This is a genomic window from Pseudomonas sp. PDM18 (genome assembly GCF_014852585.1).
Classification (GTDB): domain Bacteria; phylum Pseudomonadota; class Gammaproteobacteria; order Pseudomonadales; family Pseudomonadaceae; genus Pseudomonas.
Window position 1 is genome coordinate 171,102 of sequence record NZ_JACVBX010000008.1, and the last position, 112,403, is coordinate 283,504.

Here is a 112,403-nt window from a genome sequence, read left to right on the forward strand (position 1 = left end):
CTCCGAGGAACACCTCCCCTAGAATGGCACCCGCTGTACAGAGGGTGGCGCCTGAGGATCATGGCGCAAGGAGTGAAGGACACACCCTCGACTACAGCGGCTCTCTTCCCCGCAGTCCCCGCTACGCCATCCGCTCACTGAGAAAATCAAAATAACGCCGGCGCAGCGTCTCGCTCTCGTTCGCCAGGTGGTGCCGCGCGCCGGTGAGCAGCAGGCATTCGATCTTCTCGAACTTGTCCTCCAGCACCTTCAGGTTGTAGCGCCAGTCCACCGTCTCGTCGGCATCGCCCTGCACCACCAGCAGGCTCTGCACCCCGTGGCCGGCCGCCTCGATGCGCGGAATCCAGCGCGCCAGCGCACCAACCCAGGCCGTGGGCAGAATCTTCGGCTGCAGCGGATCGCGATCGCGCAGGAAAGAAAGGAATTCGGCGTCGTTGGAGTTCTCGCTGAAACGTCGCGGGATCGAGTCCACGAAGGGCCGCAGCATCTGGTAGCTGAACTTCGACCAGCCCCAGGCCCGTGGACGCACCAGCGGCGCCAGCAGGATGGTGCGGCCCAGCTCTGGGCGCGGTGCGCCGGTGAGCAGGTAGTCCAGCAGGATCGCCCCGCCGGTGCTCTGCCCACAGAGATGCCAGGGTTGCGGCAGGTCCAGCTCCTGGGCCTGGCCCAGCAACGCGCCCAGCACCACCTGGTATTCGGCAAAGTCGCCGATGCTGGCGGCGGCCCCGCCCGACAGGCCGTGCCCCGGCAGGTCGCAGGCCAGCACCGCGAAGCCCATGCCCAGCGCCCAGTCGATCACGTGGCGGTACAGGCCCATGTGGTCGTAGTAGCCGTGCAGCAGCACGACGGTTCCTCGCGCCAGCACCGGTCGCCAGTACTGCGCGGCGATCTGGTAGCCGCCGGCCTCGAAGGTGCCCAGCCGACTCTGCAGGCCGGGATGACGGGCGTGCAGGTCCAGGCCGTAGAAATGCTGGTACAACGCGATGCCAACCTCGTTCGCCTCTGCGGTCAGAGGTCGCAGCAGGGGGCGCAGCAGATCGGGCTGGAAGGCTTCAGGCATGGGCGTTTCGCTTCTGGCAGGCGGGTGACGAAGGGAGCGCGTGCAGCAGCGGGATATTCTGCCGCGCTCGCCCCCGTGGCAAGCTTGTCGGCTATCTTACCGACTCTGTCACTGGTCGCCGCCATGTCCTCACGCCGAAAATCGTTGCTCACCTGGCTGATCGCCGCGCTCTGCCTGGGAGCGCTGCTTGCCACCTACTGGTGGTACGAGAATCGCTTCATCCGCCCGTTCAGCCACCAGCCGCAACTGTTTTCCGGCGACCACCTGATGCTGCCCGCGCAGCTGGCCGGCCCCGGCAAGATCCGCCTGGTGCACTTCTGGGACCCGGCCTGCCCGTGCAACGTCGGCAACCAGCAGCACCTCGCCGAGCTGATCCAGCGCTTTGGCCCGCAGGGCGTGGAGTTCTTCGCCGTGCAGAAGCCCGGGAGCCGCGGCCACCTGCCGGACACGCTGAACGCCATGCGCGCGCTGGACTCGCTGCCCGGTGCCGAGCAGTTGCCCGCCAGCCCCGCCGTGGCGATCTGGGACGCCCAGGGCAAGCTGGCTTACTTCGGCCCCTACAGCGAAGGTGCGGTGTGCACCTCCGGCAACAGCTTCATCGAGCCGATCCTCGACGCCCTGGTGGGCGGCCGCCAGGTGAACGCGACGCACACCCTGGCCGTGGGCTGCTATTGCCCCTGGGATGGCGCAAAGCACTGAGCCGCATCAACGAAGCCAATGGCCAATCCGTGACTACACTTGGTTCGCCGGCCCATGAGGGGCCGATCGCCACCAAGGAGCTTTTCGCATGCGTCTTCCTTCCGCCCTCGCCTTCTGCGCCGTTCTCTCCACCGGGCTAGTGCTGCCCCTGGCCGCCCACGCCGAAGATGCACCCAGCAGCAAACAGGTGATGGAGCAACACAAGCAGGCCATCAACAACCGCATCGCCGACATCGACTACAAGCGCAAGCGCATCGTCGAAGCCAACATGAAGCTCACCCCGCAGGAAACCGAGAAGTTCTGGCCGATCTACAACAGCTACCGCACCGAGGCGGACAAACTGAGCAAGCAGACCCTGGCGATCATCATCGACTACGCCAACAGCTATAACACTGGCTCGGTGAGCAACGACGAGTCGGCCAAACTGCAGAAGCAGGTGCTGGAGTTGCAGGACGACCGCCAGGAGCTGAAAGAGAAGTACCTCAAGCGCATCGCCAAGGAAGTCTCGCCACAGCGCGCCCTGCGCTTCCTGCAGATCGAAGACCAGCTTGATGCCATGGCGCTGCTGGAAGTCAGCCGCGAAATCCCGCTGGCCGAGTAACCATCAGCCTTCGGTGCCGCCCTGCAGGCGCTGGCGATAGCGCTCGGGCGGCACCGAGTACCAGCGCTTGAACGCGCGATAGAACGGCGACAGCTCTGCAAAACCACAGGCCCGCGCCACCTCGCGGATAGCCTCGCCCTGTTCCAGAAGCTGCGCGGCACGCTGCCGGCGCACCTCTTCCCGCACCTCCCTGAAGGTCTGCGCCCGGCTCGCCAGGTTGCGCTGCAGCAGCCCCGGCCGCACGCCGAGTTCGCGGGCGCAACTTTGCAGAGTGCACTCCTCCTCCCCCAACCGTATTGCGATCAGGTAGCGCAGGCGATTGAGCAGGTCGTTCTCGTCCAGCGTGCCCAGCTGTTCCCGCGCGTGCTCGGTGAGCAATCGGTGCAGCACCGGGTTGCCAGTACGTGAAGGCCGAGACATCTGGGCGCGATCGAACAGCAAGGCGTCATTGGGCTTGCCAAAGCTCGGCGTGAGGCCGAACAGCCGCCGGTGCTCGCTCAGCCGACGCGGCTGCGGATGGCGGAACTCGATGGCCTGGACGCGGAATTCATCGTCGGTGATCAGCGCCAGCAGCTTGAGGAACAGCAGCATCAGGCACTCCATCTGCTGGCGCAGGTTGCTGGTGCCCAGATAGTTGAGGTCGAGGATCAGCCGCACCTGCTCGCCCTCCTCGCGCATCTGCGCGGCAAAGCCCCCGGAGAGGATGTGCTGGAAGCGCAGGAAACTGTGCAGCGCCTCGCGCAGGTCGCTGCTGGCCATCAGCAGGTAGCCGACCACGTCCAGCAGACGCGGCTTCATCGCCTCGCCCAGGTGCAGGCCGATATCGGCGTCGCCGGTAATTTCGTCAAGCATCGTCCAGAACAATGGAGCGTCGTCATGCACCAGACGGCCACTCTGCGCCGGCGGCGGCAGGCGCACCTTCTGCAGGGCCTGGCGGTAGATATCGGTGGGGTCGAAGCCCAGCACCGAGAGCGCCTCGTACAACTGGCGGCGCAGGGTGGCGGACTGGGTCAGCGCCGGGGTGGCGGGGAAGTTCAGCTCGGGGGCGGCCATGGTCACTCCTGGGATTGACCGGAGAATTCCAGTAGCGAGACGTTTGGTCAATGAGCGACGTGCGCTATCCACTGCAGAATCGCCGCATAACAACAAGGAGTTGCCGCATGAAACGCACTTTGACTGTCCTCGCTGTCGTTGTCGCCGCTGCTGCGGCGGGCACCGGCTGGTACCTGCACGGCAAGCAGCCGGTACGCGACGGACAACTGCCCCTGGCCGGCCTGGCCAGCGAAGTCACGGTTCGCTACGACGAGCGCGGCGTGCCGCACATCAAGGCGGGCAGCGAGGAGGACATGTACCGCGCGATCGGCTACGTCCACGCCCAGGATCGCCTGTTCCAGATGGAAATCCTCCGCCGCCTGTCCCGAGGCGAGCTGGCCGAGGTGCTCGGGCCCAAGCTGGTGGACACCGACCGCATGTTCCGCAGCCTGCGCATCCGCGACCACGCCGCCGAATACGTGGCCAGGCAGGACAAGAACTCCCCGGCCTGGAAGGCGCTGGTCGCCTACCTCGATGGCGTCAACCAGTTTCAGGACAGCCATCCGCGCCCGGTGGAATTCGACATCCTCGGCATTCCCAAGCGCGCCTTCACCCCCGAAGACACCGTCAGCGTTGCCGGCTACATGGCCTACAGCTTCGCCGCCGCCTTCCGCACCGAGCCGGTGCTGACCTACGTTCGCGACGAGCTGGGCGCGGACTACCTGAAGGTCTTCGACCTCGACTGGCATCCCGAAGGCGTGATGACCCCCAAGGCGCTCGCCGCCGCCGACTGGCAGGACCTGAGCGCCATCGCCCGCCTGAGCCACGCCGCGCTGGAGAAGGCCGGCCTGCCGCAGTTCGAGGGCAGCAACGCCTGGGCCGTCTCCGGCAGCCGCACCAAGAGCGGCAAGCCGCTGCTGGCCGGCGACCCGCACATCCGCTTCGCCGTGCCGGCAGTGTGGTATGAGATGCAGGCCAGCGCGCCGGGCTTCGAGCTGTACGGCCACTACCAGGCGCTCAACCCCTTCGCCTCGCTCGGCCACAACCTGCAGTTCGGCTGGAGCCTGACCATGTTCCAGAACGACGACGTCGATCTGGTCGCCGAGAAGGTCAACCCGGACAACCCCAACCAGGTCTGGTACCACGGCCAGTGGACGGACCTGAAAAGCGAGGAGCAGAGCATCGCGGTGAAGGGCGAGGCGCCAGTGAAGATCACCCTGCGCAGCTCGCCCCACGGCCCGCTGGTCAACGATGCGCTGGGCACCGCCGCAGGCAAGACACCGGTTTCCATGTGGTGGGCTTTCCTGGAAACCCAGAACCCGATCCTCGACGCCTTCTATGAGCTGAACCGCGCCGATACCCTGCCCAAGGCCCGCGCGGCTGCCTCGAAGATCCAGTCGCCGGGCCTCAACGTGGTCTGGGCCAACGCTCGTGGCGACATCGGCTGGTGGGCATCAGCGCAGCTGCCTGTGCGCCCGGACGGGGTCAACCCGAACTTCCTGCTCGACGGCGCCAGCGATCAGGCCGACAAGAGCGGTTTCTACCCCTTCAGCGAAAACCCGCAGGAAGAAAACCCGGCGCGCGGCTACATCGTCTCCGCCAACTTCCAGCCGGTGCCGGCCAACGGCCGGCCGATTCCGGGTTACTACAACCTGCCCGATCGCGGCCAGCAGTTGGACAAGCGCCTGTCCGACACTTCCGTGAAGTGGGATCTGCAGAATAGCCAGGCGCTGCAACTGGACACCGCTACCGGCTACGGCCCGCGTGTCCTCAAGCCGTTGCTGCCGATCCTGCGTGGAGCCGCCGCGACCGACGAAGAAAAGGCGCTGGTGGAGAACCTCGCAAGCTGGCAGGGCGACCATCCGCTGGATTCGGTCACCGCCACCGTGTTCAACCAACTGCTCTACCAGATCGCCGACGGCGCCATGCGCGACGAGATGGGCGACGCCTTCTTCGACAACCTGCTGTCCACCCGCGTGCTCGACGTCGCTCTGCCGCGCCTGGCCGCCGACGAGAACTCGCCCTGGTGGGACAACCGCAAGACGCCGCAGAAGGAAACCCGCACCGATATCGTCAAGGCCGCCTGGAAGGACAGCCTGGCGCACCTGCGCGCCAAACTCGGCCAGGACTCGAAGCAGTGGCAGTGGGGCAAGGCGCACACCCTCACCCACGGCCACCCGCTGGGCCAGCAGAAGCCGCTGGACCGCATCTTCAACGTCGGTCCGTTCGCCGCTCCTGGCGGCCATGAGGTGCCGAACAACCTGTCCGCCCGCGTCGGCCCGGCGCCCTGGCAGGTGATTTACGGCCCGTCCACCCGTCGCCTGATCGACTTCGCCGACCCGGCCCACAGCCTGGGCATCAACCCTGTAGGCCAGAGCGGCGTGCCATTCGACAAGCACTACGACGACCAGGCCGAGGCGTACATCGAGGGCCAGTACTTGCCGCAGCACTACGACGACAACGAGGTGAAGGCCAACACAAAGGGCATCCTGCGGTTGATTCCCGTGCGTCGCTGAAGCCCGGTCGACTAGAGCTAAACGGAAATGAAAAACCCCGCTCCTGCGGGGTTTTTCATTGGTGCGATATAGAGAGTGTTGCGGGAGATGCCGAAGCTCCCTGGCGCGTTATTTCCCCAAGGGATAACGATCGGGGTGTTGTATTGGGCGCCGTCTCCCGCACGGAGTGCCATAAGGCGTCACTGGAAGTTTGCCGGCGGCACGATCCGGTCCTGGTTCGGGGGGTGACCGGAAAGCGCCACCGAACGCTTAGAGCGTAGTTGGCAATCGGCCGGGTGGGGGGCTTTGCAACCCACGGATTTTTCCGATAAACCCCGTACTTCCAAGCACTTCGGAATAACGTGTGTGCAAAAAACACGGGCCACCCGAAGGTGGCCCGTGGTTCGACAATCGCCGGATACTACCGGCCGACAAGACGGCGTCAGGCGGTGGCTGTCGAACCCTTCTGCCAGTCGGTCGCGTTGGACTCCATGGCTTCCTGGATCGCACGCTTGCGACGTTCCTCGGCCTGACGGGTGAAGTACCAGGCGAAGAAGGTGAACAGCGAAACGGTGAGCAGGATCAGGCTGGCCACGGCGTTGATCTCCGGCTTCACGCCCAGGCGCACGGCGGAAAATACTTCCATCGGCAGGGTGGTGGAACCAGGACCGGACACGAAGCTGGCCAGTACCAGGTCATCCAGCGACAGGGCGAAGGACATCATGCCGCCCGCCGCCAGCGACGGGGCAATCATCGGGATGGTGATCAGCATGAACACTTTCCAGGGCTTGGCGCCCAGGTCCATGGCCGCTTCCTCGATGGACAGGTCCAACTCACGCAGGCGCGCCGACACCACGACTGCCACATAGGACGAGCAGAAGCTGGTGTGGGCGATCCAGATGGTCACGATGCCGCGCTCCTGCGGCCAGCCGATCAGCTGGGCCATGGCGACGAACAGCAGCAGCAGTGACAGACCGGTGATCACCTCGGGCATGACCAGCGGCGCGGTGACCATGCCGCCGAACAGCGTGCGGCCACGGAAACGCGGGATGCGGGTCAGCACGAAGGCGGCCAGCGTACCCAGGGCCACGGAGGAAATCGCGGTGTAGCAGGCGATCTCCAGCGAGCGGAACACCGAACCGACCAACTGCTGGTTGTCCAGCAGGCCGACGTACCACTTCACCGACCAGCCGCCCCACACGGTCACCAGCTTGGAGCCGTTGAACGAGTAGATGACCAGGATGAGCATCGGCACGTAGATGAAGAGCAGGCCCAACACCAGCATGATGTTGGAGAACGACCAGCGCTTGTTCATACCTTGCCCTCCAGCTCTTTAGCCTGGTTCTTGTTAAAGAGGATGATGGGCACGATCAGGATCAGCAGCATCACCACGGCAAGGGCAGAAGCCACCGGCCAGTCACGGTTGTTGAAGAATTCCTGCCAGAGCACCTTACCGATCATCAGCGTCTCGGGGCCACCGAGCAGTTCCGGGATCACGAACTCGCCCACAGCCGGGATGAACACCAGCATGCAGCCGGCGATGATGCCGTTCTTGGACAGCGGGACGGTGATCTTCCAGAAGCTGGTGAAGTTGCGCGCGCCGAGGTCGGACGCGGCTTCCAGCAGGCTCATGTCGTGCTTCACCAGGTTGGCGTAGAGCGGCATGACCATGAAGGGCAGGTACGAGTAGACGATGCCGATGTACACCGCGAAGTTGGTGTTCAGGATCGTCAGCGGCTCGTTGATGATGCCCAGCCACATCAGGAAGCTGTTGAGCAGGCCGTTGTTGGACAGGATGCCCATCCAGGCGTACACGCGGATCAGGATCGCCGTCCAGGTCGGCATCATGATCAGCAGCAGCAGGACGGTCTGCATTTCCTTGCTGGCGCGGGCGATGGCATAGGCCATCGGGTATCCGATGAGCAGGCACAGGAAGGTGCTGATCGCCGCCATCTTCAGCGAGCCCAGGTAGGCGTCGATGTAGAGCGGGTCGTCCGTCAGCATCAGGTAGTTGCCCAGGTTCATCACAACCTGGAGCGTCTGGTCGGCGTACTGGAAGACTTCGGTGTACGGCGGAATGGCCACGTCCGCTGCCGCCAGACTGATCTTCAGCACGATGGCGAAGGGCAGCAGGAAGAACAGGAAGAGCCAGAAGAACGGCACACCGATCACGGCATGCCGGCCGTTCGGCAGGCGTTTCATGAGCGATTTGCTGATGTTCATGATTGCAGTACCACACCGCTGTCGTCGTACCAGCTGATGTAAACCGGCTGGTCCCAGGTCGGGCGCGCAACGTGGCGCTCGGCGTTGGCCATGAAGGCCTGGACGATGAAGCCGGAGGTCAGCTTGATGTAGTACACCGAGTGACCGCCCAGGTAGGCGATGTCGTGGACGGTGCCCTGGGCGACGTTGAAGCCTTCGTGCTCGAGGTTTTCCGGCTTCTGCGCGCTGACCATGACCTTTTCAGGACGCAGCGCGTAGGTCATGCGCTTGTTCTCGGCACGGGTGCTGATGCCGTGGCCGATGTAGATCGGGTTTTCCAGCTGCGGGCAGGCAATGACCGCGTGGTCCTGCAGGTCCTCGACGATCTCGCCGTCGAACAGGTTGACGTTGCCGATGAACTCGCAGATCAGGCGGCTGGCCGGCGTCTCGTAGATGTCCATCGGACTGCCGATCTGCTCGATGCAACCCAGGTGCATGATGGCGATGCGCTGGGCCATGGTCATGGCCTCTTCCTGGTCGTGGGTCACCATCACGCAGGTCACGCCCACGCGCTCGATGATCTCCACCAGTTCCAGTTGCATCTGGGAACGCAGTTTCTTGTCCAGAGCGCCCATGGGTTCGTCGAGCAGCAGCAGCTTCGGACGCTTGGCCAGGGAGCGGGCCAGGGCCACGCGCTGACGCTGGCCGCCGGAGAGCTGGTGCGGCTTGCGCTTGGCGTACTGGGTCATCTGCACGAGCTTGAGCATCTCGTCGACGATCTTGTCGATCTCAGCCTTGGGCAGGCCGTCCTGCTTCAGGCCGAAGGCGATGTTCTGCGCCACGCTCATGTGAGGGAACAGGGCGTAAGACTGGAACATCATGTTGATCGGCCGCTCATAGGGCGGCAGGTCGGTAATGTCCTGGCCATCGAGGAAGATGCGACCTTCAGTGGGACGCTCGAAACCAGCCAGCATGCGAAGCAGGGTCGACTTGCCCGAACCCGAACCACCCAGCAGGGCGAAGATTTCGCCTTTCTTGATGTCCAGGGACACGCTGTCCACAGCCAGCGTTTCGTCGAACTGCTTGCTGACCCGGTCGATTTTTACCAGAACCTCTTTAGGCTTCTGGTCGCCACTCAAGGCTTTCTTGTAGGCACCGGAGGCTATTGCCATTACCACAACTCCCAAATCATAGAGGCCCGGCCCCCGCGGCCGGGCATGCTTGGTATTACAGGGCTGGCGCAGTTTACGTGCGCCGCTGGGCCTTTCGAGGGGCCCTGCGACGCTCCGTGCCCGCGCGGACGGATTTGGGGAAAACCGTCTTACTTGCCCGACTTGATCTTGGTCCAGGAACGGGTCATGAGGCGCAGGATCTTCGGCGGCAGCTCATGCTGCACGAAGAGTTTGTCGAGAACCTCCTGGGATGGATAAACCTCAGGATTGTTGCGCACGGACTCATCCATGAATTCGCCAGCCTTGGGGTTCGGGTTGGCGTAACCGACGTAATCGCTGACCTTGGCGATCACTTCGGGTTTGAGCAGGTAGTTGATGAACGCGTGGGCCGCCTTCGGGTTGGAGGCATCCTTCGGCACGGCGAGGATGTCGAACCAGAGGTTGGCGCCTTCCTTGGGAATCGCGTAGGCGATGTTCACGCCCTTGCCGGCTTCCTTGGCGCGGTTGGCAGCCTGGAATACGTCACCGGAGAAGCCGGCAGCGACGCAGATATTGCCGTTGGCCAGGTCGGAGATGTATTTGGAAGAGTGGAAGTAGGTGACGTACGGACGCACCGCCATCAGCTTCTCTTCGACCTTCTTGTAGTCATCCGGGTTGGTACTGTTGGGGTCCAGCCCCATGTACTTGAGCACAGCCGGCATCATCTCGTCGCCCGAATCAAGGAAGGCGACGCCGCACTGGCTGAGCTTCTTCATGTTCTCGGGCTCGAAGAGGACGGCCCACGAATCGATGGTGTCGACACCCAGCACGGCCTTGACCTTCTCAACGTTGTAGCCGATGCCGTTGGTGCCCCACAGGTACGGCACGCCGTACAGGTTGCCCGGGTCGTTGGCCTCGAGCTGCTTCATCAGGTGCGGGTCGAGGTTCGACCAGTTCGGCAGCTGGCTCTTGTCCAGCTTCTGGAATGCACCGGCCTTGATCTGGCGACCGAGGAAGTGGTTGGACGGCACGACCACGTCGTAGCCGGTGCGACCGGCCAGCAGCTTGCCTTCCAGGGTTTCGTTGGAGTCGAAGACGTCGTACACCGGTTTGATACCGGTTTCCTTCTCGAAATCGGCGAGGGTGGTTTCACCGATGTAGTCCGACCAATTATAGATGTGGACGGTCTGCTGCGCCTGTGCCAGCGAAGTCAGGCCGAAGACGGAGACTGCAGCGATCAGGGTTCTGCGGAAGGGAATGCGCACACGTGAGTCCTCTCGTTGTTTTTGACTACTTCGGTCGGTTGCTGCCGGGGTTTCGACGGCCGGTCCGTGGATAGCGCCGAACCCTCTACAGCACGAGAGCGCCGGGGCTTGCGCAGCCATTCCACCGATGGAAGCTGTTTGTTGCTGCCGGTAGCGGGCGGAGGAGCGCACTCCCCCGCCGCTTGCCCGGACCATCCACTGCCGCGCCAGGCGGCAGCGACTACCCGATTACTTGCCGGACTTGATGGTGGTCCAGCTACGGGTCATCAGACGCTGGGTCTTCGCCGGCAGGTCCGGGAAGGCGTACAGCTTCTTCATCACCTCGTCGGTCGGGTAGATGCCCGGATCCTTGCGAATGGCCTCGCTCACCAGCGGAGTGGCGGCGGAGTTGCCGTTCGGGTAGGAAACGGTATCGCTGATCTCGGCAATGACTTTCGGCTCGAGCAGGAAGTTGATCCACTTCAGGGCGGCTTCGGAGTTCTCCGCATCCTTCGGAATGGCGACGGTATCGAAGAACGCGCCGGCGCCTTCCTTCGGAATGTTGTACTTCACGGTGACCTTGTTCTTGGCTTCTTCAGCGCGAGACTTGGCCTGGTACACGTCACCCGAGTAACCGATGGCCACGCAGATGTTGCCGTTGGCGATATCGGAAATGTACTTGGAGGAGTGGAAGTAGGAGATGTACGGACGAATCTTCAGGAACAGCGCCTCGGCTTCCTTCAGCTCTTTCGGATCCTGGCTATCGGGCTTGTAGCCCAGGTAGTGCAGGGCGGCCGGCAGCATTTCGGTCGGCGAGTCGAGGAAGCTCACGCCGCAGGACTTCAGCTTCTGGATGTTTTCCGGCTTGAACACCAGGTCCCAGGAATCCACCGGAGCGTTGTCGCCCAGCGCGGCCTTGACCTTGTCCGGGTTGTAGCCGATGCCGATGGTGCCCCACAGGTACGGGATCGCGTACTGGTTGCCCGGGTCACTGATCTCCAGGGTCTTCATCAGGTCGGGGTTGAGATTCTTCCAGTTCGGCAGCTTGGACTTGTCCAGCGGCTGGTAGACGCCAGCCTTGATCTGCTTGGCCAGGAAGGAGTTGGACGGCACCACGATGTCGTAGCCCGACTTGCCGGCCAGCAGCTTGGCCTCCAGCACTTCGTTACTGTCGTAGACGTCGTAGACGACCTTGATTCCGGTTTCCTTGGTGAACTGATCGACCGTGCCCGGCGCGATGTAGTCCGACCAGTTGTAGACGTGCAGTACTTTGTCGTCAGCCTGCGCCATACCAGCCACAGCACCTGCCAGCGTCACGGCGAGCAGGGATTTGCCGAAGGTCTTGAACATGCGGGTAGCTCCGTTTGTTTTTTTGATGTTCCGGGTGGCGTGGACATCTCCTTCCGTCACCACCCGGTGAGCCTGGCCAACGCACAGGCGCAGTCTGTCAAAGGTCTGGTGAAAGACTCAAGACAGAACGGCTGCGGCGGTTTGATCGAGGCACTTGCGCGCCAGGGTGATCAGGTCATCGATCTGCGATTTCTCGATCACCAGCGGCGGCGAAATAATCATAGTGTCTCCCACCGCGCGCATGATCAGACCGTTGCGGAAGCAGTGCTCGCGGCACAGCATCCCGACACCCTTGCCTTCGAAGCGCTCGCGGGTCTTCTTGTTCTTCACCAGCTCCAGTGCTGCCACCAGGCCTACCCCGCGGGCTTCGCCTACCAGGGGATGGTCGGCCAGCTCTTGCCAGCGCTGCTGCAAATACGGTGCCGTTTCGTTCTTCACACGCTCGACAATCTTCTCTTCCCGCAGGATGCGGATGTTTTCCAGTGCCACCGCTGCGGCTACCGGGTGACCAGAGTAAGTGAAGCCGTGGTAGAACTCCCCACCCTCATTCAGGGTATGGACGATCTCGTCGCGAACGATCACACCGCCCATGGGGATGTAGCCGGAGGTCAGGCCCTTGGCGATCGGCATCAGGTCCGGGGCGTTGCCGAAGTATTGGCTGCCGAACCATTCGCCGGTACGGCCAAAGCCGCAGATGACTTCGTCGGCGATGAACAGGATGTCGTACTTGGCGAGGATCTCGCGGATCTTCGGCCAGTAGGTTTTCGGCGGAATAATCACGCCGCCCGCGCCCTGCAGGGGCTCCGCGATGAAGGCGGCGACCTTGTCTTCGCCGACTTCGAGAATCTTCTTCTCCAGCTGTTCGGCAGCCCAGACGCCGAACTCTTCCGGGTCCATGTCGCCGCCTTCGCCGAACCAGTAAGGCTGGGCGATGTGCTCGATGCCGGGGATCGGCAGGTCACCCTGCTCGTGCAGCGCCTTCATGCCGCCCAGGCTGACGCCGGCGACGGTCGAACCGTGGTAGCCGTTCCAGCGACCGATGACCACTTTCTTCTGCGGCTGACCCTTGATGCTCCAGTAATGGCGGACCATGCGCAGCACGGTGTCGTTGGACTCCGAACCCGATCCGGTGAAGAACACGTGGTTCATGCCTTCGGGGGCGATGTCGGCGATGGCCTTGGACAGCTCCAGCACCGGCGGATGCGCGGTCTGGAAGAACAGGTTGTAGTAAGGCAGTTCCTGCATCTGCTTGTAGGCGACTTCAGCAAGTTCCTTGCGACCGTAGCCGACGTTCACGCACCACAGGCCAGCCATGCCGTCGAGGATCTTGTTGCCCTCGCTGTCCCACAGGTACACGCCTTCGGCCTTGGTGATGATGCGCGCACCCTTCTCGTTCAGTTGCTTGTAGTCGGTGAACGGAGCCAGGTGGTGATCGCGGCTGAGCGCCTGCCAGTGTTGGGTGTTGGCGCTGGTCTGGTTAGTCATCTTGATAAAACCTCTTCTCTAAGAAACACGGGGCCCGGCCACGCGCCGGACCCCACGCCGATCAGACAGAAAGCAGGAGGAACTCGCGCTCCCAGGAACTGATTACTCGCTTGAAGTTCTCGTGCTCGGCGCGCTTCACCGCGACGTAGCCCCGAATGAACTTGTCACCCAGGTATTTCTCCAGGGTCTTGCTGCCTTCCATGCACTCCAGGGCGGCTTCGATGGTCAGCGGCAGCCGCAGGTTACGCCGTTCATAGCCACGACCCTTGACCTGGGCACTGGGTTTGAGGCCTTCGACCATGCCGATGTAGCCACACAGCAGGCTGGCGGCCAGGGCCAGATAAGGGTTCGCGTCGGCGCCGGCCAGGCGGTTCTCCACGCGGCGGTTGTCCGGGGTGGAATCCGGTACGCGCAGGCCCACGGTGCGGTTCTCCTCGCCCCACTCCACGTTCACCGGCGCCGAGGTATCGGGCAGGAAGCGGCGGAACGAGTTGACGTTCGGGGCGAACAGCGGCAGCGCCTCGGGGATCAGCTTCTGCAGGCCGCCGATGTGGTGCAGGAACAGCTCGCTCATGCTGCCGTCGGCGTTGGAGAAGATGTTCTTGCCGGTCTTGATGTCGACGATGCTCTGGTGCAGGTGCATGGCACTGCCCGGCTCGCCGGTCATCGGCTTGGCCATGAAGGTCGCGGCGACGTTGTGCTTGAGCGCGGCCTCGCGCATGGTGCGCTTGAACACCACGATCTGATCGGCCAGGTCCAAGGCGTCGCCATGACGGAAGTTGATCTCCATCTGCGCGGTGCCTTCTTCATGGATCAGGGTGTCCAGGTCCAGGCCCTGCAGTTCGCACCAGTCGTACATGTCCTCGAACAGCGGGTCGAATTCGTTCGCCGCGTCGATGGAGAAGGACTGGCGACCGGTTTCCTGGCGGCCGGAACGGCCGATCGGTGCCTGCAGTGGATAGTCGGGGTCGTCGCTGCGCTTGGTCAGGTAGAACTCCATCTCCGGCGCCACGATCGGCCTCCAACCCTTGTCGGCGTATAGCTGGAGGACGCGCTTGAGTACGTTGCGCGGCGACAGCTCGATGGGGTTGCCCAGCTTGTCGTAGGTATCGTGGATGACCATCGCGGTCGGCTCGATGGCCCAGGGGACGAGGAACACGGCATTCTCGTCCGGGCGGCAGACCATATCGATGTCGGCCGGGTCCAGCAGGTCGTAATAGATGTCGTCTTCGACGTAATCACCGGTCACGGTCTGCAGGAGAACGCTTTCCGGCAGGCGCATGCCCTTCTCGTTGAGGAATTTCGCGGTCGGCGCGATCTTGCCCCGGGCAATCCCGGTCAGGTCGGCGATCATGCATTCCACTTCGGTGATCTTGCGTTCCTTCAACCAGCTGCTCAGCTGGTCTAACGTGCTAGTCATAAAGACCTCAGGGTTTGAGAGCCCGGCCCCAACGCCGGACTCAGCGGTTCCCCGCCCTCTTGCCGCAGGCTTTGCCGAATGCCTGGAAGATAGCGAGATAGTTGGGGTTCGTTTCGACCTGCCATTCCGGGTGCCACTGCACCCCGACGGCGAAGGCCGCACCTTCGACGGAGAAGGCTTCAACCAACCCGTCAGGCGCCAGAGCTTCTACACGAAGGCCGGGCGCCAGACGATCAACGCCCTGGCCGTGAATAGAGTTGACCTGGAACTGCGAGGGTAGCCCGATACCGGCGAAAACGCCGCCCGGCTGCACGTCGACGACGTGCCGCAGACCATATTGGATTTCAATTGGCTCACCGGCGGGTTCGCGGTGGTCCATGAAGCCTTCGACTTCGTGCACCTTCTGGTGCAGCGGGCCGCCGAAGGCGACGTTCATTTCCTGGAAGCCGCGGCAGATGCCCAGCACCGGAATCCCGGCCGCGACGGCGCGGCGAATCAGCGGCAGCGTCGTACTGTCGCGCTCGGGATCATGAGGAGTGCCTGCAATGCTGGCGGAGCCACTATAATGATGGGGTTCGACGTTCGACGCCGAGCCTGTGAAGAGCAGGCCGTCGAACGCGGCCAACATGTCTTCCTGGTCGATGGCATCGCCCAGGGAGGGAATGATCAAAGGAATGCCCGAGGCCCCGGAGATCAGCGCTCTGAGGTATTTGTCGCCAGCAACATGGTAGGGTTTGGAACCGATCTGCTTGATGCAGGCGGACACGCCGATTAACGGCAGGCGAGACATGGGACACCCGTGTTTGTAAGTGTTATGGGCTTGAGGCCGAGCTTAGCCTTGTTCATTTTTTTACACAATAGTCATGTAAAAAATCAAACACGCCCCACTGAACAGCCCGCCAGCAAAGGCTCTCCGCTCATCAAAAGCGGCTCGAAACGCCCCAAAAACGGCCCATCGCGACCGGTGCGCCCCACTTTGGTGCGACATTGACAACCCTTGCCAATTCGGATTGACTCACACCTCAGCTTTCGAATGATTGAAATTTTTAACAATAAAGGTGTTACATCATGTCGGTACCCCAGAGTGCCGTGTCGCTCGAAGAAGCGAGTGAGTTCCTGAAGGAACACCCCGAGGTCCAATTCGTCGACCTCCTTATTGCAGACATGAATGGTGTGGTCCGCGGCAAGCGCATCGAACGCACCAACCTGCCCAAAGTCTATGAGAAAGGCATTAACCTCCCCGCCTCTCTCTTCGCTCTCGACATCACCGGCTCCACGGTAGAAAGCACCGGCCTCGGCCTGGACATTGGCGACGCGGATCGCGTCTGTTTCCCAATCCCCAACACCCTCTCCATGGAACCCTGGCAGAAGCGCCCGACCGCGCAGCTGCTGATGACCATGCACGAGATGGAAGAACGCACGCCGTTTTTCGCCGACCCGCGTGAAGTGCTACGTCAAGTCGTACAGAAGTTCACCGACATCGGCCTGACCATCGTCGCGGCCTTCGAGCTGGAGTTCTACCTGATCGACCAGGAGAACGTGAACGGCCGTCCGCAGCCGCCGCGCTCGCCGATCTCCGGCAAACGTCCGCAATCGGTCCAGGTCTACTCCATCGACGACCTCGACGAGTACGCTGACTGCCTGCAGGACATCATCGACGGCGCTCGCGCCCAGGGCATCCCGGCCGACGCCATCGTCAAGGAGAGCGCCCCGGCACAGTTCGAAGTCAACATGCACCACGTTGACGACGCCCTGAAGGCTTGCGACTACGCGGTCCTGCTCAAGCGCCTGATCAAGAACGTCGCCTACGACCACGAGATGGACTCGACCTTCATGGCCAAGCCCTACCCGGGTCAGGCCGGCAACGGTCTGCACGTACACGTCTCGCTGCTCGACAAGGACGGCAAGAACATCTTCACCAGCGAGGATCCCGAGCAGAACGCCGCGTTGCGCCACGCGATCGGCGGTGTGCTCGAGACCCTGCCGGCGTCGATGGCGTTCCTCTGCCCGAACGTCAACTCGTACCGCCGTTTCGGTTCGGCCTTCTTCGTGCCGAACGCACCGAGCTGGGGCCTGGACAATCGTACCGTTGCCCTGCGCGTACCCACCGGAGCGCCTGAAGCGGTGCGCCTGGAGCACCGCGTCGCCGGCGCCGATGCCAACCCGTACCTGCTGCTCTCGGCGGTACTGGCCGGCGTCCACCACGGCCTGACCAACGAGGTCGAGCCGGGCGCGCCGATCGAAGGCAACGCCTACGAGCAACTGGAGCAGAGTCTGCCGAACAACCTGCGCGATGCACTGCGCGAGCTGGACGACAGCGATGTGATGAACAAGTACATCAGCCCCGAGTACATCGACATCTTCGTCGCGTGCAAGGAGCATGAGATGCAGGAGTTCGAGTATTCGATCTCCGACCTCGAGTACAACTGGTACTTGCACACCGTATAAGTGGTAAACGAAACGCCGGCCCTCGCGCCGGCGTTTCCTTGTGCCTCTGGCACACCCGGGGAACTGCGACATCGCAACGGCGAGGAGGGGCGCTGAGGCGAGTCACATCCGTCGTTCCTGCCTGCCTCGCGATGTCTCCATCCGCCCGCCCGGGCGTCCATCGCGTCTGTCGTGTCCTTGCTGTCGCGCTATCGAGCGGCGAATGAATGCCGCATCCACTGATTACGTGGTTCATTCAGGGAGATCGCCAATGCCACGCCTGTACGCCTTGATTCTGATGCTGTTGTGCCCGCTATCCGCCTGGGCGGACCAGGTCATCCGCGTCTACAACTGGAACGACTACATCGCCCCCGAAGTGCTCAAGGACTTCGAGAAGGACACCGGCATCCGGGTCGAGTACACGACCTACAGCACCGCCGCAGAGGTCAAGAAGGCCCTGGACAGCGGTCAGAAATTCGATGTCGCCGTGCCCTCGCATAATGACCTACCCGCCCTGATCCGCGACAAGCGCATCCAGGCGCTGGACTTCAGCAAGCTGCCCAACCGCAGCCACCTCGACACCCAGCTGCTGAGCAAACTGGCCGCCGTCGACCCCAACAACCAGCATGCCGTGCCCTACCTGTGGGGCGCCGTGGGCCTGGCGATCAACGAACCCGAAGCGGAGAAGGCCTACGGCGGCAAGCTGCCCGACAGCTGGAGCATTCTCTTCGACCCGCAGCAGAGCCAGCGCCTGAAGGCCTGCGGCATTAGCCTGCTGGACGCCCCGGACGAAGCCTTCTCGGTGCTGATGAACTACCAGGGCCGCAACTTCGCCCGCAGCGCGCCGTCGCAGATTCGCCGCGCCGGCGAAGTACTCGCGCAGCTGCGCCCGAACCTGCGCTACATCGACAGCGAGCGCTACATCCAGGACCTCAACGCCGGCAAGCTGTGCGTCGCCATGGCCTGGGTCGGCGACGCCCTGGGCGCGGCCAACGCCGGCCAGCCGGTACGCTTCGTGGTGCCGCAGGAAGGCTCGGTGCTGTTCATCGACAACCTGGTGGTCCCCAGCGCATCGGAACACCCGGACCTGGCGCTGAAATTCATCGACTACCTGATGCAGCCCAAGGTCGCCGCGCAGATCACCGCCGCTACCCTCTACCCCAACGGCAACAAGGACTCTGCGCAGTTCCTCGACGCCGCCCTGCGCGACCAGCCGGGCCTCTACCCGGACCAGGAAACCAAGCGCCGCCTGTTCGCTCTGGAAACCGCGCCGGAGAAGACCGCCCCAGTGATTACCGAAGTCTGGGGCAAGCTGCGCGACGGCGGCAGCTGACTTGCCGAGCACCCCGGAGCTGGCGTCCAATAGCCGCCCAGCTCCGGAGGTCGTCATGCCCGCTCCCTCTCCCTCTCGCAAGCCCCGCGCCAGCAGCCAGGCACGCATCGCCGTGATCCTCGAGGCTGCCCGCGCCCTGCTGGCCGAGAACGGCGCGGCAAGCCTGTCGATCTACGCCGTGGCCGAGCGCGCAGATATCCCGCCCTCCTCCGTCTACCACTTCTTCCCCAGCGTACCAGCCCTGCTGCAGGGGCTGACCAGCGACGTCCATGCCGCCTTCCGCGCCTGCCTGGAACAACCCGTCGACCACGCCGCCCTGCGCGACTGGCGCGACCTCGCGCGACTGGTCGAGCAGCGTACCCTGGCCGTATACGCCGAAGACGCCGCCGCGCGTCAGCTGATCCTCGCCAGCCACGGTCTCGCCGAAGTCACCCAAGCCGACAGCCAGCACGACGTGCAACTCGGCCAGGCCATGCGCGAACTGTTCGAGCGCCACTTCGAGCTGCCGCCGCTGCCGCAGGACATCGAGGTATTCAGCCTGGCCATCGAGCTGGGCGATCGCGTCTACGCCCTCTCCGTGCAGCGCCACGGGCAGATCACCGAGCGCCTGGCCGAAGAAGGCATGCGGGTGATCGACGCCTACCTGTCGCTGTACCTGCCGCCCTGCCTGCCGAAACGTCCCACAGCCCTCAAATAATCGATTTTTATCCGATAAATATCCGAATTATCGAGCTGAATATTTCAAAAAATCCCTTCATAAACCGATTTTTATCGGATATAAACTCTCCAATCTGAGAGCACCCCGAGGCGATGGCAGGACTGGCGACCTATACTGGCCCTCCTGCGACGCTCGACGGCGCGATCTCCCGAATGACACAACCCGCTCCGCAGGATGGGTGGAATGCAGCGCTATCCATCGATGGATATCGGCCTCCCCCTCCGCGAAACAACCATCAAGGACCGCCCCATGACCACGCTGACCAGCACTCCCCGCGCCGATGGCTTCCGCATGCCGGCGGAATGGGAACCCCAGACCCAGACCTGGATGGTCTGGCCCGAGCGTCCGGACAACTGGCGCCTGGGCGGCAAGCCCGCGCAGGCCGCCTTCAGCGCCGTGGCCCGCGCCATCGCCCGCTTCGAGCCGGTGACCATCGGCGTCTCCGCCGGCCAGTACGAGAATGCCCGCGCCCAGTTGGCCGACGCGGCCAATATCCGCGTGGTGGAGATCAGCAACGACGACGCCTGGGTGCGCGACACCGGCCCGACCTTCGTCACCAACGACAAGGGCGACGTGCGTGGCGTGGACTGGACCTTCAACGCCTGGGGCGGCCTGGAAGGCGGCCTGTACTTCCCGTGGCACCGCGACGACCAGGTGGCGAGCAAGATCCTCGGCATCGAGCGCTGCGACGGCTACCGCACCGAAGGCTTCGTACTCGAAGGCGGCTCGATCCACGTCGACGGCGAAGGCACCCTGATCACCACCGAGGAATGCCTGCTCAACCACAACCGCAACCCGCACATGAGCCGCGAAGAGATCGAGGACGTGCTGCGCGAGCACCTGGCCATCGACACCGTGATCTGGCTGCCTGACGGCCTGTTCAACGACGAGACCGACGGCCACGTCGACAACTTCTGCTGCTACGTGCGCCCGGGCGAAGTGCTTCTGGCCTGGACCGACGATCAGAACGACCCGAACTACGAGCGCTGCCAGGCCGCCATGCGCGTGCTGGAATCCGCCCGCGATGCCAAGGGCCGCCAGCTGACCGTGCACAAGATCGTCATCCCCGGCCCGATCCATGCGACCGAAACCGAGTGCGAAGGCATCGACCTGGTGATCGGCACCCAGCCGCGCGATCCGTCGATCCGCCTGGCCGGCTCCTACGTCAACTTCCTGATCGTCAACGGCGGCATCATCGCTCCGCGCTTCGACGACCCGGCGGACGCCGAGGCCGAAGCCACCCTCAAGCGCATCTTCCCCGAGCATGAGATCGTCATGGTGCCGGGCCGCGAGATCCTCCTGGGCGGCGGCAACATCCACTGCATCACCCAGCAGCAACCGGCGCCGCAGAAACGCTGATTCGCTGAGTAATGAAAGGCCGTCGCCCCTAACGGAGCGACGGCCTTTTTCATTGGCAGAGGAATGCCGCTGTAGGAGCGAGCTTGCTCGCGAACGGCTTCGCAGCGGGGATCATTCGCGAGCAAGCTCGCTCCTACAAAAAGCAACGTCCGAAGGTGTGAGGCAGACATGAAAAAGCCGCCGTCTCTTGCGAGAACGGCGGCTTTTTTCAACCCGCGAGGATTACAGCAGCGGAATGGTGTAGCTGACGATCAGGCGGTTCTCGTCCTGGTCGCGCTGGGTCGCGGTGCCCGAGCCGGCGGTCGGCAGACCGCTGCGCAGGGCGGCGTTCTTCCAGGTGAAGCCCAGGCCCTTGAAGGTGCCATCCGGAATCACGTAGGCCAGGGAGATATCACGCTCCCACTCGCTCTTGTCGCCGTATTTGGTATCGATGTTGTCGCCGTGCAGGTACAGGGTCTGGAAGGTCAGGCCCGGCAGGCCGGCCTGGGCGAAGTCGTAGCCGTAGCGGACCTGCCAGGTACGCTCGCCGGCACGCAGGAACTTGCCGATCTGCACGTCGGTGATCAGGTAGGCGGTAGCGCCATCGCCGTTGTTGATGAACGGGAAGTCACTGTCGCCACTGAGCTGCTGGTAGCCGGCACCGAAGCTGTGTCCGCTGACGGTGTAGGTGAAGAGGCCGCTCCAGGCGCGGTTGTCGACTTCGCCCTTGGTCACACCGTTGCCGTAGTAGCCGTTGGTGTAGAAGGCCTTGTCGTGGCCGTTCTTGCCGTCGTCGCTGCTGTGGAAGTAGCGCAGGTCGGATTTCAGCACGCCCGGGCCGATCGCCCAGTTGTGCTGCAGGCCGAGGAAGTGCTGTTTGTAGAAGTCCTGCAGGTTGCCGTAGTAGTACTGCAGCGTCAGGTCCTTGGTCAGCTTGTAGTCGGCGCCGCCGTAGTAAAACTTGTTGACGAACTCACCGGTGCGCGCATTGTTGGCGCCGGCGATGGATAGCCCTTCGTTGTTGCTGGAGCTGCGGCCCTTCATGTGTTCCAGCTGACCGCCGAGCAGGGTCAGGTCCTTGAACTCGTTCGAGGTGACCTGGCCACCCTCGAAGGTCTGCGGCAGCAGGCGACCGTCGTTGTAGGTCACGACCGGCAGCTTGGGCAGCAGGGTGCCGTACTGCAGCACGGTGCTGGAAACCTTCACCTTGCCGGTGGCGCCCAGGTGGGAGAAATCGTCAACCGCGCGACCGTCACCATCGGTGGGGAAGACAGTACCGGAAAAACTCGAGCTGGTCGGGTTGTAATGTGTGCCCTTGCCACTGTCCAGGCGCACGCCCAGCAGGCCCAGGGCGTCAACGCCGAAGCCCACGGTGCCTTCGGTGAAGCCGGAGGTGTAGTTGAGCAGGAAGCCCTGGCCCCACTCTTCCTGCTTGCTCGGCTCGGCGGTGCCGTTGCGGTTGTCAGTGTTGATGTAGAAGTTGCGCAGCGTCAGGTTGGCCTTGCTGTCTTCAATGAACCCACCGGCGACGGCGGATTGGGCGAGGCCTGCGGCAGCGATGGCGAGTGCGAGGCTCGATTGCGTGAGAGTGCGGCGTTTCATTGGAATTTCCCCATTTTATTGATCTTGGAAAGCAGGCCATTCAAGACGACCACTGGCTCCAGTGGAGCCCGATCGAACGGCAAGCAGCGGCCATGGCGTGTCAGGCACGCTCGGCATGCGGTAATTCGGCGGTGTACGGCGCTCCCCTATACGGGGATCGAGCGCAGGCAAGCAGGCGGGAGGGCAGTAGAAGAATGGAATGGCATGGATCGGCTCTCGTGTCTTGTTGTTGTGGCAATGCGCGGGGCATGCGCCAGTGGCTAGGCAATCCCCAGGCCAACCGACCTTATTGGCCCGACACGCCCGCCATTTCCGACACCCGGAACGATCAGCAAGCAAACACCTTCAGAAAAATCAGCGGAAAACCGCCACGAGCCCCCTAATCCTGGCGGATAACCGCCATCCCCCTTCGCTGTCACGGCAACGCTGGAGGCCAAGATAAAAGAAGCTCTATAAATCAAAAAAGAATTAATTATTACTATGTAATTTCTTTTAGGAATATATGATAGCACGCCGAATGACCGGCGGCGCCTCCCTGAAGAGGTACCCAGTTCGTGTCAAGTGGCTGACCGTGGGAAAGGGCGTAAGGACTCGGCCTGAGCGGACGAACGCCGAGCAAAAAAAACCCGCCAGCGCTGCAACGCGGGCGGGTTCGGGACCCTGTGCTAGGGGAAGGTCCCAAAGGAGAGCGGCAGACTGGCGTCCGCCTAGGAGTGGTGCGTCCCTGCACCCGAGGGCGGCGATGATGGCCACCGCCGGGTGCGGAGTCGATTCCAGCGATCCACCCGCGGCGGTAGGAAAATTCCCCTAGGCCGTGGGCATTGCCGGAGAGTGCGGGGGGCGATCAGTTGCCGCCGACGGCCGCGCTGGTGCTGATGATGTTGGCCGACGGCAGCAGTTGGCTGATGAAGCGGTTCCAGCGCGTGATGTTGGCCGGGCCGATGAACACCACGTCCTGCGGCTGCATGGCGAATTCCTTGGCCAGGGCGTAGGCGGTCGGCCGCTTGGCTTCCAGGTGGAAGACCTGGGCCCGGAAGGCGCCCGGCGCGCTGCCGGCGACCGGTTCCGGGTTGCCACGGATCACGTAGACCGAGTCGCCGTCGGAGGTTTCGGGGGCCAGGCCGCCGGCGTTGCCGAGCACTTCCAGCAGGGACAGACCGGTGGTGCGATAGGTGACCACCTGCGGACGCTCCACTTCACCGACCACGTAGACTTTCTTGCGGTCGTTGTAGGGCAGGTGGATCTGGTCGCCGTTCTTCAGGTAGATACCGGTCAGCGTCGAACCGGAGCGGTTGAGCGCGTCGACGTCGAGCACGTATTCGCGGCCATCACGCTTGAGCGTCAGCCCGGAAAGGTCCGCCTCGCCGGTGATCACCCCGGCCTTGCTGACCGCCTGCACCAGCGTGGTAGGCGTGTTGTTCAGTTCGACCTGACCGCCGTTCTGGAAGGCCCCGGAGAGCACCACGTGCTGGCTGCCATAGCGCAGCACGGTGACGTCCACCTGCGGGTCGACGATTCCCTTGTTCGCCAGCCGTCGGGACAGACTCGTACGCAACTGCGCCGGAGTCTGTCCTTCGGCGCGCACCACGCCGGCATAGGGGAAGAAGATGTTGCCGTCGGCGCCGACAACGCGTCCGTTGGCTTCCATCTGCTGGGTCGAGCCGGGGCTGGTCAGTTCCGGGTGATCCCAGACGGTCACCAGCAGTACGTCGCCACCACCGATCACATAGTCCTCCTGGGGAGGACGGTAGTTCAGCAGTTCCGTCGGCACGCCGGGCCGGGCGGCGAAATCGGCTTCCTGGCGTTGCAGCACCTGGGCCGTGATGGGCACGAGGGTGATGTTCATCCCCTGTTTTTGTGCCTCACTCTGGATATCGGAATCCGTCATGTGCTGACCGGGGGAGAACACGCAGCCTTGTAGCGCCAGACTGCCGACTACAAAGCTGAAAGCGAGCAGGTTTTTCATGGCAATCCTTCCTTGAAGCTTGTGTGGAAACTCAATAGGCATTGCGGTGTACGAAACCCTTGAACAGGGTCAGCAAGACAATCTTCAGGTCCCACCAGACGGACCAGTTCTCGATGTAGTCCAGATCGAACTCGATGCGCTTCTGCATCTTCTCCAGGGTGTCTGTTTCGCCACGCCAGCCGTTCACCTGGGCCCAGCCGGTAATGCCTGGCTTGACCTTGTGACGCAGCATGTAACGGCTGACCTGACGCCGGTATTGCTCGTTGTGCGCCACGGCGTGGGGGCGTGGGCCGACCACGGACATGTCGCCGAGCAAGACGTTGAAGAACTGTGGCAATTCATCCAGCGAGGTGCGCCGCAGGAAGGCGCCCAGCGGGGTGATGCGGCAATCGTTGCGCGAGGCCTGGATAACGGCGGCGCCGTCCTCCATGACTGTCATGCTGCGGAACTTCCAGACGCGGATGGGCCGGCCATCCATGCCGTAGCGGGTCTGCCGGAACAGCACCGGGCCGCGCGAGGTGAGCTTCACGGCCACTGCGATGCACAACATGGGCACGGCGATCAGCAGCAGGATCAACGAGGCCAGCACGATGTCCTCGATGCGCTTGAGCACGGCGTTGGGGCCGTCCATGGGCGTGTCGAAGATGCTGATGGTGGCCAGCCCGTTGATGCTCTCGCTGCGCGCGTGCAGCAGGTCGAACATGAACAGGTCGGGGATCAGGTAGACCGACACCGTGGTGTCGGAAAGCTCGCGGATCAGCTCGTTGAGCAGCGGCTCGCGGGACAGCGGCAGGGTCAGGTAGACCTTGTCGATCTGCCCCGAGCGAGCGGCCTCGATCAGCGCCAGGCGGTCGCCTTTCACCGGTACCCGCTCGCCCAGTTCCATCTGCTGCGGGCGGTCGTCGTAGAAGCCGATCAGTCGCAGGCCCATCCAGGGTGCGGCAAGGATGGTCTCGGCCAGTCGCGCGCCGACTTCGCCGGTGCCGTAGATGGCCACATTGCGGCTGTTGAAGCCATGGCGTCGGGCGACGCGCAGCAACATGCGGATGGCCAGGCGGTAGCCGCACATGATCAGCAGCGCTGCGGCGAACCAGCCCAGGCGCCGGGGTTCTTCCAGCTCCACATGGCGCAGCGAGATGTCCAACAGCAGCACAGCGAAGAACGCAAGCGACCAGTACAGGGTGACGCTCAACGACTCACGTAGCAGCGACTCGCCACGCCAGGAGCCGTAGAGCTGGTTCAGCTCGCCGAGCCAGTGAAACAGCATCACGCAGAGCAGCACCGAGACCCAGATCTGTGCATCCAGCACGCCATTGCCGGCGCCAAGCAGCACGACCCCGGTGAGTACGATCACCAGGATGTCGCTCAGGCGGTGCGCCAGCGAGATCAGCGACTGGTGCGCACGCAGAATTCCTTTCGTCTTGTTGGGCATGATGACCTCACGACTGCCGGCGTCGCTCCTGGCGCCGCTGCATCGCAGTCCGTTATCGGGCGCAGTGCCGGCCAGCCCTCCACGGGCTCGCCGGGTGCGGGTTCACTGTCGCTTGTCCAGCAGCAGTTGCTGCAGGTAGCGGCCATAGCCGGTCTTGCTCAGGCGCTCGGCCTGCAGCGCCAGCTGCGTATCGCTGAGCCAGCCCTGCTGGAAGGCGATCTCCTCCAGGCAGGCGACCTTGAGTCCCTGGCGCTCCTCGATGGTCTGCACGAAATGGCCGGCCTCCATCAGCGATTCGTGGGTGCCGGTGTCCAGCCAGGCGAACCCGCGGCCGAGCAGGCTGACGTGCAGTTCGCCCAGCTCCAGGTAAAGGTTGTTGATGTCGGTGATTTCCAGTTCGCCGCGGGCCGAAGGGCGGATCTGGCGGGCCATGTCCACCACGCGGTTGTCGTAGAAATACAAACCGGTGACGGCGTAGTTGGAGCGCGGCACGCGGGGTTTTTCCTCGATGGAAAGCACCCGGCCTGCGTCGTCGAACTCGACCACGCCGAAGCGCCCCGGGTCCGCCACCTGGTAGCCGAACACGGTGGCGCCCCGGGACCGCGCAGCAGCTTCGCGCAGGGTTTCGGTGAAGCCCTGGCCGTAGAAGATGTTGTCGCCCAGCACCAGGCACACCGAGTCGTCGCCGATGAATTGCGCGCCGATCAGGAAGGCCTGCGCCAGCCCGTCCGGCGCCGGCTGCACGGCGTATTGCAGGCGCACGCCGAACTGCTCGCCGTCACCCAGCAGGGCGCGGAAGTTCGGCAGGTCGGCGGGCGTGCAGATCAGCAGGATGTCGTCGATGCCGGCGAGCATCAGCACTGATAGCGGGTAGTACACCATCGGCTTGTCGTAGATCGGCAGCAGTTGCTTGGACACACCCAGGGTAATGGGATGCAGGCGGGTGCCGGAGCCACCGGCGAGGATGATGCCTTTCATGATCTGCCTCCTTGCTTGGCGATCTGTTTGGCGTCGAAGCGCGCCGGGTAGTCCGAGCGCTCGGTCAGAAAGGAGTCGATCAGGCTGGAAAGCCGCAGTGCAGAGATGTCCCAGGAGTAACGCAGGACGTTCTCCTGCCCCAGACGGCGCAGGTCGGCACGCAGCTTGTGGTCGAGCAGCACGCGGCGCAGGGCGGCGGCAATGCCAGGCGGATCGAGGGGGTCGAAGTACAGCACCGAGTTGCCCAGCACTTCGGGAATCGACGCACTGCTGGCGGCCACCACCGGGCAGCCACAGGCCTGTGCTTCCAGCGGCGGGATGCCGAAGCCTTCGTACAGCGACGGGAAGGCGAAGACGGCAGCATTGCGGTATTGCTCGATCAGCTGATCGTCATCCAGCCGGCCCAGCCAACGCACCCGGTCACCCTGCCCGCTCTGCTGCAGTTGCGCATCGACGAAGCTGCGGTTGGCGGCACCTACGATGCGCAATTCCACGTCCAGCTCGCCGAGCAGGCGGAACGCTTCGATCAGCCGCGAGAAGTTCTTGTGCGCCGCCGGTGAGGACACCGCCAGGACATAGGGACGTTCGAGCAGCGTCGGTTCCAGGCCGGTGCAGAATTCGGCGGATACCGCATTGGCGATCACATGGATGCCTTTGCGGTCGATGCCATAGTGCGAGGCGATCTCCTCGCGGGAAAACTCGCTGACCGTGACCTGCGCCAGCGAGCGGCGCAGCATCAGCGGGATCATCACGCGATACAGCGCGCGGAACTTCCAGGAGAAACTTTCCGGGTGGCGCACGTAGGTGATGTCGTGGTGCGTCACCACCTGCCGCGAATATGCCAGCGGCGCCGTGCTACACAGCGAGACCAGCAGCGGCCGGCCGTGACGGGCCAGCCACAGCGGCAGGTCGATCTGCTCCCAGAGGTGCCCGCTGCGCTGACCGATCTGTTCGACACGGAGTTGGCTGGCGATATCCGGGCGGAGGATTTCGCCAGGCGGCACGACGAAGTGGAGGTCGCTGCGCAGCCGCGCCAGCGACAGCGAAATCTGTTCGGCGAAGCGCTGCACACCACTCACTTGCTGGGTGAGAAAACGCGCGTTGATCACGATCATTTAGGTTCTCCGCGATGGAGTCAGCGCAACGACAGTTGCGGGGTCGACGCGCTGCGCACCAGGGTGGGCGACTCGTCGATGCGGATGCTGGCCTGGCAGTCGCCGCCGCCTGCGGGGCACTGCCAGGGCACCGGCCGGCCCTCGCGGCGGGCGATACCGTCGACGGCGTCCAGGCGCCAGAGGGTGTCGCTGCTGCCGGGCTTGCTGGTGATGTTCAGGGTCTGCTCGTGGCCCAGGGTCCAGGCCACCAGGATTTCCTCGCTGGCCTTGGCGAAGCGCAGCAGGTAAACGTTGGGATCCTCGTTCGGTACGCGGCCGACGAAGCGGTAGCGGCCGATGATGTCGGCGATGCTGGCCATCGCGTGGTACGCCGGCTTGGGCTGGCCGCCGGCGGTGAGCAGACCGAAGTTGTGCTCCATGTCCGTGCGGTCGATGCCGTCGTCCACCAGGTCGTACCACCAGGCGCCCTTCACGTTCGGCAGGCTGCGCACCAGCACATAGGCCCGGGCCAGGTAGGCGGCCTGGCGCTCGCGGCTGATGCCGCAATCGCCTTCGTGGGCCGGCCAGCTGAACTCGGTGAAGTACAGCGGGACCGGTTTACCGGCGGCGTGTTCCAGCTTCTGGTTGACGCCCTGGAACCAGTTCAGCCAGGCCTCGGGAGTAGACATCTCGCCCTCGCAGTACACCGAGGGATGCAGCGAGATACCGTCGGCGACATCCAGTACGCCGCCACTGGCGATGCGCTCGGCGAAGCCCTGGCGAATGCCCTTGAGGGTGACGGCCCCGGCGAGCACCTTCGCCTGCGGGTCTTCCTCGCGGATCACCTTGGCGGCGGCGCGCACCAGGGTCAGGTAGTCGTCGCTGAAGTCCTTGTCGGTGGCGTTTTCCGAGTCCCACTCGTTCCACACTTCGTAGTAGGCGACCTGCCCTTTGAAGCTGCGCGCCACGTAGCGCACGTAACGCAGGTAGCCCTCGCGGGAGGCGTCGTCACGCGGCTTGGCGTTGCCGTAGAACTGGTTCTCGTTGCCCAGGATCAGCAGCGTGTCTATCCCCAAGCTGCGGGTGCTGCGCAGCTGCGCGCGCCAGGCGGCATCGATGGACAACTTGCCGCGCTCGCGCTCGACACTGGACCAGTAGGCGTCGTCGCGGAACGACAGGATGCCGGCCTCGCGGGCCAGGCGATTGATGCCATCGCGATTGCCCGCACGGATGTTCTGGTGGGTACTGGCGCCGACGATGAATTCCGCCGGGCCGAGGTTTGCCACCGGTGCTTCCTTGGCCATGCTGGACGGCGATTGCAGCAGCCCGCCGATCAACAGCGCACAGGCCAGCAGACTGAGCATGCCGCCCTGCAGGCGCAGGGTGCGCGGTGCCGGTTGCGGCGCGGTTTCGCCCGGCAGGCGCAGGGCGCGGCCGATGGCCAGGCCGAGGAACAGGCTGGGAATCGGCGATTCGAGCACGTCGCTGGTCCAGGCGATGAGCAGGATGCAGTAGGCGATGCCGAGCAGCGCGCGGGCTTCACGGCCGGGTTGGCGCTGCAGGCGCATCAGCATCGGCACTGCCAGCAGATAGAGAGCAACACCGGCCACGCCGAACAGGCACCAGAGGTAAAGCAGCGAATTGTCCGCCACCGCCAGTTGCTCGACGCCGAAGATCGGGAAGGCCGCATAGGCGCTGCCGGTCATGCCCAGCCCGGCGCCGGTGTAGATCCAGCCGTTGTAGTCCATCACCTTGATCAGGTTCGGCCAGGTATTGACCAGGCGATCGACCATCGAGCCCATCAGGTTGTCGCCGGTGGCGGTCGCCAGGTACGGGTCGACATGGCCGTACAGGCCGTACAGCGGCAACGCCAGCGCACCGAGCACCACCAGCAGCGTGGCCAGCAGGAACAGCAGGCGCTGGCGGCTGATGCTCATCACCAGCAGGGCCAGGAAGAAGGCGCCGGCGGAGGACTTGTTGGTGGTGAGCACGATACCGACCAGCGCAATCAGGTAGATCAGCCCGCGCACCGGCAGTGCCAGGCGGAAGGAACCCAGGTACAGGCTGAACACCGCCAGCATCATCGCCAGGCTCGACGACATCCGCGAGAACCCGGCGATGCGATCCAGGCCATAGGCACTCCAGGAACGGTTGCCACTGATTTCGACGCCGCCCATGGAGTAGGTGTACCCCTTCCAAGGCACGTTGATGGTGAGGTCCAGGGCGATGCCGGCCAGCGAGGCGATCAGGCAGAAGAAGATGATCCAGCCCACGGCCTTGCGGTGCATTTCCAGATACTGGCCGCAGAGCAGGCCGAACAGCAGCGGCGCGTAGATAAAGACCGAGAACAAGCCGCTCTGGAACTCGGCGCCATGCAGCCGGCCGAGCAGCAGCGAGGCCGCCGCGAGGATCAGCAGCAGCCAAAGGCCGCGCTGCTGTGGGCGGGTGAACAGCTCCCAGCCCACCGCGACGATGCAGGCCACTTTGGGCAGGTAGACGATGGCCGACAGGCCGGCCTGGTCGGTGTAGAAGCGCAGCGCACCGTTGAAGGTCTCCACCAGCAGCAAGGCCACCAGCACCCCGAGCGCCAGCAACGAGCGGTCGAAGGTCACACGGCGGTCGACCTCAAAGCGTGGATGCGGGGATTGCAGTTCCATGCTGGACTCCGCGGGTAAGCAGGGTGTGGCGCAGGATGGCTTCGTATTCGTCGAGCATCCGTTCCAGGCTGAGCATCGGTGCCACGACCTCACGGGAACGCGAGGCCAGGCGCTGGCGCAGCACCGGGTCTTGCACCAGGCGCTCGATGGCTTCGCCCAGCGAGTCGCTCCGGTCGGGCGAGCAGAGCAGGCCGTTGATTTCGTCCAGGACGATTTCCGTCAGGCCGCCCATGCGCGAGGCGATCACCGGCAGGTGGTGGGCGCAGGCTTCCAGCGCCACCAGGCCGAAGGATTCGGGGGAAAGGCTGGGCACCACGGCAACGTCGATCTCGGAAAAGAACTCGGCCGCCTTGCGGTAGCCGACGAAGTGCACGCGCTGGGGATCGGCGAGAGACTTCAGCTGGTTTACGTAGGTGCTGTCGCCCCGTCCGGCGATCAGCAGCGAAGCATCCTCGCCGCGCGCCTGGAACTGCTCGATCAGCCACTCCACGCCTTTGTTCGGGGTCAGCGCGCCGATGAAGCCGAAGCGCAGCGGGCGATGCACGCTTACCGACGGCGCGACGGGCACCTCCGCCATTGGCGAGCCGTTGTAGACCACGTGGGTCTGGCTGGCGGCGAAATACCCGGCATCGAGCAGCGCATTGAGCTGGTAGCGACTGACACCGACCACCGCATCGACGTCGCTGGAAGCCGATGCGTGGGAGCGACGCAGCAGCGCGCAGGGCGCACATTGCTGCTCGCAGTGGCGGCCCTTGTTGAAGCGCACGCCGCGCGGGCAGGTCAGGTACTGGTCGTGGAGAATCTGCACAATGGGCAGGTCGGCGTCGCGGATCGCATCCCAGGCCGCGATCGACCAGCCCGACAGGTTGTGGCAGACCACCAGGTCCGGCTCGACCTCTGCCAGCACTTTCGCCAGCAGTGCACGCATGCTGCGGTTGTAGCGATCCAGTGCGTGCCAGGCGAGGCGTTTCAGCGCGCCGTAGTTCTGTTCGTCGAAGGGCCAGTAGAGATTGCGCAGACCGGCGCGCAGCACCGGCACCCCGTTGACCGTCTCGCGTTGCAGGCCCGCTTCCGGACCGGTGCAGAGCACCTGCACGTCATGGCCACGCCCGCGCAGGCCCTCGGCCATGTGCTGCAGCATGACCTCCGTCCCGCCACCGATGTGTGGGGCGTAGAGGGTGTTGAGCAGCAGCAGTCTCATAGCGGGTAAGCCCGGTTCATACCCAGCGCGCCGGCCTCGCCATCGCGGATCGCCTGCAGCAGCAGGGCCAGTCGGCTCTCGCGCTGGTGGCGGCGGGCGAAGAAGTGCAGCAGGCGGATGAACACCCAGCGGTTGAAGCGGTACATCAGCGGCGAGGTGACCCATAGGTTCTTGTCGAACCAGGCCTGGTTGCGCGCGGCGTAGTAGGCGCGCAGGTCGGAGCTGCCGAGCAAGTAGGTCTCGTAGATGTTGGAGGTGCGCGCCTTGATGTTCCAGGAGTTCTCCAGGTCGTCCAGGCCGGCCTCGGGCACCAGGTAGAGGTGCCCGCCCAGGGCGCCGATGCGGAAGGTGTATTCGGTGTCGTCGGCGTAGAGCACCAGGTCACGGCGCGGCAGGCCGATGCGGCGGAACAGGTCGGCATGCCCGAGCAGGCCACCGTAGTAGGCGAACGGCAGCTCCAGCAGCGGCTGCGCCGGGCGCGGCTTCGGCTTGCCCCAGGGGGTGCGGCGCCAGAGCTTGTAGGGCAGCTGGCGGACATGGAAGCCGAAGTAGCTGGAGCGCGGTGGCGCGATGAAGCGGGTCGGCACGCCGGAGGCGACGTCGGCCTGGTGGGTCGGCCGGAAACCCAGTACCGCGGTGTTGTCGACACCGTGGCGCAGGGCGCAGTCGATCAGGCGTTGTTTGAGCAGGGGGAAGGAACCCGGCGTCGGCGCGTTGTCGTCATCCATCAGCCAGATGAAATCGCAGCCGGTCTTCAGCGCGGCATCAATGCCTACGGCGTAGCCATTGGCCGAGCCGGTGTTGCTGTCCAGCTCGATGACCTGCACGCGATTGGGCCAGAGCATGAACAGCTGGTCCAACTCCGCCACCGAGGCATTGCTGACGACGATGGCGCGGGTGATGTCCTTCTCGCGGAAGGCGCGGGCCAGCAGTTCCTGCAGGTATTCCAGGCGATCGCCATAAGTCAGCGTCACCAGCACGGTCGATCCATTCATCTCGCCACTCCTCCTTGTACCTGGCCTTGTCTGGGGGGGCGCCTCAGGCGCGCCAGCCGTCATTGCCGCTCAGCGCCGAGAGCTGGCTGAGCGGGACCCGGATGCGTTGTTCGCGTTGCAATAGGTTGAGCAGGATCAGGGCGCGTTCGGTGCCGTCGTCGCAGAGGAAGATGGCCTCCACTTCGCATTCGCCAGAACACTTCAGGCGCACGACCTGACCTTCGTGGAAGCCACTGGAGGGCCGCTCGGGCATCGCCGCCAGGCGCTCGCGGATGCCGTCCACCAGGTCGTCGGCCACCGCCAGCGGCTGCGCGCCGAAGCTGACGATGCGCGCAACGCCGCGAGTGGAGCGGATCGGGAACCAGTTGTCGTGCTGCTGATCGAGGCGGATGAACAGATAGCCGGGGAACAGCGGCTGCGGCCGGCTGCCCTGCTTCACCACCGGGCGGTAGCAGGAGAAGCCCTGGCGACCGAGGTTCTCCTCGGCGCGCAGTTCCTGGTGCGGTTTGGTCTGGATCAGGTACCAGCGATACTGCGCGGCTTGCAGGCCAACGCTGACAGCGGAATTCATGATTCGTACTCCCCAAGAAGATCGGTCGAGGGAGCGGGTCGCTCCAGGGTGTAGCGGCCTAGCAACCGCTGCATCTCGTCCGGTGGGTTGAACATCAGCACGTCGATGATCGACAGGCTGGGGACGAAATCCGGGCTGAACTGGGGGTAGCTCAGCTCGTCCATGCGCAGGAACTGCAGCTCCAGGCCATGGGCCTGGAACACGTCGGGCGAGTACAGGTGGCGGCCGCCCTCGGGGTTCAGGTAGACGTCGCCGCCGCTCTGCTTCACGGCCTCGATCAGACGCTGGTCGCGGCCGATGTCCTCGGCCAGCTCCAGCTCCGAGGCCCGCACCATCGGCGTGTCGATGCCGATGTAGTGGCAGATGCGGCGGATCGAGTGCTCGGCGAAGTGCGACAGGTTGCGCTCGGGGTGCTCGAGGATTTCCTCCAGCAGCGGCATCACCTGCTCGTAGCACGGCGCGCGGTGGTAGGCATGGCGGATGGTGTGCAGCAGCCGCCGGTTGCTCAGCTGCATCTGCTCGCTCAGCCTGCGTTCGTTGATCGCCTGGGTCTGCGAGCCCTGCTCCAGGGGAAAGCTGAACTGCCAGATCTTCCCGCCGACCAGCAGGCGATTGCGGTTGATCCACCCACGCCGGGTGTACTGCAGACTGTCGCCGAGAATGAACAGGCCGCTCGCGGCGATCAGCTGGAAGTACCCCAGGTAGGGGAACAAGTACGGCTGCATGAGGCTGACGATATGGACCATGGCTGCATCCTTTCCCTAGATTCCCTTTTCAGTCCTTGGCGTCGTAGCGGTAGGCGTAGGCGCCGTAGTCGTATGCCGCCGTCGAAGCCTTGCGTTTCACACCGTTGAGGATGGCGCCCTGCAGGTGGATGCCGCTCTGCGCCAGGCGCCGCCGCGCGGTGTCGATCTCGCTCGCCGGGCTCTGGCCGAAGCGCGTCACCAGCAGGCAGATGCCGCACAGCCGACCGACCAGGGCCGCGTCGGTCACCGCCAGCACCGGCGGGGTGTCGACTATCACCAGGTCGTACATCGACGAGGCATCGCGCAGCAGCTGGGCGAAGTTGTCGTGCATCAGCAGCTCGGACGGGTTCGGCGCGGCGAAGCCGCAGGAGATGAAGTCCAGCTCCGGCACCTCGGTAGGCAGGATCACTTCGCTCAGCGGACGGTGCGAACTCAGCGCGTCGGACAGGCCGTGACGCGGCGTCAGGCCGAATACCCGGTGCAGGTAACCCTTGCGCATGTCGGCGTCGATCAGCAGGGTGCGCAGGCCCGATTGCGCAACGATGGCCGCGAGGTTGCTGGAGACGAACGACTTGCCGGCGCCCGGCGCCGGGCTGGTGAGCATCACCACGTTGTTGCGCGCTTCGAGCAGGGCGAAGTGCAGGTTGGTGCGCAGGCTGCGGATCGCCTCGTTGGCCAGGTCGCCGGGGGCGGACGCGGCGAGCAGCTTGGGCGTATGGCCGAGGACATCGCTCTTGCGTTCCTTCTCCAGGCGCTCCTGCTGCCGCGAGTAGGGAACCGCGGCGAGCACGGAGAGGCCCAGCTGTTCGATCGCTTCGGGATTCTCCACGCCACGGTAGAAGGCCTGGCGCAGGAACAGGATGGCGAGGGCGACGCAGAAGCCGAGCAGGGTGGCGAGCAGCACGATGACCTTGCGCATGGGCTTGGCCGGCTGCTCGACGTTGGCCTGGGCGGTGTCGATCACTCGCACGTTGCCGATGGTGCCGGCGCGAATGATGTCCTGCTCCTGGGCCTTGTTCAGCAGGCTGGTGTAGGTCTGCCGGGTGACCTGCATGTCACGGGACAGGCGCAGCAATTCCTGCTGGGTGGCCGGCAGGGTCTGGATGCGTTTCTGCAGTTGCGCCTTGCGGTCCTGCAGGCTGCTGACCTGCTTGAGCAGGGCCTGGTAGGTCGGGTGAGTCGGGGTGTAGAGGCGATCGTACTCGTCGCGCTTGAGCTTGAGCTCGGAGAGCTGGTTGTCGATACCCACTACCTGGTCCAGGACGCCGCGGGTCTCGACGCTGATGTCGGCAGACTTGGCGGTAGTCTGGTAGGCGTTATACGCAGCTTCGGCCTTTTCCAGATCCATGCGCACCACCGGCAACTGCGAGCGCAGGAACTGCAGGCGCTGGGAGGCTTCGGCGGAGCTGCGTTCGACGTTCTGCAGTACGTAGAGGTGGCTGATCTTGTCGAGGATGCGGTCAGCCTGCTGCGGGCTCGGATCTTCCAGGGTCATGTAGATGATCCCCGAGTCCTTGCCGGCCTCGACCACCTTGAGCAGCTTCTGGTAGTTCAGGGTGGTGGTCAGCAGGCGGTTCTTCGCCACGATGAATTCGGTGCCGGGCCGCGCCACCAGTTCGTCCACCTCGATGCTGAAGCCCTTTTCCAGCACCGGCTTCTTCAGCTCGCCGCGCAGGATCAGTTGATCGTCGGCATTGAGCAGGTGGTAGGCGTCGCCGCCATCGGCCACCAAGGTCAGCGGCTCGCCGAGGTACTCCTCCGGCACATCGAGGGAGAACACCTTGATCTGCTCGCCACCCCAGCCATAGGAACCCATGCCCAACCAGGGTGCGGACAGGGCCTCACCGGCCTCGGGCTTGTAGCGCCGCGCCAGGTAGTCACCGATCAGCGGCAGGTGCTTGGGCTTGGCGATGATATCCAGCTTCAGCAGCTCGACCGCCTTGCCGAGTACCGCGCGGGATTTCAGCAGCTCGATCTCGGTGGCGGCGATGGACACGGAGTCCGGGCGGTTGATCACCTCCGGCGTGCCGTTCAGACCGTTCTTCTTCTGCTCGATCTGGATCATCGCGCCGGAGACGTAGATCGGCGTGGCGATCACCGCGTAGAAGAGCCCGAGTACGGCGAACAGGCCGGTGACAGCCAGGATCATTTTCTTGTGATCGAACAGCAGGCGCAGCAGGCCTGCAACGTCGATGCGGGTGTCCTGGAGCGTTTCCAGGGACGAGCGGGGCATGACACTCATGGACTTCCATCCTCCATTGAGGTGGCGCGGCTCAGCGCGCCGAAATCGGGTTCAGCCGCTTGAGCAGGTTGGCGCCGTGGTTGCCGATCAGCAGCAGGAAGGCCTGCACCTTGCGCATGGGCGAGACGGCGGCCATGGACATCCGGCAGACCTGCATCAGGAAGTACTCGTTGAGCTCCTGGTTGCCCAGGCGCTGGTAATAGCGCGCCAGGCAGTAGTAGGTGTGCAGGGTCATCTGCTGCTGCACGCGATCAGCCTGCATGGAGAAGATCCCGCCCTGATGCACGCGGTAAGCCGCCGGGCGGATTTCCTCGATGAAACGGCCCTTGCCATAGGCGCCCAGCAGCGACCACCAGCACAGGTCGACCATGCGCGTGGTGCGCAGCTCCTCCGGCATCTCGGTGAGGACATTGCGGAAGCAGGTGGTGAGGGTGGAGATCGGCCGCGCCTGTTGCAGCTCCAGGCGGCTGGCGTCGCGGCGGTACTTGCCGGTGAGCTGCCGGGGCTTGATCACGCCGTCCTCGTTGTAGGTGTAGGCGTCGTGGTAGGTGATCACGTAGTCCGGGTTCTGCTCCAGGAAGTCGACCTGGATCTGCAGCTTGCGCGGGTCGGTCCAGAAGTCGTCACCTTCGCAGTAGGCGATGTAGCGGCCACGGCATTTCCTGAACACCGGCAAACCGTGGGAGACGCCCTTGGAGTACTGGTTTTCCTTGTGGAAGATCGGCTTGATGATGTGCGGGTAGCGCGCGGCGTAATCGGCGATCAGCTCGCTGGTGCCGTCGTTGGAGGCGTCGTCGTTGACCAGCACTTCAAAGCGGAAGTCGGTGACCTGCTCCAGGAAGCTGTCCAGCGTGCGGCCGATGTAGTTCACCTGGTTGTAGGCCAGGCAGACGATGCTCAAAAGAGGCTTGGGGTCTTCCGGCCAGTTGGAGAGGATCTGCAGCTCGGAGCGGATATCCATGTCTAGACACTCGGCTTGTGGGACGGTTTGAACAGGCGCAGCAAAGCCGGGGCAGAGCCCGCGCCAACGAGGAACAGGGTGATCAGGCCGCACACGGCCAGCGCCACCAGCAGCCACAGCCGCTCGCCGGAGCGGGCCAGCAGCGCGTAGAAGGGCTCGCTGAGCAGCAGGCCGGCGGCGCTGAGCGCGGCGATCTGCAGGGTGTCGCGCAGCCACGGGCCATGCAGGCCGGGAGCGAAGGCGTGGTGCACGATCGCTGGCCAGATCAGGAACGACACCAGGCGCAGGCCGAACCAGCACAGCGCCACGCCGAGCACGCCATAGAGGTAGGCGCTGGCGATCACCAGCGGCACGGTCACCAGGGTGGAGATGACCGTGTACCAGACGTGCATGCGCAGCAGGCCGTGGGCGTATTGCAGGTAGAACTGGAAGCTGGCCACCGCCAGCAGGCCTGAGCCGAGTACGTACCAGGCCAGGATCGGCCGGCACCAACTGGCGGCCACGGCATCGCCGCTCCAGGCCAGAACCAGGTCATGACCATGAGCGGCGATCACCGCGACCATCGGGAACAGCAGCACACAGACGAAGCGGTTCGCCTTCAGATAGAGCTGCTGCATGTCTTCGTGGCGTTGTTCGGCGACCAGCACGGTCATGCGCGGCAGCAGTGACTGCGCCAGCGGATTGACCAGCGTGAGGACGCCGCCGGAAATCAGCGCCACCAGGGAGAAGTAGCCGTACTGCTGCAATGGCAGCAGGTTCGACAGCAAGACCTTGTCCAGCTGAGTGAGCACGATCCACAGGCAGGACGTGAAGGACATGCCCAGTGCAAAGGGCAGCACCGGGCGTACCGTGTCCCAGCAGAAGCGGGTCAGCAGACGCACGTCCATCCACAGGTAAGCCTTGCCGCCCAGCAGTAGCGCCTCGATCAGCGATACCGCCACTTGGAACTGGAAGAACACCAGCGGATCCTGGCTGACCTGCGCCACCAGCAGTAGGCCGCCGAAATAGCGCAGGGTGGTGATGACGACGTTCACCGCGTTGATGAAACCGTGCAGCTCCTGCCCCTGCAGCGCGCTGCGGTACAGGGTGGCGTACAGCCGCAAGGCCACCAGCAGACCCATGAGGCTGATGCACTGCGCGACCAGCTCGGGCGAGAGTTGCTGTACGTTGAGCCACTGCCCGGCCACCCAGTTGCTGCCGCCCCAGACCGCCAGGCTGCTGAGGACAGTCAACGGCAGCAGGATCAGCTCGAAGGAACGCAGCAGGCGGGCATGGGCCTGTTCTTCGCCACTCACGCCGCGGCCGTGGGCAACCTGGCGCACCAGCGCCGGCGACAGGCCCATGTCGAGCAACAGCAGCCAGCTCTGCAGCACCGCGAAAAAGCCGATCAGCCCGTAGGCCTCGGCCCCGAGGTGGCCGAGGTAGAACGGCTGGATCAGGATGCCGATGACGATGGCGTACGCCTGCCCCGCGTAATTGAGCAGGGTATTGCGGACCATCGACAGCGAGCGTGCGGTGCGCATGATCGTCCCCTTACACCGCGACGGCGACGCGGCCGCTTTCCAGCAGCAGCACTTCGATCACCGCGCGCTGGACCTCCTGCGGCAGGCCCGGGTACAGCGGCAGGCAGAGGATGCGCTGGCTCAGCTCGCGGGACAGCACTTGCGGCACCTGCGGGGCGAGGTAGTAGAGGGTATCCAGCGACGGGTAGAAGTAGCGCCGCGGGTTGACCCCGATCTCGTTCAGCGCGGTGCGCACGCGCAGCACCTGGGCCTCGTCGCGCAGGCCGATGGGGTAGTAACTGTTGTTCAGCCGCGCGTAGCTCTCGCTGGCCTGCAGGTCGTAGTAACCGCTGAGCGCGGCGGTATAGCGGGCGGCGATCTCCTCGCGCTGGGCGAGGATGCTGTCGATATCGTCGAGCACGCACAGGCCCATGGCGGCGGAGAACTCGTTGAGCTTGGCGTTGATCCCCAGGCCGACGATCTGGTCGACGCCGGCGATGCCGAAGTTGCACATCAGGCGGATCTGCTTCGCCAGCTCGTCATCGGAGGTGACGATGGCGCCGCCCTCGATGGTGTGGAACAGCTTGGTGGCATGAAAGCTCAGGGTGGTGGCATCACCCCAAGCCAGCACCGACCGGTCGCGGTAGCGCGAACCGAAGGCATGGGCGCCGTCGTAGATCACTTTCAACTGGTTGCGCTGGGCCACCGCCTGAATCTCCTCCACCGCACAGGGATTACCGAACACGTGGGTGGCGACGATGGCGGTGGTATCCGGCGCAAGGCTGGCTTCGATGCGCGCAGGGTCGAGGTTCCAGGTCCGCGGGTCGATGTCGGCGAAGCGCGGGCGGATGCTCTCCCACTGCAGCGTGCTGCTGGTGGCAACGAAGCTGAAGGGGGTGGTCACGGCACTGCCGGTCACGCCCAGGGCCCGGTAGGCCACTTGCAGGGCAATGGTGCCGTTGTTGGTCAGAATCACATGACGAACGCCGAAGTAGTCCTGCAGGCGCTCTTCCAGTTCCGTGACGAAGGGGCCGTGGTTGGTGATCCAGCCGGAGGCATAGATCTGGTCCACGTAGGCCTTGAACTTGTCCGGGTTGCCCAGGTAGGTCTTGGTCACATTGATCACGGTCGCATCCCTCTCTTGGATGGAAAGTCCGTTAGCTGTCGAGCCGGCGCGCGCCGCTCAACCCAGCGCCGACAGCGCGAAGGGCGCGTCGTCGATGTCGTTATCCACGGGATGCGCCGCTCGAGACGCGCGGCTGGCCAGGTGTTCCTGCAGGGCCTCGATGACCCGGCCGCTGGCGTCGTTGTGGAACTGCCAGACGCCGTAGATACGGCTGTCAAAGGAACGCTCGCTACCCAGCATCGGGTTGGCCGCAAGACCGGAGCCGAGGCCGAAGCTGTAGAGACCAGGAATCGGCCGGCCGGTGTGATCGCGCAGGCAGCCGGCGGCGTCGGAGTCCAGCCCGCCCTTGCTCTCGCGCACCTGCAGCGGCTCGCCGTTGGCGCGGCGCAGGGCCGGCAGGCACGGCTGGTAGCCAATGGCCTGGACGAACACACCGTCGTCGCTGCAGCACTGCTCCAGACGCTCGCGCACGGCGGGTGAGCGATCTTCCAGGCACAGCAGTTCGACCTTCACCCGGGTGCCGCTGACCACGCCGTTGGAGAGCACGTCGGTGCCGACCTGGTGGGCACGGTAGCGCAGACCGCCGGAGCGGTTGACCCTCCCGGATACCGGGCAGACATCCATGCCCTCGTCCACCCCATAGCCGGCCGCACGAGCCTCCTCGACGCTCTCGAAGAACAGGCGGATCGGCGCACGGTGCAGCAAGGTGATCTGCTCGAGGCCCAGGCAGTCCAGGGCGCAGGCGAGGTTGTCGAGGATCGAGAAGGCGCTGTGGGAACCGCCGACCACGGTGAAGCGGGTGCCCGGGGTCACCCGGTCGCCGAACAGTTCCACCAGCTCGGCGGCGTTCAGGCTCAGCAACGCGTCGGAGGAGTAGACCGTGGGGCCATCGTGGGACAGGTGCAGGTCCTGCTCGGCCAGGCTCCAGTTCAAGTACTCGCGGTTCTGCCGGCCGCCCAGGTTCATCACCAGCGCGCCTGCGTCAATCTGCGCGGTGTGGGAGCCGCTACGCAGCGCCAGCTGGAAGCTGCCGTCGTCCAGTGCGGTGATTTTTTCGATACGCGTACCCAGCGCCACTTCGACACCCAGGTGCTCGGTGACGTAGCGCATGAACAGCGTCGAGGCGTGCGCCAGCAGCTCGCCCACTTGCGTGAGCATCGGCGCGCCATGCGGGTCGTTCTGCAGGGCACGGAACGCGCGGGAATGCGCCAACGGCGCAAAAATGGGCAACAACGCCGGATCACGCAGGCAGTCGAGGAACACGTCGCCCACCGAGTTGGCGGTGATGTGGTAATCCCCCAACCGGCCGCGGCCGACCGCCAGCGCAGCGTCCACGACCAGCAGGCCATCGCGGGCGAGGCTCGCCAGCGCACCGGTCTTGTAGGCGTTGAACAGGAAGCCCATGCCTGCCGGGCCGGCACCGCCGACCACACAGGCATAGTTGGAACGAAGCGATTGCTCGGCCATCAGCCTTGACTCCCAGCGCGGCGGGGCGCGCGGCTCTCGTGAGGCCGGCGCTGTCGGCCGGCAGGGTGGCAGCGCTCGCGCCGGAATTCCGTCACTCGCGGCGCAGCCGCCGTCGCGCGGACCTTCTTCGGGAAGGTCGCGGGAGTCAGTTCGGAATGGATGGCGAACGCCTGCAGGAGAACTTCGGCAGATGGCCGAAGTTGCTGTTTCAGGAATGAAACAGAGTGCGTCTGGCGCGGACCTGATTCAGCGGAAAGTTCATGGTTGTTACACCCGGACTTACAACTTGAGAGAGGGGCATAACAAAATCTCGAACTAACAAAATTAGCTCGACTAACCTTCTTATTAACGCCACGGGGATTGGCGTCAAACTTCCGCAGTTTCAGCAGCGAAACACTTCCCGCCTGGGAAGCGTCGTTCTTTTTGCTTGAAAGGGCGGACTTGGAAGTTCCGTCACTTTGTATTCTTCCAGCGGCCATCGTCACTCACTCCAGTCCAGGAGGTGCTCTACGCCGGGCCAACTTTAAAATTCGAAGACAAGGCTACCGCCCGAGTTCGAATGACCCGATTCGATTAACGACAATCAACTGTTCGTCCCTGGAGTGGCCGTTACTTTTCGCTGGGCAAAGCTACCGCCCATCGGCCAAGTTCCGAAAATCTGGAAAAACAAAAGCAAAAATCTATCGCGCTTCCGCAGCGAGGTACTGGCGAAAGTTGTCAGGCAGCGATAGGAAAATGACAGGAAGAAGAGGTGGCAGAATCTTCCATGACCTTACTGCTCGTGCGACTGCTCCCTGAGGTGTCTCATCCGGACACCACACGATATTGCTATGTGGATAGTAATAGTGGGGGGGAGGAAGGCATGTCAATGTAGGAAGCCTTCCTACGCCGGGATTCCGACAGAAGGCAAATCACGATTCGTAACTCATTGATTATTAAAGCGCCATAAAGCCGACACGGGCATTTTGACAGCAAAAACATACGGCCCCGAATCTGCGAAAAAGGGATTAATCAGAAAGTATTAATGTTTCCAGCACGGACAGGCTGGAGTGTTTCATCCCTGAACAATGCGGTCCTTGCCGGTGCGTTTCGCCTGATACAGGGCCGCATCGGAACGGCTGTAGAGCGCGGAAAGATTCTGGTCATCCGGCTGTAACAGTGTCATCCCCTGGCTGATGGTCACGCTGAAGAAATGCTCGCCCTCGTTGAAGCGCAGGCGCTGCACCTCGCGCTGCAGGCGCTCGCCGATCTGCCGCGCCATATTCTCATCGCAGCCGGGCAGCAGCACGGCGAACTCCTCGCCGCCGATACGCCCGAACAGGTCGCCGCGACGCAGCGCGCCTGCACCGCTCTGGGCGATGCGCTGCAGGACCACGTCACCGACCTGGTGACCGTAGACGTCGTTGATCTTCTTGAAGTCGTCCACGTCCAGCAGCAGGAAGGCCAGCGGCGTGGAGGTCGCCTTGCAGTCGCGGAAGGCCTGCTCGGCGCTGTCGAAGAAGTAGCGGCGGTTGCTGCTCTGGGTCAGCACGTCAGTGGTGGCCAGTCGGTGCAGCTCGGTTTCCAGGTGCTTCTTGTCGGTGATGTCCTCGGCGATGCCGACGATCATCAGTGGGAGGCCGGCATCGCTGTGCTGGCTGACGAAGCATTTGTCGCTGAGCCAGCGCACTTCGCCGTCGGCACGCAGGATGCGGTATTCGCGCTGCTCGATAGCGCCGCGCTGCAGGACTTCCTGCAGGGTGCTCTGGGCGTAGTCCAGGTCATCGGGGTAGATGCAGTTGCGCCACTCGTTGTAGTCCGCCAGCAGCAGGGCGGCGGAGCGGCCGAAGATGCGCTCGTACGCCGGGCTGACATAGACCATGCGCTGGGCTTGCCAGTCGAAGGCCCAGAGCACCGAGTTCACGCTCGCCAGCAGCGCGCTGAAAAGCTGTTCGCGCTCCTTCAGCCGCGTCACCTCGGCGCGGCTGTGCAGCAGTGCCAGCAAAGCCTCTTCCTGATCGGCCGGCAATTTATTCTCATCCATGTATCAGCGTCCTCCCGCTCATTGACCGGGGCTATGACCGCAAACTACGCCAGGCTGCTGCAAATTAAACGAAAAGCCCGCCGAACGGCGGGCTTTTCTGAGACGCATCTCTCAACGTCCTAGGACGTTTCCGCCAATCAGACGGCCGGACGCAGGGAGTAGGTCTTCAGTTGCTCGGCGAACTCGCGCAGGGACTGGATGCCACTGGCTTCCGCCTCGTGCACCCACTGCTTGATTGCGGCGAGCATGTCGTGGCCGTTGGCACTGGTTTTCACCCAAATCTGCTGCAGGGCCAGGCGCTTCTCGTAGATCACCTGCAGGGACTGGCTCTGCGCGAGCAGGTCCTGGATGCGCGCGTGGTGGCGCTCTTCCAGCAGGCTGGTTTCACGCGAGAGCAGGCGCTTGGCGCGGCGGAACAGGTGGCGCACCGACTCGTCGGCCTTGGCCAGTTCCTGCTTCACCAGCGGGCCGATCACCAGCTTGCGGTACTGGGCCATGATCTGGAAACGGTTGTTGAGGATGGCCATGGCGGTGTCCATGTCCAGGCTTCCCTTGCCTTCCACACGATGTGCGATGGGCGCCACGCGGGCGACCTTGGCCAGTCGCAGGAAGCTGAACACCTTGATCCAGGCCCAGCCCAGGTCGAACTCCCACTTCTTCACCGACAGCTTCGCCGAGTTTGGGTAGGTGTGGTGGTTGTTGTGCAGTTCCTCACCGCCGATCAGGATGCCCCAGGGCACGAGATTGGTCGCGGCGTCGCGGCATTCGAAGTTGCGGTAGCCAACGGCATGGCCCAGGCCGTTGATGACACCGGCAGCCCAGACGGGGATCCACATCATCTGCACGGCCCAGACGGTCATGCCGAGCACGCCGAACAGGGCGAGGTCGATGATCGCCATCAGCACGATGCCACCGATGGGGTAGCGCGAGTAGACGTTGCGCTCGATCCAGTCTTCCGGGCAGTTCTTGCCGTAGATACGCAGGGTGTCGGGGTTCTCCGCCTCCTTGCGATACAGCTCGGCGCCGGTGCGCAGCACGGTGCCCAGGCCCTTGTATACCGGGCTGTGCGGGTCTTCGGCAGTTTCGCACTTGGCGTGGTGCTTGCGGTGGATGGCGGTCCACTCGCGGGTGTTCATGGCGGTGGTCATCCACAGCCAGAAACGGAAGAAATGCTGCAGCGCCGGATGCAGCTCGAGCGCGCGGTGCGCCGAGTAGCGATGCAGATAGACGGTGACGCTGACGATGGTGATATGCGTCAGGACCAGAGTGACTGCCACCAGTTGCCACGGCGACAGGTCAAGGAAACCGTTGTACCACATAGGCGATACTGTACCTCGGAAGGGGTGTAGGACTACGCCCTGCTGGGCGTGCTGTACCGGGAAAAGACAGCCGCATTATCACCAAGCAGGTCCGGATTACCATCCGGTCTTTTAGATACGAATGTGGCCACGTGGCCATCATTTATACTGCACAGCCAATAAATCCAACCCACTACCGCATGAATCCACGCCTTAGCGCCCTGCGCATCAGCTTTCTGTACCTGGTCGCCGCCACCCTCTGGGTCTGGCTGGGTGACCAATGGTTACAAAATGTCCTGCTCGACCCCGCCGAGCTGGCGCGGGCAATGGAGCTGAAGAAATACGGATTCCTCGCGGTTACCTTCCTCGTGCTGTTCTTCCTGCTCTGGCGGCACTTCCGCCGGCAGTACGCCGCCTTCACCGCGCTGGCCGACAACGAGCAGCGCCTGAGCCGCGCTTTCGCGGTGGTCGAGGACGGCATCTGGGACTGGGACCTGGAAACCCAGCGCGTTTATTATTCATCCGGCTACGCCAACTTGCTCGGCCTGCCCCTGGAGCACCTGAGCGATGACGTGCTGCTGTGGGAAAACCGCCTGCATCCGGAAGACCGCGCACGCGTCCTCGCCCTCCACCAGGATTGCCTCCAAGGCCTGCGCACGCGCCTGGAGTGCGTCTACCGCATCCGCCACAGCGACGGTACCTACCGCTGGGTACGCAGCAGCGGCCGCCTGACCCGCGGCGAGGATGGCCGCGCGCTGCGCCTGACCGGCGTCAACCGCGACATCACACACCAACGCAGCAACGAAGATCATCTGCGCCAAGCCGCCGCGGTCTTCGAGGCGACCCAGGAAGGCCTGCTGGTGACCGACGCGGGCGGTGTGATCGTGCACACCAATTCCTCCTTCTCGCGCATCACCGGTTACAGCGCCGAGGACGTGCTCGGCGGGCAGCCGTCGCTGCTCAAGTCGGGCCGCCAGGACGACGCCTTCTATCAGCGCATGTGGACCGCTCTGCGCGAAAACGACGTGTGGAGCGGCGAGATCTGGAATCGCCGCAAGAGCGGCGAGGTGTACCCGCAATGGCAGCACATCCGCGCCGTACGCAATGACGAGGGCGAACTGACCCACTACGTCGCGGTGTTCTCCGACCTCAGCAGCCTCAAGCGCTCGCAGCACGAACTGGATTTTCTCGCCCACCACGACCCGCTGACCGGACTGCCCAATCGCCTGCTACTGCGCGAGCGCATCGAACAGGCGCTGGCTCGCGCCGAGCGCGAACAGGGCGGCGGCGCGCTACTGAGCATCGACCTCGATCACTTCAAGCACATCAACGACAGCCTCGGGCACAACATCGGCGACCTGCTGATCCGCTCGGTGGCCCAACGTCTGGAAGACTGCCTGGACGAACGCTGCTGCCTGGCGCGACTGGGTGGCGACGAGTTTGCCGTAGTCCTCGAAAGCCAGCAGCCGCACCACGCCAGCAGCCTCGCCCAGCGCCTGCTGGAGGCGATGAGTGCGCCCTTCGAGGTCAACGACCAGGTCATCTACATATCGGCGAGCCTGGGCGTCAGCCTGTTCCCCGAAGACGCGCGCAACGTCGACCACCTGCTGCAGCACGCCGACGCCGCGCTGTTCCAGGCCAAGGCCAGCGGACGCAACCTCTACGCCTTCTATACCCCCGAGTTGACCGCCCGCGCGCGCTCCCACGTGCAGGTGGAATCCGCTCTGCGCCACGCACTGGACCACGACGAACTGCGCCTGTATTTCCAGCCGGTGCACGACCTGGCCAGCGGCCGCATGGTTGGCGTGGAGTCGCTGGTGCGCTGGCAGCACCCGACCCAGGGGCTGATCCCGCCCAGCGAATTCATCCCGGTGGCCGAGGAAAGCGGCCTGATCACCGCCATCGACGCCTGGGTGCTGGAGCAGGCCTGCCGGCAGATGCGCCAATGGCTGGACGCTGGCGTCAGTCTGGACTTCATCGCGGTCAACGTCTCCAGCCGCCTGTTCGGTCGTGGCGGCCTGGAGGAACGCGTGGCTCTGGCTCTGGAGCAGAGCGGCCTGGAGCCCCATCACCTGGAGCTGGAAGTCACCGAGAGTGCGGTGATGGAAAACTTCGACCAAGCCCTGGAACTGCTCTGCCAGCTGCGCCTGCTGGGCGTTCACCTGGCCATCGACGATTTCGGCACCGGCTATTCGTCGCTGATGCGCCTGAAGCGCATGCCGGTGCACAAGTTGAAGATCGACCAGGGCTTCGTCGCCGGCCTGCCGGACGATTCCGAAGACGCCGCGATCGCCTGCGCGGTGATCGCCCTGGGCCAGAGCATGGGCCTGCAAGTGGTCGCCGAGGGCATCGAGCGCCCTGACCAGGCTGCTTTCCTCATTACTCACGCCTGCAACTTCGGCCAGGGTTACTGGTACGGTGCCCCTCAGCCGGCCACTACGCTGCTGGCACAATTGCCTCGCGACCCCGCATAAAATCGCGCTAAAAACTTTCGGATATATAAAAATTCTTAAACAGTATTTTTAAGAATATCCAGCTCCTGCCTAAGATGCGCTCACACCGCACGCGCCGTTGGTGAATCGGCCGGTGGTCAACCCTTCTAGGAGCAGATACCCATGAGCGCAACCCTCCGTAGCCTGGACGGCCAGGACGAAGCCAACATCCTGCGCGAAGTGCAGAGCGCCCTGCGTGGCCTGCGTTTCGGCGCCGTCGAGATCACCGTGCACAACGGCCAGGTCGTGCAGATCGAGCGCAAGGAAAAATTCCGCCTGCAACAGAGCCCCGGCAAACCTGCCTGAGCCCTGATCGAACCGACTGGACATCCGGAGCGTCGCCATGACCGAACTGCCCCACCGGTATTGCAGCTGCCAGCCACGAATGCGTGGCTGACAACGCCCCTCCCCCGAAAGACCCTGCCCAACAAACATAAAGAACTGCATTTTTTCAGGAGCTGCACATGTCCATCCGCCGTTTCGCCCTGGCCGCACTGGCCAGCGCATTGATTGCCGGCCCGGTTTCCGCCGCCACCCAACTGCTGAACGTTTCCTACGACCCGACCCGCGAGCTGTACCAGACCTACAACGCCGCCTTCATTAAGCACTGGAAGGCCCAGGGCGGCGACGACCTGACCGTGCAGCAATCCCACGGTGGCTCGGGCAAGCAGGCCCGCGCCGTGATCGACGGCCTGAAGGCCGACGTGGTGACCCTGGCCCTGGCCGGCGACATCGACGAGCTCAACAAGCTGGGCAAGCTGCTGCCCGCCGACTGGCAGGCCCGCCTGCCCGATAACAGCACCCCTTACACCTCGACCATCGTGTTCCTGGTGCGCAAGGGCAACCCGAAAGGCATCAAGGACTGGGGCGACCTGACCAAGCAGGGCGTGGAAGTCATCACCCCGAACCCGAAGACCTCCGGCGGCGCCCGCTGGAACTTCCTGGCCGCCTGGGCCTGGGCGAAGAAGCAGTACGGTAGCGAAGAGAAAGCCCAGGAATACGTGCAGAACCTGTACAAGCACGTGCCGGTTCTGGACACTGGCGCCCGCGGTTCGACCATCACCTTCGTCAACAACAACATCGGCGACGTGCTGCTGGCCTGGGAGAACGAAGCTTTCCTGGCCAAGAAGGAACAGGGCGGCGAGAACTTCGAGATCGTCGTTCCGTCCGTGTCCATCCTGGCTGAACCGCCGGTGGCCGTGGTCGACAAGACCGTCGACAAGAAAGGCACCCGCAAGGTCGCCGAGGAATACCTGAAGTACCTGTACAGCGAAGAAGGCCAGCGCATCGCCGCGCAGAACTTCTACCGCCCGCGTGATGCCAAGGTCGCTGCCGAGTTCGCCAACCAGTTCCCGAAACTCAACCTAGTGACCATCGACAAGGACTTCGGCGGCTGGAAAGTCGCGCAGCCCAAGTTCTTCAACGACGGCGGCATCTTCGACAAGATCTACCAGGCGCAGTAATGCGCCACCCGCCCGGCCTTGCGCCGGGCGGCCCGATCCGCGCAGGCCGGTGCACAGCCCGCGCGGAACGAAAACCCCCGTCCCATGGCGGGGGGCACAGAACCTGTTTACGATCTTGCGAGCTAGGGCAGGACAAGGCGAAAACAGGCGAGGAAGCGCAGTTTACGAGCTGTAAATGAGCAATCCGAGCCTGTTTTCAACGCAGTCATGCCGACGCGCAGCAGATCGTAATCAGGTTCTCAACGCGTTCACGAGAAAGGACAGCAAATGTCGCGACGCATCTCCCCGGTCATACCCGGCTTCGGGCTGACTCTGGGCTACACCCTGGTGTATCTCAGCCTGTTGGTGCTGATTCCGCTGGGGGCCATGTTCCTGAAGACGACCCAACTCTCCTGGGATCAGTTCTGGACCATCATCACCGCGCCGCGAGTCATCGCCGCGCTCAAGCTGAGCTTCGGCACCGCACTGATCGCCGCCCTGATCAACGGCGTGATCGGCACCCTGCTGGCCTGGGTACTGGTGCGCTACCGCTTCCCGGGGCGCAAGATCATCGATGCGATGATCGACCTGCCCTTCGCCCTCCCCACCGCCGTTGCCGGTATCGCGCTGACCGCGCTGTACGCGCCCAACGGCATGGTCGGTCGCTTCGCCACCGAGTTGGGCTTCAAGATCGCCTACACCCCGCTGGGCATCACCCTGGCGCTGACCTTCGTGGTCCTGCCGTTCGTGGTGCGCACGGTGCAACCGGTGCTGGCGGACATCCCGCGTGAGATCGAAGAAGCCGCCGCCTGCCTGGGCGCCAAGCCGCTGCAGGTATTCCGCCACGTGCTTCTACCGGCGCTGCTGCCGGCCTGGCTGACCGGATTCGCCCTGGCATTCGCCCGTGGCGTCGGCGAGTACGGCTCGGTGATCTTCATCGCCGGCAACATGCCGATGAAGACCGAGATCCTGCCGCTGCTGATCATGGTCAAGCTGGACCAGTACGACTACACCGGCGCCACCGCCATTGGCGTGCTGATGCTGGTCGTCGCCTTCGTCCTGCTGCTGCTGATCAACCTGCTGCAGCGCCGCATCGAAACGCCTTGAGGAGCGCGCCATGAGTACCGCAAGCCTTTCCGCCGCGGCCGCTGCCAACGCTGCTCGCCGGGGTAATATCTGGGGCCGTCGCGCCCTGATCGCACTGGCCTGGCTGGCCTTCGCCGTGTTCCTGCTGCTGCCGCTGTTCGTGGTGCTGAGCGAGGCGCTGAAGCAGGGCTTCGGCACCTTCTTCGACGCCATCATGGAGCCCGACGCGCTGGCCGCGCTGAAGCTGACGCTGATCGCCGTGGGCATCTCGGTGCCCCTGAACCTGGTGTTCGGCGTGGCCGCCGCCTGGTGCGTGACCAAGTTCGAGTTCCCCGGCAAGAGCATCCTGGTCACCCTGATCGACCTGCCGTTCTCGGTCTCGCCGGTGATCGCGGGCCTGATCTACGTGCTGCTGTTCGGCGCCCAGGGCTACTTCGGCGAGTGGCTGAGCGACCACGACATCCAGATCGTCTTCGCCGTGCCCGGCATCGTCCTGGCGACCATCTTCGTTACCTTCCCCTTCGTCGCCCGCGAACTGATCCCGCTGATGCAGGAACAGGGCACCCAGGAGGAAGAGGCCGCGCGCCTGCTCGGCGCCAACGGCTGGCAGATGTTCTGGCACGTGACCCTGCCGAACATCAAGTGGGGCCTGATCTACGGCGTGGTGCTGTGCACCGCGAGGGCCATGGGCGAGTTCGGCGCAGTGTCGGTGGTCTCCGGGCACATCCGCGGCGTCACCAACACCCTGCCGCTGCACGTCGAAATCCTCTACAACGAATACAACCACGTCGCCGCTTTCAGCGTAGCCACCCTGTTGCTGCTGATGGCCCTCGTCATCCTGCTGCTCAAGCAGTGGAGCGAGTCGCGCCTGTCCCGCACCAAAGTCAAAGCTGACGATGAATAAGTGAGAGCCACGCCATGAGCATCGAGATCCGTAACGTCAGCAAGAACTTCAACGCCTTCAAGGCGCTGAACGACATCAACCTCGACATCCACAGCGGCGAGCTGGTTGCCCTGCTCGGCCCGTCCGGCTGTGGCAAGACCACCCTGCTACGCATCATCGCCGGCCTGGAAACCCCGGATGCCGGCAACATCGTGTTCCACGGCGAGGACGTCTCGCAGCACGACGTGCGTGACCGAAACGTCGGCTTCGTGTTCCAGCACTACGCGCTGTTCCGCCATATGACCGTATTCGACAACGTCGCCTTCGGCCTGCGCATGAAGCCGAAGAAGGAGCGTCCGAGCGAAGCGCGCATCGCCGAAAAGGTCCACGAACTGCTCAACATGGTGCAGTTGGACTGGCTCTCCGACCGCTACCCCGAGCAGCTCTCCGGCGGCCAGCGCCAGCGTATCGCCCTGGCCCGCGCACTGGCGGTGGAACCGAAGATCCTGCTGCTCGACGAACCCTTCGGCGCCCTCGACGCCAAGGTTCGTAAAGAGCTGCGTCGCTGGCTCGCACGCCTGCACGAGGAGATCAACCTGACCTCCGTGTTCGTCACCCACGACCAGGAAGAAGCGATGGAAGTCGCCGACCGCATCGTGGTGATGAACAAGGGCGTGATCGAGCAGATCGGCTCGCCGGGCGAGGTCTACGAGAACCCGGCCAGCGACTTCGTCTACCACTTCCTCGGCGACTCCAACCGCCTGCACATCGGCGGTGACGAACACGTGCTGTTCCGCCCGCACGAAATCTCGCTGTCGCGCTCCGAAGTGGCCGAACACCGCGCCGCCGAAGTCCGCGACATCCGCCCGCTGGGCGCGATCACCCGCGTGACCCTCAAGGTCGACGGCCAGGACGAGCTGATCGAGGCCGAAGTGGTGAAGGACCACGACAGCCTGACCGGCCTCGCCCGTGGCGAGACGCTGTACTTCAAGCCGAAGGCATACCAACCGGTGGCGAATATCTGATGTATCCGTAGACCTGCAGGATGCGTCCCATGGACGCGCTCGCGGGCATGGCCCGCTCCTGCAGGTTCGCGTCGACCCTCGATCTTCCGTATCCTGCCCCGGTCCTTTTCACGCCAGGCCCGACCATGTTCGACGCCCTCCCCCAGCACCTCGAGCTGATCGTCCTCACCTTCCTCCTCGCCGGTCTGGTGAAGGGCGTGGTGGGGCTCGGCCTGCCCACGGTCGCCGTCGGGCTGCTCGGGCTGGTGATGCCGCCGATGCAGGCGGCCGCCATTCTCGTGGTGCCCTCTACCGTTACCAACATCTGGCAGCTCGCAGCAGGGCCACGCTTCCTCGGGCTGCTCAAGCGCCTATGGGGCATGCTCGTCGGCATCGTCATCGGCACCCTGGTGGTGGGCTGGCTGCTGGCTGGGCGCAACTGGCCGGCGGCGACGCCGTTGCTGGGCGTGGCGCTGATCCTCTATGCACTGCTGGGGCTGTCGAACAAGCGCTTCAGCGTGGCGCCGCGGCATGAGCGCTGGCTGTCGCCACTGATCGGCGTGATCACCGGTGGCATCACCGCGGTGACCGGCGTCTTCGTGATTCCCGCCGTGCCTTTCCTGCAGGCGCTCGGGTTGGAAAAGGACGATTTGGTGCAGGCGCTGGGACTGTCCTTCACCATCTCCACGCTGGCCCTGGCAATCACCCTCAGCCAGCATGGCTCGCTGCTGCAGGCGGATGTGCTCGGCCTGTCGCTGCTGGCGCTGTTGCCGGCACTGGCGGGCATGTACCTGGGCACCTGGCTGCGTTCGCGGATCAGCCCGCTGGCGTTTCGCCGCTGCTTCTTCGGCGGCTTGCTGCTGCTCGGCGCCGACCTCGCCATCCGCGGTCTCTGACCCGCGCCGCGGTGCTTTTCGTAGGAGCGAGGGGGACGCCTAGTTATTGCTCGCGAACCCGGCCTCCGCAGCGAAGGCTTGTTCGCGAGCAAGCTCGCTCCTACAGGTTCAGGTCCCGCTCAACTGTAGGGCGCATAACGCCTACGGCGTTATCCGCCATCCCGGCGGATAACCCGTGCCGGGTTATGCGCCCTACGGGATCGCACCTCACTTCTCATCGAGATGCCGCAGCAAAAACTCCCGGCTCGATTCGATGATCGTCGTCTGGGTCTTTTCGCTGGCAACCATCCGCGCCACCACCAGCGCGCCGACGCACTGTGCCAGTAGCGCCCAGGCATCCTCCGGCGAACCCAGCGCCTCGGCCCAGGCCTGCTGCAACTCCACCAGCGCATCCTCGGCGCTCTGCCGCACGGACTCATCGGCGCGGGCGATCTCCGCGCCCAGCGCCGGAATCGCGCAGCCGGCGCTGGCGTCCTGCACGTGGGCGACGCTCAGGTAGCGCTTCAGGCCGCGCTCCAGGCGCGCACGATCGAGCACCTTGCCCTTGGCCGCGAGGCGCTCGACGCTCTGCTGCAACTCCCGCTCGACGATAGCGGCGAACAGTTCGTCCTTCGACCTGAAGTGGTTGTAGAACGCCCCGCCCGACAAGCCCACCGCCTTCATCAGCGCGTCCACGCCGCTGGTGGCGAAGCCGCCCTGCTTGGCGAGCGCGCCGCTGCTGTCGAGCAGGCGCTGGCGGGTTTCTTCCTTGTGGGAGGCTGAGTAGCGCATCGGGGCGACTCCGGCGAAGCGGTTGACGTTGAAGTCGAGAGTAACATAACGTTCGTTTACCTAACGACCGTTTACCCACTTCGCGCAACCCCGAGGAACGAAAATGTCGAACAAGAAAGTCGTCCTGGTCATCGGCGCCGGCGACGCTACCGGCGGCGCCATCGCCCGCCGCTTCGCCCGTGAAGGCTACGTCGCCTGCGTCACCCGGCGCTCGGCGGACAAACTACAGCCGTTGGTGGAGCAGATCCGCGCCGAGGGCGGCGAGGCCCACGGTTTCGCCTCCGACGCGCGCAAGGAAGAGGCGGTGGTCGAATTGGTGGAAACCATCGAGCGCGACATCGGCCCCATCGAAGCCTTTGTCTTCAACATCGGCGCCAACGTGCCCTGCAGCATTCTCGAAGAGACCGCGCGCAAGTACTTCAAGATCTGGGAAATGGCCTGCTTCTCCGGCTTCCTCACCGGTCGTGAAGTAGCCAAGCGCATGGTCAAGCGCCAGCGCGGCACGATCCTCTTCACCGGCGCCACCGCCGGCCTGCGCGGCGCCTCGGGCTTCGCCGCCTTTGCCGGGGCCAAGCACGGCATCCGCGCACTGGCCCAGAGCATGGCCCGCGAGTTGGGGCCGATGGGCCTGCACGTCGCCCACGTGGTGGTGGATGGCGCCATCGACACCGAATTCATCCGCGAAACCTTCCCCGAGCGCTACGCGCTGAAGGACCAGGACGGCATCCTCGACCCCGAGCACATCGCCGACAGCTACTGGTACCTGCACAGCCAACCGCGCGACGCCTGGACCTTCGAACTCGACTTGCGCCCGTGGATCGAGCGCTGGTGATCCACCCATAACGACAACAAGAAAGAGAGCCACTCATGAGCAAGAGCGTCGAGTTCTACTTCGATTTCGGCAGCCCGACTTCCTACCTGGCCTACACCCAGCTACCAGGCATCTGCGCCGAGGCCGGCGCCGAACTGGTCTATCGCCCCGTGCTGCTGGGCGGGGTGTTCCAGGCCACCGGCAATGCCTCGCCCATCGCCATCCCGGCCAAGGGCCGCTACACGATGATCGACATGCTGCGTTTCGCCCGTCGCTACGGCGTGCCGTTGAAGATGAACCCGTACTTCCCGATCAACACCCTCACCCTGATGCGCGCCGCCACCGGCGTGCAGTTGCGCCAGCCGGAGCGCTTCGAGGCGCTGCTGGCCTGCGTGTTCAAGGGCATGTGGGTGGACGCGCTGAACCTGGGCGACCCGTCGGTACTCGGCCCGTTGCTGGCCGAGGCGGGTTTCGAACCGCAGGTGCTGCTGGCGCTGACTGCTGAGCAGGAAGTGAAGGACGCGCTGAAGGCCAACACCGAGGCGGCAATCAAACGCGGGATGTTCGGCGCACCGACCATGTTCGTCGCTGACGAAATGTTCTTCGGCCAGGATCGCCTCGATTTCGTTCGCGAAGCCCTGGCATAAGGCGTTCCGTATCCCGCAGCACCGTAGGGCGCATAACCTGGAACAGGTTATCCGCCGGATTCAGTCCAGCGGATAACGCTGGCGCGTTATGCGCCCTACGGGTGGTGCAGTCACAGGGCCAGAACAGCCGACCGGCGCAGTCCGAAGAACTCCAGCTCCGCCAGCAGCAGCACCACCAGCGCCTGACCGATGACGAAGGCATAGCCCAGGGCAGTCGGCTGCACGTAGCCAGTCACCAGCAGGGCGACACTCTCCACCACCCACAGCGCGTTCAGGGCGATGACCGCCCAGACGCCGGTGCGTGACAGCAGCGTCTGGTTGCTCATCCAGTAGAGCACCAGCGCCAACGGCAGGAGCACGATGCCGGCTACCAGCAACAGGACGAACGGCAGGCCCAGCAGCGTGCCCAGCGGTTGTGCGGCGAGGGCCATCAGCAGGCCCATGGCGCCACCGGCGATGGCATCGACTTTCAGGGTCAGGCGAAGCAGCGGGGAGGGTTGCAGCAGAGTCATGGCGAAGCTCCTTCAGAGGTCACCGCCGGTTGGCGGCGTGTGGCTGAAGAATCCGCCCGGGACGTAGGCGCGTCGATTACCTGCCAGGTAATGGCCGTTACCGGGCGACAGGTCTATCGTTCGATGCCATGAACAGATCAGCCCACGAAAACCCTGCCCAACCGGTCGGCGCCCTCCTCCGCCAATGGCGCCAGCGCCGCCGGCTCAGCCAGCTCGACCTCGCCTGCGACGCGGAGATTTCCACGCGCCACCTGAGCTTCGTCGAAACCGGCCGCGCCCTCCCCAGCCGCGAGATGCTGCTGCATCTGGCCGAACAGCTGGACATTCCCCTGCGCGAACGCAACCGCCTGCTCAGTGCCGCCGGCTACGCCCCGGTGTATTCGGAGAAGGGCCTGGACGACCCAGCACTGACCGTGGCCCGGCAGGCCATCGACCAGCTGCTCAAGGCCCATGAGCCGAACCCGGCAATGGTCGTGGACCGCCACTGGAACCTGCTGGCGTCCAACCGCACGGTGGACATCTTCCTGATCGGCGTCGACCCGGAGCTGCTGCAGCCGCCGATCAACGTGCTGCGCATGAGCCTGCACCCCAAGGGCCTGGCGCCGCGCATTCTCAATCTCGGGCCGTGGAAGGCGCATGTGGTGGAGCGCCTGCAGCGCGACTTCGAGGCCAGCGGCGACCCCGCGCTAGCGGCGCTGCGCGATGAGGTGGCGGCCTACCCGGCGCCGCCATACGACGAAGCGGCCAGCGGCGACATGGTGCTGATCCCGGTGCAACTGCAGACGGAGCTGGGCGTGTGCAGCTTGATCGGCACCATCACGGTGTTCGGTACACCGGTAGACGTGACGCTGTCGGAGCTGGCCCTGGAAACCTTCTTCCCGGCCGACCCCGACAGCGCACGAATCCTGCGTCAGCTCAGCGGTACGGACTGAAGCGAATCAGGCAGTCGCGTTCTTCTCGCGGATACAGGTGGGGCCGGCGCGCTCTTCCACGGCGCGGCGCACTTCATCGCGCAGGCCGAGCAGGAAGGCCGCTTCGGCAGCGACGAACAGCGGGCCGACGATCAGCCCGGTAAGGTCATCGACGAACGCCGGCTTGCGTCCTTCGTACCAGTGGCCAACGAACTGGATGATCCAGCCCACCACGAACAGGCCGATGCCCCAGGTGAGCCAGTAGGTGGTGCTCCCGGCGGCAAAGCCGGCGCCCAGCCATAGCGACAGCGCCAGCAGCACGGTCATCAGCAGGCCGAAGCGCAGGTCCAGGCGCAGATAGAAGACCACCGACGCCAGTGCCAGCAACGTAGCGGGCGAGACCAGCAGACCGGCCAGCTCAAAGCCGGGACGCGACAGCAGGGTAGCGATAGCCAGCACGATCATCGGAATCCCGATGAAATGGCTGACGATGTTCCGCCGGTCACGGTGGTAGGCGGCATATTGGGCAAGGTGATCGACCAGAGTTTTCATTGTTGTTCTCCCGCAAGGTACTGGCATGATGGCGATCTGTGCCTTGCCACTCTGTCAGCTAGCCGACATTGCCCATGACCGACGCCAAGCCCTACCTCGCCTGCCTGCAAGATGGCCGCTGGTTCCAGACCCTCCCCGAGGGCCTGCGCCAGGCGCTGTGCGATGCCGCCGTAGTGCGCCGCCTGCCCGCCGGCCAGCGCCTGTTCGCCCGTGGCGATGCGCCATGCGGCCTGTATTGCGTAGTGGAGGGCGCGATGCGCGTCAGCGTGGTCGGCGAAACCGGCAAGGAAGCGCTGCTGGCGCTGGTGGAAGCGCCCAACTGGTTCGGCGAAATCTGCCTGTTCGACGGCCAGCCGCGCACCCACGACGCCTACGCCGAGGGCGCCACGGTGCTGCTGCAGGTACCGCTGGCACCGTTGCAGGCACTGCTGGCGCAGCACCCGGAATACTGGCGCGACTTCGCCCTGCTGATGAGCCACAAGCTGCGCATCACGTTCGCCGTGCTGGAGGAGCTGTCGCTGCTGCCGGCCGCCCCGCGCCTGGCCCGGCGCCTGCTGATGATCGCCGAGGGCTACGGCGAATCGGCCACCGCTAAGCGCGAGCTGCACCTGCCCCAGGAGCAACTGGCCGCCATGCTCTCGCTGTCGCGGCAGACCACCAACCAGATCCTCAAGGAGTTGGAAGCCCAGGGCATCGTGCGCCTGAGCTACGGTGGCATCGAGATACTGGATCGCGAACGCCTACGCCTGGCTGCCCACGCCTGATCCTGCCCCGCCGCCTCTAGAACAAAAGCCAGGCGAGTCTCGACAGGCTTCGATGGTCGCGCACGCTACCGCCCCGCTCTAATGCCCTCGCCGCTGCGCCGACGCCGAAAAGCCCGCGCCAGGGCGGCAACCCAACCCCTCCGCAACACAGCAAGGCGGCCGGTGCTCGATGCCGGCCGCAAGGGAATCCTATGCGCCTTTCGAAACTCCTCTGCGCCCTCGCCCTGACCGCTCCGGCCTTGGCCATGGCCGACGACAGCGGTCTCTACGTCGGGGGCGGCGTCACCCGCCTCGAGATCGACGACCGCTCCTTCGACGACCAGGACGACAGCTACAAGCTGTACGCCGGCTACCGCCTGAACAACTACCTGTCCCTGGAGGGCGCGGTGGTCGACTTCGGCGACATGAGCGACAGCAAGAAGCACTTCGACGGCGAATCGCTGCAGGCCAATGTGCACCTGGGCTTCCCCATCGGCCAGCGCATCCGCCTGTACGGAATTGCAGGCGTGCACGCCTGGCATGCCGATGACGATGTCGCCGGCAAGTCCGACGACGTGGACGCGCTCTACGGCTTCGGCGGCGAAATGGACGTGCTCGGCGGCCTGGGCGTGCGCCTGGAACAGGAATACCTGGACGTCGGCGACATCGACCTCGATCAGACCACGCTTTCCGCCTACTGGCGCTTCTGAAGCCAGCCGGCCACTCAAGCCCGGCGGAAGGCCCGGCTCTCTCCCCAGGGCAGTCCTCCTTCCCGACCTTCCGCCGGCACTTTCACTCGTACAGAGCGTCACCCGCGCAGAGCGTCATCCGTACAGGACATCGCCTGCACAAATCACTCTTTCGGTCGGTTGCAGGGACCTCGTTCGCGACTAGCCTAGAGATAGCTGCGTTTCTGGCGCCAAAAAGACACATATCCGGCGAATCGCGCGGCTCACAATAACAATAAGGACGCCTCCGCCATGCTCCGGAATCTCGATGTCGTTCGTGGGTTCATGCTGTGCTGTTTCGGACTCTTCGCCCTCGCCGCCCAGGCCAATCTCCCCAGCGAGGAACTGCAGTTGCAGACCCTGCAGGTGTACACCTGCCGCTCGATCAACAGCCTGTTGCTGCTGCGCGGCGAAGGCTTCCAGGAAACCCATGCCGCCCAGTTGGAAAAGGACCTGGCTACGCTGGACAACGCCATCAAGGGCTTTCCCAAGGCCGATGACGCGCTGAAGAAGGCGCACGATGCCTTCGTTACCCAGATTCGCAACGGCGTTTCCTACGGCCCCAAGGAAGAAGACCTGCCCTGGCGCTACAACCAGGACCTGAGCCGCTCCCTGCGCGACCTGCTCAACCAGATCGAGCGTTACATCCCCGCCAGCGCCGACGCCAGCCAGATCCCGCTGTGGGAGTTGCCCGTGCGCGTGGAATACCTCGCCACCCAGTACCTGGGCCGTACTTACATGAGCGGCTTGGAGCTGGCCCGCGAGCAGCCGCAGGAATACCTCGGCCAGGACGAGAGCGTATTGGTGCCGCTGCTATCCCAACGCATCAGCCAATTGCCCGACAACGATGCGACCAAGAAGCTGCGCACCCGCTGGGAGTACCTGAGCAAGGCGCTGCTGGACATGAACAGCAAGAGCAACGCGCTGGTCAGCGCATCGGGTCGGCCCTGGGCGCCGATCATCGTCGATCGCAACGCCCGCGCCGTCTCCGGCCAGCTCATGCTGATCAGCCAGCAGTAGTGCCTCAGGCCGGGATGGGCTCTGCTTCCGGCACCTGTACCGCCCCCATTGCTTGCGCCGGGCGCTCCAGCTCGTCGCGGTCCATCAGCGCGGCGCGCCCCGTCAGCAGCGCATCCGGCGCGCGGGCGATCTTCGGGTTCTTGTCCGGGTAATCCAGGCTGTGCAGGAAGTGCCGCAGGCAGTTGAGCCGCGCGCGCTTCTTGTCGTCGGACTTGACCACCACCCAGGGCGCATCGGCGGTGTCGGTGTGGAAGAACATCGCTTCCTTGGCCTGGGTGTAGTCGTCCCAGCGGTCCAGCGACTGGATGTCGATGGGCGACAGCTTCCAATGCTTGAGCGGGTCGTCGCGGCGCGAGACGAAGCGGCGCAGCTGCTCCTCGCGGCTCACCGAGAACCAGAACTTGAACAGGTGGATGCCATTGCGCACCAGCATGCGCTCCAGCTCCGGCGTCTGCTGCATGAACTCCAGGTACTGGCGCGGCGAGCAGAAGCCCATCACCCGCTCGACCCCAGCGCGGTTGTACCAGGAGCGGTCGAAGAAGACGATTTCACCAGCCGTGGGCAAGTGCTGGATGTAGCGCTGGAAGTACCACTGGCCGCGCTCGGCGTCGCTGGGTTTCTCCAGCGCCACCACGCGGGCACCGCGCGGGTTGAGGTGCTCGGTGAAGCGCTTGATGGTGCCGCCCTTGCCGGCGGCGTCGCGGCCCTCGAAGAGCAGGACGATGCGCTGGCCGGTCTCTTTCACCCAGTTCTGCACCTTCAGCAGCTCGATCTGCAGTTCGGCCTTGGCCTTCTCGTATTCCCTGCGCTGCAGGCGCTTGCGGTAGGGATAGCTGGCGGGCAACTGGGCGGAGCCGGAGTCCTCGTTGCTGCCGCGCGGGGCCATGGCAACGGTCAGCGCGACCGGGCCGCGGCTCTGCGCCTGGATCTGCGCGCCGCCCTCGGTGGTGGCTTCGGGCAGTGCGGCGATGGCGGGTTTGTTCGCTTCGGGTTGCGGCATGGTCTCCTCCTGTGAGACGTGGGGACGGCCCTCCACTGTGCTACCCGTGCCGCTAGCCTTTCTTGACCCGCATCAACCCCGTCTAGAGCCAGCCTTTGTACTTGAACCAGTAGTAGGGAATGATCGCCGAGATCACCATCGCCACCAGTGCCATCGGGTAGCCGGCCAACCACTGCAGTTCCGGCATGTGCGCGAAGTTCATGCCGTACACCGTGCCCACCAGGGTCGGCGGCAGGAACAGCACGGCAGCGATGGAGAACACCTTGATGATGCTGTTCTGCTCGATGTTGATCAGGCCCAGGGTGGCGTCCAGCAGGAAGGTAATTTCCCCGGCCATCTTCGTCTGGTACTCGCTGAGCGAGCGTACGTCGCGCTCCACGGACTTCATGCCCAGCTTCACCTCGTCGCTGATCCAGCCGTTGCTGCCCTGGCGGAAGTAGGACAGCGGCCGGCTGATGCTCAAAAGGCTCTCGTTGAGCTTGGACAGCAGCGAGTTACCCCGCCCCAACTGCTTGACCACTTCCTGCAGGTCGGCCTTCTCGCTGGCTGGGCCCTCGCGGAAGATGCTGGTGCCGAGGCTGTCGAGCTGCTTCTGCACGTTCTCCAGCACGTCGGCGATACGGTCCACCACGCTGTCCATCAGGGTCACGAATAGCTGGTCGCTGCGCCCCTCGCAGCCGCCTCGCTGGGTCCGCGACTCGAAGGTACGGAAGGCCAGCAGGTCGGCGTAGCGCACCGTCACCAGCCAGTGAGGGGTCAGCACGCAGGTGACTTCCGAGCTGCTTGGTTTGTGCTCGCGGATGCCGCCGACCACCGTGGTGGTCATATACAACGCGCCATTGCTCTCGTAGAAGCGAGAGGAGTCCTCGATCTCGGCCATTTCTTCCTGGGTCGGTACATCCACCTCGATGATCGACTCCAGCAGCTGCTCCTCCTCCGCCGTGGGCCGGAACAGGTCGATCCACAACGTGTCCTTGGGCATGCCGTGGCACTCGTTGCCGTTGTGGCGCACCAGGCGGTCGCCGACGAGGGTGTAATAGGTGATCATGTCGCCCGACGATCCTTTTACGCACCTGAAGTTGCCCCGCAGGTTGGCCAACTTCCCGGCGCTTCACAAGTCCAGCGGAGCATCCCGTGATGAGCGAGCAAGACGACAGCGAAGAAACCTTCGCCGAAGACACCCTGATCCAGGCCATCGAGAACCAGATCGAAAGCGAGAGCCCGGCGGCGGCCCGCGCAGTGTTCAACAAGCTGACCCTGGTCGGCTACGAACGCGAGGACGCCCTGCACCTGATGGCCCTGGTGCTCGCCCACGAGATCGAGGCGATGCTCGCCGAAGACCGCCCGTTCAACGGCGAGTGGTACGAGCAGGCCCTGCGCGCGCTGCCGACCCTGCCCGACGGCACAGTTGCCGAATAAGTCAGCGACATAACAGCGCTTGCCGAACCGGTCGGACTTGAGACTACACTGAAGCCTCATTGACCATCGGGAGTTAGGCGAATGGCTTTCACGAAAGAAATGGTTGAGGAACTGGACCTGCTGGCGCTCTTTGACCTGGAGAACAGCCAGGCGGGATTGAAAGTCCACCACGATGCTTCCGCCGAAGCCGTGGCGGCTGCCGGCCGGCTTCACGCCAAGGGCCTGATCGACAAGCAGGACGGCGGCTATCTCACCGGTCTGGGGCTCGACGCCGCCGAGCACGCCCAGGTCCTGCTCGGCATCCTGCGCAGCTGACCTCAAGTTCCCCCGCGAGCGGGCGATAAACTGGCACACTTCCGAGCGCCGCATTCCCTGATGCGGCGCCGCTGGCCAGACAGCAGTACGCCATGACGCTCACCCCCGAGATCCGCCCGGACATCGACGACGGCATCGACCGAAAGGTGCTGACGCAGCTGCGTCAGCGCTTCCTCAAGGTCAACGCCGCGCGGCTGCATCGGGCCAGCGAAGCGCTTTCCACGCGACAGCAGCTTGTCCTGAAGCTGCTGCCGCTGCTGCTGGACGTGAACCATCCGCTGCTGCCCGGCTACGTCTCGGCCGGCACGCCCGCCGGGCTGTCCAACTTTGTCCCGGACGACGACATCCTTGCCGAAGCCCAGCGCCTCACCCGTTCCTTCAGCTACAAGACCCGCCGCGGCAACCCGTCGTTGCCGATCCACGGGCTGTTCCTGATGGGCAGCCTGGGCACTGTCGCCCAGGCCGAGCAGAGCGACCTGGACCTTTGGGTCTGCCACGCCTCCGACCTCACCGAGCGGGAACTGACGGAGCTGCGCCGCAAGTGCGAACTGCTCGAGCAATGGGCCGCGACCCAGGGCGCCGAGGTGCACTGCTTCCTCGTCGACCCGCAGCACTACACCCAGGGCGCCCGCGAGGCCCGACTGACCTCCGACGACTGCGGCACCAGCCAGCACTACCTGCTGCTGGACGAGTTCTACCGCACCGCCATCTGGCTCGGCGGCCGCACGCCCCTGTGGTGGCTGGTGCCGGTCTATGAAGAGAACCGCTACGCCGAGTACTGCCAGACGCTGCTGAACAAGCGCTTCATCCGTGCCGACGACGTCCTCGACCTCGGCCACCTGGCGCGCATCCCGCCGGGCGAGTTCATCGGTGCCGGCATGTGGCAGCTGTTCAAAGGCATCGAGTCGCCCTACAAATCGGTGCTCAAGTTGCTGCTCACCGAGGTCTACGCCAGCGAACACCCGCAGGTGTCCTGCCTGAGCCTGCGCTACAAACAGGCGATCTACGCCGGGCGCCTGGATGTGGAGGAGCTGGACCCCTACGTCATGCTCTACCGCCGCCTGGAGGAATACCTCAAGGAGCGCGGCGAAACCGAGCGCCTGGAGCTTATCCGCCGCTGCCTCTACCTGAAGGTCGGCAAGAAGCTCAGCCGCCCGCCGCGCCAGGGTCACAAGAGCTGGCAGCGCAAGGTGATGGAGCGCGTCTCGGCGCCCTGGAAGTGGGACAGCCGCGCCTTCGCCCAGCTCGACAGCCGCAGTCAGTGGAAGGTCCGCCAGGTGCTGCTGGAGCGCCGCGCGCTGGTCAACGAACTGACCCACAGTTACCGCTTCCTCTCGCAGTTCGCCCGCCTGCAGCACGCCGCCAGCGGCATCAACCCGCGGGACATGGGCATCCTCGGCCGGCGCCTGTACGCCGCCTTCGAGCGCAAGGCCGGCAAGGTCGAATTCATCAACCCGGGCATCGCCCCGGACATGGCCGAAGACATCCTCACCCTCGCCCAGCTGCCCGGCGGCGAGGCGGGCAAGCCACCGTACTGGGCGCTGTTCGGCGGCAACCTGTCGCTGCAGGAAATGGCCGACTTCGCCCCGCTGCGCCGCGCACGCGACCTCATGGAGCTGCTCACCTGGAGCCATCGCAATGGGGTGATCGACGCCAGCACGCGGCTGTCCCTGCAACCGGGCAGCAGCGACCTGACCGAGTTCGAGCTGCAGAACCTGCTGGGTTGCCTGCAGCAGGCCGTACCACTGCCGCTCAACGAAGTGCCGGAAAGCGCCCTGCTGCGCAGCACGGTGCCTTCGCAGGTGTTGCTGCTGGTGAACGTCGGCGTCGATCCTCTGCGCCAGCACAGCCAGATGAACGTGCACATGACCACCGAGCGCACCGACTCGCTGGGCTATTCCGGGGTGCGCGACAACCTGGTGCTGACCCTGGACCAGATCACCCTGAACAGCTGGAACGAACTGCTGGTCAGCCGTTACTCCGGGCCCCACGCGCTGCTCGACTGCCTGCGTGAATTCCTCAACAACGTGCCCTCCGACGCGCCGCCGCCGCGCCTGATGGTCCGCTGCTTCTGCCGCAACCGCGCCACGGCCATCGCCCAGCGCGTGGAAGACCTGTTCCGTGACGCCCACGCGCAGCTTGCCAGCGGCAAGGGCGGGCGTTACCTGCTGCAGGTGCGGCAGCACTTCCACCTGCTGCACCTGGTGCCGGGCAGCGTCAGTCATCGGGTGATCGACGGGTTGCCGGCACTGGTCGAGCACCTGGGCGACACCCAGGACGACAGCGGCTTCCTGCAACTGGACCGGCACGCGCTGGAGGGCGACGACCTCGCCATGATCCTGCCGCTGGGCCGAGCCAACACCGTGCAGGTGTTCTACCGCCTGGACGAAGGCAGCGCGGAAATCACCATCCTCGACGAGCGCAACGCCCTCTGGCGGCGCCGCCAGGAATACGACACCGAGGAAGGCCTGCTGCTGCCGCTGCAGCGTTTCCTGCAATCAGTGCAGTACCGCCGCAACGCCGTTATCTCGCTACTGGAGATCCAGGGCCCGGTCGGGGCGGACATCCTTTTTTATGAAGTGGTGACCAACGGCCACCAGCGCGCGCAACGCATCGAACGGCGCAACGCGCCGCAGCCCCTGGAAGCCTTGCCGTTCTATAACGTGCAGGCGATCGTCGAACCGGGCGAGGGCCAGCGCGCGCGGACCACGCTGTTCTGCAACCACCGCGAATTCTCAGAACTGGAGTTCGGCAGCGAGCTGTTCCAGGCCGTGGCCCGGCACATCCTCGATCGGCGTCGCGGCCAGGAGCGCTACCCCTGCTACATCACCGACCTGGACCTGTCGGCCATGCGTGAGGGTGGAGAACTGCAGACGGTGCATTTCCTGCGCTACAAGCAGAGCCTGGAGCAGGCGCTGAACCGGGCGCTGACCGAAGCCTGAAGGGCTCGACCGGGCACCCGGGGAGAGAGATTCCCGAAGGGGAACTCAGCGATCGAAGTCGCCGGCCGCTTCCGGCTGGTATTCCACTTCCAGCAGAGTCAGTTTCAGCGTCTTGCCGCTGGGCGCCGGCCAGTCGATGGTCTGCCCGGTGGTCAGGCCGAGCAGCGCCGTGCCCACCGGGGCGAGGATCGAGACCTTGCCCTCACCCTTCATGTCGGTCGGGTAGGCCAGGGTCAGGTGGTACTCCTTGCCGCTGCCTTCCTCGCGGCAACGCACCGTGGAGTTCATCGTGACCACACCCGGCGGTATCTCGTCGTGGCCGACCACGGTGGCACGGGCCAGCTCGGCCTCCAGCGCCTCGGCCGCGGGGCCGTACTCATCCAGGCTGTCGAGCATGCGCTCCAGACGTTGCAGGTCGAGTCGAGTAACGGTGATCGGTGTCGTGGTCATGATGGTTGGCAGTCTCCTTACAGGAGAGCCCCGGACGCTCACGCGCTCGGGGCCCTGGGTATTCTGGCAGTAAAGACGCTCGGAAACCGAACGTATAGTGAAATTCGAAAAATGAAAAACCCCGCCCTAAGGCGGGGTTTTTCCGGACACTAACACAGCACAGAAAATAATCAACACCGACCGGTCACCACTTCGGTGAGTGGTTGTTTCGGCGCTTTTCGCAGTCCGCCAGGATCGCCAGGCGCCGCTCACTATCGGCCTCGTTCCACTCCAGTATCTCGCCCAGGGTGCGCCCGCAGCCGACGCAGATGTCCGTGTCGTCCAGGCAGCAGCGCCGGCAGCAGGGCGAGGCGACGCTCGCCTGCGGGTCAGACGCCGGGGAAGTCGACATCCTCGCCTGCCTGCTCCAGGGTCGCGCGGTTGAGCAACGCGCCCAGCGGTTCGCGGGTGCTGTCGCAGATCCACAGCGAGCCGGATTCGTCGTAGTCGAAGTGGAAGCCGCCGGAGCGCGCCGCGACCCACAGCTGGCGCAGCGCCGGCTGGCGGCTGAGGATCAGCTGGGTGCCGTTCTCGAAACGCACGGTCAGCACGCCGCTGGAGTTCTCCAGGTCCAGGTCCAGGTCGCTGTCGTCGAAGGCGTCCTCCACCGTTACCTGTACGGCGTCCACCAGGTCATGGAAGCGGGCTTCGCTCAAAGTGCTCATGCATCGTCCTCGGGATCAGTCAAAGGCACCAGTTTACGCCGGTATTCGCCCAGACTCTGCCCCGTCCAGCGCCGGAATGCGCGAGCGAGCGAGCCGGCCTCGCTGAAGCCCAGCAGGTAGGCGATGTCGGCGGTGTCCAGCGCCGGGTCGCGCAGGTAGTGCAACACCAGCTGCTGGCGGGTTTCGTCAACCAGCTGGCTGAATGACAGGCCGGTGTCGCGCAGCCGCCGCTGCAGGGTGCGCGGGCTCAGCGCCAGCGTCTGCGACAGGCGTTCCAGGTCCGCCCCCTGCTCGGGCAACTGACGCGCCAGCTCCAGGCGCGCGCGGTCGAGCACGGTGTCGCCCTTGTTGATTTCTACCAGCAGGCGTTCGGCGTAGGCATCCAGGGTGCGTTGCACCTGGGCGTCGGCCTGGCCGAGCGGCAGCGAAAGCAGGCGCTTGGGGAAGACCAACGCGTTGTCCGGCTGATCGAACAGCACCGGGCAGCGGAAGATGCGCTCGTGCTCGCCGACATCCGCCGGGGCGCTGTGACTGAAGCGCACTTCGAACGGCACTTCGTCCACGCCGCTGACCCAATGACCGAAGCTGACCCAACCGGCCAGCGTCTCTTCGCTCATCTGCCGTTGCTGTTGCGGCAGCAGCGGCTCCCAGCTGTGTTTCACCAGTGCCTCGCAACCGGCACGTGGCGGCTCATCGGCCAGCTCGACGCGGCCCAGGTTGCCCACCAGCGAGGCATAGCGAGCCTGCCGGTGCAGAGCGTCGGCGAGCGTCGCGCAACTCATGATCAGGTAGCCGAGCACGCCGTAGTAGCCGGGGCGCACCGCCTCGCCCAGGTGCAGACCGAGGTTGTCGTCGCCGCTCAGGCGCACGCCGGCGCCCACCAGTTCCAGGTAGGCGCTGGCGGCGATGCGCTGGTCGCGCTGGGCAAGGATCGAGGGCTCCAGGTGCACCGTCGCCAGCAACTGCGCCGGGTCCACGCCCTGGCGCTGCAGATGCTCCACGAGGCCCTGCAGGTAAGCCACCGACACCGAACTGGGCAGGGGATCGCGATAGTCCATCAGGCATTCCATTTTTTGCCCGCCATCATAGGGCCACCGGCCCTTTCGGCGCGAGCCGCAAGCCCCGCCGGGCGGGAGTCCGCCTGAATAGGCAAGCCGGCGGGGGGTCGGTATACTCCGGACCCATTGACGCTTTATCACAAGGATTCCGCCATGAAGCGACTGCTGCTTCCCTTCGTCGCGCTCGCCGTCTTCACCGCCGCGCTGGCCGGCTGTGGCCAGAAAGGCCCGCTGTACCTGCCGGACGACCAGAAGGCCAAGAGCGAGCACAGCAAGGACCGCTACGGTCTCTGAGGGCGTTCCCATGGACGCCTTCGACGTCCGCGACGGGCAACTGTTCGCGGCAGACCTGTCGTTGCCGGCAATCGCCGGGCGTTTTGGTATGCCGCCAAGCGGTAACGGCGACCTCCTCGCCCGACTCCGCAGCCCAGTCCGCGAAGAAGGTGGCCTGCTGGCCGTCCGTTCGGCCGGCGCCTATGGTTTCGTCATGAATTCCAACTACAACACCCGGGGCCGCGCCGCCGAGGTGCTGGTGGATAGCTCGGCCGCGCACTGGGTGCGTCGCCACGGAACACGACCAGAGCTGTTCGCCGGCGAAAGCCTGCTGCCGGACTGAGGCCGAGACGACGATGCTTCTGCGTTTTACCAAGATGCATGGGCTGGGCAATGACTTCATGGTCCTGGACCTGGTCAGCCAGCACGCCCATGTGCAACCACGCCACGTCAAACAGTGGGGCGACCGCAACTTCGGGGTCGGCTTCGATCAACTGCTGATCGTCGAGCCACCAAGCACTCCGGACGCCGACTTCCGCTACCGCATCTTCAACTGCGACGGTACTGAGGTCGAACAATGCGGCAACGGCGCACGCTGTTTCGCCCGCTTCGTGGTCGACAAGCGCCTGACCGCGAAGAAGACCATCCGTGTGGAAACCAAGGGCGGCATGATCGAGCTGACCATGGCCAACGATGGCCAGGTCATCGTCGACATGGGCCCGCCGCGCCTGCAACCCGAGCAGGTGCCGTTCCAGGCCGGTGCCGAAGCGCTGAGCTACCCCCTCGAAGTGGACGGCCAGCAGTACGAGCTGGCAGCGATCTCCATGGGCAACCCGCACGGCGTACTGCGCGTGGATGACGTGGACAGCGCTCCGGTCCGCACCCTGGGGCCGAAACTGGAAATCCACGAAAGCTTCCCGCAGAAGGCCAACATCGGCTTCCTGCAGATCGTCAATCCGCACCAGGCGCGCCTGCGCGTCTGGGAACGCGGCGCAGGCGAGACGCTGGCCTGCGGCACTGGCGCCTGCGCCGCCGCGGTCGCCGGCATTCGCCAGGGCTGGCTGCAATCGCCGGTACAGATCGACCTTCCCGGCGGACGGTTGTCCATCGAGTGGGCAGGACCGGGTCAGCCCGTTATGATGACCGGGCCCGCCGTGCGGGTGTTCGAAGGCCAGGTACGTCTATAACCGGGACGCTTATGACCGATACTCCGCAGGACCCCACCGTTACGCTCGAAGCCGAACAGGTCGCCGACTATCTTCGCCGGCACCCTGAATTCTTCGTCGATCATGACGAGCTGATCCCGGAGATGCGCATACCGCACCAGCCGGGCGATGCCGTGTCGCTGGTGGAGCGCCAGGTACGCCTGCTGCGCGAGCGCAACATCGAGATGCGCCATCGGCTGTCGCAGCTGATGGACGTGGCCCGCGACAACGACCGCCTGTTCGACAAGACCCGCCGCCTGGTGCTCGACCTGCTCGACGCGACCAGCCTCGAGGAAATCGTCAGCACGACGGAAGACAGCCTGCGCCACGAGTTCCTCGTGCCCTACGTCAGCCTGATCCTGTTCAGCGACAACAACCTGCCGGTGGGTCGCTCAGTGAGCAGCGCCGAGGCGCATCAGGCCATCGGCGGACTTCTATCGGGCGGCAAGACCGTCTGCGGCGTGCTGCGCCCCCACGAGCTGGCCTTCCTGTTCTGCGAAAGCGAACGCGAGCAGGTCGGCTCCGCCGCCGTGGTGCCGCTGACCTTCCAGGGCCTGCACGGCGTACTGGCGATCGGCAGCCCCGACCCGCAGCACTACAAGAGCTCGCTGGGCACCCTGTTCCTGGGCTACGTCGCCGAAGTCCTCGCGCGGACCCTGCCGCGCTTCTCCACGCCACTGCGCTCGGTGCGCTGATCCCGCCGGGCCTTCACCGCTGGGAGCTGATCGCTTGTCGCTCGAAGCCGACCTGGATGCCTACCTGGAACACCTGCGCAGCGAGCGTCAGGTGTCCGTCCATACCCTCGACGGCTATCGCCGCGACCTGCTGCGCCTCGCCACACTCTGCGAAAAATCCTCGCTGAACGAGTGGCCTGCGCTGCAGGTGCGCGACCTGCGCATGTTCGTCGCCCGCCTGCACCAGCAGGGCCTCGCCAGCCGCAGCCTGGCGCGCCTGCTGTCGGCCACCCGCGGGCTGTACCAGTACCTGATCCGCGAAGGCCGCTGCCGACACAACCCTGCCGACGGTCTCGCCGCGCCCAAGGGCGCACGCAAACTGCCACGCACGCTGGATACCGACCGCACCGCGCAACTGCTCGACGGCGGCGTCGAGGACGACTTCATCGCCCGCCGCGACCAGGCGCTGCTGGAGCTGTTCTATTCCTCGGGCCTGCGCCTCTCCGAACTGGTCGGCCTCGACCTGGAATGGCTGGACCTCAAGGACGGTCTGGTGCGCGTGCACGGCAAGGGCAACAAGGTGCGCGAGCTGCCAGTCGGCCGCGCCGCACGGCAAGCCATCGAAAACTGGCTACCGCTGCGCGCCCTCGCCTCGCCGCAGGACAACGCCGTGTTCATCGGCCGCAGCGGCAAGCGCCTGACGCCCCGAGCGATCCAGCTGCGGGTGCGTGAAGCCGGCGTGCGCGAGCTGGGCCAGCACCTGCATCCGCACATGCTGCGGCACTCCTTCGCCAGCCACATGCTCGAATCCTCCCAGGACCTGCGCGCGGTGCAGGAGTTGCTCGGTCACGCCGACATCGCCACCACGCAGATCTACACCCACCTGGATTTCCAACACCTGGCCACGGTCTATGACCAGGCGCACCCACGGGCACGCCGTAAACCCGGAGCAGAAGAATGAGTATCCGCCTGGTCACCTTCGACCTCGATGACACGCTGTGGGACGTCGCCCCAGTGATGAACAGCGCCGAAGCCACCCTGCGCGACTGGCTGGCGGTGAATGCCGCGCAACTGGGCCCAGTGCCCATCGAGCACCTGTGGGCGATCCGCTCGCGGTTGATGGAGCAGGACCCGATGCTCAAGCACCGCCTGAGCGAGCTGCGCCGACGCATCCTGTTCCACGCCCTGCTCGACGCCGGTTATCCACAGGCCGAGGCCAGCGATCTGGCCGAAGCCGGCTTCCAGACCTTCCTCCAAGCACGCCACCAGGTGGCGCTCTTCCCCGAGGTGCATCCGACCCTGGAGCAACTGGCCAACCGATTCATCCTTGGCGTGCTCACCAACGGCAATGCTGACGTGCGTCGCCTGGGCCTGGCCGATTACTTCCAGTTCGCCCTGTGCGCGGAAGAGCTGGGCATCGGCAAACCCGACCCGCACCCGTTCCAGGAAGCACTCAAGCGCGGCGGCGTGGCGGCGGAACACGCCGTGCATATCGGCGACCACCCCAGCGATGACATCGCCGGCGCGCGGCGTGCGGGCATGAAGGCGATCTGGTTCAACCCGGCGCACAAGGCGTGGGATGGCGAAGAGGCGCCCAGCGCGATCATCCATAACCTTGCCGAGTTGCCGGGGGTTCTAGCGAAGCTCTAATGCTCCTGCTCCGCGGGCAACACTGACGCTCAGGCATCCACCCTCTACCCACGACCGTAAGGTGCATAACCCGGAACGGGTTATCCGCCGATTGCGTCGCGGCGGATAACGCTGGCGCGTTATGCGCCCTACGATCTGCTCGCTCCCACAAGACCCTTACCAACGGACATGAAAAAGCCCCGCCGCTCCGAGGGAGCGGCGGGGCTTTTTTATAAAGCGTCAGATATCAGATAGGGCGGCTGCCGTATTTGCTATCCGGCTTCTTGGGCGGGTCGGCCACGACGTTCGGCTCGATCTCCTGCACCTTGCCGCCGCGAGTGAGGAATTCCTCCATCGCGCGGGCAAGCGCATCACGATCCTTCTGCTTGGCTTCGACCGAGGGCAGTTCCTCTTCTTCCGCAGCGGCCTTGGCTTTCTTGCCACCGCCCTTGGGAGAAGGGGCTTCATCCCCATCGCCGCTGTCTGCTTCGGCGTCGCTGTCGTCCGCTGCGGCGAGTTCTTCGCCATCGTCCTCGTCAGCGCCGTCCAGTTCGTCCTGTTCCAGTTCTTCGTCGCTCATTATTCAACCTCTGTGGTGCTGCAAAGCACGTTAGTTATAGCCCAGCTGCGCGCTTTGACGAACGCAGCCGGAAAAAATTCATACAAGCTCGCCCTGCCAGGTCGCCACGATCTTTCGCGGCCCGCCGTGGTCGCGGTGCTCGCCCAGATAGATACCTTGCCAAGTGCCCATTGCCAAGCCTCCCTCCTGTATCGGCAGCGTCAGCTGGCAGCCCAGCAGGCTCGACTTGAAATGCGCCGGAAGGTCATCCGGACCTTCGTAGTCATGTTCATAGCCGCTCTCGCCCTGGGGCACCAGGCGATTGAAGAATCGCTCGAAATCGCGGCGCACCGAGGGATCGGCATTCTCATTGACCGTCAGCGAAGCGGAGGTGTGCTGCAACAGCAGGTGCAGCAGGCCGACCCGGCACTTCGACAACTCCGGCAGCGCGGCCAGGATCTCGTCGGTGACCAGGTGGAAACCTCGCGGGCGAGGGCGCAGGGTGATGGTCTTCTGCTGCCACATGGCGGGCAATCCTTCCGTCGCTAACGGTGATGCGCGCGCATTCTAGCGTGCTGCCAAAAAAAACAAAGGGCGCCTGAGGGCGCCCTTCGTCGAACTTGCGCGACCCCTTACAGGTTGTAGCCGCGCTCGTTGTGCAGGGAGAGGTCCAGGCCCACGGTTTCCTCTTCCTCGGTGACGCGCAGGCCCATGACCAGGTCCAGGACCTTGAGGATCACGAAGCTGACGATACCGGTGTAGACGATGGTGAAGGCCACGCCCTTGAACTGGGTGAACAGCTGCGCGCCGATGTCGGTCACGGTGCCGAAGCCGCCCAGAGCCGGAGCTGCGAACACGCCGGTGAGCAGGGCGCCGACGATGCCGCCGACCGCATGCACGCCGAAGGCGTCCAGGGAGTCGTCATAGCCGACGGCACGCTTGAGGCTGGTGGCGGCGAAGAAGCAGATCACGCCGGCCGCCAGGCCGATGACGATGGCGCCCATCGGGCCGCAGGTGCCGGCGGCCGGGGTGATGGCGACCAGGCCGGCAACCACGCCGGAAGCGATGCCCAGGGCGCTTGGCTTACCGTGGGTGATCCACTCGGCGAACATCCAGCCCAGGGCAGCGGCGGCGGTAGCGATCTGGGTGACCAGCATGGCCATGCCGGCGGTGCCGTTGGCAGCGGCGGCGGAACCGGCGTTGAAGCCGAACCAGCCCACCCACAGCAGCGCAGCGCCGATCAGGGTGTAGCCCAGGTTGTGCGGGGCCATGGCCGCGGTCGGGTAGCCTTTGCGCTTGCCGAGCACGATGCACGCCACCAGGCCGGCGATACCAGCGTTGATGTGCACCACGGTGCCGCCGGCGAAGTCCAGCACGCCCCAGTCCCACAACAGGCCGCCGTCACCGCTCCAGACCATGTGGGCGATCGGTGCGTAGACCAGGGTGAACCACAGCGCGGTGAAGATCAGCATGGCCGAGAACTTCATGCGCTCGGCGAAGGCGCCGACAATCAGGGCCGGAGTGATGATCGCGAAGGTCATCTGGAACATCACGAAGACGCTCTCAGGGAACAGCGCGGCGGCGGAAGTCAGGCCGCTGGTGGTCAGGCCGCTGAGGAAGGCCTTGTCCAGTCCACCGACGAAGGAAGCGAAGTTGACCACGCCCTTTTCCATGCCAACGGTATCGAAGGCCAGGCTGTAGCCGTAGACGACCCAGAGGATGCTGATCAGCGCGGTGATCGCGAAGCATTGCATCATGATCGACAGGACGTTCTTGGCGCGCACCATCCCGCCGTAGAACAGGGCCAGGCCGGGGATGGTCATCAGCAGCACCAGGGCGCTGGAAATCAGCATCCAGGCGGTGTCACCGCTGTTCAGGACGGGGGCCGCGGCCTCGTCGGCCAAGGCCAGACCGGGCATTGCGAGGGGCAATAGGGCGCCTAGCCCTGCGTATTTGCGCAGAGTCATTGTTGTTTCTCCTGGGGCGTGGGGTTCGGTGTGGGCTTGGCTTAGATCGCGTCGGTGCCGGTTTCGCCGGTACGGATACGAATGGCCTGTTCCAGATTTACGACAAAGATCTTGCCGTCACCGATCTTCCCGGTGTTGGCGGCCTTGGTGATGGCTTCGATAACACGATCCAGCTGGTCATCGGCGATGGCGACGTCGATCTTCACCTTCGGCAGGAAATCGACAACGTATTCCGCGCCACGGTACAGCTCGGTGTGACCCTTCTGCCGGCCGAAGCCTTTGACTTCGGTCACAGTGATGCCCTGCACGCCGATCTCGGACAGCGACTCACGAACGTCGTCCAGCTTGAACGGCTTGATGATGGCTGTGACTAGCTTCATGTAACTCTCTCCCGTGTTTTGGTGGACCCGCCCCAGGAAGAACGAACCCGGAGACAAGTCTAAGCGCAGTGTCTGGCTTTTGTAATGCGCCGGCCGCCCTACCTCAGCACTCCGACTGCCTTGATCGAAGCAATCCACCGCCTCGCCTGCCGCACCGGAACTGCATCGGTGCACGCCATATCTGCCCCAAAGCATGAAGCTTGCCAGTTCATGAAAACGCCCGCTGCATCAGGCACTTGGCCTGAAATGGTGCTTTCTGGCGATTCGCCAGCGCCGCTCTGGCGCACCGAAAGCGCGCACGCCAAGCGGGCACACTGCTCAAAAAGCGTGCAACCCCGCGCGCCGCAGCCGGTACCGGCTGCGTGTTAGACTGCGCTCTGATTCAATCCGGAACCCATGAACCATGCTGCCGCCCAAAGCCTTCCTCGATGCCATCAGCCAACAAGCCGGACGCCTGTTCGGTGGCGAATCGCCCCTGCCGAAGGCCGAGCTGGAAGCCCAGTTCAAGGTTCTGATGCAGAGTGCCTTCAGCAAACTCGACCTGGTCAGCCGCGACGAGTTCGACAGCCAGATGGTCGTCCTCGCGCGCACCCGCGCTCGCCTCGAAGCACTGGAAGCCAAGGTCGCGGAGATGGAAGCCAAGTTCTCACCGCCCGCCGCACCAGCCCCCGCCGCCGAAGACTGATCCCCGCCTGGCGGGCGGCATGGAATCCAGGAGTGATCCATGTCCCTCGCCATCGTCCATAGCCGCGCCCAGGTCGGCGTGGAAGCGCCCGGCGTCACAGTCGAGTCGCATCTCGCCAACGGCTTGCCGTCGCTGACCCTCGTCGGCTTGCCCGAGGGCGCCGTAAAGGAGAGCAAGGACCGCGTACGCAGCGCCCTGCTCAACTCGGGCTTCGATTTCCCCAACCGACGCATCACCCTTAACCTCGCCCCGGCTGACTTGCCGAAAGACGGCGGACGCTTCGACCTGGCCATCGCCCTGGGCATTCTCGCCGCCAGCGGCCAGTTGGCCGATGCCGCCGGGCTGGATGAGCTGGAATGCCTGGGTGAACTGGCGCTCTCCGGTACGCTGCGACCGGTCCCCGGTGTACTGCCCGCAGCACTGGCGGCCCGCGCCGCCGGGCGCGCCCTGGTGGTGCCCAGGGAGAACGCTGAGGAAGCCAGCCTCGCCAGCGGCCTGACCGTCTATGCCGTCGGCCACCTGCTCGAGCTGGCCGCGCACTTCAGCGGCCAGGAGCGCCTGCGCCCCTATGAAGCCAATGGTCTGATGCGGGTAACGCCGCCCTATCCCGACCTGTCGGAAGTCCAGGGGCAGGCCGCCGCCAAGCGTGCGCTGCTGGTCGCCGCCGCCGGCGCGCACAACCTGTTGCTCAGCGGACCACCCGGCACCGGCAAGACTCTGCTCGCCAGCCGCCTGCCCGGCCTGATGCCACCACTGGATGAGGACGAGGCGCTGCAGGTGGCAGCGATCCATTCCGTCGCTGGGCGCGGGCCGCTGACCCACTGGCCGCAACGCCCATTCCGCCAGCCCCACCACACCGCTTCCGCACCCGCTCTGGTCGGTGGCGGCAGTCGCCCGCAGCCGGGAGAAATCACCCTGGCCCATGAAGGGGTCCTGTTCCTCGATGAGCTGCCGGAGTTCGATCGCAAGGTATTGGAGGTGCTGCGCGAGCCGCTGGAAGGTGGCGAAATCGTCATCGCCCGGGCCAACGGCCGCGTACGTTTCCCGGCGCGTTTCCAACTGGTGGCGGCGATGAACCCCTGCCCCTGCGGCTATCTTGGCGACCCGAGCGGCCGTTGCCGCTGCTCGCAGGAACAGGTCCAGCGCTATCGCGCCAAGCTCTCCGGGCCGCTGCTGGACCGCATAGACCTGCACCTCACCGTCAGCCGGGAAAGCACCAGCCTCGCCCCCAGTGGGCCGAGTACCAGCAGCGCCGAACTCGCCGTCCAGGTCGCCGCCGCCCGCCACCGCCAGCTCACCCGCCAGGGTTGCGCCAACGCCTTTCTGACGTTGAAGAAGATGCACCAATATTGTGCATTGAGCCCGGAAGACCAGGCCTGGCTGGAGAAGGCCGGCGAGCGCCTGAACCTGTCACTGCGGGCCCTGCACCGGATTCTCAAGGTCGCCCGCACCCTCGCCGACCTGCAGCAGGTCGACAATATCGCCCGCCCGCATCTGGCCGAAGCGCTGCAATACCGCGCGGGGCATTAGCGGGGGCGATCGAGCGCAACCGCCAGGAGGTTCAGCTCGACCGTCGCGCCCTTCGGCAACTGGTAGACGCCGACCGAAGTGCGCGTGTGCACGCCGGCCGCACCCAGCACCTCATACAGCACCGCCGAAGCGCCATCGGCCACCTCGCTAAGCTGAGTGAAGTGCTCGGCGCACTGCACGAACACATTGAGCTGCAGCACCTTGCGCACACGGTCGAGGTCGCCCAGCGCCTGCTGCAGCAACGCCAGCGCCCGCATCACGCAGACCTTCGCGGCGAGCTGGGCCTCGACCAACGAGACCTCGCTGCCCGCCCGGCCGCGTACGACGATCTCATCGCCCACTCGAGGAATCTGCCCACTGAGGTGCACCTCGTTCCCCTCAATGAGGAAGGGCACGTAGTTACCGCCGAGCTTCATTTCACCGCTGAAGTCGTAGCCGAGTTCGGCGGCGACCCGCTCAAACGCGGTAGCGCGCGTCTCGCTCATTAAGCATTCCCTGTTGAGCCGTTTTATCAGCAGCGCCAGAACGGCCGCATCGCTTCCAGTTTCGCCTGCTCGCGACTGATGCCGATGTCGCGCAGTTGCTCGTCGCTCAACTCCAGTAATTGCTTGCGAGTGCGCACTCGACGCCAGAACTGCTGCCAGCGGTTTTCACCGGGAACACGCAGATCGATGCGCGCGCCGGGGATATCCAGTAGTTCCTGTTGATAAAGGGTCAGCCGCACATCACTCAGGCCGCTCATGTCGTCGCTCCTCCAGTCGGGTATTCCAGACGTGTGACTAGCGTGATGAATCGGCGGAAATCATTACAGATTCAACTCGGTAAAGTTTTTTCCATACAGACTCGAGCGAAATCCTTCTGAATGGCGTATTTTTTCCTAATCTGTACTGCATTCCGCCGAGAGATTCCGGCACCGGAGATCTGTCATGAAACGCTACGCGCAGCTGGCCGCCACACTCGGCGAACGCATCGAGCAGGGCCTGTATCGTCCCGGTGACCGCCTGCCTTCGGTACGAGCGCTGAGCGAGGAGCACGGCGTCAGCATCAGCACCGTGCAGCAGGCTTACCGCGTACTGGAGGATTCCGGGCTGGTGGAGCCCAGACCAAAATCCGGCTACTTCGTGCCCGAACGCCGCGAGCTGCCGCCGATGCCGGCGATGACCCGCCCGGCGCAGCGGCCGGTGGATGTCTCGCAGTGGGACCAGGTGCTGGAACAGGTCCGCCGCGCGCCGGGCGGCGATTTCGTCCAGCTCGGGCGCGGCACGCCGGATATCGCCAGCCCGTCGCTCAAGCCGCTGCAGCGGGCGATGGTGCACGCCGCGCGCCGCACCGACCTGCAGAGCCTCGGCTACGAAGGCATCCAGGGTTCGCTGCCGCTGCGCGAGCAGATCGCCCGGCTGATGCTGGATTCCGGCTGCCAGGTGCCGCCCAGCGAGATCGTCATCACCACCGGCTGCCAGGAGGCGCTGGCGATCACCCTGCGCGCCATCTGCGAGCCGGGTGACATCATCGCCATCGACTCACCGAGCTTCCACGGCGCCATGCAGGCGCTAAAAGCTTACGGCCTCAAAGCGCTGGAAATCCCCACCGATCCCACCAACGGTATCAGCCTGGAAGCGCTGGAGCTGGCCATGGAGCAGTGGCCGGTGAAGCTCATCCTGCTCACCCCCAACTGCAACAACCCACTGGGCTACATCATGCCCGACGCCCGCAAGCGCGCCCTGCTCACGCTGGCGGCGCGCTACGACGTGCCAATCCTCGAAGACGACGTCTACGGCGAACTGGCCTACGCCTTCCCGCGCCCGCGCAGCATCAAGTCTTTCGACACCGACGACCGCGTGCTGCTGGCCAGCTCCTTCTCCAAGACCGTGGCGCCCGGCCTGCGCACCGGCTGGGTGGTGCCGGGGCGCTACCTGGACCGCATCCTCCACTTCAAGTACATCGCCAGCGGCACCTGCGCGCCGCAACCGCAGATGGCCCTGGCCGAGTTCATCGGCGGCGGCCACTACGAGCCGCACATCCGCCGCATGCGCGCGCAGTACCAGCGCCACCGCGACCTGATGACCGAGTGGGTCGGCCAGTCCTTCCCCGCCGGCAGCCTCGTCAGTCGACCGCGCGGTGGCTTCATGCTCTGGGTCGAGTTGCACCCGCAATTCGACAGCGTTCGGCTGAACCAGGAGTTGCGGCGGGACAATGTGCAGGTAGCGGCGGGCAACATCTTTTCCGCCTCGGGCAAGTACCGCAACTGCATCCGCATGAACTACTCGAACCGCGATCTGGCGGTGATCGAGGACGCCGTGCGCAAGGTCGGCGCCTGCGCCCGGAGGCTGACCGCCGAGCTGCGCGAGCAGCAGGCCGAGCCGCTGCCGGCCTGAGGCGAAACATTTATCCACAGCCCGGCGCTGCCCCGTGGCCGCGCCCTGCTGTACCTTGGTTTCCTTTTGCCAGGCACCCGCTTTGACCAGTCTCACCCTCGGCCCGCTGGCCCTTCCCCTGCCCCACGTGCTGCTCTACCTCGGCTTCTTCGGCGCCCTGCTGGCCGGCTGGCTGGCCGGGCGCAAGCGCGGTGCCAACCCCGAAGGCGCGCTGTTCGCCATGCTCATCAGTGGCCTGCTGGTGGCGCGGCTGACCTTCGTCGCGCGCTATTTCGAGCAGTACGCGGCGACGCCACTGAGCATCGTGGATATCCGCGATGGCGGCTTTCTCGCCCTGCCGGGAGTGATCGCCGCCGCATTGATCGGCGCGCTGCTGGCCTGGAAGCGGACAGAGCTGCGCCGCCCGCTGGCCGTCGCGGCCGTGGTCGGTGTGTGCCTGTGGGGTGGCGGCAAGGCCGTGACCTCGGCGCTGGACCGCAGCCAGCAGATTCCCGAACTCACGGTGATGGACCTGCGCGGTGCCGCCGTGGACCTGCGCGCGCTGGATGGCCGGCCCATGGTGGTGAACCTCTGGGCGACCTGGTGCCCGCCGTGTCGACGCGAGATGCCGGTGCTGGAGGCCGCCCAGCAGCAGCGCAGCGATGTGCGCTTCCTGCTGGTCAACCAGGGCGAGAACGCCGAAGCCGTGCAGCGCTTCCTGCGCGACCAGGGCCTGAGCGAAGCGGCGGTGCTGCTCGACAGCGGCAACCGTCTCGGCCAGGCCACCGGCTCCTACGGCATGCCCACCACGCTGTTCTACGACGCCCAGGGGCGGCTGAAGCACAGCCAGATGGGCGAGCTGTCCGCCGCGAGCCTGGAGTACGGGCTGGGCCAGCTCAAGGACTGACCCGCCCGGCGCTTCAGCGGAAGCGCCCGACCTCGTCGCGCAGGCCGGCGGCCAGGCTGTCCAGCTCGCGCACGGTCTGCGCCAGATCGGCCACCACCTGACGCTGCTCGCTGTTGGCCTGGGCGATGCCCTGCAGGTTGCTGCTGAGCAGGGTCGCGGTGCGGCTCTGCTCCTGGGTCGCGGTGGTGATGGCGGCGAACTGCTCGCCGGCCGCGCTGCTCTGCTGGGAGATTTCCGCCAGTGCCGCGGCGACCTTCTCGTTCAATGCCAGCCCGTGCTGCATCAGCTGGCTGCCCTGCTCGATGGTCTCGGTGGCGCTACCGGTGTCCTGCTGGATGGCGCCGATCATCTGCGAGATTTCCGTGGTGGCGGCCTGGGTGCGCGCCGCCAGGCTGCGCACTTCATCGGCGACCACGGCAAAACCGCGGCCCTGCTCGCCGGCACGGGCGGCCTCAATGGCGGCGTTGAGCGCCAGCAGGTTGGTCTGCTCGGCAATCGAGGTGATCACCCCGACGATGCTGCCGATCTCCTGGGAACGCGTGCCGAGGCGGTTCACCCGCTCCACGGTCTGCTGCAACGCGCCGGCGATCTGCGCCAGCGCGGCGGAGGCATCGTCCATGGAGTGCAAGCCGATGCGCGTCTGCTTGGTGTTCTCGCTGGCCATACGTTCGGTGCTGCGCATGTTGTCGGCGATGTCCATCGAGGTGGCGCTGAATTCTTCCACCGCGCCGGCCATGCTGTTGATTTCGCCGGACTGCTGCTCCATGCCGGCATACGCGCCGCTGGACAGGCCCGACAGCGAACGCGAGCAATGCCCCACTTCCTCAGCCGCGCCGCGCACCCGCGAGACCATGCTGGAGAGTGCCTCGCCCATCTGGTTGAAGCTGCGCGCCAGGTCGCCGATCTCGTCACGGCTGGCAACCGACAGGCGCGCGCCCAGATCGCCGGCGCCCAGCGCATGGGCCTGGCGCACCAGATCGCCCAGCGGGCGCAGGCGGCACTGCAGCAGCCAGGTGGTGGCGATCACCGCCAGCAGCATGGCGATCAGGCTGCCCATGGCCAACTGGCCACCGACGCGCCAGGTCACCGCGCGGATCTCATCCTTGGGCATGTTCGCGACGACGGTCCAGGGGCCGCCGGCGAAGGGCTGCGCCACGCTGTAGAAATCATCCTGACCGTCGCTCCAGAAGCGGCCTCGGCCCGGGCTGTCCAGCAGGCCGACAAGGCTGTTGGCGGCGCGCTCGGGGTTGCGCGCGCCGGCCGGCGGCACCAGCCAGTGGTGCTGTTCGTCCAGCAGCGCCAGCGATCCGCCCTGACCGAGGCGGAAACGGCCGAGGTTGTCGAACTGGCGCTTCTGCGCGTCGGTGTAGTCGAAGCCGACGAACAGCACGGCGATCACCCGCCCGCTGCCATCGCGCACCGGGGTGTACTGGGTCATGTAGAAGCGATCGAACAGCAGCGCGCGGCCGACGTAGCTCTCGCCACGCATCAGCAGCGGGTAGGCCGGGCTGTTGTGGTCGAGCACGGTGCCCATGGCGCGGCTGCCGTCCTGCTTCATCAGCGAGGTGGTGATGCGCACGAAATCATCGCCATCGCGCACGAACACGGTGGCGACGCCGGCGGTGAGCTGGCGGAATTCGTCGACCAGGGTGAAGTCGCCGTTCAGGCGAGTGTCGCCCAGGTACAGCGCCGGGGCTTGCAGTGCGGCGACCGGCACGCGCTCATCAAGGCGTGCTTTCAGGCCGGCGGCGAAGCGCTTCTCGAACAGGTCGGCGAGGCGCTGGGTGCTCTCGCGCAGGGTGCCGTGGAAGGTTTCCAGCTGGTCCGCCAGCAGGCGCGCTTCGCTGGCGAGGTGTTCTTCGCGGGTAGTCAGGGTAGCGCTGTCTAGCGAGCGCAGGGCAAACAGCGTGCTGCCGCTGATCAACAGGATCAGGAGCACGGCCAGGGCCATCGCCAACTGGAGGGCGATACGGGATCGGGGCTGGTTCATTTTTCTGGTTCTGCACGCAACGGCGGGCCGTCGCCCGTGGTTCGAGGAGCGGCCTGCTTCGGTTCGAGGGGAGTGCCGGCGTGGCTCGCCGGTCTGCACAGGCTATCGGCGGGGCGGGAGAATACTTGAGTCATTCACCCGGATTTGGCTTGGGGCGGGGGCTCCAGTCCGGGCAACGGCGCTCCTACAGTGTGAATCCGGAGTCAGTCCGCAGGATGGCGCAGGGCCGTAGGGCACAGAACCCGGAACGGGTTATCCGCCGATAGCATCTCGGCGGATAACGCTGGCGCGTTAAGCGCCCTACCAGAGCGCCCGCGCTCCTATGCAAGCGCTACGCGCCTACTGGATCTCTTCGGGCGTGACGATCACCCAGTTCTTGTCGGCGGTGACCGGCTGGCCGAGCTTGGCCTGGGCTTCGGCATTCTTCTTGATCATGCCATTGAGCTGGTCCATGTACTTGGCCTTGCGGTTGATCCACAGGTGCACGCCATTCTCGGCGGTGCCGTTGAACAGCATGTAGCCATCGCTGCTGGGGGTGTCGCCGCCGACCAGGATGGGCTTCTTCCACTGGTCGATGTAGGTGAGGATCGCCGCCTGCTTGCCGGCCATCCAGGTCGCCGGGGTCCACAGGTAGGGGGTGATCTCCAGGTCCTGGTTGGCCTTGGGATCGTACTTGCCTTCGCTGATCTGCTTGCGCGCGGTGGTCAGCGCACCGCTCTGGCGGTCCTTGAGCAGGGTGGTGACGCCGATGACGTTCTCGGGCTTCACGTTGTAGCCGTACTTGGGATCGCTGGCGACCATGCGCACCAGTTCCTCGTGGGCGGCAGTCATCACGTAGACCTCGATGCCGTTCTCCATCAGCTTGTTGTACAGCTCGGTCTGGCCGGTGAAGACCTTGGGCGGGTTGATCTCGATGGTCTTGACCACGTCGCCTTCGTAGTAGGTGCTGGGCACCGGCTTGCCATAGGCCATCAGTTCGTCGACGTAACCCTTGAGTTCCTTGAGGGTGAAGCCGGAGAACACCTGGGCGACCCAGGGGTAGCAGACCAGGTCGTCGACTTCGCAGAGGCGGTAGTAGTAGCTGTTGAGGCTTTCCTTGTGGCCGTTGACGTCCTTGAAGGGGATCAGCTTGAGCGAGGGGTCGAGCTTCTCGCGGGTCAGCACGCCTTTCATTTCGAGGAAGGGCAGCAGCGATTCCTCGAGGTCGTAGCGGTAGCTGGTGTTGTCCATGTCGAAGACCGCGAAGGCGCCCTTGTTGGCGTTGGCGGCAATCAGGGCATCGAGCTGCTTGGCGGCCGGCGCCGGCCAGTGTTTCAGTTCGGTGGCGGCGAAAGAGGTGCTGGCGAGGCCGGCCAGGATCAGGCCGGCAAGCAAGGTGCGCATGGGCTTCATGGAATTCCCCCGAGTGGTCTTGTGGGTATGGGGAAGGCCCATGGCGGGCCTTCACTGGACTAGTCCAGCAATGACCCTAGCAAAGCGCTGTTTCAGCTCTGCGACGGCAGCGACGTAAAGCGTCGCGAAGGCGGCAGGACATATCCATACGCGCCACGTGGCTTTGCTGGCGACGACGGCTGGTCTAGTTCACCGCGCGACGCAGGCGACCGGGGGCGTCGCCGTACGTTTCCTTGAACTTCTTGGTGAAGGACGCCTGGGACTGGTAGCCGACCTGGGCGGCAATGTCGGTGAGGCTCAGCTGCGAGCTGCTCAACAGGCGGTAGGCCAGTTCCATGCGCACTTTCGTCAGGAGCGCCCAGGGCGACAGCCCGGCCACCTGAGTGGACAGGCGCATGAAGGTGGCGCGGGACATGCTGGCGCGCTCGGCCAACATCTCGATGGTCCACTCGTGGGCGGGGTCGTCGAGCATCGCCTGCCAGGCGCGGCTCAGGCGCTTGTCGGTGAGCAGCGCCAGGGTGCCGCTGCTGGGCGCGTGCTCCTGCAGGTAGACGCGCAGGATCAGGGTGAACAACGCCGAGGACAGCGCATCGACCAGGAAGCGCGCGCCAGCCTGATTGCCATCTGCCTCGGCACGCAGGAGGCCGACCAGTGCGGCCAGTTGCTCGCTCAGTGCCGGCGCCTGGCTGGAGATGTTAAGGAACGCCGGCAGTGCGCCGATCAGCAGCGAGTCGCGCTGGTAGTGGAAGCTACCGCATAGGATATCCAGCGCCTCACCTTCGCCGCCGATGCGATGCACCGGCAGCAGGCCGTCCTGGCTGACCTGCGGGGGCACCGGGATGACCTTCGGCCCCTGGCTGCGCAACAGGTGCGCGCCTCCGCGGGGGAAGACCAGGACGTCGCCGGCTTTCAGCTGAAGGACTTGGCCGTCAGGCATTTCCGCCTGGCAACGCCCCGACAACAGGATGTGGTACTGCGCCACGCCGCCCGGCGCCTGTTCATGGTCTAGCGCCCAGTCGCCCTGGAGTTGGCAGCGCAGGTCGAGGCTGCCACGCAGGCCGGCGAGCTGGATCAGGCGGTCGATGGAGTTCATGGCATTCCGACTGAAGGCAGAGGCTGACAGATTATTCATTAGGACACTTCAATCGAGGTATTCCACCTGCGGTAGTTGCATGGCCTGCATCTCCGCCTGCAGGAAGTCGCGCAGCCGACGCAGCCGCTCCTGATGCCGGCGCGCACGGGGCCAGACCAGGTAGTAACTCTCGCCGCTGGCCACCGCGCTGGGCCAGGGCAGCGCCAGCCGGCCCTGGCTGGCGTCCTCGGCGACCATTACCAGGTCGCCGATGGAAACCCCGTAGCCGCGGGTCGCGGCGACGATGCCCAGCTCCAGTGTGTCGAACACCTGCCCACCCTTGAGCGAGACCTTTTCCCCGAGCCCCATGCGTTGCAGCCACCGCCGCCAGTCACGGCGGTCGGGCGTAGGGTGCAGCAGCTCGGCGTCGACCAGCCGCTCGGCGTCCCAGGGACCGTCCGCCAACAGCGCGGGCGCGCCGACCGGAATCAGCCATTCGGGGAACAGCAGGGTGGCTTCCCAATCCGGCGGGAAGTGCCCGGAGCTCAGCAGTACCGCGCAGTCGAAGGGCTCGTGGACAAAGTCCACGCGGTCCACGTCCATCCAGGCGCTGGTCAGCTGCACCTCGATATCGCTGTGCTGCATGCGGAACTTGCTCAGCCGCGCCAGCAGCCAGCGCATGGTCAGGGTCGAGGGCGCCTTCAGACGCAGCACGCCCTCCTCGGCGCGCAGGCTGGCGCACGCGCGCTCCAGGGCATCGAAGCCATCGCGTAGGCCGGGCAGCAGCATCCGCGCGGTTTCGGTCAACTCCAGCTGACGGCCCCGCCGCTGGAACAGGCGGCAGGCGAAGTGCTCCTCCAGGGTCTTGATGTGCCGGCTCACCGCGCTCTGGGTGATCGCCAGTTCCTCGGCGGCGCGGGTGAAGGACGCATGCCGGGCGGCCGCCTCGAAGGCGCGCAGGGCATAAAGGGGCGGCAACTGGCGGTTCATGGCGGGCTCCAAAGGGCTTTACTCATGAGTATGACTCATGGATGGCATCGCATTTTTCCTTTTGTGCCCGCCTCCACGGTGGCCGGAGAATGGGCGACTCCCTATCGATGCGGCGCCTGCCGCTTGCTGAGCCTGACTCATGAAACGCCTGTACCGTTACGAACTTGCCGCCATCCTTCGCCTCGCCGGCCCGCTGATCGCGGCGCAGCTGGCCTACGTCGCCATGGTGTTCACCGACACCGTGATGATGGGCAAGCTCGGCCGCGAGGCGCTGGCCGCTGGCGGGCTGGGCGCGTCGACCTATGCGCTGGTGTCGACCTTCTGCGTCGGTGTGGTAGCGGCCACCGGCAACCTGGTGGCGATCCGGCATGGCGCAAAGGATACACGCGGCGTGGTGGAAGCGACCCAGGCCGGCCTGTGGATCGGCGGCGCCCTGGCGCTGCTGGCGGGCCTGCTGCTGTGGAACCTCGGGCCAATCCTGATCGCCTTCGGCCAGGCGCCGGAAACGGTCGCGGGCACCATGAGTTTTCTGCACAGCATCGTCTTCGCCCTGCCCGGCTACATGGCTTTCATGGTGCTGCGCGGCTTCACCAGCGCCATCGAGCGGCCGGGTCCGGTCATGGCCATCAGCCTGATCGGCGCGCTGGCCAACTTCGCCCTCAACTATGCCTTCATCGAAGGCCTGTTCGGCCTACCGCGCCTGGGGCTGGCGGGGATCGGCATGGTCACCGCGGTGGTGATGAATGCGCTGCCGGTGATCTTCGCGCTGTACCTGCGCTGGCACCGCGCCTATGCGCCTTACCCGCTGCTGGCCGGGCTGTCGAAACCTGACTTCAAGGTGATCGGCGAATCCCTGCGCCTGGGTATTTCCATCGGCGGCACCTATGCGGTGGAGTCGGGGATGTTCACCGTGGCGACCCTGTGCATGGGCGTGATCGGCAGCACCGCGCTGGCGGCGCACCAGATCGCCATCCAGTCGGTATACGTGGCCTTCATGGTGCCGATGGGGATTTCCTACGCGGTGACCTTCCGTATCGGCCAGCACTACGGCGCCGGCCGGCTGGTCGAGGCGCGCCGCGCCGGGCGGCTGGGCATCGGCTTCGGCGCCAGCTGCATGTTCGCTTTCGCCGCGCTGTTCTGGCTCGCGCCGGAGCTGGTCATCGGCCTGTTCATCGACCACAACGACCCGGCCAACCGCGAAGTGGTGAAGCTGGCCGTCAGCCTGCTGGCCATCGCCGCGTGGTTCGAGCTGTTCGACGGCACCCAGTGCATCGCCATGGGCGCGATCCGTGGTCTGAAAGACGCGCGCACCACCTTCCTCGTCGGGCTGGCGGGCTACTGGCTGGTGGGCGTGCCGATGGCGCTGCTGCTGGCCTTCGCGCTGGGCTGGGGGCCGAGTGGCGTCTGGTGGGGATTGGCCTCCGGGCTGGCCTGCGCGGCCATCGGGCTGACACTGGCTTTCGAGGCGAAGACCTCCCGCCTGCTGCGCCCGCGTACGGCCGGCGTGGCGCTGGCCGTTAGCTGACCGAGTCCTGCATGCGCAGCGCGCGGTTGGCGCCGAACACCAGGAAGCGCGCCAGCTCGGCCAGCGGCAGCGGGCGGCTGATCCAGTAGCCCTGCACCTGGTCGCAACCGAACTGGCGCAGCTCGTCCTGCTGGGCGATGGTTTCGACGCCCTCGGCGACCACTTCCAGGTTCAGGTTGTGCGCCAGGTTGATCATGGCCTTCACCAGTTGCAGGTTTTCCGGGCGCTCGTGCATGTCGCCGACGAAGCTCTTGTCGATCTTCAGCAGGGTGATGGGCAGGCTGCTCAGGTGCACGAAAGACGAGAAGCCGGTGCCGAAATCGTCCAGCGAGAAACGCACGCCCAGGCGGCCCAGGGCCTGCATGGTCTGCTGGACCTGGTCGCTGCGGCGCATCACGGCGGTTTCGGTGAGTTCGAATTCCAGCCACTGGGCGTCGACGCCGCGCTCGCGGATCAGGCGCTCCAGGGTCGGCAGCAACTGGCTGTCCTGGAACTGGCGGAACGACAGGTTCACCGCCATATGCAGCGGCGGCAGGCCGCGCCCGCGCAGCCACTGCATGTCGCGCAGGGCGCGGGAGATGACCCAGTAGCCCAGCGGCACGATCAGCCCGCTTTCCTCGGCCAGCGGGACGAAGTCGCCCGGCGTCAGCAGGCCGCGCTCGGGATGGCGCCAGCGCACCAGCGCTTCGAGGCCGACGATTTGCCCGCTGTGCAGGTCCAGGCGCGGCTGGTAGTGCAGTTCCAGTTCATCGCGGCGCAGCGCCCGGCGCAGTTCGCTTTCCAGGTCGGCAAGGCTGCGGGCGCCGCGGTTGATGCGTTCGTCGAAGACGTGGAAGGTGCAGCCTTGGCGCGACTTGGCCTGCTGCATGGCAATGTGCGCGTGCCACAACAAAGGGTCGGCGGCTTCGCCGGCGCGGGCATGGGCCACACCGAGGCTGCAGCCCAACAACAGGCTTTCGCCCTCGACCCAGTAAGGTTCGCCCAGGGATTCGACGATCAGCTCGGCAATCTTCTCGACCCGCGCCGGGTCGCGGCGGGTGTCCAGCAGCAGGGCGAACTCGTCGCTACCCAGGCGGGCAATGTCGTCGCCGTTGTCCAGGTGCGCTTTCAAGCGCGCCACCACTTGCAGGATCAGGCGGTCGCCGGCCTGGTGGCCGAGGGCGTCGTTGACGTGGCGGAAGTTGTCCAGGTCCAGGTGGCCCAGCGCCAGGCCGCGCCCTTCGCTCTCGCTGAGACGGGCGGCCAGCAGGGTCTGGAAACCCTGGCGGTTGGCGATGCCGGTCAGCGGGTCCTGTTCGGCCAGGCTCTGCAGGGTGTTCTGCAGCGAGGTGCGTTCACGCACGTAACGCAGGGTGCGGCGCAGGACTTCGGCGCTGAGGGATTCGGCCACCAGGTAATCGGCGACGCCGACCGGCTCTTGCGCGGGTTCGCGCTCCAGCAGCAGGACCAGCGGCAGGTGGCATTGGTGGGCGGACGGCAATTTGCCGGGCGTGGCGAGCACCAGGCCGACCTGGTCTTCGTCGAACAGGCTGCTGGCGGCCTGCCACGACGGGGCCGTGATCAGCGAATAGCCCTGCCCCAACGCGGCCAGATGCCCGCGCAGTAGCTGGGCCCACTGCGGCGCTTCCGCCAGCAGGAGCAGGCGCGTTGGTTCGACCGACGCTGCCAAGTGACCCCCATGAATCTCAAGAAAGGGGAGAAACTCCAGGCACCATCCCTGCGCCCACTTCTCCCGGTTTTGAAGCGACGCCATCCGGACATCCCACGGATGTAAACGAAACTTCAGAGAAACTCTTAAGAGTTTTCTTCAAGTATTGCTGTCACAAGCCTAATACATGTACAGATTTATCCAAAACACATAAGTACGATCGTGTCACAGATCGCCGCTATTCCGAGCGGCACCCCGACGCCTGGCACGGCCTGCTAGAATACGCGCCCGCTCCACTACAGACCCCGCCTTTCATGTCCCGACTCAATCCCCGGCAGCAAGAGGCCGTGAACTACGTCGGCGGCCCGCTCCTGGTGCTGGCCGGCGCCGGCTCCGGCAAGACCAGCGTGATCACCCGCAAGATCGCCTACCTGGTCCAGCAGTGCGGCATCCGCGCCCAGTACATCGTCGCCGTGACCTTCACCAACAAGGCCGCCCGCGAGATGAAGGAGCGCGTCAGCACCCTGCTGCGCCCCGGCGAGGGCAAAGGCCTGACCGTCTCCACCTTCCACAACCTGGGCCTGAACATCATCCGCAAGGAACACGCGGCCCTGGGCTACAAGCCCGGCTTCTCGATCTTCGACGAGAGCGATGTGAAGGCGCTGATGACCGACATCATGCAGAAGGAATATTCCGGCGATGACGGTCTGGACGAGATCAAGGGCCTGATCGGCAGCTGGAAGAACGACCTGATCCTTCCGGAAGAGGCGCTGGAAAAAGCGCGCAATCCCAAGGAACAGACCGCTGCGATGGTCTACCTGCACTACCAGCGCACGCTCAAGGCGTACAACGCGGTGGACTTCGACGACCTTATCCTGCAGCCGGTGAAGCTGTTCCAGGAGCACCCGGAGATCCTCGACAAGTGGCGCAACCGCGTGCGCTACATGCTGGTGGACGAATACCAGGACACCAACGCCAGCCAGTACCTGCTGGTGAAAATGCTGGTGCAGCAGCGCGCGCACTTCACCGTGGTGGGCGACGACGACCAGTCGATCTACGCCTGGCGCGGCGCGCGCCCGGAAAACCTGATGCAGCTCAAGGAAGACTTCCCTTCGCTGAAGGTGGTGATGCTGGAGCAGAACTACCGCTCCACCAGCCGCATCCTCAAATGCGCCAACATCCTCATCGCCAACAACCCCCACGTGTTCGAGAAGCAGCTGTGGAGCGAGATGGGCGAAGGCGACCCGATCCGGGTGATCCGTTGCCGCAACGAGGAGTCCGAGGCAGAGCGGGTGGCGATGGAAATCCTCACCATCCACCTGAAGACGCAGCGGCCCTACAGCGAATTCGCCATCCTCTACCGGGGCAACTATCAGGCGAAGCTGATCGAGCTGAAACTTCAGCATCACCAGATTCCCTACCACCTGTCAGGCGGCACCAGCTTCTTCGGACGCCAGGAAGTGAAGGACCTGATGTCCTACTTCCGCCTGCTGGTGAACCCGGACGATGACAACGCCTTCCTCCGAGTGATCAACGTGCCGCGCCGCGAGATCGGCTCCACCACCCTGGAGAAGCTCGGCAACTACGCCACCGAGCGCGGCTGCTCGATGTTCAACGCCTCCGGCGAGCTGGGCCTGTCCGAACACCTGGACGCCCGCTATATCGAGCGCCTGCAGCGCTTCAAGCGCTTCATCGACAAGGTCCGCGAGCAGTGCGCCGGCAGCGATCCGATCGGTGCGCTGCGCAGCATGGTGATGGACATCGACTACGAGAACTGGCTGCGGCAGAACGCCTCCAGCGACAAGATCGCCGACTTCCGCATGGGCAACGTCTGGTTCCTCATCGAAGCGCTGAAGAACACCCTGGAGCGCGACGAAGAAGGCGACATGACCATCGAGCAGGCCATCGCCAAGCTGGTGCTGCGCGACATGCTCGAGCGCCAGCAGGAAGAGGAAGAAGGCGCCGACGGCGTGCAGATGATGACCCTGCACGCCTCCAAGGGCCTGGAATTCCCCTACGTGTTCATTCTCGGCGTGGAAGAGGAAATCCTCCCGCACCGCTCCAGCATCGAGGCCGACACCATCGAGGAAGAGCGGCGCCTGGCCTACGTGGGCATCACCCGGGCGAAGAAGAACCTGGCGATGACCTTTGCCGCCAAGCGCAAGCAGTACGGCGAGATCATCGACTGCTCGCCCAGCCGCTTCCTCGACGAACTGCCGCCGGAGGACCTGGTCTGGGAAGGCCAGGAAGACGCGCCGCAGGAGGTCAAGGTGGCCAAGGGCAACTCGGCGCTGGCGGATATCCGGGCGATGCTCAAGCGTTGAGCCTGACGGGCGTTACCTGTCGATTTCGTGCCGGGGCTCCCTCTCCCCCGCCCTCTCCCTAAAGGGAGAGGGAGTTGTCCGATGTTGCCGGTCAGCTCGGTGTTTTGCTTGAGGCCGAGCAGTCCCCTCTCCCTTCAGGGAGAGGGTTAGGGATAGGGCCAATCGCCAGTACAGATACCCGGCAGACAATCCCCACGCCTCCACCCATCGAAAAACTGTCCACTCGATCAGCAATTGCATTGGTCGGAACGTCGCGCAGAGGGGCTATGGCGTTGTAGAATTACGCGCTTCATCAGCGACAGTCGCTTTCGGAAGCACCCCCGTGAACACTCTCAAAGACAAAATCCGCAGCGAAGGCATCGTTCTTTCCGAACAGGTCCTCAAGGTAGACGCCTTCCTCAACCACCAGATCGACCCGGCGCTGATGAAGTTGATCGGCCATGAGTTCGCCGAACGCTTCAAAAACCAGGGCATCACCAAGATCGTCACCATCGAGGCATCGGGTATCGCTCCGGCGATCATGGCCGGCCTGGAACTGGGGATCCCGGTAATCTTCGCCCGCAAGTTCCAGTCGCTGACGCTGAAGAATGACCTGCTGATCTCCAAGGTCTTCTCCTTCACCAAGCAGACCGAAAGCACCATCGCCATCTCCGCCAAGCACCTGACCGCCGCCGACCACGTGCTGGTGGTGGACGACTTCCTCGCCAACGGCCATGCCGCCAAGGCGCTGATCGACCTGATCCAGCAGGCGGGCGCCAGCATCGCCGGCCTGGGCATCGTCATCGAGAAGTCCTTCCAGGAAGGCCGCGCCCTGCTGGAAAGCGAAGGCTACCGCGTGGAATCCCTGGCTCGCGTGAAGTCCCTGGCGGGCGGTCAGGTCCAGTTCCTCGAGGACTGATCCAGCGCGTTCCACGAAAAAGGCGGGCACCGACAGGGCCCGCCTTTTTCATGCCTGCACGAGGGATCCGGCATGTCCTGTAGGAGCGAGCTTGCTCGCGAAGCTCTTCTGGCCATAGAACGTGCCATGCGGTTCGCGAGCAAGCTCGCTCCTACCCCCCCTGCTCAGCGCTGGCCTTGAGGCCGGCCAGGACGAGGCGCTGATAGAGCTCCTCGCGCAACCCCTCCGGCTTCGCCAGCCCCATGCGCTCCAGGTGCGCGGGGAAAGCCTCCGGCTCCGGCGCATCCAGGGTCGCCTTGCCCAGTTCGAGAATCTCGCTCAGGCGCAGCTTGCTCTTCAGCCAGCCCAGCGCCCGCAGCAGGTCGCGCTCGTGATCGGTGAAATCGCAGCCCAGCGGGAATTCCGGCAGCAACTTGCGCAGCCCCCGGGTCGCCTCGCGCAGGCGCTCCGGGGTGTTGTGGCGGTAACGCGCGTCCAGCTCGAAATCCTTCGGCAGCTTGCCGGCCTCCTGGGCCTGGGCGATCAGCTCGTCCTGGAAGCGCGAATCGGCGATGGCCAGCAGCGCGGCGATGACCTCGGCGTCATTCCTGCCGCGCAGGTCGGCCACGCCGTACTCGGTCACCACCATGTCACGCAGATGCCGGGGGATGGTGGTGTGGCCGTAGTTCCAGACGATGTTGGAACTCAGCTCGCCCTCGGATTCGCGCCAGCTGCGCAGCATCAGGATCGAGCGCGCGCCCTCCAGTTCATGGGCCTGGGCGACGAAGTTGTACTGCCCGCCAACGCCGCTGAGCACCCGGCCGTCTTCCAGCTGGTCGGCCACGCCGGCGCCCAGCAGGGTGACGGTGAAGGCGCTGTTGATGAAGCGTGCATCGCGGCGCTGCGAGCGCTTGAGCTCCTCGTCGCGGTAGAGGTTGTTGACGAAGCCGATGCCGGTCATGCCGATTCCGGCCAGCTCCTCGCGGGGCATTTCGCGCAGGCGCTGGTAGAAAGCCTGCGGGCCGAGGAAGAAGCCGCCATGCAGCCAGACGCCCGGTTCGGTGGGCGAAGCGCCCGGCCGCGCCGCAACCCGCCTGCTCAGAACACCCGCCTCGGCCAACGCCAGCAGGCCGGGGACGAACATCTCGCTACAGCCATACAGCCCTTGTTCGAAGGGCGTGAGACCGCCGTCGCGCTCGATCAGCCCGGCGTGGCGGGCAGTGGAATCGAGGCTGTCGAGCAGCGCACGGTACCCGTCGTTGTCGCGCTGGCGGGTGAGCAGCGCCGAGGTGAGGGCGTCGCCCATGGAGCCGATGCCGATCTGCAAAGTGCCGCCGTCGCGTACCAGGGCGCTGGCGTGCAGACCGATGCAATGGTCCTGCAGGCCCACCGGCAGGTTGGGCGTGGAGAACAGCGTGCTGCTGTCGCCCGGCGCATCCACCAGCAGGTCGAAGAAGTCTTCGTCCACCTCGGCGTCGCCAGGCATGTAAGGCAGTTGGTCGTGGACGACGCCGATGGTGACGATGGTTTCCCCCGCCGCGCGGCGGCGCTGCAGCATCGGCAGCAGGTCGAGGGTGATGTCCGGGTTGCAGGCCAGGCTGAGCTTGCCCGGCCGCGCCGGGTCTCGGGCCACCAACTGAGCAACGGCGTTGACGCCCTTGGCGTTGATGTCGCGCGCCACGTGGCTGTAGTTGCAGCTGATGTAATTCTGCTGCGCAGGGGCGCTGTCCAGCAGGCTGCCAGGCTGCAGGTAGAACTCCTCGACGCGGATGTTCTCGGGCAGGCTGCCGCTGCGCAGGTCGTGCAGGTAGTCCAGTTCGGGATAGTCCCCGTAGATGCGCTCGACGAAGGGTTCGAGGAAGCGCCGCTGCAGCTCGCCGCCGGCCTGCGGGCGACCCAGCGACAGTGCGGTGTAGAGCGTCAGCTGGCGGCGCGGGTTCTCGCGGATGTGCCGGTACAGCGCGTTGGCCAGTTGATTGGGCTTGCCCAGCCCAAGCGGCAGGCCTAGGCGGATATGCCCGTCCAGGCGTTGCAGCAGTTCTTCGACGGCAGTTTCGATCGAGCAGGATTGCACCGGGCGTCCCTCCTGGTTCGTTTCAACGACAGGAGTTTGGACCGGCTTTACGCAAAAGTTGCTCCCGCGACGCACCAGGTGACAAATCGCGGGCATGAAAAAGCCGCCCTTAGGCGGCTTTTCGCACAGGTCGGCTGTTACAGGCCGGACATGTGGTGAATCGCAGCTTTCAGCTCGTCGTCGGAGCAATCAGCGCAAGTGCCCTTGGGCGGCATGGCGTTGATACCCGAGATGGCCTTGGCCAGCAGACCGTCAAGGCCGCCCTGCTCTTTCGCACGCTTGCCCCAGTCAGCCTTGTCGCCGACTTTCGGCGCGCCCAGCAGGCCGCTGCCGTGGCAGTTGGTGCAGACCTTGCCGACAATCTCTTCGCCCGAACGCGGGGCACCGCCACCACCGGCAGCTGCTACGGCGCCAACGCCTTCGCATTCCTTGCCCTGGACGCAGACTTTGCCGACAGGTTCGAGACGCTTGGCAATGGCGTCATCGTTGGTCGCGGCCTGAACGCTCACTGCCCACAGGGCCAGTACGGCAGCTTGGGCTGCCAGGATTTTTCTAATCAGGTTCACCCTTTCACCCTCATCGTGGCTTATCACGCCCGGTCGCGGTGCAGTCACAGTCTCGGGCCGCGCGAGCGGGCGCAAGTATAACGGCAAAGCCGGGAAGCTCGAAACAATTGCGCCACCTAGCCGGCGTTTGCGGCATTAGGTCGCAGCTGGTCTGGCCGGTCCTACCGGCTGTTCAAAAATTTGCCGGTGTGGTCGCGCTGATCAGCCGCGCCGGGGCTTCGAACGGGTTGCGGAAGCGGTGCGGCTTGGTGCTGTCGAAATAGTAGCTGTCGCCGCATTCGAGGACGAAGGTCTCGTCGCCGACGGTCAGTTCCAGGCGGCCTTCGACCAGTACGCCGGTCTCTTCGCCTTCATGGGCGTACATGTCGTCACCGGTGTCGGAGCCCGGCGGGTAGGTCTCGTCGAGCAGGGTGATGGCGCGGCTGGGGTAGTCCTTGCCGATCAGCTTCATGATGATCGAGCCGCTGGACAGGTCGCTGAGTTCGTCTGCCTTGTAGACCACCGGAGTGTTGCTGCTCTGTTCCAGGTCCAGGGAGAAGAACTCCACGAGGGACATCGGAATACCACCCAGCACTTTCTTCAGCGAGCTGATGGAGGGGCTGACGCTGTTTTTCTCGATCATCGAGATTGTGCTGTTGGTCACACCCGCCCGTTTGGCGAGTTCGCGCTGGGACAAACCTTTGACTTTACGGATGGCTTGCAGACGAGCACCGACGTCCAAGGGTGGGGTCCTCCTTATTCTTGTGATCAGGCAGGCTCTGAAAGGCAGAACCCGCAACGGCTTGAGCCGAGCGGGTTCCAAGTGCCACGTATCATGGCAACACCGTTCAGTATTTACAACAGATCGCCCGTCGATCCTGCGCAAACTTTACGGGCGGTATCCGTCACTCGCCCGAGTAGACCCGCGGGACCCGCTTGAGGTTGCAGAACAGCTGATAGGGGATGCTGCCGCACAGGGCGGCGAGCTGGCTGGCGGGGACGTGGGGGCCCCAGAGCTCGACGCGGCTGCCCAGCCCGGCCTGCGGCAGGTCGGTCAGGTCCACGGTGAGCATGTCCATGGAAACGCGGCCGATGATGCGGCTTGGCTTGCCGTCGATGAATACCGGCGTGCCGTCCGGCGCGTGGCGCGGATAGCCGTCAGCATAACCCATGGCAACCACGCCGACGCGCACCGGGCGGTCGGTGACGAAGCGTGCGCCGTAGCCCACCGGCTCGCCGGCCGGCAATTCGCGAATGCTGATGACCTGCGATTCCAGGGTCATCACCGGGCGCAGCTGGTCGGCCAGCGGGTGCGCCTGTTCGAAGGGGGTGGCGCCGTAGAGCATGATGCCGGGACGCACCCAGTCGCTGGGCGCTTCGGACCAGCCGAGGATGCCAGGGGAATTGCGCAGACTGATCTCATGGCCCTGGCCCGCGGCTTCGCGCACGGCCTGGAAGGCGGCGACCTGCTCCGCGGTGCGCGGGCAATGCAGCTCGTCGGCACGGGAGAAGTGGCTCATCAGCACGACCTTGGCCACGTGGGGCAGCGCCTTCAGGCGCGCCAGCGCGGCGGCGTAGTCCTGCGGGAAGAAACCGACGCGGTGCATGCCCGAGTCCATCTTCAGCCAGACCGTCAGCGGCTTGGGCGGGCGTGCGCGCTCGATGGCTTCCAGCTGCCAGGCCGAGTGCACCACGCACCAGAAGTCATGGGCGTCGATCAGTTCCAGTTCGCTGGTTTCGAAGAAGCCCTCGAGCAGCAGGATCGGTGCGCGGATGCCGGCCTCGCGCAGCTCCAGCGCTTCCTCGATGCAGGCCACGGCGAAGCCGTCGGCCTCGGCTTCCAGTGCTCGGGCACAGACCACCGCACCATGGCCGTAGGCGTCGGCCTTGACCACCGCCAACGCTCGGGCGCCGGTGACTTCACGGGCCAGGCGATAGTTGTGGCGCAGGGCGGCGAGGTCGATCAGGGCACGGGCGGGACGCATGGCGAGGCTCTCTTATGGTGGTGGAACAGAAACGACGGACGAAAAAAACCCGGCGCTCCGGCCGGGCCACGCAAAACGATCAGGGCAGTGCGGCGACGATGGAGACCTCGACGAGGATCTCCGGGTAGCACAGCGCCGCCTGGACGGTGGCGCGCGCCGGGGCGCAGCCCTGCGGGACCCACTGGTCCCAGACGCCGTTCATGCCGGCGAAGTCGGCGGCGACGTCTTTAAGGTAAATGGTTGCCGAGAGAATCCGCGACTTGTCAGTACCGGCTTCTTCGAGCAGGCGCTCGACGCTGGCAAGGACTTCGCGGGTCTGTTGCTCGACGCCGGCGGAGAGGTCGTCTGCCACCTGGCCGGCGAGGTAGACCGTGCCGTTGTGGACGACGACCTGGCTCATCCGCTGGTTAGTGTGCAGGCGCAGGATGGCCATCATGGACCTCCGAGGCAGAGCCGTAGCGGGAGATATCCAGACCTTCGGTGCTGATCTGCGGGCGCTTCTTCGCCATCAGGTCGGCGAGGTAGCGTCCCGAGCCGCAAGCCATGGTCCAGCCCAGGGTGCCGTGGCCGGTGTTGAGGAACAGGTTGCGGTAGCGGGTGGCGCCGACAATCGGGGTACCGTCCGGGGTGGCCGGGCGCAGGCCAGTCCAGAACTCTGCCTGGCTGACGTCGCCGCCTTCCGGATAGAGATCGGTGGTGATCATTTCCAGGGTGGCGCGGCGACGCGGGTTCAGCGACAGGTCGAAGCCGGCGATTTCCGCCATGCCGCCGACACGGATGCGCTGGTCGAAACGGGTGATCGCGACCTTGTAGGTCTCGTCGAGGATGGTCGAGGTCGGCGCCATGTCCGGGTTGGTGATCGGCACGGTCAGCGAGTAACCCTTGAGCGGGTAGACCGGGGCGTCGATGCCCAGCGGCTTGAGCATCTGCGGCGAGTAGCTGCCCAGCGCCAGCACGTAGCGGTCGGCGGTGACCAGTTGGCCATCGACCCAGACGCCGTTGATGCGGTCGCCGGCGAAGTCCAGGCGCTGGATGTCCTGGCCGAAGCGGAACTCCACGCCCAGGGCCTTGGCCATCTCGGCCAGCTTGGTGGTGAACATCTGGCAGTCGCCGGTCTGGTCGTTGGGCAGGCGCAGGGCGCCGACCAGCTTGTCGGCCACCTTGGCCAGGGCCGGCTCGACGCGGGCGATGCCGGCGCGATCCAGCACTTCATAGGGGACGCCGGTGCTTTCCAGGACGGCGATGTCCTTGGCAGCGGAGTCCAGTTGGGCCTGGGTGCGGAACAGTTGGGTGGTACCCAGGGAGCGGCCTTCGTAGGTGATGCCGGTCTCCGCACGCAGTTCGTCGAGGCAGTCGCGGCTGTACTCGGACAGGCGCACCATGCGCTCCTTGTTCACCGCGTAGCTCTTGGCATTGCAGTTGCGCAGCATCTGCCACATCCAGGTGTACTGGCTGGGGTCGCCGGTCAGCTTGATGGCCAGGGGCGCGTGGGTCTGCATCAGCCATTTCATGGCCTTGAGCGGGATGCCTGGGGCAGCCCAGGGCGAGGCGTAGCCAGGGGACACCTGGCCGGCGTTGGCGAAGCTGGTTTCAAGAGCCGGGCCGGGCTGGCGGTCGACGACGACCACTTCGAAGCCGGCACGGGCGAGATAGTAAGCACTGGCGGTACCGATCACACCGCTGCCAAGCACCAGAACGCGCATCTTTGCCTCCTACGTCGCGCCGGGGGCGCGGACGTTTCTTATTCTGAACGTAGATGCGCGCAGTATAGGAAGTCGGGCTCAGCGATATTCACTGAATGCGATACGTGTTTTGACGAAAATTCCTGGCGAAAGTCGCTTTCGCGGAGGGACATCCACCAGGATCAACGCATTTTTACCCGAGACCGGATGGTCGAGTATCTGGCGAAAATTTCACCAGACCCAGAGGAAATAGCGAACAGAAGGAGATTGGCCAGAACTTCTCGCGCCGGAGCATTTCCCGACGGGAATTACCTGCTTCCGCCGCAACACCCCGGACTCACCGCCGGCAGCGGCGGCGAGCAGGGAAATCCCCTTGGCGTGCTTACTTACGCACCCACTGGCCGTTGACCTGTACGTACTGTCCCGAAGGCGTGCGCTCGATGGCCTTCTTGCCGGCCAGGGCTTCCACGTCCTTGAGGGTGGCGCCACTCTGGCTGGCGACCTTCTGGTACTCGGCGCGGCGCGCGGCGTTGATCTGCGCGGCGACATCCGCGGCGTCGCCGCTGTTCTTCACGACACCCAGGTAACCGTCGGGCTGCTCGCCGACCAGCCCCTGGGACTTGGCGCCGCCCAGCGCGGACATCGCCTGCTCCAGGCTCATGGCCATGACCGGCAGGCTCAGGCAGAGGGCGACCAGCGCGACGCCCAGTTTGCGGTGCAATCTCATGCAAAGGCTCCTTCTCAAAACAGGCCGCTGTTCTCGTTGATGATGCCGTCGAGCGCCTTGTCGACCTTGATATAGATCTCGTGCTCGATCTTCACGTTGAGGTTGATGTTGATCGGCTCCTTGGGCGCTGCCAGCTGCACGGTGGGCGTGCAGCCCTGGGCAAGGCCGGCCAGGAGCAGTAGGGCGAATAGGGCGCGGAGGCGCATTTCAGGTTCTCCTTGCGGTCATGGCGCGGCGGCCGGGTCGTTGCGCAGGCGGTCCTGCACGCGCTTGCGGATGGTGTCGCTGACCCGGTCGCTCAGTTGCAGGCTGGTGAGCAGCTTGGGCACGTTCTCCTCCAGATTGACGTTGAGGTTGATCGGCCGGCCCTGCTCCAGCTCGGGATTGCTCCCGCTCAGGCTCAGGGCAAGGAGCAGCTTGCCGGATTCATCATAATCCACGCGGCTGCTGAGCTTGTCGTAGCGGAAATCGTCGATGGCGGTGGCCACCAGTTGCATGGCCGGGTTGCTCTGGCCCAGCGACTGGATCTTCGGCGAACGGAACTGCAGCACGCCGGGTTGCCGCGCGGCCACTTCGCCATTGCGGATCACCAGCTTGCCCTCGTGCAGGCCCAGCGGCAGGTTGCCATCGATGATGCCGTTGCCGGAAAGGCCCTCCGCCGGATACGCCGCGAGGATCGCCTCCAGGGCCAGCCCCTCCAGCTTCAGGGTAAGACCCTGCCCCAGCGCAGAAAGATCCACGGCCCCCGCCGGCAGCCAGGCGCGGCCCTTGAACAGCCCCAGCTCCGCCTGCCGCCAGTCGACCCGGCCCGCCAGCGGCGCCGCCAGCGAGGCCTTGTAATTACCCTGCAGGGACAGTGGGCCGAGGGTGACACCGGGGTTCAGCGTGGCGACTTTTACCTGCGGCAGTTGCAACTGCATCTGCGAGCCCTTCAGGGCGAACTTCGCCTGCAGGTCGAGGCCTTGCACCTCGCTGCGATCGTAGACACCCTCCAGCCCGCTGCCACGCAGGTTCAGGTCGAGGCTCTGCGCAGCGGCGCCCGGCGGCAGGCGCCAGTTCAGGTCGAAGCTCGCCTTGCCATTGTTCAGGCTGAGCAGGCCCGGCCAGTCGCCGAGGGACTTTTCCAGCGGGTTGCCGGTGCGCAGGAAGAACTCCGGCTGCCGCGCGACCAGAGCAACACCCTGCTGCGCCGAGTGGCTCAGCTCGACCTCCGCATTCAGGCCACCGCTGTTGAGCAGCCGGCCCTTGAACTGCTGGGCTTCGAGGCTCGTCGCCAGTGTGCCCATGGCATTCCAGGACAGCGGTTTGACGTGGGGTTGGCGCAACTCGCCCACGGTCAGTTTCAGCGGGGCGTTGAGTTGCAGGGTGGCCGGCGTGTCCCCAGCGTACCCCAGACTCAGCGTGCCCTTGCCCAGCGTGGCGGCAAGCTTGTTGGCCTTGAGTGACTGCGGGCCGGTCAGCATTCCGACCAGCAATTGCGCGCTATCGGCCAGGTTGAAACTCGCCGACTGCTGATCGACCCGGCCGTCGAAATTCAGGTCGACGCGGCTGTTGTCGCCGCGCAGGCCGGCCAACTCCAGGTGCGGGACATTCCCTTCCAGCCGGGAATCACTCAGTTGCAGCGCCAGCGGGGTCGCCTCCAACAGGGCCGCGCGGGAGCGCAGACGCAGGTCGGCGGCACCCACCGCGCGCAGGTCGGCGCGCACGCTGCCGACTTCCTCTTCTACGCCGGGCTCCAGGTGCAGGGTCAGGCGTGCCGGGCGCAGGCCGACCGGCAGCGCCTGCAGCCAGTCGCCGTAGAGATCGGACAGGCGCAGGTCACCGCTGACCACCGAAGGGCGCCAGCCGCGATCAGTCGCGCTGGCGATCAGCCGCAGGTCACCTTGCAGGTTGCCCGCGCCCGGCAGTGGCCAAGGTTGCGGCAGCTGCAGGGACAGATCGATGCTGCCGCGCCCGTCGCGCAGGCCCGGCCAGTCAGGCCAGGCGGCGCTGCCGGTCAGATGAGTGTCCCAGCTCAGGCGCAGGCGCCCGGCCTCGGGTATCGGCAGTGGCAGGTTCGGTGTCGGCAACCACATGCCCAGCCAGTTGCGCACCGCCTGCACCGGCGGTACGGCGGGGCTGGCAATGCTGCCGCTGAGCTGGCGGCTGGCGGGCGCCCAGCTGGAATCCAGGGAAAGCAGCGGCTCGTTGTCCAGGTAGCTGTCCAAGTGCAGGCGCCATTGGCCATCGCCGGGTTGCAGCAAGCCATTGAACGCCAGTTGCTGACCGCCCTGGCGCAGCTCGCCGCCCAGCGCCGCGGCGCCGCCCTGGATCTGCTGCCAGTGCGCGCTGCCATTGAGGGTACAGCGTTGCTCGCGGGCGCAGGGCAATTCGACGACGACACGCTCCAGCGCCAGTCGGCCGGGCAGCAGCGCCAGCCAGCGATTGAGCTGGGCGATGTCCGGCAGCCCGGTTTCATCCTCCAGCGCGTCCTGGCCCGGCCACTGGCGGACGTCGATGCTGCCGGCAGCCAATTCCCTTAGCCGCCAGCGCCCGTCTTCATGTTCGGGCCAACCGATGCGCAGATCCTGCAACTGGGTTGCCAGGCGCGAGCCATTCTGAGTTTGTCGCTGGAGAGCCAAGCGCTGCAGCGTCAGGCCGTCGCGGGAAATGCCCAGGCCCCGCCATTGCTCGACGTTGACCCCGGCACTCGCCAGCAGGCGCGGAACCGCCAGCCACGCCGCGCCGACCGCCATTGCCAGGAGCAGCAACAGCAGCAGGAGAACGGTGCGCGGGCGGGGAAGCGACATGCGATAGCCTCTGCGAAAAAGGACCGACTTCGACCCAAAAGTCCGAAGCGTTGGCCTACAGGCTGGCCGTCCGGCGCGGGAAGTTCAAGGGATACCAGTGATATTCCCTGCACAACCGACTATATTGCCGACATTCCCCCAAAGCTCATTGCTCGACTTCAGAGTCCCTCCCATGAGAACCCAGCATCAAAGCCGCCGCGAACTGGACAAGATCGACCGCAACATCCTGCGCATCCTGCAGGAGGAAGGTCGCATCTCCTTCACTGAACTGGGCGAGCGCGTCGGCCTCTCCACCACGCCGTGCACCGAGCGCGTACGCCGGCTGGAGCGCGAGGGGATCATCATGGGCTACAACGCCCGGCTGAACCCGCAGTACCTCAAGGCCAGCCTGCTGGTGTTCGTCGAGATCAGCCTGGACTACAAGTCCGGCGACACCTTCGAGGACTTCCGCCGCTCGGTGCTCAAGCTGCCCCACGTGCTGGAGTGCCACCTGGTGTCGGGCCACTTCGACTACCTGGTGAAGGCGCGCATCTCGGAGATGGCCTCCTACCGCAAGCTGCTGGGCGACATCCTGCTCAAGCTGCCCCACGTGCGCGAATCCAAGAGCTACATCGTGATGGAAGAGGTGAAGGAAAGCCTCACCCTGCCCATTCCTGACTGAATAGCAGGCTGATTCCCCGCCGTTCGCGGCAAGCTCAACAGATTTATTTACGACTTCCCGGCGTTTTTTCCCGTGCGGCTATTGGCTGCGAGGGAAGTCGGCGTTTATCCTGCGTAAAATTTTAACAACACAAAAATCAGGATATCGCACATGAACGCCCGCGTTCACCAGCCGGTGCACACCGATCGTCACGCCCCGTCCTACTACGCCGCGAGCGTCAATCGCCGCCTCGAAGTACCGCCCCTGGCTGACGAGGAAAAGGCCGACGTGTGCGTCATCGGCGGTGGCTTCTCCGGGCTGAACACGGCGATCGAACTGGCCGAGCGCGGGCTCTCGGTGATCCTGCTGGAAGCCCACCAGATCGGCTGGGGTGCCAGCGGCCGCAACGGCGGCCAACTGATCCGCGGCGTCGGCCACGGCCTGGAGCAGTTCGAGCCGGTGGTAGGCGCCGATGGCGTGCACGCCCTGAAGCTGATGGGACTGGAGGCAGTGGAGATCGTCCGCCAGCGCGTCGAAAAATACGCCATCGACTGCGACCTGACCTGGGGCTACTGCGACCTGGCCAACAAGCCCTCGGACGTCGAAGGCTTCCAGGAAGATTTCGACGAACTGAAAAGCCTCGGCTACCGCCACGAACTGCGCATGGTCGCGAAAGAGGACATGCGCTCCATCGTCGGCTCCGAGCAGTACGTCGGCGGCATGGTGGACATGGGCTCGGGCCACCTGCACCCGCTCAACCTGGCCCTGGGCGAAGCCGCCGCGGCGCAGAGCCTGGGCGTGAAGCTGTTCGAGAACTCCGCTGTCACCGACATCGACTATGGCAGCGAAGTGCGCGTGCGCACCGCCCAGGGCAGCGTGCGCGCCAAGTCCCTGGTAATCGCCTGCAATGCCTACCAGAACGGCCTGAACCATTATCTCGACGGCAAGGTGCTGCCCGCCGGAAGCTACGTGATCGCCACCGAGCCGCTGTCCGCCGAGCAGGCCCACGCCCTGCTGCCGCAGAACATGGCGGTGTGCGACCAGCGCGTGGCTCTGGACTACTACCGGCTCTCCGCCGACAACCGCCTGCTGTTCGGCGGCGCCTGCCACTACTCCGGGCGCGACCCGGCGGATATCGCCGCCTACATGCGGCCGAAGATGCTCAAGGTGTTCCCGCACCTGGAAAACGTGCGCATCGACTACCAGTGGGGCGGCATGATCGGCATCGGCGCCAACCGGCTGCCACAGATCGGCCGTCTGCCCGACCAGCCCAATGTGTATTTCGCCCAGGCCTACGCCGGCCACGGGGTGAACGCCACGCACCTGGCCGGCAAGCTGCTCGCCGAAGCCATCACCGCCCAGCAGGGCAGCGGCTTCGAGCTGTTCGCCAAGGTGCCGCACATCACCTTCCCCGGCGGCAAGCTGCTGCGCTCGCCACTGCTGGCCTTAGGGATGGCCTGGTACCGCTTCAAGGAAACCCTCGGCGGCTGACCGCCTGCGCGATCCAGCGGCTAGAATCTTCCGCAGCCCGTCACCGGCGGGCTTGTCGGAGACTCATCCTTGCTTCCACGCCTGTTCCTGCTGATCCTGCTGGCCCTGGGTGGCTGCGCCAGCGCGCCGCCGCCCGAGCCTTCGCACGTGCTGCCGGTGCAGGGCACCCGGCTGGACAACCAGATCAGCGAGCGCGCCGCCGCCCATCCCGGGCAGTCCGGCTTCCACCTGCTGGCCTCCAGCGTCGATGCCTTCCTCGCCCGCGCCGAACTGATCCGCAAGGCCCAGCGCAGCCTCGACATCCAGTACTACATCGTCCACGACGGCCTCACCACCCGCGCGCTGATCCGCGAGCTGCTGCACGCGGCGGACCGTGGTGTGCGCGTGCGCATCCTGATCGACGACACCAGCAGCGACGGCTGGGACTACGAACTGGGCACCCTCGCCGCCCACCCGAACATCCAGGTGCGCCTGTTCAACCCGCTGCACCTGGGCCGCAGCACCGGCGTCACGCGCAACCTCGGGCGGCTGTTCAACCTCTCCGAACAGCACCGGCGGATGCACAACAAGCTGCTGCTGGCGGACAACAGCGTGGCCATCGTCGGCGGCCGCAACCTGGGTGACGAATACTTCGACGCCAAGGCCGAGATGAACTTCAGCGACCTCGACCTGATGGGCGTCGGCCCGGTGGCGCAGTCGCTGGGTCAGAGCTTCGACCAGTACTGGAACAGCCGCATCAGCCGGCCCATCGAGGACTACCTGTGGGGCGAGCCGGACCTCGACGAACTCAGCCGCATGCGCCGCAAGCTGGACCACTACCTGGCGAAGGAGCGGGTGAAGAGCTCCAGCTACATCGCCCGGCTCAACCGCAACAGCGACCGCCCGCACCTGCAGAACTGGCTGGACGACCTGGTCTGGGCGCCGGGCAAGGCAGTCTGGGACACCCCGCTGAAAGTCCTCGACCACGGCGATCCGAAGGGCGAATACCTGCTCAGCACTCAACTGCAGCCGCTGTTCGACGGGGTGTCGAAGGAACTGATCCTGGTCTCAGCCTACTTCGTACCGACCAGCGCCGGTGTCGACTACCTGACCCAGCGCGCCGACCGCGGCGTCAGCGTGCGCCTGCTGACCAACTCACTGGAGGCGACCGACGTACCCGCCGTGCACGCCGGCTACGCGCCCTATCGGCTGGAATTGCTGGAGCACGGGGTGAAGCTCTACGAGCTGCGCGCCGATCCGGATCAGCGCCTGTCCGGCGCGCCGTGGATGGTGCACGGATCGAGCAGCGCCAGCCTGCACAGCAAGGCGGCGGTGTTCGACCAGCAGAAAGTCTTCGTCGGTTCGCTGAACTTCGACCCGCGCTCGGTGCTGTGGAACACCGAGGTTGGCATCATCGTCGACAGCCCGGAACTGGCCGACCAGGTGCGTCGCCTGGCGCTGGCCAGCATGTCGCCGAGCGTCAGCTATCAGGTGAAGATCGCGCCGAACAGCAACCCGCCGGAATTGGTCTGGATCGAAGAGCGCAATGGTCATCTGGTGGCGCTGGACCGTGAGCCGGGTAACGCCTGGCGCCGGCTCAATGCGTGGATCGCCGGCGCCATCGGGCTGGAGAAAATGCTCTAGGAGCGCTCCTGCTGCAGCGCAGCGTCGGTCGAGCGCATCACCGGCGGCAAGCCGCGCAGGCTCACCAGGATCACGAAACCGGCTGCCCCCAGCGCCATCACCAGCGGCAGGGCGTGGCCGCTGATCCACTGGCTGGCCGCTCCGGTCGCCAGCGGCCCGATCAGGCAACCGATGCCCCAGAGCTGGGCGATGTGCGCGTTGGCGCGGACCAGTGCGTCATCACGATAGCGCTCGCCGATGAGGATCAGCGACAGGGTGAACAGCCCGCCCGCGCTGGCACCGAACAGCACCAGCACCGGCCAGATGGCGATGTGCTGCAGCAGCATCGGCATGGCCAGGCTGCTGAGGCACAGCACGACGCCGCAGCCCTTGAACAGCGTCTGCCGCGAGATGCGGTCGGCCAGCCAACCGATGGGCAGTTGCAGCAGCGCATCGCCGACCACCACGGTGCTGACCATCGCCAGCGCCACCGCCTGCGTGAAGCCCTGCTGGATGCCGTAGACCGGCAGTAGGGTAAGGATCATCGCCTCGAAACCAGCGAACAGCACCACCGCCCAGGCGATGGCCGGCAACTGGCCGCAGAAGGCGAACAGCCCACGCCCGTTGGCGCTGTGCGGGTCGACCTTGGGCGCGCCGGTACGACCGAGCAGCAGCAGGGAACCGCCCACCAGCAGGCAGACGCTGAACCAGAAGCCACGGTTGTCGGCGGTGCCGATGAAGGTCAGCAGCACCGGGCCGGACAGCTGGCTCAGCGCGTAACCGGTGCCATACAGGGCGACCAGGCGGCCGCGCCATTTCTCGATGGCCAGCTGGTTGATCCAGCTTTCACCGAGAATGAACACCACGGTGAGCTGCACGCCGATCAACAGGCGCAGGATCAGCCAGATCGGGTAGCTCTGCAGCAGCGCCAGCAGGCCGACCGAGAAGGCCCCGGAAAGCAGGCACAGGCGCATCAGCAGTGGCGTACCAACCCGCGCAGCGAGACGCCCGGCGATCATTGCGCCCAGCAGCACGCCCACGGCGGGGGTGGACGCCATGACGCCGATGGCGAAGTTGCCGTAACCCCAGCCTTCCAGGCGCAGCGAGACCAGCGGCATGGTCAGGCCCAGGGCCAGACCGATGCTGATGACGGCAGCACACACAGCAAAATACGGTCCCCAACGCATTGTCTTTCTCCCGTTCCATCCGGAGCGCACGCCAGGCGCGAGGGTGCCCGATGCGCAATGCACAGCGGCCGGGCTTCCCTGAGGGAAACCCGGCCGCGGGTGTGGCTCTTTGTCAGAGCCGGCCCCTGACTCGGGGCCGACCTGCTTCAGGTCTGGATTACAACTTGATCCAGGTGGCCTTCAGCTCGGTGTATTTATCAAAAGCGTGCAGCGACTTGTCGCGGCCGTTGCCGGACTGCTTGAAGCCACCGAACGGAGCGGTCATGTCGCCGCCATCGTACTGGTTCACCCAAACGCTGCCGGCACGCAGTGCCTTGGCGGTCAGGTGGGCCTTGGACAGATCGCTGGTCCACACCGCGGCGGCCAGGCCGTAGGGGGTGTCATTGGCAATGCGCACGGCTTCTTCGGCATCGGTGAACTCGATGACCGACAGCACCGGGCCGAAGATCTCTTCACGGGCGATGCGCATGGCGTTGGTCACGCCGTCGAAGATGGTCGGCTCGACGTAGGTGCCGCCGGTCTCTTCCAGGGTGCGCTTGCCGCCGGCCACCAGCTTGGCGCCGTCGTCGTGGCCAGCCTGGATGTAGCTCAGGACGTTGTTCATCTGGGTGGTGTCGACCAGCGCACCGACGTTGGTTTCGGGGTCCAGCGGGTTGCCCGGCTTCCAGGCCTTGATGGCTTCGACAACCATCGGCACGAACTCGGCCTTGATCGACTTCTCCACCAGTAGGCGCGAGCCGGCGGTGCAGACTTCGCCCTGGTTGAAGGCGATCGCGCTGGCGGCGGCTTCAGCAGCGGCTTTCAGGTCCGGGGCGTCTGCGAAGACGATGTTCGGGCTCTTGCCGCCGGCTTCCAGCCAGACGCGCTTCATGTTGGACTCGCCCGCGTAGACCATCAGCTGCTTGGCGATCTTGGTCGAACCGGTGAACACCAGGGTGTCGACGTCCATGTGCAGGGCCAGGGCCTTGCCGACGGTGTGGCCGAAGCCCGGCAGGACGTTGAACACGCCTTTCGGAATGCCGGCCTCGATGGCCAGCTGGGCGATGCGGATGCCGGTCAGCGGAGACTTCTCGGAGGGCTTGAGGATCACCGAGTTACCGGTGGACAGCGCCGGGCCGAGTTTCCAGCAGGTCATCAGCAGGGGGAAGTTCCACGGCACGATGGCGGCAACGACGCCGACCGGCTCGCGGGTGACCAGGCCCAGTTCGTTGTGGGCGGTGGCGGCGACTTCGTCGTAGATCTTGTCGATCGCTTCTCCGCTCCAGCGCAGGCTGTTGGCGGCGCTGGACACGTCGATACTCAGCGAGTCGCTGATCGGCTTGCCCATGTCGAGGGTTTCCAGCAGGGCCAGTTCCTCGGCGTTCTCCAGCAGCAGCTCGGAGAAGCGGATCATGACCTTCTTGCGCTTGGCCGGGGCCAGGCGCGACCAGGAGCCGGAATCGAAGGCAGCACGGGCGACCTGCACGGCACTCTCGGCATCTGCCAGGTCGCAGCTGGCGACCTTGGCCAGGAAACGGCCATCCACAGGGCTGATGCAATCGAAGGTGGCGCCGGATGCGGCGTCGACGTATTCACCGTTGACGAAGGCGCGGCCTTCGATCTTCAGGTCCTTGGCGCGAGCTTCCCAATCGGCGCGAGTGAGGGTACCCATGACAACGTGTCCTCTTATTAATGTACTTATCAGGTACAGGCGCCCGGCGGGCGCACTGTCAAAAATTCCGCAAGGCGGAGCAAACGCATGCTGTTGGCCACCCTAAACCGGAGGCAGCCAATTTTCAATATTTTTTACACTAAGCGGCCAAATGGCCTTGTCACGTTCGTTTTATTAAACATAGACTGCCCTGATTCGTCGGCTGATGGTTTTCCGACAGCCGCTTCGGAGTAAATATCCAACAGCGCTGCGCGTGCCCGCACGCACTCTCGCCAACAACTCTAAAGAACCGAGACCGCCATGAACGTCGAGCAGATCGTCGATTTCGCCCAGGCCACCACCGCCCCCGAACACTACCGCCCCGCTCCGGACCGCATCATCAAGGGTGACCCGGCGCAGAACGTGCGCAACCACTACGCCAGCGACTGCGGTCAGTTCAACGTGGGCATCTGGGAAGGCGAGCCGGGCCACTGGAACGTCAGCTACACCGAGCACGAGTACTGCGAGATTCTCCAGGGCGTGTCGGTGATCCGTGACGCCAACGGCGGCGCCAAGACCGTGCGCGTCGGCGACCGATTCGTCATCCCGGCCGGCTTCAGCGGCACCTGGGAAGTGCTGGAGCCCTGCCGCAAGGTCTACGTGATCTTTGAACAGAAGGCCTGAGCCTCCGAACACGAAAAAGCCCGCCAATCAGCGGGCTTTTTTTCGTCCGCGATCTTCGCAAGGCAAATCGCAGGCAAGAAAAAACCCGCCACGAAGGGCGGGTTTCTTCACAAGGGCGAAGATCAATTACTTGATCTTGGCTTCCTTGTAGATCACGTGCTTGCGAACAACCGGATCGTACTTCTTGATCTCGATTTTCTCAGGCTTGGTACGCTTGTTCTTGTCGGTGGTGTAGAAGTGGCCGGTACCGGCGCTGGACACCAAACGGATCAGTTCGCGCATGACTGCAGCTCCTTAGAATTTTTCGCCGCGGGCGCGCAGGTCGTTCAGAACGGCCTCGATACCACGCTTGTCGATGATACGCATGCCTTTAGCGGAAACGCGCAGACGCACGAAACGCTTCTCGGATTCTACCCAGAAACGGTGGTGCTGCAGGTTCGGCAGGAAACGGCGACGGGTTTTGTTGTGTGCGTGGGAAATGTTGTTCCCGGTAACCGGACCCTTACCGGTCACTTGGCAAACTCTCGACATGGCTCAGCCCTCTGTAAACCACATGCCAAACCCGGCATGGGTTGGCTGCTTAACTCAATAGGATTCTCAGTTTCACCAGGGTCTTAACTGCCGCTTCGCCGCGATCGAGTCGCAGGATCAGAGCAGGGCCCCAGAAAAGAGCGCAGCTTTATATCAGAAAGACACTTCCTGCTGCAAGGGAAAGCATGACTCGGACACCCCGACGCCAGCCCCCGCGGGCCGCGGCACTGGTGCCGTTCGTCGCCTGTCATCGTTGTGACCGGCGGCGGGTTGGTCTAGGGTAGCTCCTTCGAGGCTGCCAACAGCCTTGCATGACCCGCCCAGCCTCGCGGATGGGCATCTTGCCAGCTTACACGGAGTCCGTCATGCGTCTCGCCCTTCTCGCCCTTCTTCTTTCCCCCGCCCTTGCCAGCGCAGCCTCGCTAAGCGTGTGCACCGAAGCCAGCCCCGAAGGCTTCGATGTGGTCCAGTACAACTCGCTGACCACCACCAACGCCTCGGCCGACGTGCTGATGAACCGCCTGGTGGACTTCGACGCCGCCCGCGGCGAAGTGGTGCCGAGCCTGGCCGAGAGCTGGAAGGTCTCCGACGATGGCTTGACCTACGACTTCCAGCTGCGTGATGGCGTGGCCTTCCATCACACCGACTACTTCAAGCCCAGCCGGACGCTTTCCGCCGACGACGTGGTGTTCAGCTTCCAGCGCATGCTCGACCCGGCCCAGCCCTGGCACAAGGTTGCGCAGAGCGGCTTCCCGCACGCCCAGTCGATGCAGCTGCCGAGCCTGGTCAAGGCAGTGGAAAAGGTCGACGAGCACCACGTGCGCTTCAGCCTCAACCACCCGGACGCCACCTTCCTGGCGATGCTCAGCATGGGCTTCGCCTCCATCTATTCCGCCGAGTACGCCGACCAGCTAATGAAGGCCGGCACCCCGGAGAAGCTCAACGCCCAGCCAATCGGCACCGGCCCCTTCGTCTTCAAGCGCTTCCAAAAAGACGCCGTGGTGCGCTACGCCGCCAACGCCGAGTACTTCGGCGGCAAGCCGGCTGTGGATAACCTGGTATTCGCCATCACCCCCGACGCCGCCGTGCGCCTACAGAAGCTCAAGCGCGGTGAATGCCAGATCGCCCTGTCGCCCAAGCCGCTGGACGTAGAGGCTGCGCAGAAGAGCGCCGAACTCAAGGTCGAACAGACCCCGGCCTTCATGACCGCCTTCGTCGGCATCAACAGCCAGCACCCGCCACTGGATAACCCGAAGGTGCGCCAAGCGATCAACCTCTCTTTCGACAAGGACAGCTACCTCAAGAGCGTGTTCGCCGGGAGCGCCACCGTCGCCAATGGCGTCTATCCGCCCAACACCTGGAGCTATGCCAAGGACATCCCCGGCTATCCGCGCGACCTGGGCAAGGCCCGCGCGCTGCTGGCCGAAGCCGGGCACAAGGATGGCTTCAAGACCACCATCTGGACCCGCCCTTCCGGCAGCCTGCTCAATCCCAACCCGAGCGTCGGTGCGCAGTTGCTGCAGGCGGACCTGGCGCAGGTCGGCATCCAGGCCGAAATCCGCGTGATCGAGTGGGGCGAGCTGATCCGCCGCGCCAAGGCCGGCGAGCATGACCTGCTCTTCATGGGCTGGGCTGGCGACAACGGCGACCCGGACAACTTCCTCACTCCGCAATTCTCCTGTGCCAGCGTGAAATCCGGCCTGAACTTCACGCGCTACTGCGACGACAAGCTCGACGGCCTGATCAGCCAGGGCAAGGCGGTGGCCGACCAGTCCAAGCGCAGCGAGCTGTACCACCAGGCGCAGCAGATCATCCACGACCAGGCGCTGTGGCTGCCGCTGGCGCACCCGACCGCCTCAGCGCTGACTCGCCAGAATGTGAAGGGCTACGTGGTGAACCCCTTCGGTCGCCAGGATTACTCGAAGGTGCAGCTCTGAGCCGCGCACTGCTCGACCATCTGCTGCCGGAGTTCCAGTTCACCGAGCGGCACTCGCTGACCATGCGCGCTTCGCCCGGCCAGGTACTCGATGCAGTGAGTCAGCTGACCGCCGAGCATGACCCGCTGGTGCAGCGTTTCCTGCAGATCCGCGAGGCGCCGGCGCGGCTCGCCCTTCGCCTGGGGTTGCGCAACGCGCTGGCGGACCGTCCGCGCTTCGGCCTGCACGAGTTCACCCTGCTGGGCCGCCACGGCGACCAAGAGATCGCCTACGGGCTGATCGGGCGCTTCTGGCGCAGCGACTTCGGCCTGCGCCCGTGTGCCGACGGCGATGCCTTCCGGCGCTTTGCCGAGCCTGGCACCGCAAGGCTCATGCTGCACTTCTCCTGCGAACCGGCCGAGCAGGACGGCTTCACCCATGTCCGCACGGAGACCCGCGTGCATTGCCCTGACAGCCGTAGCCGCCTGCTGTTCACGCCCTACTGGCTGGCGATCCGTCCGGTCAGTGGGCTGATCCGCCGGCGCCTGCTGCGCGACATTCAGCGCCGTGTCTCAGAGCATCCCCAGCTCAGCCATTGATTGCGGCTCGCCGTCACCGACGATGAAGTGATCCAGCACGCGCACATCGATCAGCGCCAGCGCCTGGACGATGCGACGGGTCAGCAGGTCGTCGGACTGGCTCGGCTCGGCGATCCCGGAGGGGTGGTTGTGCGCCAGGATCACTGCCGCGGCGTTGTGCGCCAGGGCGCGCTTGACGATCTGCCGGGGGTAGACGCTGGCGCTGTCGATGGAGCCGTGGAACAGCACCTCGAACTCCAGCATGCGGTGACGGTTGTCCATGAACAGGCAGGCGAACACCTCGTGGGGCTCGTGGCGCAGCCGTGCCTTGAGGAAGTCGCGCACTGCCTGCGGGCTTTCCAGGGCGGGGCCGCGGTCCATATCTTCGGCCAGGTGCCGTCGGCTCATCTCCAGCACCGCCTGGAGCTGGGTGAACTTGGCCGGCCCCAGCCCCCGATGGCTGCAGAACGCTTCAAGATCGGCCTCCAGCAGAGCTCGCAGGCTGCCGAACTCGACCAACAGCCGGCGCGCCAGATCGACGGCACTGCAACCGGTGACCCCGGTGCGCAGGAAGATGGCCAGCAGTTCCGCATCGCTCAGGCTCGCCGCCCCCTGTTCGAGCAAGCGCTCCCGAGGTCGCTCCGACGCGGGCCAATCCAGAATTCTCACGCAACCTCCCAGCTCTTGTCCGCCCGCTGTTCCGGCGCAGGCGCTGTGCTATCTTAGCCCCCTCGCTGCGCGCAGCCGGAGGCCTGGGGAGGCGTCATCGGCTTCAGCGCGCGTCATCCATTTCCGTATTTAAGGCTGGCCTATGCAGCGGCTCTATCGTAAACGCATCGTTCTGGGCGTCGGCGGCGGTATCGCCGCCTACAAGAGCGCCGAACTGGTCCGCCGGTTGCGCGACCAGGGCGCCGAGGTGCGTGTCGTGATGACCCAGGGCGGCCGCGAGTTCATCACCCCGCTCACCCTTCAGGCCCTTTCCGGGCACCCGGTGCATCTGGACCTGCTCGACCCTGCCGCCGAGGCGGCCATGGGGCATATCGAGCTGGCCCGCTGGGCAGACCTGGTGCTGATCGCTCCCGCGACTGCCGATCTCATGGCGCGCCTGGCCCAGGGCGTGGCCAACGACCTGCTGACCACCCTGGTGCTCGCCACCGACGCGCAGGTCGCGCTGGCCCCGGCGATGAACCAGGCGATGTGGCGCGACCCGGCCACCCAGGTGAACGCCGAACTGCTGCGTAGCCGCGGCCTGCACTTCTTCGGCCCCGCCGCCGGCAGCCAGGCCTGCGGCGACGTCGGTCCGGGGCGCATGCTCGAGGCCGAAGAGCTGGCGCAACTGGCCGCCGACTGCTTCGAGTTCAAGGCCCTGACCGGCCAGCACATCCTGATCACCGCAGGGCCGACCCAGGAAAACATCGACCCGGTGCGCTACATCACCAACCACAGCTCCGGGAAGATGGGCTTTGCCCTGGCCGAAGCGGCCGCCGAAGCCGGCGCCCGCGTGACCCTGGTGACCGGCCCGGTACACCTGCCGACCCCGGACCGGGTGAGCCGCGTCG

General features: G+C 65.0%; 103 protein-coding genes and 1 pseudogene (1 of these 104 only partly in view). 43 read left to right on the forward strand and 61 right to left on the reverse strand.

Going from position 1 to position 112,403, the window contains the following annotated elements; translation table 11 throughout:
- Nucleotides 1-121: 121 nt before the first annotated feature.
- Nucleotides 122-1,060: an alpha/beta hydrolase gene (locus IB274_RS17640; protein WP_192433242.1), complete on the reverse strand. Its 939-nt coding sequence runs from the start codon at nt 1,058-1,060 to the stop codon at nt 122-124.
- Nucleotides 1,061-1,183: 123 nt separating this feature from the next.
- On the opposite strand from IB274_RS17640, the gene IB274_RS17645 reads away from it, so the two are divergent.
- Together IB274_RS17645 and IB274_RS17650 are read left to right on the forward strand one after the other, a co-directional pair.
- Complete coding sequence (locus tag IB274_RS17645) at nt 1,184-1,759, forward strand: DUF6436 domain-containing protein (protein ID WP_138213745.1); 576 nt, start codon at nt 1,184-1,186, stop codon at nt 1,757-1,759.
- 88 nt (nt 1,760-1,847) lie between these two features.
- Nucleotides 1,848-2,360: a transcriptional regulator gene (locus IB274_RS17650; RefSeq protein WP_192433244.1), complete on the forward strand. Its 513-nt coding sequence runs from the start codon at nt 1,848-1,850 to the stop codon at nt 2,358-2,360.
- A gap of 3 nt (nt 2,361-2,363) precedes the next feature.
- Here IB274_RS17650 and IB274_RS17655 read toward each other — a convergent pair whose 3' ends face one another.
- Nucleotides 2,364-3,413, reverse strand: a complete 1,050-nt coding sequence (locus IB274_RS17655; RefSeq protein ID WP_192433246.1) for an AraC family transcriptional regulator — start codon at nt 3,411-3,413, stop codon at nt 2,364-2,366.
- Between the two features lie 107 nt (nt 3,414-3,520).
- Between IB274_RS17655 and IB274_RS17660 the strand changes: the two genes are divergently transcribed.
- Entirely contained in the window at nt 3,521-5,908 is a 2,388-nt protein-coding gene (locus IB274_RS17660; protein WP_192433248.1) for a penicillin acylase family protein, read from the forward strand.
- A 421-nt stretch (nt 5,909-6,329) separates the two neighbouring features.
- Here the strand turns inward: IB274_RS17660 and IB274_RS17665 are convergent, their stop codons facing one another.
- The 8 genes from IB274_RS17665 to IB274_RS17700 all read right to left on the reverse strand — a co-directional run bounded on the left by IB274_RS17665 (nt 6,330) and on the right by IB274_RS17700 (nt 15,529).
- Nucleotides 6,330-7,202 (reverse strand): ABC transporter permease subunit, encoded by an 873-nt coding sequence (locus IB274_RS17665; protein ID WP_081515243.1) that lies wholly within the window; start codon nt 7,200-7,202, stop codon nt 6,330-6,332.
- The gene (locus tag IB274_RS17670) at nt 7,199-8,080 is read right to left on the reverse strand and encodes an ABC transporter permease subunit (RefSeq protein WP_192433458.1); all 882 of its coding nucleotides are present in this window, start codon (nt 8,078-8,080) and stop codon (nt 7,199-7,201) included. The genes IB274_RS17665 and IB274_RS17670 overlap by 4 nt, the downstream gene beginning before the upstream one ends.
- 26 nt (nt 8,081-8,106) lie before the next feature.
- Complete coding sequence (locus IB274_RS17675) at nt 8,107-9,261, reverse strand: ABC transporter ATP-binding protein (RefSeq protein ID WP_045215541.1); 1,155 nt, start codon at nt 9,259-9,261, stop codon at nt 8,107-8,109.
- Nucleotides 9,262-9,410: 149 nt separating this feature from the next.
- Nucleotides 9,411-10,481: a polyamine ABC transporter substrate-binding protein gene (locus IB274_RS17680; RefSeq protein ID WP_225614920.1), complete on the reverse strand. Its 1,071-nt coding sequence runs from the start codon at nt 10,479-10,481 to the stop codon at nt 9,411-9,413.
- 252 nt (nt 10,482-10,733) lie between these two features.
- The gene (locus IB274_RS17685) at nt 10,734-11,834 is read right to left on the reverse strand and encodes a polyamine ABC transporter substrate-binding protein (RefSeq protein WP_192433252.1); all 1,101 of its coding nucleotides are present in this window, start codon (nt 11,832-11,834) and stop codon (nt 10,734-10,736) included.
- 117 nt (nt 11,835-11,951) lie between these two features.
- Nucleotides 11,952-13,319, reverse strand: coding sequence for an aspartate aminotransferase family protein (locus IB274_RS17690; RefSeq protein ID WP_192433254.1), 1,368 nt, complete (start codon nt 13,317-13,319; stop codon nt 11,952-11,954).
- Nucleotides 13,320-13,380: 61 nt separating this feature from the next.
- Complete coding sequence (locus IB274_RS17695) at nt 13,381-14,739, reverse strand: glutamine synthetase family protein (RefSeq protein ID WP_192433256.1); 1,359 nt, start codon at nt 14,737-14,739, stop codon at nt 13,381-13,383.
- Between the two features lie 40 nt (nt 14,740-14,779).
- Nucleotides 14,780-15,529: a gamma-glutamyl-gamma-aminobutyrate hydrolase family protein gene (locus IB274_RS17700; RefSeq protein ID WP_192433258.1), complete on the reverse strand. Its 750-nt coding sequence runs from the start codon at nt 15,527-15,529 to the stop codon at nt 14,780-14,782.
- Nucleotides 15,530-15,807: 278 nt separating this feature from the next.
- Between IB274_RS17700 and IB274_RS17705 the strand changes: the two genes are divergently transcribed.
- From IB274_RS17705 to aguA, 4 genes are all read left to right on the forward strand, one after another.
- Nucleotides 15,808-17,187, forward strand: coding sequence for a glutamine synthetase family protein (locus IB274_RS17705; RefSeq protein WP_192433260.1), 1,380 nt, complete (start codon nt 15,808-15,810; stop codon nt 17,185-17,187).
- Between the two features lie 250 nt (nt 17,188-17,437).
- Complete coding sequence (locus tag IB274_RS17710) at nt 17,438-18,499, forward strand: polyamine ABC transporter substrate-binding protein (RefSeq protein WP_192433262.1); 1,062 nt, start codon at nt 17,438-17,440, stop codon at nt 18,497-18,499.
- 55 nt (nt 18,500-18,554) lie between these two features.
- Nucleotides 18,555-19,196, forward strand: coding sequence for a TetR/AcrR family transcriptional regulator (locus IB274_RS17715; RefSeq protein WP_192433264.1), 642 nt, complete (start codon nt 18,555-18,557; stop codon nt 19,194-19,196).
- Between the two features lie 270 nt (nt 19,197-19,466).
- Entirely contained in the window at nt 19,467-20,576 is a 1,110-nt protein-coding gene (aguA, locus tag IB274_RS17720; RefSeq protein ID WP_192433266.1) for an agmatine deiminase, read from the forward strand.
- Between the two features lie 222 nt (nt 20,577-20,798).
- Here the strand turns inward: aguA and IB274_RS17725 are convergent, their stop codons facing one another.
- From IB274_RS17725 to desA, 17 genes are all read right to left on the reverse strand, one after another.
- Nucleotides 20,799-22,157 carry an OprD family porin gene (locus IB274_RS17725; protein ID WP_192433268.1) on the reverse strand — a complete coding sequence of 453 codons (1,359 nt, stop codon included), beginning with the start codon at nt 22,155-22,157 and terminating at the stop codon, nt 20,799-20,801.
- Nucleotides 22,158-23,001: 844 nt separating this feature from the next.
- Nucleotides 23,002-24,123, reverse strand: coding sequence for a polysaccharide biosynthesis/export family protein (locus tag IB274_RS17730; protein ID WP_192433270.1), 1,122 nt, complete (start codon nt 24,121-24,123; stop codon nt 23,002-23,004).
- A 31-nt stretch (nt 24,124-24,154) separates the two neighbouring features.
- A complete protein-coding gene (locus IB274_RS17735) occupies nt 24,155-25,555 on the reverse strand; it encodes an undecaprenyl-phosphate glucose phosphotransferase (RefSeq protein ID WP_192433272.1) in 1,401 nt (466 codons plus the stop codon).
- A 102-nt stretch (nt 25,556-25,657) separates the two neighbouring features.
- Complete coding sequence (gene rfbA, locus IB274_RS17740) at nt 25,658-26,533, reverse strand: glucose-1-phosphate thymidylyltransferase RfbA (protein WP_192433274.1); 876 nt, start codon at nt 26,531-26,533, stop codon at nt 25,658-25,660.
- On the reverse strand, nt 26,530-27,648 hold the full coding sequence (locus IB274_RS17745) for a glycosyltransferase family 4 protein (protein ID WP_192433276.1): 1,119 nt from the start codon (nt 27,646-27,648) through the stop codon (nt 26,530-26,532). The genes rfbA and IB274_RS17745 overlap by 4 nt, the downstream gene beginning before the upstream one ends.
- 20 nt (nt 27,649-27,668) lie before the next feature.
- Nucleotides 27,669-30,284 carry a GH39 family glycosyl hydrolase gene (locus IB274_RS17750; protein ID WP_192433278.1) on the reverse strand — a complete coding sequence of 872 codons (2,616 nt, stop codon included), beginning with the start codon at nt 30,282-30,284 and terminating at the stop codon, nt 27,669-27,671.
- Nucleotides 30,253-31,485, reverse strand: coding sequence for a glycosyltransferase family 4 protein (locus IB274_RS17755; protein ID WP_192433280.1), 1,233 nt, complete (start codon nt 31,483-31,485; stop codon nt 30,253-30,255). Before IB274_RS17755 ends, IB274_RS17750 begins: the two co-directional genes overlap by 32 nt.
- A complete protein-coding gene (locus tag IB274_RS17760; protein ID WP_192433282.1) occupies nt 31,482-32,480 on the reverse strand; it encodes a glycosyltransferase in 999 nt (332 codons plus the stop codon). The genes IB274_RS17755 and IB274_RS17760 overlap by 4 nt, the downstream gene beginning before the upstream one ends.
- Before the next feature lie 43 nt (nt 32,481-32,523).
- Nucleotides 32,524-33,051, reverse strand: a complete 528-nt coding sequence (gene rfaH / locus IB274_RS17765; RefSeq protein ID WP_192433285.1) for a transcription/translation regulatory transformer protein RfaH — start codon at nt 33,049-33,051, stop codon at nt 32,524-32,526.
- The gene (locus IB274_RS17770) at nt 33,048-33,797 is read right to left on the reverse strand and encodes a WbqC family protein (RefSeq protein ID WP_192433287.1); all 750 of its coding nucleotides are present in this window, start codon (nt 33,795-33,797) and stop codon (nt 33,048-33,050) included. Before IB274_RS17770 ends, rfaH begins: the two co-directional genes overlap by 4 nt.
- A gap of 28 nt (nt 33,798-33,825) precedes the next feature.
- A complete protein-coding gene (locus IB274_RS17775; protein ID WP_192433289.1) occupies nt 33,826-36,039 on the reverse strand; it encodes a polysaccharide biosynthesis tyrosine autokinase in 2,214 nt (737 codons plus the stop codon).
- Between the two features lie 31 nt (nt 36,040-36,070).
- Nucleotides 36,071-37,000 carry a glycosyltransferase family 2 protein gene (locus IB274_RS17780; protein WP_192433292.1) on the reverse strand — a complete coding sequence of 310 codons (930 nt, stop codon included), beginning with the start codon at nt 36,998-37,000 and terminating at the stop codon, nt 36,071-36,073.
- 2 nt (nt 37,001-37,002) lie between these two features.
- On the reverse strand, nt 37,003-38,523 hold the full coding sequence (locus tag IB274_RS17785; protein WP_192433294.1) for a lipopolysaccharide biosynthesis protein: 1,521 nt from the start codon (nt 38,521-38,523) through the stop codon (nt 37,003-37,005).
- 10 nt (nt 38,524-38,533) lie between these two features.
- Nucleotides 38,534-39,628: a DegT/DnrJ/EryC1/StrS family aminotransferase gene (locus tag IB274_RS17790; protein ID WP_192433296.1), complete on the reverse strand. Its 1,095-nt coding sequence runs from the start codon at nt 39,626-39,628 to the stop codon at nt 38,534-38,536.
- Between the two features lie 57 nt (nt 39,629-39,685).
- Nucleotides 39,686-41,095, reverse strand: coding sequence for a hypothetical protein (locus IB274_RS17795; RefSeq protein WP_192433298.1), 1,410 nt, complete (start codon nt 41,093-41,095; stop codon nt 39,686-39,688).
- A gap of 1,054 nt (nt 41,096-42,149) precedes the next feature.
- Entirely contained in the window at nt 42,150-43,118 is a 969-nt protein-coding gene (locus tag IB274_RS17800; RefSeq protein ID WP_192433300.1) for a sensor domain-containing diguanylate cyclase, read from the reverse strand.
- 137 nt (nt 43,119-43,255) lie between these two features.
- Nucleotides 43,256-44,437, reverse strand: a complete 1,182-nt coding sequence (gene desA, locus IB274_RS17805; RefSeq protein WP_192433302.1) for a delta-9 fatty acid desaturase DesA — start codon at nt 44,435-44,437, stop codon at nt 43,256-43,258.
- A gap of 179 nt (nt 44,438-44,616) precedes the next feature.
- On the opposite strand from desA, the gene IB274_RS17810 reads away from it, so the two are divergent.
- From IB274_RS17810 to IB274_RS17840, 7 genes are all read left to right on the forward strand, one after another.
- Nucleotides 44,617-46,890: a putative bifunctional diguanylate cyclase/phosphodiesterase gene (locus IB274_RS17810; RefSeq protein ID WP_192433304.1), complete on the forward strand. Its 2,274-nt coding sequence runs from the start codon at nt 44,617-44,619 to the stop codon at nt 46,888-46,890.
- 141 nt (nt 46,891-47,031) lie between these two features.
- Nucleotides 47,032-47,214: a sulfur starvation response protein OscA gene (gene oscA / locus IB274_RS17815; RefSeq protein WP_017520779.1), complete on the forward strand. Its 183-nt coding sequence runs from the start codon at nt 47,032-47,034 to the stop codon at nt 47,212-47,214.
- Nucleotides 47,215-47,372: 158 nt separating this feature from the next.
- Nucleotides 47,373-48,371: a sulfate ABC transporter substrate-binding protein gene (locus IB274_RS17820; RefSeq protein ID WP_192433305.1), complete on the forward strand. Its 999-nt coding sequence runs from the start codon at nt 47,373-47,375 to the stop codon at nt 48,369-48,371.
- Nucleotides 48,372-48,638: 267 nt separating this feature from the next.
- Complete coding sequence (gene cysT / locus IB274_RS17825) at nt 48,639-49,457, forward strand: sulfate ABC transporter permease subunit CysT (RefSeq protein ID WP_138213716.1); 819 nt, start codon at nt 48,639-48,641, stop codon at nt 49,455-49,457.
- A gap of 10 nt (nt 49,458-49,467) precedes the next feature.
- Nucleotides 49,468-50,340 carry a sulfate ABC transporter permease subunit CysW gene (gene cysW, locus IB274_RS17830; protein ID WP_192433307.1) on the forward strand — a complete coding sequence of 291 codons (873 nt, stop codon included), beginning with the start codon at nt 49,468-49,470 and terminating at the stop codon, nt 50,338-50,340.
- 14 nt (nt 50,341-50,354) lie between these two features.
- The gene (locus tag IB274_RS17835; RefSeq protein ID WP_192433309.1) at nt 50,355-51,344 is read left to right on the forward strand and encodes a sulfate/molybdate ABC transporter ATP-binding protein; all 990 of its coding nucleotides are present in this window, start codon (nt 50,355-50,357) and stop codon (nt 51,342-51,344) included.
- 125 nt (nt 51,345-51,469) lie between these two features.
- Complete coding sequence (locus tag IB274_RS17840) at nt 51,470-52,219, forward strand: sulfite exporter TauE/SafE family protein (protein ID WP_192433311.1); 750 nt, start codon at nt 51,470-51,472, stop codon at nt 52,217-52,219.
- Nucleotides 52,220-52,426: 207 nt separating this feature from the next.
- On the opposite strand, the gene IB274_RS17845 is transcribed toward IB274_RS17840, so the two are convergent.
- A complete protein-coding gene (locus IB274_RS17845; RefSeq protein WP_192433313.1) occupies nt 52,427-52,990 on the reverse strand; it encodes a TetR/AcrR family transcriptional regulator in 564 nt (187 codons plus the stop codon).
- Nucleotides 52,991-53,093: 103 nt separating this feature from the next.
- On the opposite strand from IB274_RS17845, the gene IB274_RS17850 reads away from it, so the two are divergent.
- Both IB274_RS17850 and IB274_RS17855 read left to right on the forward strand, forming a co-directional pair.
- On the forward strand, nt 53,094-53,822 hold the full coding sequence (locus IB274_RS17850) for an SDR family oxidoreductase (protein ID WP_192433315.1): 729 nt from the start codon (nt 53,094-53,096) through the stop codon (nt 53,820-53,822).
- A 35-nt stretch (nt 53,823-53,857) separates the two neighbouring features.
- The gene (locus IB274_RS17855; RefSeq protein WP_192433317.1) at nt 53,858-54,448 is read left to right on the forward strand and encodes a 2-hydroxychromene-2-carboxylate isomerase; all 591 of its coding nucleotides are present in this window, start codon (nt 53,858-53,860) and stop codon (nt 54,446-54,448) included.
- Nucleotides 54,449-54,558: 110 nt separating this feature from the next.
- On the opposite strand, the gene IB274_RS17860 is transcribed toward IB274_RS17855, so the two are convergent.
- The gene (locus IB274_RS17860; RefSeq protein WP_192433318.1) at nt 54,559-54,960 is read right to left on the reverse strand and encodes a hypothetical protein; all 402 of its coding nucleotides are present in this window, start codon (nt 54,958-54,960) and stop codon (nt 54,559-54,561) included.
- Between the two features lie 128 nt (nt 54,961-55,088).
- Between IB274_RS17860 and IB274_RS17865 the strand changes: the two genes are divergently transcribed.
- The gene (locus tag IB274_RS17865; RefSeq protein ID WP_192433320.1) at nt 55,089-55,892 is read left to right on the forward strand and encodes a helix-turn-helix domain-containing protein; all 804 of its coding nucleotides are present in this window, start codon (nt 55,089-55,091) and stop codon (nt 55,890-55,892) included.
- Between the two features lie 6 nt (nt 55,893-55,898).
- Here IB274_RS17865 and IB274_RS17870 read toward each other — a convergent pair whose 3' ends face one another.
- A complete protein-coding gene (locus tag IB274_RS17870) occupies nt 55,899-56,423 on the reverse strand; it encodes a DUF962 domain-containing protein (RefSeq protein WP_192433322.1) in 525 nt (174 codons plus the stop codon).
- A gap of 74 nt (nt 56,424-56,497) precedes the next feature.
- Here IB274_RS17870 and IB274_RS17875 point away from each other — a divergent pair, with 74 nt between their 5' ends.
- The 3 genes from IB274_RS17875 (at nt 56,498) to IB274_RS17885 (ending at nt 58,914) form a co-directional block, all read left to right on the forward strand.
- Entirely contained in the window at nt 56,498-57,187 is a 690-nt protein-coding gene (locus IB274_RS17875) for a Crp/Fnr family transcriptional regulator (protein WP_192433323.1), read from the forward strand.
- A 191-nt stretch (nt 57,188-57,378) separates the two neighbouring features.
- Nucleotides 57,379-57,876, forward strand: coding sequence for an outer membrane beta-barrel protein (locus IB274_RS17880; protein WP_192433325.1), 498 nt, complete (start codon nt 57,379-57,381; stop codon nt 57,874-57,876).
- Between the two features lie 270 nt (nt 57,877-58,146).
- Nucleotides 58,147-58,914 (forward strand): hypothetical protein, encoded by a 768-nt coding sequence (locus IB274_RS17885; protein ID WP_192433327.1) that lies wholly within the window; start codon nt 58,147-58,149, stop codon nt 58,912-58,914.
- Nucleotides 58,915-58,918: 4 nt separating this feature from the next.
- On the opposite strand, the gene ppk2 is transcribed toward IB274_RS17885, so the two are convergent.
- Together ppk2 and IB274_RS17895 are read right to left on the reverse strand one after the other, a co-directional pair.
- On the reverse strand, nt 58,919-59,800 hold the full coding sequence (ppk2, locus tag IB274_RS17890) for a polyphosphate kinase 2 (protein ID WP_192433460.1): 882 nt from the start codon (nt 59,798-59,800) through the stop codon (nt 58,919-58,921).
- 196 nt (nt 59,801-59,996) lie between these two features.
- Complete coding sequence (locus tag IB274_RS17895; RefSeq protein ID WP_192433329.1) at nt 59,997-60,962, reverse strand: magnesium transporter CorA family protein; 966 nt, start codon at nt 60,960-60,962, stop codon at nt 59,997-59,999.
- A gap of 89 nt (nt 60,963-61,051) precedes the next feature.
- Between IB274_RS17895 and IB274_RS17900 the strand changes: the two genes are divergently transcribed.
- The 3 genes from IB274_RS17900 (at nt 61,052) to IB274_RS17910 (ending at nt 64,590) form a co-directional block, all read left to right on the forward strand.
- Nucleotides 61,052-61,333 carry a hypothetical protein gene (locus IB274_RS17900; protein ID WP_192433331.1) on the forward strand — a complete coding sequence of 94 codons (282 nt, stop codon included), beginning with the start codon at nt 61,052-61,054 and terminating at the stop codon, nt 61,331-61,333.
- A gap of 81 nt (nt 61,334-61,414) precedes the next feature.
- Complete coding sequence (locus tag IB274_RS17905) at nt 61,415-61,648, forward strand: TIGR02647 family protein (RefSeq protein WP_081515198.1); 234 nt, start codon at nt 61,415-61,417, stop codon at nt 61,646-61,648.
- Nucleotides 61,649-61,740: 92 nt separating this feature from the next.
- On the forward strand, nt 61,741-64,590 hold the full coding sequence (locus tag IB274_RS17910; RefSeq protein WP_192433332.1) for a class I adenylate cyclase: 2,850 nt from the start codon (nt 61,741-61,743) through the stop codon (nt 64,588-64,590).
- 45 nt (nt 64,591-64,635) lie between these two features.
- Here IB274_RS17910 and rnk read toward each other — a convergent pair whose 3' ends face one another.
- From rnk to IB274_RS17930, 4 genes are all read right to left on the reverse strand, one after another.
- Nucleotides 64,636-65,040, reverse strand: coding sequence for a nucleoside diphosphate kinase regulator (gene rnk, locus IB274_RS17915; RefSeq protein ID WP_192433335.1), 405 nt, complete (start codon nt 65,038-65,040; stop codon nt 64,636-64,638).
- Between the two features lie 184 nt (nt 65,041-65,224).
- The gene (locus IB274_RS17920; RefSeq protein WP_192433337.1) at nt 65,225-65,431 is read right to left on the reverse strand and encodes a DUF1289 domain-containing protein; all 207 of its coding nucleotides are present in this window, start codon (nt 65,429-65,431) and stop codon (nt 65,225-65,227) included.
- On the reverse strand, nt 65,409-65,744 hold the full coding sequence (cyaY, locus tag IB274_RS17925) for an iron donor protein CyaY (RefSeq protein ID WP_192433338.1): 336 nt from the start codon (nt 65,742-65,744) through the stop codon (nt 65,409-65,411). Before cyaY ends, IB274_RS17920 begins: the two co-directional genes overlap by 23 nt.
- Nucleotides 65,741-66,802, reverse strand: coding sequence for an AraC family transcriptional regulator (locus IB274_RS17930; RefSeq protein ID WP_192433340.1), 1,062 nt, complete (start codon nt 66,800-66,802; stop codon nt 65,741-65,743). Before IB274_RS17930 ends, cyaY begins: the two co-directional genes overlap by 4 nt.
- A 153-nt stretch (nt 66,803-66,955) precedes the next feature.
- On the opposite strand from IB274_RS17930, the gene lptM reads away from it, so the two are divergent.
- The 6 genes and pseudogenes from lptM to IB274_RS17960 all read left to right on the forward strand — a co-directional run bounded on the left by lptM (nt 66,956) and on the right by IB274_RS17960 (nt 70,604).
- The gene (gene lptM, locus IB274_RS17935) at nt 66,956-67,096 is read left to right on the forward strand and encodes an LPS translocon maturation chaperone LptM (RefSeq protein WP_081515193.1); all 141 of its coding nucleotides are present in this window, start codon (nt 66,956-66,958) and stop codon (nt 67,094-67,096) included.
- A 40-nt stretch (nt 67,097-67,136) separates the two neighbouring features.
- Nucleotides 67,137-67,418: pseudogene (locus IB274_RS30150) on the forward strand (diaminopimelate decarboxylase); the annotation flags it as partial.
- 13 nt (nt 67,419-67,431) lie between these two features.
- The gene (gene dapF / locus IB274_RS17945) at nt 67,432-68,262 is read left to right on the forward strand and encodes a diaminopimelate epimerase (protein WP_192433342.1); all 831 of its coding nucleotides are present in this window, start codon (nt 67,432-67,434) and stop codon (nt 68,260-68,262) included.
- Between the two features lie 11 nt (nt 68,263-68,273).
- Entirely contained in the window at nt 68,274-68,975 is a 702-nt protein-coding gene (locus IB274_RS17950; protein ID WP_081515190.1) for a DUF484 family protein, read from the forward strand.
- A gap of 34 nt (nt 68,976-69,009) precedes the next feature.
- Nucleotides 69,010-69,915 carry a tyrosine recombinase XerC gene (xerC, locus tag IB274_RS17955; RefSeq protein ID WP_192433344.1) on the forward strand — a complete coding sequence of 302 codons (906 nt, stop codon included), beginning with the start codon at nt 69,010-69,012 and terminating at the stop codon, nt 69,913-69,915.
- Nucleotides 69,912-70,604, forward strand: coding sequence for an HAD family hydrolase (locus IB274_RS17960; protein ID WP_192433346.1), 693 nt, complete (start codon nt 69,912-69,914; stop codon nt 70,602-70,604). Before xerC ends, IB274_RS17960 begins: the two co-directional genes overlap by 4 nt.
- A 226-nt stretch (nt 70,605-70,830) precedes the next feature.
- Here the strand turns inward: IB274_RS17960 and sutA are convergent, their stop codons facing one another.
- From sutA to glnK, 4 genes are all read right to left on the reverse strand, one after another.
- Nucleotides 70,831-71,163: a transcriptional regulator SutA gene (gene sutA, locus IB274_RS17965; protein WP_045215410.1), complete on the reverse strand. Its 333-nt coding sequence runs from the start codon at nt 71,161-71,163 to the stop codon at nt 70,831-70,833.
- Between the two features lie 78 nt (nt 71,164-71,241).
- Complete coding sequence (locus IB274_RS17970) at nt 71,242-71,667, reverse strand: secondary thiamine-phosphate synthase enzyme YjbQ (protein ID WP_081515187.1); 426 nt, start codon at nt 71,665-71,667, stop codon at nt 71,242-71,244.
- Nucleotides 71,668-71,774: 107 nt separating this feature from the next.
- Nucleotides 71,775-73,109, reverse strand: a complete 1,335-nt coding sequence (locus IB274_RS17975; protein ID WP_026079237.1) for an ammonium transporter — start codon at nt 73,107-73,109, stop codon at nt 71,775-71,777.
- A 41-nt stretch (nt 73,110-73,150) separates the two neighbouring features.
- Nucleotides 73,151-73,489, reverse strand: a complete 339-nt coding sequence (gene glnK, locus IB274_RS17980; RefSeq protein ID WP_003457590.1) for a P-II family nitrogen regulator — start codon at nt 73,487-73,489, stop codon at nt 73,151-73,153.
- A 403-nt stretch (nt 73,490-73,892) separates the two neighbouring features.
- Between glnK and IB274_RS17985 the strand changes: the two genes are divergently transcribed.
- Together IB274_RS17985 and IB274_RS17990 are read left to right on the forward strand one after the other, a co-directional pair.
- Complete coding sequence (locus IB274_RS17985) at nt 73,893-74,174, forward strand: accessory factor UbiK family protein (protein WP_192433348.1); 282 nt, start codon at nt 73,893-73,895, stop codon at nt 74,172-74,174.
- 39 nt (nt 74,175-74,213) lie between these two features.
- Entirely contained in the window at nt 74,214-75,704 is a 1,491-nt protein-coding gene (locus tag IB274_RS17990) for a YifB family Mg chelatase-like AAA ATPase (protein ID WP_192433350.1), read from the forward strand.
- Here the strand turns inward: IB274_RS17990 and IB274_RS17995 are convergent.
- Nucleotides 75,701-76,189, reverse strand: coding sequence for a RidA family protein (locus IB274_RS17995; protein ID WP_192433352.1), 489 nt, complete (start codon nt 76,187-76,189; stop codon nt 75,701-75,703). The genes IB274_RS17990 and IB274_RS17995 overlap by 4 nt on opposite strands.
- Nucleotides 76,190-76,215: 26 nt before the next feature.
- The gene (locus IB274_RS18000) at nt 76,216-76,446 is read right to left on the reverse strand and encodes a DUF1127 domain-containing protein (RefSeq protein WP_192433354.1); all 231 of its coding nucleotides are present in this window, start codon (nt 76,444-76,446) and stop codon (nt 76,216-76,218) included.
- A 184-nt stretch (nt 76,447-76,630) separates the two neighbouring features.
- Between IB274_RS18000 and IB274_RS18005 the strand changes: the two genes are divergently transcribed.
- Both IB274_RS18005 and IB274_RS18010 read left to right on the forward strand, forming a co-directional pair.
- Entirely contained in the window at nt 76,631-78,079 is a 1,449-nt protein-coding gene (locus IB274_RS18005) for a PLP-dependent aminotransferase family protein (RefSeq protein WP_192433356.1), read from the forward strand.
- 82 nt (nt 78,080-78,161) lie between these two features.
- Nucleotides 78,162-78,965 carry a TlpA disulfide reductase family protein gene (locus tag IB274_RS18010; RefSeq protein WP_192433358.1) on the forward strand — a complete coding sequence of 268 codons (804 nt, stop codon included), beginning with the start codon at nt 78,162-78,164 and terminating at the stop codon, nt 78,963-78,965.
- A gap of 13 nt (nt 78,966-78,978) precedes the next feature.
- Here the strand turns inward: IB274_RS18010 and IB274_RS18015 are convergent, their stop codons facing one another.
- The 4 genes from IB274_RS18015 to IB274_RS18030 form a co-directional block, all read right to left on the reverse strand.
- Nucleotides 78,979-80,955, reverse strand: coding sequence for a methyl-accepting chemotaxis protein (locus tag IB274_RS18015; RefSeq protein ID WP_192433360.1), 1,977 nt, complete (start codon nt 80,953-80,955; stop codon nt 78,979-78,981).
- A 339-nt stretch (nt 80,956-81,294) separates the two neighbouring features.
- Nucleotides 81,295-82,347 carry a haloacid dehalogenase-like hydrolase gene (locus IB274_RS18020; RefSeq protein WP_401089803.1) on the reverse strand — a complete coding sequence of 351 codons (1,053 nt, stop codon included), beginning with the start codon at nt 82,345-82,347 and terminating at the stop codon, nt 81,295-81,297.
- Between the two features lie 184 nt (nt 82,348-82,531).
- Nucleotides 82,532-83,440: an AraC family transcriptional regulator gene (locus IB274_RS18025; protein WP_192433362.1), complete on the reverse strand. Its 909-nt coding sequence runs from the start codon at nt 83,438-83,440 to the stop codon at nt 82,532-82,534.
- Between the two features lie 48 nt (nt 83,441-83,488).
- Entirely contained in the window at nt 83,489-84,409 is a 921-nt protein-coding gene (locus IB274_RS18030) for a LysR substrate-binding domain-containing protein (protein WP_192433364.1), read from the reverse strand.
- A gap of 139 nt (nt 84,410-84,548) precedes the next feature.
- Between IB274_RS18030 and IB274_RS18035 the strand changes: the two genes are divergently transcribed.
- Complete coding sequence (locus IB274_RS18035) at nt 84,549-85,934, forward strand: NorM family multidrug efflux MATE transporter (protein WP_192433366.1); 1,386 nt, start codon at nt 84,549-84,551, stop codon at nt 85,932-85,934.
- Here the strand turns inward: IB274_RS18035 and IB274_RS18040 are convergent.
- The gene (locus IB274_RS18040; protein WP_192433368.1) at nt 85,927-87,603 is read right to left on the reverse strand and encodes a putative bifunctional diguanylate cyclase/phosphodiesterase; all 1,677 of its coding nucleotides are present in this window, start codon (nt 87,601-87,603) and stop codon (nt 85,927-85,929) included. The two genes, IB274_RS18035 and IB274_RS18040, sit on opposite strands and share 8 nt — an antisense overlap.
- Nucleotides 87,604-87,896: 293 nt before the next feature.
- Here IB274_RS18040 and rep point away from each other — a divergent pair, with 293 nt between their 5' ends.
- Both rep and IB274_RS18050 read left to right on the forward strand, forming a co-directional pair.
- Nucleotides 87,897-89,906 carry a DNA helicase Rep gene (gene rep / locus IB274_RS18045; RefSeq protein WP_138217085.1) on the forward strand — a complete coding sequence of 670 codons (2,010 nt, stop codon included), beginning with the start codon at nt 87,897-87,899 and terminating at the stop codon, nt 89,904-89,906.
- Nucleotides 89,907-90,228: 322 nt separating this feature from the next.
- Nucleotides 90,229-90,804 carry a xanthine phosphoribosyltransferase gene (locus IB274_RS18050; protein WP_192433370.1) on the forward strand — a complete coding sequence of 192 codons (576 nt, stop codon included), beginning with the start codon at nt 90,229-90,231 and terminating at the stop codon, nt 90,802-90,804.
- 151 nt (nt 90,805-90,955) lie between these two features.
- Here the strand turns inward: IB274_RS18050 and IB274_RS18055 are convergent, their stop codons facing one another.
- The 9 genes from IB274_RS18055 to IB274_RS18095 all read right to left on the reverse strand — a co-directional run bounded on the left by IB274_RS18055 (nt 90,956) and on the right by IB274_RS18095 (nt 100,585).
- The gene (locus IB274_RS18055) at nt 90,956-92,797 is read right to left on the reverse strand and encodes an acetyl-CoA hydrolase/transferase C-terminal domain-containing protein (protein WP_318652895.1); all 1,842 of its coding nucleotides are present in this window, start codon (nt 92,795-92,797) and stop codon (nt 90,956-90,958) included.
- Between the two features lie 197 nt (nt 92,798-92,994).
- A complete protein-coding gene (locus IB274_RS18060; protein WP_045217660.1) occupies nt 92,995-93,423 on the reverse strand; it encodes a c-type cytochrome in 429 nt (142 codons plus the stop codon).
- Nucleotides 93,424-93,595: 172 nt separating this feature from the next.
- The gene (locus tag IB274_RS18065; RefSeq protein ID WP_138217086.1) at nt 93,596-94,144 is read right to left on the reverse strand and encodes a cupin domain-containing protein; all 549 of its coding nucleotides are present in this window, start codon (nt 94,142-94,144) and stop codon (nt 93,596-93,598) included.
- 163 nt (nt 94,145-94,307) lie between these two features.
- A complete protein-coding gene (alr, locus tag IB274_RS18070; protein ID WP_192433372.1) occupies nt 94,308-95,387 on the reverse strand; it encodes an alanine racemase in 1,080 nt (359 codons plus the stop codon).
- Nucleotides 95,388-95,466: 79 nt separating this feature from the next.
- Complete coding sequence (locus IB274_RS18075) at nt 95,467-95,820, reverse strand: RidA family protein (protein WP_192433374.1); 354 nt, start codon at nt 95,818-95,820, stop codon at nt 95,467-95,469.
- A complete protein-coding gene (gene dadA / locus IB274_RS18080) occupies nt 95,795-97,090 on the reverse strand; it encodes a D-amino acid dehydrogenase (protein ID WP_192210541.1) in 1,296 nt (431 codons plus the stop codon). Before dadA ends, IB274_RS18075 begins: the two co-directional genes overlap by 26 nt.
- 361 nt (nt 97,091-97,451) lie before the next feature.
- Complete coding sequence (locus IB274_RS18085) at nt 97,452-97,796, reverse strand: YdbL family protein (protein ID WP_192433376.1); 345 nt, start codon at nt 97,794-97,796, stop codon at nt 97,452-97,454.
- 14 nt (nt 97,797-97,810) lie between these two features.
- Nucleotides 97,811-98,002, reverse strand: coding sequence for a YnbE family lipoprotein (locus tag IB274_RS18090; RefSeq protein ID WP_081515164.1), 192 nt, complete (start codon nt 98,000-98,002; stop codon nt 97,811-97,813).
- An 18-nt stretch (nt 98,003-98,020) separates the two neighbouring features.
- Nucleotides 98,021-100,585 carry a YdbH domain-containing protein gene (locus IB274_RS18095; RefSeq protein WP_192433378.1) on the reverse strand — a complete coding sequence of 855 codons (2,565 nt, stop codon included), beginning with the start codon at nt 100,583-100,585 and terminating at the stop codon, nt 98,021-98,023.
- A 172-nt stretch (nt 100,586-100,757) separates the two neighbouring features.
- Between IB274_RS18095 and dadR the strand changes: the two genes are divergently transcribed.
- The 3 genes from dadR to IB274_RS18110 all read left to right on the forward strand — a co-directional run bounded on the left by dadR (nt 100,758) and on the right by IB274_RS18110 (nt 104,339).
- Nucleotides 100,758-101,246: a transcriptional regulator DadR gene (dadR, locus tag IB274_RS18100; protein ID WP_015479539.1), complete on the forward strand. Its 489-nt coding sequence runs from the start codon at nt 100,758-100,760 to the stop codon at nt 101,244-101,246.
- A 150-nt stretch (nt 101,247-101,396) separates the two neighbouring features.
- Nucleotides 101,397-102,716: an NAD(P)/FAD-dependent oxidoreductase gene (locus tag IB274_RS18105; protein ID WP_192433380.1), complete on the forward strand. Its 1,320-nt coding sequence runs from the start codon at nt 101,397-101,399 to the stop codon at nt 102,714-102,716.
- 69 nt (nt 102,717-102,785) lie between these two features.
- Nucleotides 102,786-104,339 (forward strand): phospholipase D family protein, encoded by a 1,554-nt coding sequence (locus tag IB274_RS18110; RefSeq protein ID WP_192433382.1) that lies wholly within the window; start codon nt 102,786-102,788, stop codon nt 104,337-104,339.
- Here IB274_RS18110 and IB274_RS18115 read toward each other — a convergent pair.
- Nucleotides 104,336-105,505 carry an MFS transporter gene (locus IB274_RS18115; protein WP_192433384.1) on the reverse strand — a complete coding sequence of 390 codons (1,170 nt, stop codon included), beginning with the start codon at nt 105,503-105,505 and terminating at the stop codon, nt 104,336-104,338. The genes IB274_RS18110 and IB274_RS18115 overlap by 4 nt on opposite strands.
- 157 nt (nt 105,506-105,662) lie before the next feature.
- Nucleotides 105,663-107,156: an aldehyde dehydrogenase gene (locus IB274_RS18120; protein ID WP_045217682.1), complete on the reverse strand. Its 1,494-nt coding sequence runs from the start codon at nt 107,154-107,156 to the stop codon at nt 105,663-105,665.
- Between the two features lie 300 nt (nt 107,157-107,456).
- On the opposite strand from IB274_RS18120, the gene IB274_RS18125 reads away from it, so the two are divergent.
- A complete protein-coding gene (locus IB274_RS18125; RefSeq protein ID WP_024762072.1) occupies nt 107,457-107,819 on the forward strand; it encodes a cupin domain-containing protein in 363 nt (120 codons plus the stop codon).
- Between the two features lie 126 nt (nt 107,820-107,945).
- Here the strand turns inward: IB274_RS18125 and rpmG are convergent, their stop codons facing one another.
- Together rpmG and rpmB are read right to left on the reverse strand one after the other, a co-directional pair.
- On the reverse strand, nt 107,946-108,101 hold the full coding sequence (rpmG, locus tag IB274_RS18130; protein WP_017520721.1) for a 50S ribosomal protein L33: 156 nt from the start codon (nt 108,099-108,101) through the stop codon (nt 107,946-107,948).
- 12 nt (nt 108,102-108,113) lie between these two features.
- Nucleotides 108,114-108,350, reverse strand: coding sequence for a 50S ribosomal protein L28 (gene rpmB / locus IB274_RS18135; RefSeq protein WP_009614118.1), 237 nt, complete (start codon nt 108,348-108,350; stop codon nt 108,114-108,116).
- Nucleotides 108,351-108,715: 365 nt separating this feature from the next.
- Between rpmB and IB274_RS18140 the strand changes: the two genes are divergently transcribed.
- Together IB274_RS18140 and IB274_RS18145 are read left to right on the forward strand one after the other, a co-directional pair.
- The gene (locus IB274_RS18140) at nt 108,716-110,287 is read left to right on the forward strand and encodes an ABC transporter substrate-binding protein (protein WP_192433386.1); all 1,572 of its coding nucleotides are present in this window, start codon (nt 108,716-108,718) and stop codon (nt 110,285-110,287) included.
- A gap of 62 nt (nt 110,288-110,349) precedes the next feature.
- The gene (locus tag IB274_RS18145) at nt 110,350-110,865 is read left to right on the forward strand and encodes a hypothetical protein (protein WP_192433388.1); all 516 of its coding nucleotides are present in this window, start codon (nt 110,350-110,352) and stop codon (nt 110,863-110,865) included.
- Here the strand turns inward: IB274_RS18145 and radC are convergent.
- The gene (gene radC, locus IB274_RS18150) at nt 110,839-111,513 is read right to left on the reverse strand and encodes a RadC family protein (RefSeq protein ID WP_192433390.1); all 675 of its coding nucleotides are present in this window, start codon (nt 111,511-111,513) and stop codon (nt 110,839-110,841) included. The genes IB274_RS18145 and radC overlap by 27 nt on opposite strands.
- Nucleotides 111,514-111,655: 142 nt before the next feature.
- Here radC and coaBC point away from each other — a divergent pair, with 142 nt between their 5' ends.
- A protein-coding gene (coaBC, locus tag IB274_RS18155) for a bifunctional phosphopantothenoylcysteine decarboxylase/phosphopantothenate--cysteine ligase CoaBC (protein ID WP_192433392.1) crosses the window boundary here: on the forward strand, nt 111,656-112,403 show its 5' portion. It continues 461 nt past the right edge of the window; 748 of the gene's 1,209 nt are visible here — the first part of the coding sequence; its start codon is at nt 111,656-111,658; its stop codon lies beyond the right edge, outside the window.

What these genes read in the sequence shown, in the direction of transcription:
- IB274_RS17850 (WP_192433315.1), top strand. Translation starts at nt 53,094, where the DNA reads ATGTCGAACAAGAAAGTCGTCCTGGTCATCGGCGCCGGCGACGCTACC.
- oscA (WP_017520779.1), top strand. Translation starts at nt 47,032, where the DNA reads ATGAGCGCAACCCTCCGTAGCCTGGACGGCCAGGACGAAGCCAACATC.
- IB274_RS17875 (WP_192433323.1), top strand. Translation starts at nt 56,498, where the DNA reads ATGACCGACGCCAAGCCCTACCTCGCCTGCCTGCAAGATGGCCGCTGG.
- glnK (WP_003457590.1), bottom strand. Translation starts at nt 73,489, where the DNA reads ATGAAGCTAGTCACAGCCATCATCAAGCCGTTCAAGCTGGACGACGTT.
- IB274_RS17810 (WP_192433304.1), top strand. Translation starts at nt 44,617, where the DNA reads ATGAATCCACGCCTTAGCGCCCTGCGCATCAGCTTTCTGTACCTGGTC.
- cysW (WP_192433307.1), top strand. Translation starts at nt 49,468, where the DNA reads ATGAGTACCGCAAGCCTTTCCGCCGCGGCCGCTGCCAACGCTGCTCGC.
- ppk2 (WP_192433460.1), bottom strand. Translation starts at nt 59,800, where the DNA reads ATGGCCCCGCGCGGCAGCAACGAGGACTCCGGCTCCGCCCAGTTGCCC.
- IB274_RS18035 (WP_192433366.1), top strand. Translation starts at nt 84,549, where the DNA reads ATGAAACGCCTGTACCGTTACGAACTTGCCGCCATCCTTCGCCTCGCC.
- IB274_RS17750 (WP_192433278.1), bottom strand. Translation starts at nt 30,284, where the DNA reads ATGGAACTGCAATCCCCGCATCCACGCTTTGAGGTCGACCGCCGTGTG.
- IB274_RS17655 (WP_192433246.1), bottom strand. Translation starts at nt 3,413, where the DNA reads ATGGCCGCCCCCGAGCTGAACTTCCCCGCCACCCCGGCGCTGACCCAG.
- IB274_RS17860 (WP_192433318.1), bottom strand. Translation starts at nt 54,960, where the DNA reads ATGACTCTGCTGCAACCCTCCCCGCTGCTTCGCCTGACCCTGAAAGTC.
- cysT (WP_138213716.1), top strand. Translation starts at nt 48,639, where the DNA reads ATGTCGCGACGCATCTCCCCGGTCATACCCGGCTTCGGGCTGACTCTG.
- IB274_RS17645 (WP_138213745.1), top strand. Translation starts at nt 1,184, where the DNA reads ATGTCCTCACGCCGAAAATCGTTGCTCACCTGGCTGATCGCCGCGCTC.
- cyaY (WP_192433338.1), bottom strand. Translation starts at nt 65,744, where the DNA reads ATGAGCACTTTGAGCGAAGCCCGCTTCCATGACCTGGTGGACGCCGTA.
- IB274_RS17920 (WP_192433337.1), bottom strand. Translation starts at nt 65,431, where the DNA reads ATGTCGACTTCCCCGGCGTCTGACCCGCAGGCGAGCGTCGCCTCGCCC.
- IB274_RS17835 (WP_192433309.1), top strand. Translation starts at nt 50,355, where the DNA reads ATGAGCATCGAGATCCGTAACGTCAGCAAGAACTTCAACGCCTTCAAG.
- IB274_RS18015 (WP_192433360.1), bottom strand. Translation starts at nt 80,955, where the DNA reads ATGAACCAGCCCCGATCCCGTATCGCCCTCCAGTTGGCGATGGCCCTG.
- IB274_RS18115 (WP_192433384.1), bottom strand. Translation starts at nt 105,505, where the DNA reads ATGCGTTGGGGACCGTATTTTGCTGTGTGTGCTGCCGTCATCAGCATC.
- IB274_RS17800 (WP_192433300.1), bottom strand. Translation starts at nt 43,118, where the DNA reads ATGGATGAGAATAAATTGCCGGCCGATCAGGAAGAGGCTTTGCTGGCA.
- lptM (WP_081515193.1), top strand. Translation starts at nt 66,956, where the DNA reads ATGAAGCGACTGCTGCTTCCCTTCGTCGCGCTCGCCGTCTTCACCGCC.
- rpmB (WP_009614118.1), bottom strand. Translation starts at nt 108,350, where the DNA reads ATGTCGAGAGTTTGCCAAGTGACCGGTAAGGGTCCGGTTACCGGGAAC.
- IB274_RS18020 (WP_401089803.1), bottom strand. Translation starts at nt 82,347, where the DNA reads ATGAAGCCCATGCGCACCTTGCTTGCCGGCCTGATCCTGGCCGGCCTC.
- desA (WP_192433302.1), bottom strand. Translation starts at nt 44,437, where the DNA reads ATGTGGTACAACGGTTTCCTTGACCTGTCGCCGTGGCAACTGGTGGCA.
- IB274_RS17795 (WP_192433298.1), bottom strand. Translation starts at nt 41,095, where the DNA reads ATGGCCGAGCAATCGCTTCGTTCCAACTATGCCTGTGTGGTCGGCGGT.
- IB274_RS17650 (WP_192433244.1), top strand. Translation starts at nt 1,848, where the DNA reads ATGCGTCTTCCTTCCGCCCTCGCCTTCTGCGCCGTTCTCTCCACCGGG.
- IB274_RS17705 (WP_192433260.1), top strand. Translation starts at nt 15,808, where the DNA reads ATGTCGGTACCCCAGAGTGCCGTGTCGCTCGAAGAAGCGAGTGAGTTC.
- IB274_RS17715 (WP_192433264.1), top strand. Translation starts at nt 18,555, where the DNA reads ATGCCCGCTCCCTCTCCCTCTCGCAAGCCCCGCGCCAGCAGCCAGGCA.
- IB274_RS18085 (WP_192433376.1), bottom strand. Translation starts at nt 97,796, where the DNA reads ATGAGATTGCACCGCAAACTGGGCGTCGCGCTGGTCGCCCTCTGCCTG.
- dapF (WP_192433342.1), top strand. Translation starts at nt 67,432, where the DNA reads ATGCTTCTGCGTTTTACCAAGATGCATGGGCTGGGCAATGACTTCATG.
- IB274_RS17950 (WP_081515190.1), top strand. Translation starts at nt 68,274, where the DNA reads ATGACCGATACTCCGCAGGACCCCACCGTTACGCTCGAAGCCGAACAG.
- IB274_RS17865 (WP_192433320.1), top strand. Translation starts at nt 55,089, where the DNA reads ATGAACAGATCAGCCCACGAAAACCCTGCCCAACCGGTCGGCGCCCTC.
- IB274_RS17840 (WP_192433311.1), top strand. Translation starts at nt 51,470, where the DNA reads ATGTTCGACGCCCTCCCCCAGCACCTCGAGCTGATCGTCCTCACCTTC.
- IB274_RS17870 (WP_192433322.1), bottom strand. Translation starts at nt 56,423, where the DNA reads ATGAAAACTCTGGTCGATCACCTTGCCCAATATGCCGCCTACCACCGT.
- IB274_RS17970 (WP_081515187.1), bottom strand. Translation starts at nt 71,667, where the DNA reads ATGTGGCAGCAGAAGACCATCACCCTGCGCCCTCGCCCGCGAGGTTTC.
- dadR (WP_015479539.1), top strand. Translation starts at nt 100,758, where the DNA reads ATGAGAACCCAGCATCAAAGCCGCCGCGAACTGGACAAGATCGACCGC.
- IB274_RS18075 (WP_192433374.1), bottom strand. Translation starts at nt 95,820, where the DNA reads ATGGCCATCCTGCGCCTGCACACTAACCAGCGGATGAGCCAGGTCGTC.
- IB274_RS17725 (WP_192433268.1), bottom strand. Translation starts at nt 22,157, where the DNA reads ATGAAACGCCGCACTCTCACGCAATCGAGCCTCGCACTCGCCATCGCT.
- IB274_RS18095 (WP_192433378.1), bottom strand. Translation starts at nt 100,585, where the DNA reads ATGTCGCTTCCCCGCCCGCGCACCGTTCTCCTGCTGCTGTTGCTGCTC.
- IB274_RS17735 (WP_192433272.1), bottom strand. Translation starts at nt 25,555, where the DNA reads ATGCCCAACAAGACGAAAGGAATTCTGCGTGCGCACCAGTCGCTGATC.
- rep (WP_138217085.1), top strand. Translation starts at nt 87,897, where the DNA reads ATGTCCCGACTCAATCCCCGGCAGCAAGAGGCCGTGAACTACGTCGGC.
- IB274_RS17995 (WP_192433352.1), bottom strand. Translation starts at nt 76,189, where the DNA reads ATGAGCGAGACGCGCGCTACCGCGTTTGAGCGGGTCGCCGCCGAACTC.
- IB274_RS17700 (WP_192433258.1), bottom strand. Translation starts at nt 15,529, where the DNA reads ATGTCTCGCCTGCCGTTAATCGGCGTGTCCGCCTGCATCAAGCAGATC.
- IB274_RS17905 (WP_081515198.1), top strand. Translation starts at nt 61,415, where the DNA reads ATGGCTTTCACGAAAGAAATGGTTGAGGAACTGGACCTGCTGGCGCTC.
- IB274_RS18030 (WP_192433364.1), bottom strand. Translation starts at nt 84,409, where the DNA reads ATGAACCGCCAGTTGCCGCCCCTTTATGCCCTGCGCGCCTTCGAGGCG.
- rfbA (WP_192433274.1), bottom strand. Translation starts at nt 26,533, where the DNA reads ATGAAAGGCATCATCCTCGCCGGTGGCTCCGGCACCCGCCTGCATCCC.
- IB274_RS17770 (WP_192433287.1), bottom strand. Translation starts at nt 33,797, where the DNA reads ATGGTCCATATCGTCAGCCTCATGCAGCCGTACTTGTTCCCCTACCTG.
- IB274_RS17690 (WP_192433254.1), bottom strand. Translation starts at nt 13,319, where the DNA reads ATGACTAACCAGACCAGCGCCAACACCCAACACTGGCAGGCGCTCAGC.
- IB274_RS17780 (WP_192433292.1), bottom strand. Translation starts at nt 37,000, where the DNA reads ATGGATATCCGCTCCGAGCTGCAGATCCTCTCCAACTGGCCGGAAGAC.
- IB274_RS17880 (WP_192433325.1), top strand. Translation starts at nt 57,379, where the DNA reads ATGCGCCTTTCGAAACTCCTCTGCGCCCTCGCCCTGACCGCTCCGGCC.
- IB274_RS17845 (WP_192433313.1), bottom strand. Translation starts at nt 52,990, where the DNA reads ATGCGCTACTCAGCCTCCCACAAGGAAGAAACCCGCCAGCGCCTGCTC.
- IB274_RS17760 (WP_192433282.1), bottom strand. Translation starts at nt 32,480, where the DNA reads ATGAATGGATCGACCGTGCTGGTGACGCTGACTTATGGCGATCGCCTG.
- alr (WP_192433372.1), bottom strand. Translation starts at nt 95,387, where the DNA reads ATGCGTCCCGCCCGTGCCCTGATCGACCTCGCCGCCCTGCGCCACAAC.
- dadA (WP_192210541.1), bottom strand. Translation starts at nt 97,090, where the DNA reads ATGCGCGTTCTGGTGCTTGGCAGCGGTGTGATCGGTACCGCCAGTGCT.
- IB274_RS17910 (WP_192433332.1), top strand. Translation starts at nt 61,741, where the DNA reads ATGACGCTCACCCCCGAGATCCGCCCGGACATCGACGACGGCATCGAC.
- IB274_RS17775 (WP_192433289.1), bottom strand. Translation starts at nt 36,039, where the DNA reads ATGAGTGTCATGCCCCGCTCGTCCCTGGAAACGCTCCAGGACACCCGC.
- IB274_RS18105 (WP_192433380.1), top strand. Translation starts at nt 101,397, where the DNA reads ATGAACGCCCGCGTTCACCAGCCGGTGCACACCGATCGTCACGCCCCG.
- rpmG (WP_017520721.1), bottom strand. Translation starts at nt 108,101, where the DNA reads ATGCGCGAACTGATCCGTTTGGTGTCCAGCGCCGGTACCGGCCACTTC.
- IB274_RS18000 (WP_192433354.1), bottom strand. Translation starts at nt 76,446, where the DNA reads ATGAGCGGCCTGAGTGATGTGCGGCTGACCCTTTATCAACAGGAACTA.
- IB274_RS17695 (WP_192433256.1), bottom strand. Translation starts at nt 14,739, where the DNA reads ATGACTAGCACGTTAGACCAGCTGAGCAGCTGGTTGAAGGAACGCAAG.
- IB274_RS18125 (WP_024762072.1), top strand. Translation starts at nt 107,457, where the DNA reads ATGAACGTCGAGCAGATCGTCGATTTCGCCCAGGCCACCACCGCCCCC.
- rnk (WP_192433335.1), bottom strand. Translation starts at nt 65,040, where the DNA reads ATGACCACGACACCGATCACCGTTACTCGACTCGACCTGCAACGTCTG.
- IB274_RS17900 (WP_192433331.1), top strand. Translation starts at nt 61,052, where the DNA reads ATGAGCGAGCAAGACGACAGCGAAGAAACCTTCGCCGAAGACACCCTG.
- IB274_RS17975 (WP_026079237.1), bottom strand. Translation starts at nt 73,109, where the DNA reads ATGACTCTGCGCAAATACGCAGGGCTAGGCGCCCTATTGCCCCTCGCA.
- IB274_RS18025 (WP_192433362.1), bottom strand. Translation starts at nt 83,440, where the DNA reads ATGAACTCCATCGACCGCCTGATCCAGCTCGCCGGCCTGCGTGGCAGC.
- IB274_RS17660 (WP_192433248.1), top strand. Translation starts at nt 3,521, where the DNA reads ATGAAACGCACTTTGACTGTCCTCGCTGTCGTTGTCGCCGCTGCTGCG.
- IB274_RS17675 (WP_045215541.1), bottom strand. Translation starts at nt 9,261, where the DNA reads ATGGCAATAGCCTCCGGTGCCTACAAGAAAGCCTTGAGTGGCGACCAG.
- IB274_RS17640 (WP_192433242.1), bottom strand. Translation starts at nt 1,060, where the DNA reads ATGCCTGAAGCCTTCCAGCCCGATCTGCTGCGCCCCCTGCTGCGACCT.
- IB274_RS18120 (WP_045217682.1), bottom strand. Translation starts at nt 107,156, where the DNA reads ATGGGTACCCTCACTCGCGCCGATTGGGAAGCTCGCGCCAAGGACCTG.
- aguA (WP_192433266.1), top strand. Translation starts at nt 19,467, where the DNA reads ATGACCACGCTGACCAGCACTCCCCGCGCCGATGGCTTCCGCATGCCG.
- IB274_RS17885 (WP_192433327.1), top strand. Translation starts at nt 58,147, where the DNA reads ATGCTCCGGAATCTCGATGTCGTTCGTGGGTTCATGCTGTGCTGTTTC.
- IB274_RS17930 (WP_192433340.1), bottom strand. Translation starts at nt 66,802, where the DNA reads ATGGACTATCGCGATCCCCTGCCCAGTTCGGTGTCGGTGGCTTACCTG.
- IB274_RS17745 (WP_192433276.1), bottom strand. Translation starts at nt 27,648, where the DNA reads ATGATCGTGATCAACGCGCGTTTTCTCACCCAGCAAGTGAGTGGTGTG.
- IB274_RS17895 (WP_192433329.1), bottom strand. Translation starts at nt 60,962, where the DNA reads ATGATCACCTATTACACCCTCGTCGGCGACCGCCTGGTGCGCCACAAC.
- rfaH (WP_192433285.1), bottom strand. Translation starts at nt 33,051, where the DNA reads ATGAATTCCGCTGTCAGCGTTGGCCTGCAAGCCGCGCAGTATCGCTGG.
- IB274_RS17855 (WP_192433317.1), top strand. Translation starts at nt 53,858, where the DNA reads ATGAGCAAGAGCGTCGAGTTCTACTTCGATTTCGGCAGCCCGACTTCC.
- IB274_RS17785 (WP_192433294.1), bottom strand. Translation starts at nt 38,523, where the DNA reads ATGCGCACCGCACGCTCGCTGTCGATGGTCCGCAATACCCTGCTCAAT.
- IB274_RS17985 (WP_192433348.1), top strand. Translation starts at nt 73,893, where the DNA reads ATGCTGCCGCCCAAAGCCTTCCTCGATGCCATCAGCCAACAAGCCGGA.
- IB274_RS17665 (WP_081515243.1), bottom strand. Translation starts at nt 7,202, where the DNA reads ATGAACAAGCGCTGGTCGTTCTCCAACATCATGCTGGTGTTGGGCCTG.
- sutA (WP_045215410.1), bottom strand. Translation starts at nt 71,163, where the DNA reads ATGAGCGACGAAGAACTGGAACAGGACGAACTGGACGGCGCTGACGAG.
- IB274_RS18145 (WP_192433388.1), top strand. Translation starts at nt 110,350, where the DNA reads ATGCGCGCTTCGCCCGGCCAGGTACTCGATGCAGTGAGTCAGCTGACC.
- IB274_RS18005 (WP_192433356.1), top strand. Translation starts at nt 76,631, where the DNA reads ATGAAACGCTACGCGCAGCTGGCCGCCACACTCGGCGAACGCATCGAG.
- IB274_RS18140 (WP_192433386.1), top strand. Translation starts at nt 108,716, where the DNA reads ATGCGTCTCGCCCTTCTCGCCCTTCTTCTTTCCCCCGCCCTTGCCAGC.
- IB274_RS17755 (WP_192433280.1), bottom strand. Translation starts at nt 31,485, where the DNA reads ATGAGACTGCTGCTGCTCAACACCCTCTACGCCCCACACATCGGTGGC.
- IB274_RS17990 (WP_192433350.1), top strand. Translation starts at nt 74,214, where the DNA reads ATGTCCCTCGCCATCGTCCATAGCCGCGCCCAGGTCGGCGTGGAAGCG.
- IB274_RS17710 (WP_192433262.1), top strand. Translation starts at nt 17,438, where the DNA reads ATGCCACGCCTGTACGCCTTGATTCTGATGCTGTTGTGCCCGCTATCC.
- IB274_RS17820 (WP_192433305.1), top strand. Translation starts at nt 47,373, where the DNA reads ATGTCCATCCGCCGTTTCGCCCTGGCCGCACTGGCCAGCGCATTGATT.
- IB274_RS17960 (WP_192433346.1), top strand. Translation starts at nt 69,912, where the DNA reads ATGAGTATCCGCCTGGTCACCTTCGACCTCGATGACACGCTGTGGGAC.
- IB274_RS17730 (WP_192433270.1), bottom strand. Translation starts at nt 24,123, where the DNA reads ATGAAAAACCTGCTCGCTTTCAGCTTTGTAGTCGGCAGTCTGGCGCTA.
- IB274_RS17685 (WP_192433252.1), bottom strand. Translation starts at nt 11,834, where the DNA reads ATGTTCAAGACCTTCGGCAAATCCCTGCTCGCCGTGACGCTGGCAGGT.
- IB274_RS18090 (WP_081515164.1), bottom strand. Translation starts at nt 98,002, where the DNA reads ATGCGCCTCCGCGCCCTATTCGCCCTACTGCTCCTGGCCGGCCTTGCC.